Raw genomic sequence first — 115,343 nt, forward strand, 5'->3', positions numbered from 1 at the left:
TGAGGTTGCCTTCTATACAAAAACTATTCATCAATACGATTTGACAAAGAGCCCTTTTTATATTGTCCAAAATTAGTGTTCAGAAATTAAATTTTGAGGTTCTTTTTGGAGTAAAGGTGACAATTCGCCATCAACGCACAGAGTTAGACTATGCATTGCTCGAGTACAGATTGTGTACAAAACGTCAGTACTACGAAGGTCAGGATAATTTTTAGCCGAAATATCGTGGCCAATAACAGCATCGAATTCAAGTCCCTTAGCCAAATAGATTGGTAAAATCAAAATTCCCTTAGGAATGGAACGGAAATCAGCATCAACTAATGTAACGATGGATTCGTCACTGAAATGGGTGTAAATTTGTTCAGCTTGGGCCTGATTACGGGCCAAAATCGCAACAGTGTCATATTTCTTGTTCAATTCTTTAGCTGTTTCTTTCAAGCCTTGATAATAGTCATCATTATTGAAAACTTTGATAACAGGATCCTCGCCTTGACGGGAAAAAGCTTTGACTTCATCGCCATTGGGTAATAATTTCTTGGCAAAATTAGTTATTTCAGCAGTTGAACGATAACTCTGGTTCAAAGTAATAGTAGTGATACGTTTCTTTTTGAATAGTTCATTAACCTCAGTAACCAAATCATTTTTACGATAAGAACTAGTCAAAACATCTTGTGAACGATCGCCTAACAAGGTCATTTTAGCATTAGGAAAAGCGTGGGAAATGTATTTTAACTGAGCCATTGTGTAGTCTTGAACTTCATCAATAAAAATGTGTTGAATAGCATGATTGATACCACCGTCGGTAACAAAATCTCTTAAATAGAGAATGGCAACCGAGTCGCTAAGGTTTAATTTATGGGCCTCAATTTGGTTATCAATTGATTCAATCATAGTTTGCCAAACACTGTCAGAGACCAAGCTTTGTTGCATCTCATTAAGCAAGAAAAGATATTCCTTGTAAGGATTAAAGAAGTAATTATTGAGTAGAGCGTTATAAATTGGCGCATAACGTTCACGCAAAAACTCTTCAGCGATAATTTCACGTTGGTTGGCCGATTCTTCAATATTGTGATCTGTAATGATTTGTTGAAAATCTTCATCAGACAAATTATCGATTTCAGCTTGAACCCAATCTTCATTTCGATCCTCATGAATCCTTCTTTGGAGACGCTTGATCAAAGCGTTCTTAGTTTTTAGAAAACGGTCGGGAATGTGGTAGGCCGGATTGGTACTTTGATAAATTTCAGCAATTTCGTCCCCAGTGAAGAACGGTTTACCCTCAAAAATAATATCTTCGAAGTATGGTGTATGTTCACGATGATCGTTTTCTAATTGTTCCAAGTGTTCTAGAAAGTCACCACTTTCTTTGTATAAACGCATTTTGATAGTTGTCTCTGGCAGATTACGTTCATCTTTTTCATAACGTTCGAAGAGTGTTTCCACTTGAACACCAGTTAGACGTAGTGAAATGAACTCATTGAGAGTAACTTGGCGCATGTTTCGTTCACCCAAACTAGGAAGAACTTCGGAAATGTAATTACTGAATAATTTATTAGGGGAGAAGAGAACAATATTGTCAGCATTCATTGTTGTACGGCTGTGATAAAGCAGATAAGCAACACGTTGTAAAATAGCTGAAGTCTTACCTGAACCAGCTACACCTTGAACTAAAAGAACATCGGAACGAGTATCACGGATAATGATGTTTTGCTCATGCTGGATAGTTGCAACGATACTTTTTAGATATTCATCGCTGTATTCACTCAAAACTGATTGGAGAATTTCATCACCAACGGTTTCATTAGTATCGAACATATTTCGAATTTTATTATGGACGATTTGGAATTGACGCTTTTTCTTTAATTCAACTTCAGCAGTGCCATTGGGAGTGGGATAAGTGACTTTTCCTAAAGTACCGTTATAGTAAATACCGGAAATAGGAGCTCGCCAATCGTAAATTAAGAATTCACCATCGTCATCTTGAAGTGTAGAAGTGCCTATATAAAGCGTGTCTTCCTCACCATCTTCAACAATATCAATTCGTCCAAAGTAAGGAGAACCTTGAAGATTTTCCAGTTTGAGACGGTTTGAATTCAAAATATTTTCATTTTCAACGGCTAAAGCAACCAATTGTTTCTGCTGTTGAACAGAAGCGTTAGTTTCCATTTGGTCGTCGACTTCAGTGGTATTAACTTTGGTATTTTCTCCGTAATTACGTTCGATACGGCTAGTTTCTTTGTGCGCTTGTGCAATACTAGCATCAACACGTTCAATCTGTCGTTCGATTTTTCCAGCAACCTGATCGACACGCTTTTGTTCTGATTCTTTGGATTGATTGATCGTCATTAAAATACCTCTCGTTGACAATTTGTCGTTTTTTAATTATGCTAATAGCAATTAGAGTACATTAAAGCATAAGCATTTTTGAGTACTAATTCAAGTAGTTGCTTTTAGAGAATAACTTCATGGCTGAAAAAGTTATCAACCTTGTTTTGGGAAATGGGTATGGTTAGTTACCTTATAACTTTGAGCGGTAGAGTATACTTTACAAAACAGGTGGCACCACGTATAAGCGTCCTATTATTTAATATAATAGGGCGCTTTTTTTATGAAGAGCCATTATACCATCTCAAAAATGTTTTTGCATTAATGAATCCAGGAGGAAAAATATGAAAACAAATACTATTTTGACAGGGGATCGTCCCACAGGCAAATTGCACATTGGTCATTATTTAGGTTCATTGAAGAATCGTGTTAAGCTTCAAAATGAAGGCAAATACAAAATGTTTGTCATGATTGCTGATATGCAAGCTTTCACTGATAATGCCAGAAATCCAGAAAAAGTTCGTAACAGTTTGATTCAAGTTGCGCTTGATTATCTTTCTGTAGGAATTGATCCAAGCAAAACTAATATTTTAGTACAATCACAAATTCCAGCACTAAATGAATTGACAATGTACTATCTTGATCTTGTCTCTGTTTCTCGTTTGGAAAGAAATCCTACTGTTAAGTCAGAAATTCAACAAAAGAGTTTTGGACAAAGTATTCCTGCTGGATTCTTAACATATCCAGTTAGTCAAACGGCTGATATTACAGCTTTCAAAGCTGACACAGTTCCTGTTGGTGATGATCAAGAACCAATGATGGAACAAGCTCGTGAAATAGTTCGTACTTTCAATAACACTTATAATGTTGATACATTGGTTGAACCTCAAGGTGTCTTCCCACCTAAGGGCCAAGGTAGATTACCTGGTATTGATGGTAACGCCAAGATGAGTAAATCACTAGGTGATTGTATCTACTTATCAGATCCTGCTGATGTTGTGACTAAAAAAGTTATGTCTATGTATACTGATCCAGATCACATTCACGTTGAAGATCCAGGTAAGATTGAAGGTAACACTGTCTTTACATATTTAGATGCCTTTGGAACAGATACAGACAAGATTGCTGAGTTAAAGGCACAATATCAAGCCGGTGGTTTAGGAGATGTTAAAGTAAAACGTTATTTGAATGATGTTCTACAAGAAATTCTAGAACCAATCCGTAATCGTCGTGCTGAATATGAAAAGGATATTCCTGGTGTTTACGATATTCTCAAAAAGGGTAGCGACAACGCCAACATCGTTGCTAACCAAACTTTAACAGAAGTTAGAAAAGCAATTGGTGTTAACTATTTTGACTAGTTTCTGAAAATAAAAACGCTTTTACAGAAAAATGCTATGCTTAACTCTTGATTTTATCAAGAGTCGGGTGTAGCATATTTTTTGTTCTAAAAAAATTAAAGTTTTTTTTGAAGAAAATGAGGTAGATTTATGGATGACTATAATTTGATTGGTTTCGTGATGAAATATACGATGATCAGGAAGCGAATCGCAGCTAGCTATTTGAAAAAAGAAGATTTAAATGCTTTTGAAAGTATTTTACTAGCCATTGTCTATAAAAGACATGAATGTAGTCAGGATAAAATTGGTGAAATCACATTGTTTGATGGTGCCAGTATTGCCCGTTCGTTAAAAAAACTTGAGGATCGCGGATTTGTATCCCGGCATGCTGATCCTAATAATCGTCGTAAGAAGATTGTTAGCATTACTGAAGCAGGTTCAGAGCTTTATGGTGAAGTACGCAAGGCTTTCAGTGAGAGTAATGATGCAATCTTTAAAGGCATAACTTCTGAGGAACAAACAGAATTAGAAAATATTTTGATGAAGGTTTACAAGAACCTTGATGATATCGAAATACCTTCTAAATAATTATAGAGAAGAGGAATTTTGTTATTATGGCGAATAATGATAAAGCAATCGTGGATGCACACGGGAAACCCTTTAACCGTAATCTTTTGGTTTTAGTGCTTCTTGTTGGTACATTCTGTACTGTTTTAAACGGTACAATTTTAACCACTGCCTTTCCAACCTTGATGAAGGAATTTAGCGTTACTACTTCTGACGTTCAATGGTTAACAACTGGATTTTTGATGGTTAATGGAATTATGATTCCTGTTACTGCTTGGTTAAGTAACAATTTTAGTACAAAGATTTTGTATATTATCGCAATGTCGACTTTCTTAGTCGGTACAATTATGTGTTTCACAGCACCAAACTTCGGTACTATCTTAGCCGGACGTTTGATTCAAGCTGTCGGTGTTGGTATTACAATGCCACTTATGCAAGTGGTTATGTTATCAATTTTCCCAGCTAATCAACGTGGTGCCGCCATGGGTCTTGGTGGATTAGTTATTGGACTTGCTCCAGCTATTGGACCTACACTTTCAGGTTTCATTATTGATAACTCTTCATGGAGACAACTTTTCGGAATGATCATTCCTATTGTCATCATCGTTTTGATTTTGGCATTCTTCTTTATGCGTCCAGTTATCAAAACGCGCCGTACTAAATTAGACGTGCTTTCATTATTTGAATCAACACTTGGTTTTGGTGCCATTCTTTATGGCTTTTCATCTGTTGGTGATGATGGTTGGGGTTCAATGAAAGTTATTGGCTCAATCGTCGTTGGTATTATTTTCATCCTATTATTTGGTTATCGCCAATTACATATGGATACACCATTCTTGGAATTACGTGTTTTCACAGAAAAGAAATTCGCAATTGCGGCTGCTTTGTCATCAGTTACTAACATGGCCATGGTCGGGGTTGAAATGGTGCTTCCATTGTACCTACAAATCGTTAAAGGTATGTCAGCTTTCCATTCTGGATTAACCTTACTACCAGGTGCCTTGATGATTGGTGTTATGAGTCCAATTACTGGTAATGCTTTTGATAAATATGGACCAAAAGATTTGGCACGTATGGGTATGTTCTTGTTAACAGCCGGTACAATTCCATTCTTGTTCCTAACAAAGAGTACACCTGTTTTAGATATCGTTGTGCTATACATGATTCGTATGTTTGGTATTTCAATGGTCTTGATGCCTGTTACAACTGATGGTATGAATGCATTGCCATTCAACTTGATGAGTCATGGTACAGCCGTTAATAATACTGTTAGACAAGTTTTCAGTTCTATGGGTACAGCTATCTTGGTCAGTGTCTTGACTAATGTTACAAACAACTTAAAACCAGGACATGCCATTCTTAAAGCAACACCATTAGAGTATAAAGATAAATTCTTCAACGCTACATTGAGTGGATATCACGCAGCCTTTGCTGTTGCTATTGTCTTTTGTTTAATTGGTTTCTTGATCACGTTTATGGTTAAGGGCAGTGCTAAATCAAAGACAATCGATACTGATCAATTGAAGAAAACAGAATTGGCAGGTGAAGAATAATGATTTTAATTACAATTTTAATCTGTGCAGGATTAGCATATTTCTTCGCTGTCTTTTTAAAGAATAAAAAAGTGGGATATGGACTATCATTCACATTTATCGCTTTATTCATCATAAGTTTGGTACTTTTGATTTCAAATGAATATGGTCATTTTGGAATGGAAAAAGTAACCAATGAAAAGACTTATCAAATTCAATCAGTTCAAAAGGGATCTAATTTACTCTTAGAGAAAAAGTTGGGTACAAGTGGCAAGGAGAGCGTTTATGTTTATCGCACCCCTGAAACTGCTAAAGCTAAGAAACCTCAAACAACTAAAGTTGATGTAAATGTTAAGAACGTAGTAAAGACTGGAAATTATTCAGCCGCTACATTAACAAAGAAAACAACTCGTTGGGAATACAAGAATGGTTTTTACTCATTCCTCTTTGGAATTTCTGATAACAACAAAGAATTTGTTAAACAAAAAAATACTTTCAAAGTTGGAAATGATTGGTTAGTTTTGACAACAAAACAAGCTAGTCAACTACAAAAGAAAATGAAGAGTAAAACTTTCAAAGCTCAAATGAAACAAGAAGGACAAACTTACGTGAAGGCAGCAGTAGCCAAAGCAATGCAAGCAAATCCAACTATGACATCAGCTGAGCAAAAGAAAGTTATTCAACAAGCTCAAAAAGAATTTAAGGCCGAAGCACAAGCTAAGCTAATTCAAGAAATTAAGAATCAAAAATAGAGTTCCTTTGTGGGACAAAATAAATAGCATCTATTGGGTAGTTTCCGATAGGTGCTATTTTTGTTGGTGTAAAGTGCCATTTTCAACTTTTACTTCAGACTAGAGAACAGTTCTATTTGGAATGGATGTATATATATTGTGTGGATGGAGTGGAAAACTAATCACAATTGAGAAAGAAATAGTGTTGACCCTTTTTACAATTCAGGGATGCTAGGGATGTTAATGAAAAGAAGACAAGAAAACAATCCATATCGAAGAGCATATAATAAAATTAATTTTAGTTTGGAAATATTGGTATGAAAGAAGCCAAATCATATTTCTCAGATTAAAAATTGAAATACTCTTTAGTCTGGAACAAAAATTGGGAATGCCTTCAGCCATGAAATCATTGTAAGTGGCATAGCCACTCACAATGAGGCCGACTTTGGAAATCCATAATCTTACACAAAGTGTAAGATTATTAGTTTCAAATCGTGCCCATGGCGTTCCAAGGCATTCCCAATTTTTGTGGAAGACGGCAATAGAATATCTATCCTAGCAACAGCAGTAGTAGTAGAACACCTCCTTACATCACGGAGACAAAACGTCTATCAAAATGACGCCTAAATATTTAAGTAATATTAAATATGATGTTAAATTTATTACGAAAAAATTATAAACATATAAATTAATAAATCTCGTTATTTATAAGGAAGAGGTACAGACAAATGAGTAAAAGATTCAAAATTGCTTTTGTTTGTGGTTTAGCTTTATTAATGATGTCTCCGCAAAGTGTTAAAGCCGATACGACTAATACATCCAAAATTGATTCGCAGGCGATTGTTAACACGAAATCAATTACGAATTTATATACAGAAGATGGTAAGTTGATTCAAAATCAAAAATTAGGCGCTAATACGGCTTGGGTGACTGATCAGAAACTGACGTATCAAGGCCAAACCTATTATCGAGTGGCTACGAATGAGTACATAGCAGCCGGAGATGTAACTATCAGTTACGGTCATGCAAAATCTGGAATAGTAGCTATCAATGACTGGGGTGGCGTCAGTTTTTCTCATGATGATAATGGCTTTTATCGTAATGGTCAAAAGAATTTTGTGGCTAATTCGTTATGGAAATACGATCAAGTCGATCAGAGCGGCGGATTGACTTATTATCGAATTGGCAATGATATTTGGGTGAATAGTAACGATGCGACCATAGCAGTTGGTTATCAGAATCCGAGTGGATGGTTCCAGATTCAAAATACTCAAATCAAACCCGTGGGGAATGTTGGGTATGATCTTTATAATGGTGTTGAAGGTGTCAAAGTTTATTTAGTAAGAAAATATTTTGGTTACTCCAATACTCATACGATCTATGACAGTTCAATTGCAGCAAGTGTCAAAAGTTTTCAAGCTCGTAGAGGATTACCTGTAACAGGTGTAGTCAACTTGGCTACATGGAAAAATATGGGCTTCTCAGAGTCTTCTTGGTATAGCCTTGATTCGTACGTAGCGCCGCTTGAAACTAACCAGACAAGTACGAGATCGGATCATATTGAGGCCATGATCAACCAGGCTTATAAGTATTTAGGTCAGACTTGGATCTCTGGTGCTGCCAGTTCACCACAGTATGGTGTTGATTGTTCAGGACTGGTAACACAAGCTTTATATGCTTCAGGTATCAATCCAGCACCTGTCTCGGCTATTCAACACGCTCAAGTGGGTAATGAGTGGAATAGCCGAATGCTTTGGAGTGATAATCGTATGCCAAAAGTTGACTTCAATAATCGTCAAAGAGGCGATTTGATTTTCTATACTGATCCGTCGACTGGCTTGATTTGGCATGTGGGGATTCTTTTAAATCGTGATACGATGATTGAATCATGGCCATATGCTGTGCAAGTACACTCAATCTATTCAGGACGCGGGAACATCGCCGGTGTCAAACGTGTATTTGCTTAATCAGAAATGAATCCGATATAATAGAATTCGGTTTTATCAATAGGGATAGAATGTGTTCAATTTCCTAAATAAAAGAATCTCGATCAATTATTGGTTAATTGGTCGAGATTTTGTATTTATCTATGATTTTATTTATAAGCCGATTATTATGTATTATAGAAAGACATGTTGATAATTGTTAGTGAAATTAGTGGGAGAGGTGAGATGATTGTGGAAAAGATTTTTGATGTTCAAGACTTGTCCTATCAAGTTGGTGATAAAGAGATTTTAAAACGTATCAGTGTAGAAATAGAGAAGGGGAAGTACATTACAGTAGTTGGACCTTCAGGAAGTGGAAAAAGTACTTTTATGCGAATTTTGGCCTCAATGATCAGTCAAACATCGGGGAAAGTACTATTTAATGGTAAAACAGTTGATTCCTATGAGCCAACAGAATATCGTCAAAGAGTTTCTTATGCTTTTCAACAACCAACCCTGTTTGGTAAAACAGTGCGAGATAATTTAATGTTTCCCTTTGAAGTTCGTAACGAAGAGTTTGATGAGAGCAAAGTTAAACAATATTTAAAGATGGTCAATTTAGATGAAAGCTATCTTGATAAGAGTGTTAACGATGTTTCTGGTGGTGAAAAACAGCGAATTGCACTTTTACGTAATTTGATTTTTCCACCGGAAGTGTTAATAACTGATGAGGTTACTGCTGGGTTGGATGTGGAAAACAAAAATATTGTTCATTCAATGCTAAATGAATTCAATCAACGAGGATTGACAATCTTACGAGTAACACATGATGAGTCAGAAATTGAAGCCTCACAGGATAAAATAACGATCAAAAATGGGGAGGTAGTGGATAATGTCTAATTTAACAGTTTCCAATTCAACTCTAATGTTGGGCTTCGTCTTAGTAATTGTGGCCTTAGTAATTGGCTATATTGAAAAATTACATATTGATAAGGATATTATTATTGGTGTTGTTCGAGCAATCATTCAGTTGTCGATTGTTGGATATGTTTTAAAATTTGTTATTAAGGCTGACGATATTTGGTTAACTTTAGCCTGCTTCATTATTATTGTTATCAATGCTTCTTATAATGCAGGAAAACGAGGTAATGGTATTCCAAAAGCATTTCAATCGTCATTATTAGCCATTTTTGTGGGAACGACCATCACTTTAGGAACGTTAGTTTTTACTGGCTCAATTAAATTTGTACCTGAACAGATCGTCCCTGTAACCGGAATGATTGCTAGTAATATCATGGTCGCTATTGGCCTTTGTTATCGCAACATGAAGCAGACCTTTTCTGATCGCCATCAACAGATTTTGGAAAAACTAGCTTTAGGCGCTGATATTAAACTAGCTTCACTCGATATTTTACGAGACAGTATCAAGAGTGGTATGCAACCCACAATCGATTCAATTAAGACACTTGGTTTGGTCAGTTTGCCAGGGATGATGTCGGGTTTGATCTTCGCCGGAGTTGATCCAGTTAAGGCAATTAAATATCAGATTATGGTTACCTTTATGCTGTTAGCATCGACTAGTATCGGTTCAATTATTTCCTGTTATTTAGGTTATCGTCAATTCTTTAATGAAAGAAAACAGTTAAAAAATGAATTAATTTCTTAACTTTGTGAAAAATAGGTCTACTATATAGGCCTATTTTTTTATATAATTGATACAATGGGATGTGATGTAAATTTGAAGTTAGCAGTTATTGAAATTGGATCTAACTCCATTAGAACATCAGTGTATCGATCTTCAAAAAAGAATCGCTTTAAAACTTTGGATCGTTGGCGTGAGCCGGTTCGATTAGGCAAATCAATTGCTCAGAGCCGTCTTTTAACTAATGATCAAATTGAAGAGACCATTGATGTTCTAAAGAAATTTCAAACTCGAATTGAAAGGTATCACGTAGATCGAACTAGTTTAATCGCCACTGCAGCAGTTAGAATGGCTAAAAATCAAGAACAACTAATTTTTGCTGTTCTTAAAGAAACTGGCTTGCAGCTAGAAATCATCAATGAGCAAGAAGAAGCTTATTATGATTATGTGGCCGTACGTAGCACAATGCGGATCAAAGATGCATTGATTGTTGATGTCGGTGGTGGTAGTAGTGAAATTAGTTTGGCAAAAAAAGGACGCTTAAAACACGGTCTTAGTATTCCAATTGGTGCTATTTCAATTTCGGATTTGTATTTAGAAAGTGATCCAATAAAAAGTGAACAACTAAGAGCGGCAAGAAAAGATATTAGTGAACGTTTAGACCGACTTACATGGATGAATGCAAAAGCTACCTTTGTTGGTTTAGGCGGAACTTTAAGGGCCGTAACTAGTATTTTGAATCGTGAAAATAGAAGAAAAAAGACGCTTCACAATTCAGTGATTACCGTTGACCAAATTGATGATTTATTTAACCAATTGATTCATTCTTCAATGGAAGAACGGAGTCAAATCAAAGAGTTGAGTGATGGTAGATATGAAGTTATTTTGGGCGGAATCTTAATAATTTCTGAAATCATAAAAAAGACCCCCTCTACCGAAATTCGTTTTTCGAACTTCGGAGTTAGAGAAGGCTATGTCTTTAATTATTTCCACAAGATGCATTTAAAAGAGTAAACAATTATGCGCGACTAGGGATGGTTATTTGAGCTTGGTCAAGAATATGTCCATCCATTTGGTGTAATAATTCGTTCATCCAAAAACCATTTTCCAAGTTAAGGTTATCATCTAGAGCAAACACCTTGAGAATATAATCATGGGTTTGATCTGGTGGATATGGTCCATTGTAACCAGTGGCCAAATCTTTGGGGCCATCAAATAATGGGCTGGCTGTGCTGTTCTTTCCTTGAACAATTGGACTTTGAGCAAGTCGACTGAAGTTTTCAGGTATTTCTAACTGTGAATTAGGAATATTTGCCATTGTCCAGTGAATCCATTCAAATCCACAAACGGGAATTGAATCAGGATCAGTAAAAGTCAAAGCAATAGTTTTTGTATCTGCCGGTAGATTGGATAATTGAATTGGGAAACTAATTAGAGGTTTCCCATTTTTTATATCCTCGGGAGCAGCATGCTTGCCATATTTATCGGGCAAGAGATTATTTGGTAAAGATACATTAACATCCATAAAAAAATCTCCTTTAAAATGAGGTGTAATAATGAAACAAATAGATAACAACGACCTATCTACTAGTATTGTAGAGCAGGTTCAAAAAATTGAGCAAGAATATAATAAAAAAGTCGAGATTTACTCAGACTATTCAAAACAAGAGTTTTTGACTTTAGATCAAGCAAGTCATGAGGTTAATGGTGATATCGTAAAAGTCGTTATCACTAATGAAAAATACAGTGAATTTGTTTTGGCACATGAACTTTATCATATTGCATTGGAATTGTCTGATGAGCCAAGTATCTCTTGTGCTGTAACATCTGGCAAACCAGATTATGATGGCCGTATTCTAGCAATTGCTAATTCAATCTTTGAAACATTAGAACATATCTCGGTTTTGAAATCTCAAAAAGCTGATGGAACTTATACAGACGAGGTCAAAGAAGAATTTCTCAAAGGAATTGAAGCAGCCCTTACACCTAAAGTTTCTTTAGATTTGGCCAATATGCGCTTCTACCGTACTTTGATCATGTTTGATGGCATTATTTTTAGTGAACACGCTCAAGATGATAAATGGAAAGATGAATTTCCAACATCGTACAAGTATGCTGAAAAATTGGTTAAGATTGCAGAAGCTAATGATTTATCGAGTGCATTCCACTTTAGACGTGCTTTAGTTAATGCATTGGACACTTATAATGAAATTATTTTATCTAATGGTTATGAAGGTTTAGGCTATCACGAATTTTTAAATATCACACCTGTATTATCAGAACGTCAATTGAGATTATCATTAAATCAAGTTTATCAAGTAAAACATTCTTCATTTAAGAATCGTGCAACTGGCAAAGATGCTTTCGTACTTTTGGGTATTAATGATGGTCAAAGCGTTACGACTTTGGATATTGATCCCGGTAAAGTAACGCCAGAATTTTACAAGGCCTTCTACCAATACAAGATCATCGATGTTTTCGAAAAAGAAGAAGTTAAATACTTAATTAGATAAGAGGGGATTTGTGTGCAAGATAAGATTGAAGAGTTTAAAGAATTACTAGACAAAGCTAATTTTGTAACTTTTCTAACTGGTGCAGGCGTATCTGTACCATCGGGAATTCCCGATTATCGTTCAAAAAACGGATTGTATAAGCGGAAGAGTTATAATTTTCCACCAGAATATATGTTGAGTCACGACAACTTAGTTGAACATCCTGATGTTTTCCATGATTTCGTAGTTCATAATATGTACTTTCCTGATGCACAACCTAATATTATCCATAAAAAAATGGCACAGATCAGTAATCAAAAGGGTGCCATCGTAACACAGAATGTCGATAAACTTCACACAAAAGCGGGAGCTAAGAATGTGGTAGAGTTTCATGGTAATTTGTATGATAATATTCATTGCCTAACTTGTGGCAAAGAGTTTGATTATAAGGATTATTTAAAAGATTATCGACACCATGAAGATAACGGTATTATTCGCCCTGGGACGACCGTCCTATATGGGGAAAATATTAACCCGAAAAACTTTCAAAATGCTGCTTTAGCAGTTCAAAAGGCTGATTTACTAGTGGTAGTGGGAACTAGTTTTAAAGTATATCCTTTTGCAGGATTACTAGAATATAGCACTCCCCAAGCTAAATTAGTGGTTATCAATAAAGAAGATTTAAACATTGATTCATCGATTCTAGCTATCGATGATGATGCGACGAACGTTTTTTCACAAATATAAAAGAATGCTATACTTAATATCAATTTGAAAGCGGTGGAGGTTAATATATTGACTGAAGAAAGAAAAACTTTTTACATTACAACACCCATTTATTATCCATCAGGAAAATTAACAATTGGGAACTCATATACAACGATTGCAGCGGACACCTTGGCTCGTTACAAGCGTAATGAAGGCTATGATGTTTTCTTCCTAACAGGAACTGACGAACATGGTCTTAAAATCGAACAAAAAGCCGAAGAAAAGCATATGGAACCACAAGAATATGTTGATATGATGGCTAAAGGAATCAAGGAGCTTTGGAAGAAGCTCGATATTTCTAACGACAAATTCATCCGTACAACAGATGATTATCATGTTAAAGCTGTTCAAAAAATTATTGAACGTCTAATTAAACAAGGGGATATTTATTTAGGCGAATACTCAGGTTGGTATTCAGTTGACGATGAGGAATACTTTACTGAATCACAAATGGCCGAAGTTTATCATGATGAAAATGGTAAAGTCATCGGTGGTAAAGCTCCTTCAGGTCATGAAGTTCAACTTGTTAAAGAACCATGTTATTTCTTCAAGATGAGCAAATATGCTGATCGTCTTTTGCAATATTATAAAGACAACCCAACCTTCATCGAACCAGAAATTCGTAAGAATGAAATGATCAATAATTTTATCAAACCAGGTCTAGAAGACTTAGCTATTTCTAGAACAACTTTCAACTGGGGTGTTAAAGTTCCAAGTAATCCAGAACACGTTGTTTATGTTTGGATTGATGCGCTTTTGAACTATATCACAGCTCTTGGTTATGAAAGCGACGACGATTCCCTCTTCAAGAGATACTGGCCAGCTAATGTTCAATTTGTTGGTAAGGAAATCGTTCGTTTCCATACTATTTACTGGCCAATCATTTTGATGGCTTTGGGTGTTGAATTGCCTAAGCAAGTCTTCGGTCATGGTTGGTTATTGATGAAAGACGGTAAGATGTCTAAATCTAAGGGAAATGTCGTTTATCCAGAAATGTTAGTTTCTAGATATGGACTAGATTCACTTCGTTACTACTTGATGCGTGCAATGCCATTTGGTAGCGATGGTGTCTTCACTCCTGAAGATTACATTGACAAGATTAACTACGATTTAGCTAACGATTTAGGAAACTTATTGAACAGAACTATTTCAATGATCAATAAGTATGATGATGGTAAGGTTGTTTCAATCGCTGCTGTAACAGATCTTGATAAAGATCTTGAAAAATCATATGCCGACACTTTGGCAGCTTACAGAGAACATATGGATAAATTTGAATTCCCTGATGCCTTAGCTAGCGTTTGGTCATTCATCAGTCGTGCTAATAAGTATATCGATGAGACACAACCATGGGTTCTTGCTAAAGATGACAGTAAGAAGGCTGAACTACAAGCTGTCTTAGGTCACTTGGCTGAATCATTACGTTTGATTGCCTTGCTCATCAGTCCTGTTATGACACAAGCTCCAGTTAAGATGTTCTCTCAATTGGGCCTTGATTATAGTAGTGATAAGTCACTTGATTTTGGCGACACAGTGGTAGGTAAGACTGTTACTGCTAAACCAGAGCCAATCTTCCCACGTTTGGATGCTGAAGAAGAAGTTAAGTATATTAAGGGCAAGATGGCTGAAGAACAAGCTAAGCATGGTGCTGGTAAGTTGAGTAAATCTGCTCAAGCTAAGGCTAAAGCTCAAGCAGCTTCTGACGATGGTTATCCTAAAGAAATCGAATTTGATGATTTTGAAAAAGTTAAGATGGTTGTAACCGAGATTCTTGATGTAAAACCAGTAGAAAATTCAAGTAAATTACTTCAATTTAAGTTGGATGATGGATCAGGCGTTGATCGTCAAATCCTTTCAGGAATGCACAAATTCTACCCTAACTATAAAGAGTTGATTGGTAAGAAAGTCCTAGCAGTTGTTAACTTGAAGCCTCGTAAGATGGTTGGCGAATGGAGTAACGGAATGTTGCTATCAACTGAAAAAGGTGACGAAGTAAAACTTGCTATCGTGGATAATTCACATAAAAATGGAGCTATTTTAGGCTAATGAAAATCTTTGATACACATACACATTTAAATGATGAAGCTTTTGCTGGTAAAACCCAACAATTCATTGATAATGCAAAAGAGTTAGATGTTGTTGAAATGGCTATTATTGGTTCTAATGAAGAGTTCAATATTGAAGCCATTCGTTTAGCACAGAATTACCAACCATTGCATGCTGTAGTCGGTTGGCATCCTGAATTTGCCAAAGAGTACAATGAAGAACAATTGGTTAATCAGATCAAATTGCCCGAAGTTGTTGGTATTGGTGAAATTGGCTTGGATTATCATTGGGAAGAAGACCCAGATCCCAAGATTCAACAAAAAGTTTTGATTCAACAGTTGGATGTGGCTAAACAATATAACATGCCAGTCTCAATTCATTGTCGTGATGCTTTTGATGATATGTATGAAATTCTTAAGAATCATGATATGTCTAAGTCAGGTATTATCTTGCATAGTTTCAATGGGGATGTTAAGTGGCTTAATCGTTTCTTAGACCTTGGTTTATGGATCTCTTATAGTGGCGTCGTTTCATTTAAAAACGCACCCGAGGTTCATGAATCAGCCAAGAATACACCGCTAGATCGATTGCTGGTGGAAACTGATGCACCATACTTAACACCTGAACCATATCGTGGTCATTCTAATCAACCGGCATACACTAGATACGTAGTCGATGCGATTGCTAAGTATAAAGATATTTCACCTGATGAAGTTGCTGAACATACCTTTAAAAATGCTCATAAAGTGTATAATCTATAAACATGAAAAAAATAAAAGAAATTATAGTTGTAGAAGGTAAATCCGATACCAATCGATTAAAAGATTGTTTTGGTGATGTCGATACAATTGAAACAACTGGTTCGGCACTTAATCAAGAGACAATCGAACGTATCAAGATTGCTCAAGATAAGCGTGGCGTAATTGTGTTCACTGACCCCGATTTTAATGGAAATCGTCTCCGAACTATTATTCAAAAGGCTGTTCCTGCTGCTAAACAGGCTTTTCTACCAAGATCTCAAGCAGTTCCCAAAAAGAGTGATGGTAGTTTAGGAATAGAACACGCTAATGATGCAGACATCAAGGCGGCTTTGGCAGCCGTTTATACTAGAATCGATAACAATTTTAAGGATTATGACCATGATGACATGGTGGATCTTGGTTTAGTAGGTAAAAGTGATTCGCATTTACGTCGTGAATTTGTTGGTTCAAAACTGAAGATAGGTTACACTAATGCCAAACAATTTTTGAATCGTCTGAATATGTTTCAAATTGCACCACAAGATTTAGTCGCCATAGTTGAAAAATTTGATAAAGGAAGTACTCATGACACAAAATAGATTAAGTATCGCTGACCCTATTCGTACTAATGACATAATGCGCAAGTATAAGTTACGCGCAAAGAAAAGTTTGGGGCAAAATTTTTTAACAAATGAAAAAGTTTTAGACGGAATTGTGGATGCTAGTGGTTTGAAATCAGATGAGATTGCTATTGAAATTGGACCTGGTATTGGTGCTTTGACTGAAAAATTAGCACAAGTTGCCGAAAAAGTTTATGCATTTGAAATTGATGAAAATTTGATTCCTGTATTAGCTGATACCTTACAGTATTATGATAATATTGAGGTTATCAATCAGGATATTTTGAAAGTTGATTTAGATGAATTTGTTAAAGAACATGATTTGGTTGGTAAAACAATCAAAGTTGTAGCTAATTTACCTTATTACATCACTACACCAATTATGTTGAATTTGATTAATAGTGATTATCCGTTCCAATCACTTGTTTTGATGATGCAAAAAGAAGTAGCTGAAAGAATCACTGCCAATCCGGGGCATCGTGAGTATGGTTCTTTAACTATTGCAGTGCAAACACAAATGGATGCAAAGATTGATCGTATTGTCGGTCGCAACTCTTTCATCCCACGTCCTAAAGTTGATTCAGCCGTTGCGGTTTTGAATCGTTTACCAAAGGAAAAAGTAGATATTAGTGATCCTGTATTCTTCAATAAAGTAGTTCGTTCTTCCTTTGCTCATAAGCGTAAGAGCTTGATGAATAATATGTTGAACTGGCAAGGAAGAACTGATGAGAATCGTGCAAAGATCAAAGCCATTTTTGAAAAATGCAACATTGGTGAAAATGCTCGTGCTGAAGAAGTTTCAATTGAACAATTCAAGCAAATGGCAATAGAATTTGCAAAATAGTGTATAATTCCTGTCGTCCGTAAAGATTTTGTTATAGAGGACGGCATCAAAAAAATAATTTTATGCCAAATGAAAGTTTTTCTTGAAAAAATCAATGAAACGTGGTAAAATTTCACTCCTAAGGAGTGATTATTATAATGCCAACATCATTGAAGACAATTAAGAGTCGATTAGATTCACACTTAGGTGAGAATTTGACTATTGTCGCACAAGCAGGTCGTAAGAAAGTAATCCGCCGTCGCGGAACTTTATCAGAAACATTCCATTCAGTTTTTGTTGTAGATTTGGATCAAAATGAAAATTCTTTTGAAAGAGTTTCATACAGTTATGCAGATCTATTAACAAAATCAATCGATATTCATTTTGATAATGAAGAAGAAGTAGCTGAAACTGATTCTGACTCAGACACTGAGGCAGAGGCTGAATAATAAGAATCCGTTAGTTGGAATAGTGAACAATAAGTTTAATTTCCAAGCAATAAAGTAAATAGACCATGATAATCAAAATTGATTATTATGGTCTATTTTTTGTTTAATATTTTATTTTGAACGTTTATAGTATTCCAGACCAAGCTACTTTGCCACAGGAGCTGACATCTAAATTTTATGCAAAAATTTATAAAGTTTGTAAAATGATACTGGTTACATTCAAAAAAACATGAATTGTTCATTGTTTTGCTTTATAATCTTGTAGTGAGATACGTTTTAGGAGAAAAAAAGATGAAAACACGAAGAAGCGAACGTTTAATTGATATGACTCGCTATTTACTTGAACGACCACATACGCTAATTTCACTAGCGTTTTTTGCTGATCGTTACGAATCAGCTAAATCGTCAATATCTGAGGATCTGGGTATTTTGAGAAGAACATTTATGATCAGAGGAATTGGTGTTCTAGAAACATTGCCTGGTGCTGGTGGCGGTGTGATATTTACACCTGGAATTTCTAAGAAAGAAGCAACTGAATTTGTTGAAGAAACATCCAAAAAATTAGTTGAACCCAACCGTATTTTACCTGGTGGGTATTTGTACTTAACTGATTTGTTGGCTGATCCTGAATTATTGAGAAATGTTGGCCGTATGATTGCCACCCAATATTCACAAAGTTCAATTGATGTCGTTATGACGGTGGCTACTAAAGGTATACCAATTGCCCAAAGTGTAGCTAATTTCTTGAATATTCCATTTGTGATTGTTCGTCGTGACTCGAAGATCACTGAAGGATCAACTATTAGTGTCAACTATGCATCAGGTTCATCTGATCGTGTTGAAAAAATGGAATTATCAAAACGCAGTTTAGAAGAAGGATCACGTGTATTAGTTGTTGATGACTTCATGAAAGGCGGCGGAACCATCAATGGTTTGCGTAGTTTGATCTCGGAATTCAATGCTATTTTTGTTGGTGCAACGGTCTTTGCCGAAAACATCAATATTAATAGTCAATTTGGTGATTCCGATGTAACATCAATTTTCAAAGTAACAAAAATTGATACCAAGAATCGAGTTTTGAATGTGGAACCGGGAAATTATTTAACAAATACCGATTTCAGTTATTTTGAATAAATTCTTGATTGAGCAGTTATATATAATAATGCTATTATATATAAGGATATTTGAATGACTGAAGGGAGTTTCTGATGTCGAATCGTTATGTAATAATTCTTGCTGCCGGTAAAGGTACAAGAATGAAGTCGAGACTATACAAAGTATTGCATCCTGTTGCTGGTAGAGCAATGGTTGATCATGTTTTAACGCAAGTTGAAAAGATCGAACCAGACTTGATTGAAACTGTTATTGGAAATGGTGCCGATAAAGTTAGAGATCTACTCGGTGATAGAACTAACTATGCTTTGCAAGAGGAACAATTGGGAACAGCAAATGCTGTAATGCAAGCTGAAAAGGATCTAGGTAACAAAGAGGGTATAACGCTCATTGTTAATGGTGATACACCATTATTCACTGCTGATACTTTTGAAAAATTATTAGATTATCATGAAAAAGAAGAAGCAGCCGTTACAATTTTGACAGCGCATGCTGATAATCCATTTGGTTACGGTCGTATTGTCCGTGATAATGGTGGCAACGTTGAAAAAATTGTTGAGCAAAAAGATGCTTCAAGAAGTGAACAAGAAATACAAGAAATTAATACTGGTGTATTGTGTTTTGACAATAAACTATTGTTTGAAAACTTACATAAAGTTAATAATGATAATGCCCAAGGTGAATATTATTTACCTGACGTAATTTCATTGCTTAAAGAACAAGGTAAGAAAGTTTCAGCCTTTGAAATGGCTGATTTGAGCGAATCATTAGGTGTTAATGATCGTGTTGCCTTGTCACAAGCTGAAAAGATTATGCAAAGAAGAATCAACGAAGCACATATGCGTGATGGCGTTACAATCGTTGATCCTGATAACACATATATTGATATTGATGTTGAAATTGGTAACGATACAGTTATCGAACCAAATGTAAAAATCTTTGGTAAAACAACTATTGGTTCAGAATGTGTTATTGGTTCTGGCTCAAGAATTTCTGATTCTGAGATTCAAGATAACGTTGAAGTTATCAGTTCAACAATTGAGAGTGCTATTATGCATAAAGGTAGCAATGTTGGGCCTAACTCACATCTAAGACCAAAAGCTGAAATTGGCCGTGATGTCCATATTGGTAATTTCTGTGAAGTTAAAAATGCTAAAATTGGTGACAGAACTAAGGTTGGTCATTTGACATATGTCGGTGATGCAACTCTTGGAACTGATATCAATGTTGGTTGTGGAGTGGTTTTTGTTAACTACGATGGTGTTAAGAAGTGGCACAGTAATATCGGTGACCATTCATTTATTGGTAGCAATTCAAATATTATTGCTCCAGTAGAAATGGCTGATCATTCATTTATTGCCGCTGGTTCAACTATTACTAACGACATTCCTAAGCATGCAATGGCTATTGCGCGTGAAAGACAAACTAACAAAGAAGATTTTTGGGAAAGATTACCACTATCAAAAAGTGAAGATTGGAAATAAGGGTGAATAATTAATGTCATGTCAAAATAATGAACGACCAATGAAAATTTTTGCATTGAACTCTAATAAACCTTTAGCAGAAAAAATTGCTAAGGTTGTAGGAGTACCACTTGGAAAGTCATCAGTTACACGTTTCAGTGACGGTGAAATCCAAATTAATATTGAAGAAAGTATTCGTGGAGCAGAAGTCTTCTTGATTCAATCAACTTCAGCACCAGTTAACGATAATTTGATGGAATTATTGATCATGGTTGATGCCTTAAGACGTGCTTCAGCTAGTGTTATCAATGTTGTAATTCCTTATTATGGTTATGCTAGACAAGATCGTAAATCACGTTCACGTGAACCTATTACTGCTAAATTAGTTGCTAATATGTTGGAACGTGCTGGTGTAGATCGTGTACTTGCACTTGATCTTCATGCTGCACAAATTCAAGGTTTCTTCGATATTCCAGTTGATCATTTGATGGGTGCTCCATTGCTAGCTGATTACTTCCTAACAAATCATCTAGAAGAAGGCGCTGTTGTTGTTTCACCTGATCATGGTGGTGTAACTCGTGCCAGAAAACTAGCTGAATTCTTGAAGACACCAATTGCTATTATCGATAAACGTAGACCTCGTGCCAATGTTGCTGAAGTTATGAATATTATTGGTAATGTTAAAGGCAAACGTGCCATCATTATTGATGATATGATCGATACTGCTGGTACAATTTCTCTAGCATCTCAAGCACTTATTGATGCTGGTGCTACTGAAGTTTACGCATGTTGTACACACCCAATTCTTTCAGGTCCTGCTATCGAAAGAATTGAAGCATCACCAATCAAGACTTTAGTTGTTACTGATTCAATCAATCTTCCTAAAGAAAAAATTATCGACAAGATGGTTCAAGTTTCAGTTGGACCACTTATCGGTGAAGCAATTCAACGTGTCCATGAAAATGAACCTGTCAGTCCATTGTTCAATACACGTTTTAAGAATAAAAAATAAGCCGCAAATAAAAAAGAGTCACTTCTTAGAAAGTGGCTCTTTTTTTTCATGTGTTATTGGTATTAACTCTTTTAACTACGTGATAATATGAGCAATAGAAAAAGGTCATTAAAGCCTTTTGAGGTGATAGGATGAAACAATATAAAGTTATCGTTTGGGGCCTTGGAAATGTTGGTAGAGCAGCTATCAGAATGATTCAAGAAAAACAATCATTGAAGTTGGTTGCTGCTGTTGATGTTGACCCTAAGAAAATCGGTCGTGATTCTGGTGAAATATTTAATTTTCCTAAAACCGGTATTACTGTAACTGATAATATTGAAGATGCATTGAAGTTAGATGCAGATGTAGTTTTGGATTATACACCGTTAGTTCGTGACGAAAAGGGTGGTTTTACTCCTAGTGCACTTGATATTTGTCGAGTATTAAAGTCTAAAAAGAATGTTGTCACAACTTTGCCAATCTATTATTCACAAGTTACAACACCAGATTTGTATAAGATGATCAATGATACTGCTAAAGAAAACGGTGTTTCATATTTGCCAACCGGATTATTGCCAGGAGCCTATGCATCATATATTCCAACGGTCTTGGCAGGTTTGATGGGACACGTTGATAAAATAACTGTTCAATCAGGTGAAGACGATCAACACAACTATTCAAGTTGGGTCAAGGTCTTCGGCTATGGGATGGATCCAGATAAATTCCCACAGGATAAACTCAAATTAGGAATTGCTTCATACTACATTTCAGGTGTGTATGAGATGGGAGAGCGTTTAGGAATTAAGTTTGACGATGTAAAAGTTGATCACGCGTGGTATACAGCTCCTGAAGATTTGCACCCAACTTTTGGAACTGTTAAGAAAGGGACCATTTATGGACATAAGTTTACAATGAGTGGCATGGTTAAAGGTGAAGCTAAAGTCAGTTTGATTTATGTACACAAGATTTGTGATGATGTTGTTAAAACACCTGCCATTGATAATGAAATTCATATTGAAGGTATGCCAAAATCATTGGATATCAGCATCAACGGAATGATGCCACTAGATGAAAGTTATGTAACTAGCGCAGCGCCAAGTGTTAATGTGATTCCAATGGTAGTAGATGGACCAAGTGGATTCTTACAAGCTCTAGATTTGAAAGTCGTTACACCTTTACATTAAAAATTTTCAACAAAAAAATCCGTATTAACTGTTATAGGATAGTTCCAAAACAGTTAGTGCGGATTATTTTTAGTATCTATTGTTATTGTTGTTATTTCTTTGTTGATATCTCAATAGATCACGAATTTGTTGTAAGTATTCAGTTTGTGGGTCAGGAATTTCATCACCATTTTTATCAAACTTACTACGTGAACCATCACGACGCATTCTATTCATCATTTTAACAATTATGAAAACAACGAACATAATGATCAAGAAATTGATTATAGCATTGATGAAGTCACCGATTAGAAAATTTGCACCTAAAACTTGGAACTTCATATCTGACAAATCAATTTGCCCAATAATGAGACCGATTAGCGGATTTAAAATGTAGGTAGTTAACGCTGATACCAAACTGTTGAAAGCAGCACCAACGATAACACCGACGGCTAAGTCAACAACACTACCACGGGAAATAAACTCTTGGAATTCCTTAAACATTTTCGCCAAATCTCCTTCATTGATTTTACCTTTTTCAAAGTACAAGACTCACTCTACTATATTTTCAAAAAAATAAAAGAGGTGACATAAATATTTAGTGAAATTTTAATTGAGATTATTATTTTACTGGTGGAACGTTGTGAATATGACTTGAAGGTAATCCTAATTATTGATAAGTAATAAAAGATATTATCCGATTGGTAGCGAAAGCTCTGTACGTTTCGGCATTTTCGACTTTTGTGGAAAATGAAATTTTAAGCTAACCATAATAAGAATAACTAAATTTATTTGTTAATATATTGTGCATACTTTTTCTTGATATCTCTTAAATCGGTCAAAGCCAACTTGGTATCAACCTCGTCAGTCATTGTCTGTTTAGTGGTATCGTCCCAATTGTAGTATTTGGTCATATATTCGATAACTGGTGTTTTGATGGAACGCATGTGTTTCATGTTAAAAAGCATTTGGCTACTACGACGTAAGAGATAATCGATTGGATGTTCTACCATTTCGTGTTCTAGGCCGTACGTTAACATAGCCCAGTCGATTCTAGGTAGGCGAGCTTTAGTTTTGGTTTCTGGTAATAATTGATAAATAGCATCAACGTTAGAACCATAGCGTTGAACTAATTTTTCAGCTTCATCACGTGTCAGATTGTGGTTAGTGATTCCTTCATGAACAGCTTTATCGAAAAAGTCCATCCAGTGTTCTTCACCACCAACGTCGCCACCACCAAGTGTTAAATCTTTTGTCTGTGCCGGTTGAAATTCGTAATTAGTTTCGACTGATAATTGTTGAGCTACTCGGTCGACAATTTTTTCAGCCATTTTACGGTAACCAGTTAATTTTCCACCAGCAATCGATAATAAGTCGCTGTCGGATTGGAAAATCTCATCTTTACGAGATATTTCGGAAGGAGATTTACCTTCTTCCTGAATTAGTGGTCTGACACCGGACCAACCAGCCTCAACATCGTCAGGTGTTAGATATTGAGGTAAATCGAACATTTGATTTGCGGCGGCTAAGATGTAAGTCACATCAGTAGCTGTGATATTTGGTTCTTTCGGATCTTCAGTCCAAGTGGTATCGGTTGTTCCGATATAAGTTTTACCTTCACGAGGAATGGCAAACATCATACGATTATCGTGAAATGGCGTGTCAAAATAAATTGAATTAGAAATTGGAAATTTTTCTTGATCGATAACTAAGTGAACTCCCTTAGTCAGATGAAGATGTTTACCCTTGTTGGAATCGTCCATTTTTCGGATCTCATCAACCCAGGGACCACAAGCATTAACAACTTTTTTGGCGTGTATCTCACCGATTTCACCATTGATTTGATCTTCATAGGTAACGCCGCAAACACGTTTATCATCATTATAAAGTAGACCAGTAACTTTAACATAGTTAGCAATTTTAGCACCTAAGTCGTTGGCTTTTTTCAAGACTTCCAAAGTTAGACGAGCGTCATCAGTTCTGTATTCAACGTAAACACCAGCACCCTTAAGGTTTTCTGATTTTAAATAAGGCTCACGTTCCATAGTATCGCGAGGCTTTAACATATATTTACGTTCGGAGTACTTTACTTCAGCCAATCGATCGTAAACGTCTAATCCGATAGCAGTCGTAAACGGACCAAAAGTTCCACCTTCATAGAAAGGCAACATCATTTTCAATGGGGTAGTGATTTGAGGAGCATTGTTATAAACAATAGCTCGTTCACTACCGACTTCATGAACTTCCTTGATAGCTGCTTGTTTTAAGTATCTTAAGCCACCGTGAACTAATTTGGTGGAACGACTTGAGGTTCCAGAAGCAAAGTCGCGCATTTCAACTAAACCAGTTTGAATGTGTCGACTTTGAGCGTCTAAAGTAATACCACTACCAGTAATACCACCGCCGATAACAAGTAAGTCTAGTTGGTTGGTTTGCATATCTTGTAAATTCTTAGTTCTTATACTATTTGAAAATTCTTTCATGTTGCCCTCCAATCGATAGTTACTGATTATTGAATTCAAAATAATCATAATCTCACTGAATAAGAATTGCACGAGTGAAACATAAAATTAATACATTTATTTTAATTAAAATTTCAAAAATATGAAAGCATTAAAAATTAAATGATCGTATCGTTGTAAATGTGTTTTTGAAATTCATCATATTCATTACTAAAGATATCATCGGAATGTTCCATCAACATTGATTTAGGGAAGTAGAATCGTTCATCCCCAGAAATCTTACCTGTCAAGGCATTAACCAAACGACTGATAGTAGATAATTCAATTAATGAACCATCATTTTGCATAATTTCAATCTGAGTTCGACTCTTGTTAGAGTTAGGATTGTAAACATCGTAAGGCAAATCATAACTGGTGTTAGTAGCGGTGTAATACTTCTTTTGGAAACCGACACTTTCAACAATATCAGCTATTTCAGGCAATAAATGTTTAGTCTTTTTATCATATTTGGCTGATTTAAATGGTTTACGGGCTAGAAAACGGTAAGATAAATCCTTGAGGATTTCGTCAGGGTAGCTTTGCCAAAGTGTAAAGTAAGTATTGAGAATGCCATCATCCAAAAGTAAGTAATCGTCAATATTAACTTTGTTTTCGAAGAAAGGAATCAGAAGACTTGGCATTTCAAAACCATTCATGTGGTTATGTTCGTATAAGTCTTTGGCTCTTTGCAGCAATTTAGTTAAGACAACCTCCATACCACGAGAAACAGGATGGAAATAAACTTGTTGATACATTTGGAAACGACTCAAGACATAATCTTCAACCGCATGCATGCCATCATAGTCAAAAGCAATTCCATCTTTATAAGGGCGCATAACTCGTAAGATTCTCGTTAAATCGAACATTCCATATTTGGTACCCGTGAAGTAAGCATCACGTAGTAGATAATCCATACGGTCAGCGTCAATTTGACTAGAGATCATTTGTACAACTTGAGGATTAGGATAAGTATGAGAAATGACACTAGCGACTTTTTCAGGGAAATCATCGGAAACTTGCTTCAAAACATGATTGATCTCAGTTTCTGGTGATGTGATGATCTTTCTAGTCCACATTTCATGATCGGTATCGAAGATATGTTCAAAGGTGTGTGAATAAGGACCATGTCCGACGTCATGTAAAAGAGCAGCGCATAAAGCTACAATTCGTTCATTGTCATCCCAAAGTCCATCTCCAGGAGTTTTGGTAGAATAATTTCTTTGAAAATTATCACAGATTTGGCGAGTTATCTCATAGACACCAATACAATGGCCAAAACGAGAGTGTTCAGCTCCGTGAAAAGTAAATGAAGCTGTACCAAGTTGTTTAACTCGACGAAGTCTTTGAAATTCTTTTGTGTTGATTAAATCTAAAATAACTTTGTGTTGAACATGAATATAATTATGAATTGGATCGCGGAAAACTTTTTCGCGTGGTAACATTTCGATATGGTATGGCATTATTTTTCCCCCAATATTTGTTGATTACGTTTGATTAAATCTTTTAAAGTTGCATTATAGGCTTCTTGATATGGTAGAGAATTTTGAATGATGAAGAATTCCTCTTTATTAATAGTATATTGCTTAGCTATAATAGCTAAAATCTTTTGCTTAGCTTGGTTAATTGAGAGCTCGTGATCTAACAAAGTATCAAGATTTTCCATCGAGTGAATATCTATTTGTGGATAACCATCTTTAAGAGGATAATTACTAATCTCATAGAAATCTTTCATCAACTGACTACGGTCTTTTTGCTGCCCATTGACACTGATATAGGCCATAATGGCTACAGCATTTCCCGCTCTTCGTTGAGAGATACCAGCAAACTTTTTTTGATCAATGCTAAGGTCGTATGTTCCTGGACAATAGGATGTACTGATCTCACCAGTTTTAATTTTGGAAGAAAAACTTTTTTTGAGGACCGTGAACATTTTTTCGTAAGCATCATCGATCAATAAATTATCCTTGTCTGGTAAAAAGATGGAGAAGTTAAGAATACCAGCATCGGTAACTACACCGAGTCCACCTGAATTACGAAGGTAGAAAAGATAATCTTTTTCTGATAACATTTCTAAGCCGCCCTGTAAGTTATTGAGGCGTTTGTCTTGCATACCCAAAATAACAGTTGGTGGTGTAACCCAAAAATGGATTACGGGTTGATTATTTTCGGAAACAAATTTTAAAATAGCTCCAGTATCTGAAAAAGGAACAAGCAGATCTTTGCTAGAGCTTATTTTTTGGTCGTATAATATAATAGTATTGTTCACTTAATCACTTCTTTTAATTAATTAATATAATTTTATCATGTAGAGGCGGTAAGGATTGGAAAATAATAGTATTGATGTAAATGTGAATTTGAGTATTGAAACTTTACAATCAGGCAATCTGACGAAGACAAAGATTTCTGAATCAGGTAAGTTCACTCAAATGGGTAAGTCAATTTATCTAAGATTTAATGAAAGTCTAGAAAATGGTGCAAAGGCATCCATCTTAGTAAAGGTTGGCGGCAACGGTGAAATTCATATCAAACGTGTTGCCAAATCGACTAATTTGTCTTCACTTTTATATTTTACACATCAGAAGCATAATAATGGACAATTGGAAACAGAATATGGTGTTCTACCACTAGATACATTTACCAAAGATTCAAAAGTTGAAATCGTAAGTAAACCACTTTCAGGAAAAATAAACATTGATTATGATTTGATTTACGACAATAATGTAATAGGTAATTATAAGTTTAGATTGATTTTTGGCGTATAGGTAGATATGATTATAAGTAAGACGCTGCGAAAGGACGTGTACACGTTTGAAGTTTGATAAATTCAAGGATCAAAATAAAGACGAACTCTCATTGATTGAGGTTGCATACGAGATTCTTAACGAGAATAACAAGAAAGTTATGAACTTTTCTGATATCGTTAATGAAATACAAGACTACTTAGGCAAGTCGGATGAGGACATCAAGAGATCACTTCCACAATTTTACACAGATTTAAATAACGATGGTAGTTTTCTCTCATTAGGTGAGAATGTATGGGGCTTACGTAAGTGGTATCCATATGATTCAGTTGATGAGGAAGTAAATCATCCTGAGGATAACGGTACAGAAAATGCTCACAAGGCAGCTCAAAAGGTTAATGCCTTCTTGAGTGACGATGATGAAGATGACGATGTTGTCGATTATGAAGATGACAGTGATTTAGATGTTAATGATATGGACGATGACGATGATAGTGATGGTTCAGACAATGGTCCTGACTTATCTAAATTTACTAACTCAGATTTAACATCTGTTGATGATGACGACGATGACCCTCATGATGAAGGATTAGATGACGGTATCGAAGGTCAATTATCTGAATTTGACGCGGACGATGACGACGATGAAGACATCGATCTTGATGACGACGATGATGATGAAGATGACAACGACGACGACGATGACGAAAATTAAGTTTAACTTTTTGAATTAAAAGTTTGACGACTCGAACATATCACGGTATTATATAGTTCGGGCTCTATTAGATAGACAACTTTAAGTTCCCTGTTCATGCTGAATGGGGAACTTTTTTATTTTTGTGAGTTAAGAAATCCCTAGAATTAATATGTGGAGGAAGTTATGACTAAATACATTTTTATTACAGGTGGAGTCGTTTCATCATTAGGTAAGGGAATCGTTGCCGCATCCCTTGGTAGATTACTAAAAAATCGCGGACTTAAGGTAACAATGCAAAAATTTGATCCATACATTAATGTGGACCCAGGAACAATGAGTCCATATCAACACGGTGAAGTTTTTGTTACAAACGATGGTACAGAAACTGACCTCGATCTTGGACATTATGAAAGATTTATCGATAATGATTTGAACAAGTATTCAAATGTTACTACAGGTAAGATTTATTCAGAAGTTATTCGTCGCGAACGTCGTGGTGATTATAACGGTGCAACTGTTCAAGTTATTCCACATATTACAGATATGATCAAACAAAAAATTATGCGTGCTGCAACTACAACAGATTCAGACGTTATTATTACTGAAGTTGGTGGTACTGTTGGTGATATTGAATCACAACCATACCTAGAAGCATTGCGTCAAATGAAGGCCGAAGTTGGTTCAGAAAACGTTGTTTATATTCATACATCACTAGTACCTTACTTGAAGGCAGCTGGCGAAATGAAGACAAAGCCAACACAACACAGTGTTAAGGAATTACGTGGTATCGGTATTCAACCTAACATCTTGGTTGTCAGAACTGAACTTCCAATGCCACAAAGCATGAAAGATAAAATTGCGTCATTCTGTGATGTTGATCCTGAAGCAGTTATCGAATCACGTGATGCTAAGTCATTGTATGATGTTCCATTGAACCTACAAGCTCAAAACTTTGATGATATTGTATGTCGTTACTTGCACTTAGATACAAAACCAGCTGATATGACAGATTGGCATAAGTTGGTTGACCGTGTTAACAACTTGAAGCATAAGACAAAGATCACTCTAGTTGGTAAATATACAAAATTACAAGATGCTTACATTTCTGTTACTGAAGCACTTCGTTCTGCTGGATATGTTTATAATACAGAGATAGAGATCGAAAAGATTTCAGCTGACCTTATCAATGATGACAATGTAGCCGATTATCTTAAGGATTCTGATGGTATTCTAGTACCAGGTGGTTTTGGTAGTCGTGGCCTTGAAGGTATGATTGCTGCTATTAAGTATGCTCGTGAAAATGATGTTCCATATCTTGGACTATGTTTAGGTATGCAAATGGCAAGTATTGAATTTGCTAGAGATGTTGCTGGTATCAAAGATGCTACAACTGGTGAAGTTGATCCAGATGCAGCAAACAAGATCATCGATATCATGGCAGACAAGAAAGATGTTGAAGACCGTGGTGGTACATTACGTTTAGGTGCTTATCCATGTAAATTAAAACCAGGTTCAAAGACAGCAGCCGCATACGACAATCAATCAGTTATTCAAGAAAGACATCGTCACAGATATGAATTTAACAATGAATATCGTAAACAATTTGAAGATCTTGGATTAGTATTCTCAGGTGTTTCACCAGATAACCACTTGGTTGAAGTTATCGAAATTCCTGAAAATAAGTTCTTCATTGCTGCTCAATATCATCCAGAATTCTTGTCAAGACCTACTAAGCCAGAAGGCCTATTCAAAGGCTTTATCGGTGCAGCTTCAGGCCTTGAAGAAGACAACATGTAGTCTTCTCTTGAAGTAGTCAAATATAGTTAGGAAAAAGCTTATGCAAAAACTTGTAATCAACGGTGGAAAGAAATTATCAGGTGAAGTAACAATTGGCGGGGCTAAGAATAGTACTGTAGCCTTGATTCCAGCTGCTATTTTGTCTAATACACCTGTAGTGTTAGATTCAGTACCACAAATTAGAGATGTAAAAAATTTGCGTTCAATTTTAAAAGATATGAACGTTACTTCTGAAATGAATAATGATGTATTAAAAATTGATCCAACTAAAATCCAATTTGCTGAATTGCCTAGTGGAAAAGTTAGTAGTTTGCGAGCTTCATATTACTTTATGGGAGCAATGCTAGGCCGTTTTGGTAAAGCTGTTGTTGGTTTCCCAGGTGGGGATGACATTGGACCACGTCCAATTGATCAACACATTAAAGGATTTGAAGCACTAGGTGCACACGTTGAGAACAGACACGGGCAAATCATTATTACAGCTCCTGAAGAAGGCCTTAAAGGAGCAAAAATCTTTTTAGATATGGTTTCAGTTGGTGCAACAATTAATGTAATTCTGGCTGCTGTTAAAGCTAAAGGAACAACTATAATTGAAAATGCTGCTAAGGAACCTGAGATCATCGATCTAGCAACATTCTTGAACAATATGGGGGCAACTATTCGTGGTGTCGGTACTGAAACAATTCGTATCGAAGGTGTTGATACCTTATGTTCAAATAATGCTCATACTATTATTCCAGATCGTATTGAAGCAGGAACTTATCTTAGTTTAGCTGCAGCTAATGGTGGAGATATTTTGGTAAAGAATATCATCAGTGAACATTTAGATGCCTTTTTAGCTAAATTAGATGAGATGGGTGTGAATCTTGAAGTTGGCGAAGATAGTATCTATGTGAAACCATCTCCCAACTTAAAAGCTGTTAACATTAAAACAATGCCATATCCTGGTTTTGCTACAGATTTACAACAACCAATTACACCATTACTGATGAAAGCCAGTGGCGAAGCAATGATTGTTGATACCATCTATCCCAAACGAGTAAAGCATATTTCTCAATTGATTAAGATGGGTGCTAATATCACAAGTGAAAATGATTTGATTTTTGTTCATGGCGGAGCTCAATTAAAGGGTGCTAATGTGAGTGCCGATGAGATCAGAGCTGGAGCTTGCTTGATGATTGCTGGATTATTGGCTGATGGTCAAACAGTTATTAGCCATGCTGAAAACATTTTACGTGGTTATGATCAAGTTGTTTGGAAATTACATTGTTTAAATGCTGATGTTAAGCTGATTGGTGAAGATGATTTAGTTTAGTCTTGACTTTAGGATTATAAATTGTTAGATTAAGTGATAGTTTAATACAAGAGAGGAAGTGCGCCGTTGAGAAAATAAGCTAGAGTTCAAAATTATACAAGTATAGAAATATATGGTGTGTAGTTTTGCTCGGCTTAAATTCTCAACAGTGCTTCCCAAAAGTAAATTAGGGAACGCTGTTTAGCGTTCTCTTTTTTTGTCGAAAAAAATGAACAAACCAAGTCGATCTGACCCACACCTTAAGTGGGGTGTTGTTTTATGGGAACAATTCAAATAGAAAATGTCAGTTTTAAATATGATCAAATGGTGGATAATTTATTCAATGCTTTAAATCTAAAGATTGATGAGAGCTGGAAATTGGGTTTAATCGGACGTAATGGTCGTGGAAAAACAACTTTGATGAAAATGTTGTTAGGACAGTTACAGTATCAAGGCCAAATCATTTCCAATTTAAATTTTTATTATTATCCACAGACGGTTGTTGATAAAGATGTGCCAACCGTTGAAGTTGTTAAGAATTTAGCACATTTAGAGGATTACGATCTTTGGAAAATTGAAATTGAGTTAGAGAAATTGAAAGTTGATGTAGATGTTTTGCAACAGGAGTTTTCAACCTTGAGTCCAGGTGAACGAACCAAAGTATTGTTAGCAATCTTGTTTATTGATGAATCAGGATTTCAATTAATTGATGAACCAACCAATCATTTAGACATTGAGGGTAGAAAGATTGTTTCAGATTATCTCAAAAGTAAGAAGGGCTTTATTGTGATTAGTCATGATAAGAGCTTCTTAAATCCAGTAATTGATCATGTCATTTCAATTGATCGTAGTGATGTAGTGGTGTACAAAGGAAATTTTGATACCTGGCAAGAACAAAAAGAACGTCAAGATCAGTCGGAGTTAGCCGAAAAGGAGCAATTGAAGAAAGATATTAATCGTCTTCATGAAACAGCGGTTAAACGTGAGAACTGGTCCAGACAAACTGAATCACAAAAAAATAGAAAACATTACACAGAAAAAGTTCATTTGGATAAGGGCTTCATTGGTACCAAGGCGGCTAAGATGATGAAAAAAGCTAAAACAGCTGAACGTCGGGTCAACTCAGCTATTGATGAGAAGAAAACTTTGCTGAAAAATATTGAAATAGAAGCGCCTATCGAACTAAATTACGAAAAATTATCGCATCCTGACGTATTCGTACAGGTAGAAAATTTAAGATTACAACATGAAAATATTGTGACGCCAACAGTCGACTTCAAAGTTAAACGAGATCAAGTAGTGTCATTGATTGGACCTAACGGAATCGGCAAGACAACTATCTTTAAACAGATTCTAGGTTTGTCACAGCCTTTTGAACAGACTGGACAGATTCATGTTGCCAATAATTTAAAAATTTCTTACCTGCGTCAAGACAATGAACTACAAGGTACTATCAGACAATTGGCAGAACAAAAACAAATCGAACCAGAATTAACCTTTTCTAATTTACGTAAATTAGGTTTTGAACGCTATCTCTTTGAACAACCGATTGAACAGATGAGTCAAGGTCAACGTCGAAAGGTTGCACTGGCAGTGAGTTTGTCAGAAGAGGCTAACCTTTATTTCTGGGACGAACCGTTAAATTATTTAGACGTAATTACTCGTCAGCAAATTATTGAGGCAATAAAAAAACAACATCCAACGATGTTGTTAATCGATCATGATCAAGATTTAATTGATTCGGTTTCTAGTGCCAAGGTTTACTTACATTATTAGAATGGTATTGAATAATTGTGTAACTCATGATATTATTAGACACTGTTAGTAATTTAATCTATATTTCTGTAAAAGATTTATGGCAAAGGAGCGACATAGAATGAAACAAGGAATTCACCCAGATTACCATCAAGTTGTCTTTATGGACTCATCAACAGGTAAGAAATTCTTAGCTGGTTCAACTGTTGAATCAAAAGAAACAACTGATTACGAAGGTAACGAATATCCATTAATTCGTGTTGAAATCTCATCAGATTCACATCCTTTCTACACTGGTAAACAAAAGTTTGCTCAAGCAGATGGACGTATCGACCGTTTCAACAAGAAATATGGCTTGTCAAACAAGTAAAAAAAGTCATCCGAATGGATGGCTTATTTTTTTGCAAAGCTTTATATTTTGACTTTGCTTTTCTTTGATTTCAAGTGTGTGTAGACCCAAATGAAGTTGATCAAAGCTAAACCACTGGTACTGATAAAGACAGCGGAATAACTTAAAGCACTGGTAATATAAGAACCTAAGAGTGGTCCACAGACATTACCAACTGATTGGAATGACTGATTATATCCGAAGATTCTACCAGTGTATTTTGGATCGGTATATTTGGCCAGAATTGTCTGAACTTGAGGAACTAAGCAGGCATCAGAAACACCAACTAAGAATCTCAAAGCAGCCAACTGCCAAACGTTAGTGACAAAGGCTTGTGGAATATAAACCAAGATGGCGAAGATTAATCCACCAACTAAGATTTTTCCCGTTCCAATTTTGTCACCTAAAGCACCAAATCTAGGTGCAGCAATAATATTAGCAATACCAGGCATCGCTGCGACAACTCCAGCAACTAATGTGACCTGACTAGAATTGTGCATTAACTGTTTAACGTACAAACTAATGATCGGATTGATTGAGTTGTTAGAAGTCTGAATGATCATGGTTGTAACAAACATTGCCAAGATGAGATTAGGATTTTTCAACTTGTGGAAAATTTCTTTAGTTGATTCCTCTTCACCTTTGGGAATTGGTTTGAAATCTTCCTTGATGAAGACAGTAACCAAGATGAAAGCAATGAAAAGTAGAGAACCAGTTATCATAAAGGGAATTCGATAACCAAAATATTGTGCAATTACACCGCCGACCAGTGGTCCTAATAAAGTACCGGAGATAACACCGGTGTTTAAGGTACCCAAGGCTTTTCCACTTTCAGATCTAGGAGCTGTTGAAGCAATTAACGTATTGGAGTTACTAACGAATCCAGAAAAGACACCTTGAAGGAGTCTTAAAACAACTAATTGCCAAGGAGCAGTTACGAAGGCCTGTAGGAAAATAACAATCGCCATACCAAGTGAAGCTCGAATCAGCATTAGTTTTCGACCTCGACGGTCAGCAATCTTACCCCAAATAGGAGAAATGATTGCCATGACTAAAAACGTCGATGAAAAGGCAATACCATTCCAGATCACAAGTTGACTTTTTGTGAAATTACCTAACTGGTTAATGTATAATGGCATAAAAGGTGTAATCATACTAAAGCCAATACCTGATACAAAAGTACTAAACCATAAAACTATTAGATTCTTTTTCCAATAATTATTCGGTTCGGGAGTATCACTTGTACTAGATGTCATATACATCAAATCCTTTCTAAGTATCTTAGTATACTCTTTTTTTGTTTATATCTTATAAAATTATTTTTTCAAATTAAGGAAGTTTTTCTATGAAGATGAAGTTAAGGGAAGTTTACTCTGTATTAAAAATTGAAAGTGGCGAAGTTGAAGATGTTGAAATAACGGGTGTTTGTTTTGACAGTCGGAAAGCTAAAGCAGGTGACTTATTCTTTCCATTGCAAGGGGAACGCGATGGGCATGAGTTTATTAATAGTGCAATTAAGAATGGCATTAGTGCTACTATTTGGCAAAGTGATCATGATATTCCTAATAACGAAGTACCTTATGTTGTTGTAAAAAACGTTTCAGAGGCTTTTGAAACTTTAGCTAAATATTACTTGAAGAAAGTAAACCCTAAAGTTGTTGCTGTGACTGGTAGTAACGGTAAAACAACGACTAAGGATATGATTGCTAAGATCCTTAGTACAAGCAATAATGTTGCTAAAACACCGCAAAACTTTAATAATGAAATTGGTGTGCCCTATACAATTTTGAATATGCCAACTAATACTGAGGTTTTAGTTGTCGAAATGGGAATGGATCGTCCTGGTCAAATTGATCATTTGAGCGATATTGCTAACCCTGATATTTCCGTTATTACAATGATTGGTGAAGCGCACATTGAGTTTTTTGGTACTAGAGATAAAATTGCTGATGCAAAAATGGAAATCGTCGATCACCTTAATGAAGATGGAACCTTTGTTTACAATGGGGATGAACCACTGCTGCTAGAACGTGCTGAAAAAGTTAGTCAAAGACAAGCAACTTTTGGTAGTCATGACAACAATGATTTGTACGCAACGGAAATTAATCCGGGTAAGACGACAACTAGTTTTAAAACTAATTTGTGGCCTGAATTAGATTTTGAAATTCCAATGATGGGTGAATACAATGTCAATAATGCCTTGGCTGCAATGCTAGTAGGTAAAATGTCTCATATTAAACCGGAAGCTATGCAACAAGCATTGAAAGATTTATTTGTGACAGCTAATCGTACTGAGTGGATGAAGGCCGAAAATGGTGCTGATATTTTGAGCGATGTCTACAATTCTAATCCAACGGCTGCTATCGAAGTACTTAACAGTTTGAAGGACATTAAGACTACAGGTCGTAAATTGATTGTCTTAGGCGATATGCTAGAGTTAGGTCAGGCATCGGAGACACTCCACGAGTCCTTAGCAAGTCATATTAACAAGGAAGATTTTGCCAAAGTTTATCTTGTTGGCGATTATATGAAGTATTTACGCAATAAACTTAGTGCTAAATATGATACAAACGATCTTTTCTGGTTTGAAAAGGATCAGTTAGAAGAATTAACTACAAAATTAAAAGAAGAATTACAGCCCAATGACACGATTTTATTAAAGGGTAGCCATGGAATTCATTTAGAAAACGTTTTACATGAACTAATTTAGTCTTGTCAATTGAGATTGTTCATAAAACATGGTAGAGTAGGTAGATTGTTATTTTATCGTGTTTTAAAAAATGGAGGACATTTGTGAAATTTAAAGAATTAGATTTAGATCCCAGATTACTGAGCGCTATCAATGAAGCCGGTTTCGAAGAAACAACACCCATCCAAGCTCAAACTATTCCACTAGTTATGAGTGGGGCCGACGTAATTGGCCAAGCTCAAACTGGTACAGGAAAGACGGCAGCCTTTGGTTTACCAATTTTAAATGCCGTTGATACTCAATCAAGTAACATTCAAGCATTGATTATCTCTCCAACTAGAGAATTAGCTATTCAAACACAAGAAGAACTTTACCGCTTAGGTAGTGACAAGAAGGTTAAGGTTCAAAGTGTTTATGGTGGATCAGATATTAGAAGACAGATCCGTGCCTTGAAGAATCACCCTCAGATCGTGGTTGGTACTCCCGGAAGAATGCTTGACCACATCAACCGTCACACCTTGAAACTTGGCAACGTTAATACCGTTGTTCTTGATGAAGCTGATGAAATGTTAGATATGGGATTCGTTGAAGATATTGAAAGTATCCTTTCAAACGTACCAAACAAACATCAAACATTGTTATTCTCAGCTACAATGCCAAAACCTATCATGAAAATTGCTGATAAGTTTATGACAGATCCTCAAATCGTTAAGATCAAGTCAAAAGAATTGACTGCTGATAAGATTGATCAATACTTTGTTAAGGCTAAGGAATTTGAAAAATTTGACTTGATGACTCGTTTATTCGATGTTCAAGCACCAGAATTAGCTTTAATCTTTGGTCGTACAAAGCGTCGTGTTGACGAACTTACACGTGGTTTACAAGCTCGTGGTTACAATGCTGAAGGTATTCATGGTGACTTGTCACAGGATAAGAGAACTAGCGTTTTACGTAAGTTTAAAGCTGGTAAGTTAGACTTCTTAGTTGCAACTGATGTTGCTGCTCGTGGATTGGATATTTCTGGTGTATCACATGTTTATAACTATGATATTCCTCAAGATCCTGATAGTTATGTTCACCGTATTGGCCGTACAGGTCGTGCCGGACATTCTGGTGTTTCTGTAACATTCGTTACACCAAATGAAATGGGTTACTTACGTACAATCGAAAACTTAACTAAGAAACGTATGGAACCACTTGCTCAACCTACTGATAAAGAAGTTCTTAAAGGACAATTGGAATCAGTTAAGCAAGATATTAAAGATACTTTGGAACATGACAAACACTTGGATCGTTTCGATTCAGCTGTTCAAGAATTGTTAGCAGATTACTCTGCCGAAGATATTGCTCGTATCTTCTTAAGCGAATCAATCAAGGATGCTGAAAGTGTTCCTGTTAAGATTGCTCCTGAAAGACCACTTCCTTCACGTAAGGTAAGCCATAGTCGTTCAGGTCATGGTCGTCGTGGTAAGTTCAACGGACATCGTGGTGGTGGAGATCACCGTGGTGGCAGTGGTAACAGACGTCGTAATAGTGATCGTCGTGATGGACATCATGATGAAAAAGGTGGCAAGCGCCGCGAACATGACAACAAACGTAATGGTCGTAGCAAAAAGTCATTCAAGATTAGAACAAATCTATAATTAATGAATATATGAATTATAGTTATTGAAAATATAATTATAATGATTAAGCCAGGTAAATTATTTTACTTTGGCTTTTTTTTTACAGTAAAATAGACCTGCCAAGACGGTTGAAACTTGAAAAGTTATCTAAAAATGCTATGATTTAAGCTTAAATCAAACAAATTTTAATTTAATTGCTGATTGGAACTGCAAGAAATTGAAAACTGTGCTTTACTTCAATTGAAAACTTTTCAATTTATTATTAATTAAAAAAATAGATTGCGAGAAAAAAATATGATCAAAGGATTAGGTATAGATATTGCAGAAATTGACCGTGTACGAAAGATTTATGGTCGTCACCCTCGATTTTTAGAGAAAATTTTAAATGAAGATGAGATTGAAGTTTTTAATAACCTCAATACCGAGAAAGCTAAGATGACATACTTAACAGGAAGATTTTCTGTAAAAGAGGCTTTTACCAAAGCTATGGGTACTGGTCTTCGCGGAATTGGATTTCATGACTTAAGTGTTTTGAATCATGAATCTGGTCAACCCTACATTAAAACTGAAATTTTCAAGGGCAATATTCATGTATCAATATCAGATACAGATGAAATAGTAATAACCGAGGTTATTCTAGAGGAGGAGAAATAAAATGTTACCATCAATTCATCGTCCAGCCTATGTTGAAGTGGACTTGTCAAAGTTAAAGAGAAATTTACAAAATGAATTAGAGGCTGTTCCCGAAGGAACAAAAGTTTTTGCTGTTGTAAAAGCCAACGCTTATGGTCATGGTTTGGTTAAAGTCGCTCAATCTGAAATTGAATTTGGAGCATCTGGACTTTGTGTAGCTTCATTAGATGAAGGCCTAGAGATTCGAAATAGTGGCGTTACAGCGCCTATTTTAGTTTTGGGTATAGTTCCCGTGGAATATACTAAAGTAGCCGCACGTGCTGATATTTCGCTGACAGTCGGTAGTTTAGATTGGCTGAGGGTAGCTGTAGAATTGAGAGTTACTAATTTGAAAGTTCATATTGCTGTTGACAGTGGTATGGGTCGAATTGGATTCCAAGATAAGGCTAGTTTGATTGAAGCATGTAACTTTTTAAATGAACACAAAGAATCGTTTATTCCAGAAGGATTGTTCACACACTTCGCAACTGCCGATAGTCCTGATGAAAGTTACTTTGAAAAACAGGTTAAGAATTTCAAAGAAATGTCTAGTGATTTACCAACCAAATTTACTTATGTTCACTGTGCTAATTCTGCCACAGCTTTATGGCATAAAGATTTGGCCGTCAATGTAGTTAGATATGGGTTGGCTTTGTACGGCTTGAATCCATCAGGAACTGATATTACAAAATTACCATATGAGCTAGAACCTGCTTTAAGTTTGTATTCAGAACTCACATTTGTTAAAAAGATCAAAGCTGGACAAAGTGTTGGATACGGAGCTACTTACACTAGCAAGGAAGACGAGTGGATCGGTACAATTCCTCTTGGCTATGCAGATGGTTGGTTGAGAAGAATGCAAGGCTGTGATGTTTTGATCAATGGAGAACGTTGTCAAAGTGTTGGTCGTGTTTGTATGGATCAATTCATGGTTCGTCTACCTAAAGAATTACCGGTTGGTACAAAGGTCACTTTGATTGGTAAGGATGGCAATGAAGAAATTACTGCGACAGATGCAGCTAAGTATGCCGGCACAATCAGTTATGAAATTCTTTGCTGTTTAAGTGAAAGATTACCTCGAGTTTATAAATATTAATTTTGATTAAAAAGTTCTATTTAAGTTAGAATGCAAAAGTGTCTAAATTTTACTGTGTTAAATTATAAAATTTAAGTAATAAATAAAAACGGTCTCTATTAGATATTCTAAGTATCGTGAATATCTAATAGAGACCATTCTTTTAATTTTTTTCTGTGTTATTTAAAAAATTAAACGCAAATAATTGTTATATAAATAAAAATGGTAGTATCCTCTGGTTGAAATTTTAGAAAAGGGAAAGAAGTGTCAACCGTGATTAATGAGGAATGGTATAAGTTTATGCAAAATGGTGAGTATAAGAGGTATCAAATTCTTATCGATCTTAATAAACCCTTTATTGATAGATTTCAGAGAGATTTGATGGAGGAATATCAATTACAGTATTTTAAAAGTCACCCTGTTGATGAAGAATTGAACCGCTATCGGGTTGAACCGGTGTTTAAAATCAAAAGACTATAAAAAATCCGTTCTAGTTGACGTAGTTTAACTAGAACGGACTTTTAGGTTTTGTTTTGGAAATGGTTTTGTTTTAGAAATATTTTTTAGACAAGAACTATAGTGTGTTCTTATCTAGAATCTTACCAGACTTCAAATCATCAATTTCAGAAACTACAAAACTCTTCTTTTCAAGGCGTTTAATAATTTCCTTCAAAGTATCGATATCAGTGCCTGATGGTAAAGTAAATAGAGTTCTTCGTACAACTTCATTTGATTTAGCATCCAAGGTCATACAAGCAGCTACAGAGACATACTTAGCAAAAATTTTTGACATCTTCTCTAGGTCACCACGGTCGCCAGAAGAACTAACAGTCAAAACGTAACTACTAATATCAAGGTTCCAAGCATCTGATAACATGCTGAGAAGTCTTGCATGGGTTAAGATTCCATAAAATAAATTATTTTCATCCAGAACAGCAATGTAAGGCAAATCCTTAATGTTAAAGAATACTTTGAAGAAAGGTGAGTCTACGCTGATTGTTTTAGTAGCGTTCTTCATAAGTGTAGTTACAGGCAAGCTCATATCGCCACCACGAGACTTGTGACGGTAGATGTGCATCTTGTAAATGTTACCCCTAAATATTTGTCCGCTTTCATCCAAAATTGGCACACAACGGAAACCTGAGTCTTCTAGGACTTTTAATGCTTCTTCTAGTGTGACAGTTTCTTTAACTGTCGTAAGCTTGTCCTTTTTTAGTACAAGTGACTTAACTAACATATATATTCACATCCAATCTATCTATAATTGAATTAATAATACAGTAATTCAGAATAAAAAAAAAGCTGAAACAAATTTTTCATTTGTTTCAGTCTTTTTTATGCATGTATTAAGGATTATTGACGACCCTTGATACCTGTAGCTTCGAAGCCATCTTTAAGGATCTTTTCAAGTTCCTTAGCTGATTTCTTCATTTGTGCTGATTCTTCATCATTCAATGGAACTTCGATAATTTGTTTTAGACCTTTACGGTTAACGATAGCAGGTGAACCGATATAGATGTCTGAAACGCCATATTGACCAGTCATCATGTTTGATAATGGAAGAACAGTATTTTCGTCGCTTAGCAAAGCCTTGCAGATTCTTGCAAGAGCAGTACCGATACCGTAGAATGTAGCACCCTTAGTATTGATAATGTCGTAAGCTGCGTTAACAGTCTTCTTGTAAATCTTGTCAAGAGTATCTTTAGTGATTTCTGGGTGGCTTTCCATCCATTCGGCCATTGTAACGCCACCGATTGTTAGATGTGACCATGCAGCGAATTCTGAATCACCGTGTTCACCCATGATGTAACCATGAACTGAACGAGGGTCAAGATCTAATTCTTCACCAACGAATTTTTGTAATCTAGCAGTATCAAGTGATGTACCTGAACCAATTACACGTTCCTTAGGGAAGCCTGAAAGTTTCCAAGTAGCGTATGTCAAGATATCAACTGGGTTAGCAGCAACTACGAAGATACCATTGAATCCTGATTCAACAATAGGATCAACGATTGTCTTCAAGATGTTTAAGTTCTTGTTAACAAGGTCAAGTCTTGTTTCACCTGGTTTTTGTGGAGCGCCGGCTGTGATAACTACGATATCAGCATCCTTAGCATCTGAATATTCACCAGCGTGAATGTTCTTAGGGAATGAGAATGGAATTGCATCTGCAAGGTCCATTGCGTCACCCTTAATCTTGTCTTTAGCGATATCACAGATAACTAGTTCTTGAGCAATACCTTGAAGTGTCATTGCGTAGGCAAATGTTGAACCTACAGCACCGTCACCAACTAGAAGTACTTTTTGGTGGTTCTTTTCGTTTGTTGGAGTTGTCATTATAAAATATCATCCCTTCGAAAATAATATGTTCCTGACCCATTATACAAATAATTAAGGTAAATAAACAAGCCGATTGTGAAAAAAGTGAAAAAATAGTATTTTTGACATGATATAATGTAAGTTCGAAATGAGGTATATTAAATATGAAACTAATTGTTGGCTTAGGAAATCCAGGAAAGAAATACGATCGAACAAAGCATAATATGGGCTTTATGACCATCGATAGATTGATGGATGAATACGGTCAAACACAAATGAAAAAAGATTTTGAAGCTGAGTACTGTAAGTTCAAAGTCGACGGTGAAACAGTTTTTCTAGTTAAACCACTCACATTTATGAATGAATCTGGTCGTGCCGTTAATTTTTTAATGGGATATTACCAAATTAAATCTGAGGAAATGATGGTAATTCAAGATGACCTAGATATGCCTATTGGAAAAGTTAGATTACGGACAAAGGGTTCTGCTGGTGGTCACAATGGTATTAAGAGTATAATCTCAGCTGTGGGTACTAAAGATTTCAAACGAATTAAGATTGGTATACAACATCCTGATCGTCAAACAGTAGTTAACTGGGTGTTAACACCATTCAATAAGGATCAAGAACCAGTGGCTTTATCAGGTATCGATCAAGCAGTCGATATGGTTAAAGATTGGGTTGCAGGCAGTAGTATTGATCAATTAATGAATAAATATAATTAGAAGATTAAAAAGGGGGCAAAAATTGAATTTAATAAATTTCATTACAAATAAGTTGGACTTAGGGGAATTTATTAGTCAAGTTAAGCCTGAAACAAAGAATTTATTGACAGGTTTGACGGGATCAACAATTTCCCTTTTTGCATTGAATACTTTAAGACAATTAAATAAGAAGATTTTGATTGTTGAAAACACTAATTTTCATGCAAATAAGCTATATGACGACTTAAATTTATTGAACAGTGACGCTGTTCACATTTTTCCAGTTGAAGAATCAATCTCAACTGAAATAGCAACCAGTTCACCAGACGAACTGAGTCAACGATTAGATACCTTAAGCTTTTTGGCAGATGATAAACCTGGTATAGTAGTAACTTCAATTGCTGGGTTAGAGTATGAATTGTCAGCAAAAGAGCTCTTTAAGTCTGCCCAATTAAAAATTGAAGTAAATGAAGAATATGATTTAGAAGATTTGAATCAACAATTTGTTCAGATGGGATATGTAAAAGATAAGTTAGTTGCTAAACCAGGTGACTTTGCTATTCGTGGTGATATTGTCGATATTTATCCATTGAATGTTGATAACCCAGTACGAATCGATTTCTTTGGAAATCAAGTTGAAAAAATTAAGTACTTTGATACCGAAACACAACGAAGTATTGAAGAATTAAAAGAAATTCAGATTTTGCCAGCGCAAGATCGAATTGTCACCGATGATCAAGTTGAAACAGGCCTAACCAAGTTACAGAAGAGTTACGACCGTCAATTGAAATCGTCAGATGATAAAGATATTAAGGAAAATTTACAGACAAACTTCGGTCAAACAATTGAAGAATTATCGGAAGGGATTCGTCCAGAGAATATCGGTCGAATTGCTGATTATCTTTTTGAGCATCCCAAGAGTTTATTAGACTATTTAGACTCCAATGATGTCATCATTTTTAATGAATATAATCGTTTGATTGAACAGTCTAATGATAGTCAAGCTGAGAATCAATCTTGGTTGGCTAGTCAATTAGAGTTTGGTAAGGCTTTGCCAGAGCAGAAGATTCGTCAGAGTTTTGCCGATTTGATCAAAGATAACAAGTTGGCCCAAATTTATTTGTCAGCATTTCAACAGGGAATGGGACATATTCGTTTGAACCAATTGCAAAATGTACCAGTTCGAACAATGCAACAATTCTTCAGTCAAATGCCGTTGTTAAAATCGGAAGTTGAACGTTGGCAAAAGCAAAAATATACCGTACTTTTAACTATCAGTAATGAAAAACGGATTGCGGCAATCAATAATACATTGATCGATTTTGGAATTAAAGCGACCTTAACGACACCTGATAAAGTTGTTGAAGATCAGACACAAATTATGAATGCTACATTGAGTTCTGGTTTTGAAATGCCAGAACAAAAATTGGCCGTTATCACTGAAAAAGAACTCTTCAATAAACAACCAAAGAAGAGACGTCACCAAACTCTGGCTAATGCTGAAAGACTGAAGAGTTATAACGAATTAAAGCCAGGCGATTACGTCGTTCACGTTAATCATGGTATTGGTAAGTTTATTGGTATGCAGACGATGGAGGTCGACGGTAAACATCAAGATTATATTACGATTGAATATCGTGACGATGGTCGTCTATTCATTCCAGTTACGCAACTGGATATGGTTCAGAAGTACGTTTCAGCTGAAGGTAAATCGCCTAAGATCAATAAATTAGGTGGTAATGAGTGGCAAAAAACTAAACGTCGAGTTCAGTCTAATATTGAAGATATTGCTGATGACTTGATAGATCTCTACGCTAAACGTGAGGCAGAAAAGGGATTTGCTTTTCCAAAAGATGATTCGATGCAGAATGATTTTGATAATGCCTTTCCATATCCAGAAACACCTGATCAATTGAGATCTGTCGATGAAATTAAACGTGATATGGAAAAACCACATCCAATGGATCGACTTTTGGTTGGGGATGTTGGATTCGGTAAAACCGAAGTAGCGTTGAGAGCAGCCTTCAAAGCTGTTGAAGCAGGTAAACAAGTAGTCTTTTTAGTACCAACGACCTTGTTAGCACAACAACATTATGAAACTATGAAGGAACGCTTTGCGGGGTTCCCGGTGGAAATTGGAATGTTGTCACGTTTCCAAACTCGTAAGCAAAGTAAAGAGATTATTGAAAAATTAGAAGACGGATCGGTTGATATTGTTGTGGGAACACATCGTTTACTTTCGAAGGATGTTAAATTTCACGATATCGGATTGTTGATAATTGATGAGGAACAGCGTTTTGGCGTTAAGCATAAGGAAAAGATTAAACAGTTAAAGAGTAATGTCGATGTTCTAACTTTGACAGCAACACCAATTCCAAGAACTTTGAATATGTCAATGCTGGGTGTGCGTGATCTTTCTTTGATTGAAACGGCCCCTAGTAATCGTTATCCCGTTCAAACCTACGTTATGGAGCAGAATTATCAGGTAATTGCTGGTGCAATTAAACGTGAAATGGCTCGTGGTGGCCAAGTCTTTTACCTGCACAATCGAGTTGAAGATATGGATCAAGTAGCAGATCAATTGCAATCCTTAGTGCCAGATGCCCGAATTGCAACAGCACATGGTCGAATGAATGAGACTCAAATGGAAGGTGTTATTTCCGATTACTTGGCCGGTGATTATGATGTTTTAGTAACGACAACAATTATTGAAACTGGTGTTGATATGCCTAATACCAATACCTTAGTAGTAGAAAATGCTGATCGTTATGGTCTATCGCAGCTTTATCAAATTCGTGGTCGTGTTGGTAGATCGAATCGAGTAGCTTATGCTTACTTGATGTATCGTCCCAATAAGGTTTTGACTGAAGTCGGCGAACAACGTTTGGAAGCTATTAAGAACTTTACTGAATTAGGTTCTGGCTTTAAGATTGCGATGCGAGACTTGTCTATTCGTGGGGCTGGTAATCTATTGGGTAAGCAACAACATGGCTTTATCGATTCAGTTGGTTTTGACTTGTATACGCAGATGTTAAATGATGCGGTTGCCAAGAAACGTGGTCACACTAAGGCTGAGAAGACTAATTCAGAGATCAATTTGGCTTTGGAAGCCTACTTGCCAGAGGATTATATTAGTGATCAACGTCAAAAGGTTGAACTTTACAAACGAATTCGTCAGATTGATTCTTTGGAAAATTACCAAGAGGTTAAATCAGAATTGTTGGATCGCTTTGGCGATTATCCACAGGAAGTTGCTAATCTGTTGGACGTTAGTTTATTGAAGAATTCATTTGATGAAGCTTTAGTTAACAGTGTGGTTATGCGAAATAAGAAGATTACAATTAAATTTTCACAAAAAGCTGGCGATTACTTAACTGGAGATTTAGTCTTTAAGTTCCTAGCTAATACGACAATGAAGGCTAAGGTAAACAATAAAAATGGTGGATTCATGATTACCTTGGATTCAGCAAGTGTTAAAAAGGATGAATGGTTCGATCAATTGAAGGTGTTCGCAGAAAAAATGGCTGACGGCTTTGATAATTTGAAGAAAGAAAAAATAAAAAATTAATATGCAAAAAGAAGTGTCGAGGGCGATTAAGGGGACTTGGATATTAACGATTGCTTCATTGTTCTCAGAACTTTTGAGTGCAATTTATCGGATTCCACTGCAAAACATCGTAGGTGATCGGGGATACTTCATCTACCAACAGGTTTATCCAATTTATGGAATATTCTCTGTACTGGCTTTGTCAGGCTTACCAGTCGTGCTATCGAAGGCATTTGCACAGCAAAAAAACAATGCTGCTAAGAATAATTTATTAAAGAGAACTTTTATGCTCTTAATAATTGCTAGTTGTGTGGTTACAATTCTGTTGTGGATGTCTTCCAGATACTTAGCTTTTTTAATGGGCGATCCTAGACTTTATTTAGAAGTCCGAGCGGTTTCTTTAACTTTCTTATTGATACCTTTTGAGACCAGTTTGAGAGGTTATTTTCAGAGTGATCTGTTGATGACACCCAGTGCTATCTCACAAGTTTCGGAACAATTTTTAAGAATTGTGATTATCATTGGTAGTGCCTTGTTGTTTGGTCACGGAGTGATTGACGTTTATCGTATGGGAACATTGGCTAATGCTGGTGCTTTTATTGGTGGATTACTAGCAGTTGGGCTTTTAATTGTTACCTTTGTAAGAAATAAGAATAACTTTTTGGCGGCTGATCAAGATGATGGCACAATTAAGTTAGAGCATGGTTTAGCTTTAGAGATCGTCTTGATTGTTGTATTTACTGGAATTACCATTTTTTATCAATTTATCGATTCTTTTTCAATGATTCGATTATTGATGCATTCGGGTATTTCGTTAGATCAAGCTGAAATTCAAAAAGGAGTTTTTGATCGAGGCCAACCATTGTTACAGTTGGGTATTGTGATTTCACTTTCGTTTGTTTCAACAATAATGCCACAATTAAGAGAAACTAATCGATTAGAACAGAATAAAAAGACCATTTCTAAAATGGTACGAGTCTGTTTATGGTTATCGGGTGCTGAAACGGCAGGATTAATTGCTTTAATGCCACAAATCAACACGATGCTGTTTACTAATACCAATGGTTCAAGAACTTTGAGCATTTATATGTTTTCAATTATTATTGTTTCCTTTATTAATTTATTAATTGCGGTAACAAGTGGTGATGATGAAAAAAATCTGCACAAACTTGTATTGTTTGGAATGTCTTTGATAGCCAAAGTAGCCTTAAATATTATTCTTGTGCCAAAATTTGGAATTGCTGGAGCTGCTTTAGCAACTGTACTCAGCGAATGCGTAATTTTATTTGGAATCATGACTATATATGGTTTCAATCGAAGTTTCTTATCACTTGATAAGGGCTTTATCAAGGCTTTAATTAAAGCAGGTTTAGTGATGGCAATCATTGTTAAATTAGCAGTTGTGATCCTGTCATCTGGCTTAGTTATGACTAGATCAAAAAGTATTTTGTTGAACGTTATAACGATACCAATCGGCGCATTTGTGTACTTAAAGTTAACCAAGCGTTGGCATATATTGACTAAGGAAGAATGGGAAATCTTACCCATGGGAAAATATATTATAAGATTTATGAAAATAGAGGATAAAAAATGAGATTAGACAAGTATTTAAAAGTTACCAGAATTATTAAGAGAAGAACTGTAGCAAAGGAATTCACTGATAATGGTCGTGCAAGTATTAACGGTCGTGTAGCCAAATCGTCTAGTGATGTATCAATTGGTGATGTGATCGAATTGCATTTTGGTGAAAAAACAATGAAGGTAAAGGTCCTTAATATTAAGGAAACTACCAAAAAGAATGAATCAGAAGATATGTACGAAGAGATTTAGTAAAAATTAGAATTAGATTAAAATTGGCAATTTTATTGTTCAAATAATTGCTTAAACTTGTTATACTCAAGATAATCATTTCTAGGGGAGTAGTGGTATGGAAGTACATAAATTAAATTCCAATGTTTCTGTATTGAAACCTAAACAGTCGCAAATGCCTCCAAAGCCAGGCCCTCATAATTATGCCAAAAAGGTACATCGTCGGCGTATGGCAGTGATTGGTATTGTTTTTGCAATTATTTTGGTTGTATTTGGTGTTCAAATTTTTAACGCACATCGGACTTATGCCAATACAATGGGACAAATTGAAGTTAGTAAGACGAAGTTAAGTAAGCAAAAAGCGATCCAAAGCGATTTGAAACTTGAAGTTGCACAACTTCATGATACGAATTATTTGGAAAAATATATTCGGGAAAAATATATGTACAGTAAACCGGGTGAACAAATTTATAATTTGCCTGGTGATGTTAAGACCACTACGATTCAAAAATAGGGAAAGGAATTATTTTTAATTAGATGACAGTCGAAGTAGGAACTAAAACAGAAGGTAAAGTTACTGGAATTACAAACTTTGGGGCGTTCGTTGACCTTGGAGAAGGACAAAGCGGAATGGTACATATCAGTGAAGTTGCTGATGGTTACGTTAAAGATATTCACGATGTTTTGAGTGTCGGTGATACCGTAAGGGTTTTAGTTCTTAATGAAAAAGATCATAAGATTGCACTTTCAATCAAACAGGCTTCTGACAAGCCTAAGGCAAAGTATCATGCACATCATTCTCATGAACGTAATGAACATAAATCACGTCCACATAAACCTGAAAGTTTTGATGATATGATGTCAGGCTTTATGAAGGAAAGTGAAGAACGTTTAAGTACTATTAAAAAGAACACAGAAGGAAAACGTGGTGGTCGTGGGGGCCGCCGCAGCTAATAAATATTAGGTTGAGACATTGTCTCAACCTTTTTAGTTTCAGGGATTTGGAGAAAAAATGGAGTTAGATAATAGAATAATAAATACTGTTAAGAGTGTTTTGAAGAAGTACCACACTAAAAGAATTTTAGTAGCTGTTTCTGGTGGTGTTGACTCAATGGTTCTGTTGAATGTGATTGGTGAGATTCTACCTAAGGAATCTTTTGGTGTTGTTAATGTTGATCATGATCTACGTCCGGAAAGTGCTAAAGAAGTTGAATTTGTTCAAAATTTTTGTGTAGATAACGGATATCAATTTTTTACGACTAAATGGTTGAATAAGCCACAAGACGATATTGGAATGGAAGCAGCTGCTCGGTCTTTTAGATACGACTTTTTCAAAAAAATTATGCAGGATAATGATTTTGATACGTTACTGACAGCACACCATGCCAACGATTTGGCTGAAAATATTTTAATGAAATTGATCCGTTCAGGTAATGCCTACGAAGTTGTTAGTTTGAAGGAACAACGTCCGTTTGCCGGTGGTCAAATTGTGCGACCATTATTAAAATTTGCTAAATCAGATATCACAGTTTTTGCGGATATCCATGATATTCATCATGTTCAAGACGAAACTAATTTTGATAATATAACTATGCGTAATCGTTTGCGTAATAATATTTTTCCAAAGTTACAAAAGGAGAACGGTCAATTACTTGCACATTTTGCTTTCTTTGAACAACAAATTATGGCATTGCTGGATTTAGCTCAAAGGGAGTTCGCTCGAATTGAAGATTCAATGAAGTTAGTGAGGACACCTGAAAAAATAACGGGGTTGATAGAACCGGTCAAAATTTTAAATTCGGAACAACAGACACTGTTTTGGGGTAGTTTTTTTACCAAAAATAGTTTGGGCATTTCAATTAGTAATCGTCAAATTGAACAGATCATTGAAATTATTTTGGGTGATCATGCCAATGCTTCAATTGATTTGGCAGATTCATGGCGGTTTATTAAAAGCTATGATCATTTCTTGATCCAACGAGTACAAGATCAGAATTTACAAGTAGCTTCTATTGAGATAGGTCAAACTCAGGTAATTAATCATAGAAAATTCAGCCTTTTAGAAAACGAGCAAGATTTTACACTAACCGTGGAGAATACTCCGCATGAAATAAGCTTACGGACTCGCAGAGATGGCGATAAATTACTCTTGTCAAATGGTCAACATCAAAAGTTGAGTAAGAGATTTATAAATGAAAAGATACCTGAATATGAACGTGATAATTATTTAATTTTATTATTTGATAATCAGATAGTATGGGTTGAAAAAATTTATAATATGAGTGATTATTTAAAAAAAGGCAATAAGCATTACAAAATAAAACTTGATTGAGGTAAAAACATGAATTCAGATATTAAAGAGGTATTAGTCTCGGAAGAAGAGATTAATGAAACTATTCAACGTTTGGGTAAACAGTTAACGAAAGAATATCAAGGAAAGAATCCTTTGTTTGTTTGTATTTTACGTGGAGCCGCTATGTTCATGATGGACCTCGTTAAGAGTTTAGATTTTAAAATGGAATACGACTTTATGGATGTTTCTAGTTATGGTGGTGAAAATACCGTTACAACTGGGGATGTTCGTATCATTAAAGATTTAGATACATCTGTACGTGATCGCGATGTGGTAATAGTTGAGGATATTATCGATACTGGATACACATTAGATCGTTTAGTAGAACTATTTGAATCACGTCATGCTAAATCAATTAAATTGGTTTCATTCTTGGATAAACCGGCTCGTAGAATCAAGCATGTTAAGGTTGATTATATCGGAGTAGAGATTCCTGATGAGTTTGTAGTTGGTTATGGAATGGATTATGATGAACATTATCGTAATTTACCTTATGTTGGTGTATTAAAACCAGAGGTATATAGTACAAAATAATTAAGATAGAGTTACAATTATTATTGTGTTACTGTTCACCAATGTTACAATATGTAACGTCTAAGTAATTTAGGAGGAAATGTATGAAAAATAATCGAAATAGGTTAATCAATAATAGCCTGTTTTACATCTTGCTCTTTGTTGTTTTGGTTCTGGCAGCAAGTTGGTTTGCTGGTGGTCAATCCTCAGATCAATCTAAAACACTAAGCCAAGACCAATTCATCACACAATTGAAGCAAGGCAAAGTGAAGAGTTTCAAACTAGAGCCTATCGGAGGAGCTTATCAAGTAACTGGTGAATACAAGAAAGCTCAAAAGGCTAATACAACACGTTCCGTGTCACTATTCAGTCGTGCTCAATCTAGTGGTTCTAGTGAAGTAACTTCATTTAGTTCAACTGTTTTGCCTAACAATGATACGTTAAAGAGAATTAATAACGCCGCTATGGCGAAGGGAGTTAAGACTACTGCTGCTCCTAAGTCACAATCCGGTCAATGGATCTCCTTGATATTGACGGTCGTTGTTCCATTTGCATTGTTCTTCTTTGTAATCTTTGCAATGATGGGTCGTGGAGGCCAAGGTGGTGGCGCAAACCGTGTCATGAACTTTGGTAAATCCAAGGTCAAACCAGAGGATCCTAAGAAAAATAAAGTTAGATTCTCTGACGTTGCTGGTGCTGAAGAAGAAAAACAAGAACTTGTTGAAGTTGTTGAATTCTTAAAAGATCCAAGGAAGTTTGTTTCTTTGGGTGCCAGAATACCGGCAGGTGTTTTGCTAGAGGGTCCTCCCGGGACTGGTAAAACTTTACTAGCTAAGGCTGTTGCTGGTGAAGCTAAAGTTCCTTTCTATTCAATTTCTGGTTCAGATTTCGTTGAAATGTTTGTTGGTGTCGGTGCTTCACGTGTTCGTGATTTGTTCGAGAATGCTAAAAAAGATGCCCCATCAATTATCTTTATTGATGAAATTGATGCCGTTGGTCGTCAACGTGGTTCAGGTACCGGTGGCGGTAACGACGAACGTGAACAAACACTTAATCAATTATTGATTGAGATGGATGGATTTACTGGTAATGAAGGTGTTATCGTTATGGCCGCTACTAACCGTTCCGATGTCCTTGATCCAGCGTTGTTACGTCCCGGTCGTTTTGACCGTAAGATTTTGGTTGGTCGCCCTGATGTTAAGGGTCGTGAGGCCATTCTTAAAGTTCATGCTAGAAATAAACCATTTACAGATGATGTTGATTTGAAAGCTATTGCACAACAAACACCAGGTTTTGCTGGTGCTGATCTAGAAAACTTACTTAACGAAGCTGCCTTAGTTGCTGCTCGTCGTGGCAAGCAAAAGATTGATCCAAGTGATCTTGATGAAGCTGAAGATCGTGTTATTGCTGGTCCAGCTAAGAGAAATCATGTTGTTCCTGAACAAGAACGTCACACTGTGGCCTACCATGAAGCAGGACATGCTTTGATTGGTTTGGTTTTGAGTGATTCTCGTGTTGTTAGAAAGGTTACTATCGTTCCTCGTGGACGTGCCGGCGGTTACGCTATCATGTTACCTAAGGATGATCAAAACCTTGCTACTAAGAAGGAATTAAACGAACAAATTACTGGTTTACTTGGTGGACGTACTGCCGAAGAAATCATTGTCGGTCAACCTTCATCAGGTGCTTCAAATGACTTTGAACAAGCAACACAAATTGCTCGTACAATGGTTACTGAATACGGTATGACAGATCGTTTAGGTACGGTTCAACTTGAAAAGAATGGTCAACCATTTAGTGGTGGTAATTATCGTCAATTACCTTCTTATTCAGAAGATACTGCTAAAGCAATTGATCAAGAAGTTAAACGTATTATTGATGAAGATCACGAACGTGCTAGAGAAATTCTTGAAACACATCGTGAACAACATAAGATTATTGCCGAAGCTCTATTGAAGTATGAAACACTTGATGAAAAGGAAATCTTGAGCTTGTATAACACAGGTAAAATGCCTGCTAATGATGCTAACCAAGAATTCCCAAGTGAAAGTGCTGCTACCTTTGAAGAATCAAAGAAGGCTGTTGAAGCTAAGGATGCTGAAAAGCAAAAAACTGAGGGTTCAACTACTGAAACAGATAAGTCAGATGACAATATTGATGAAGCTGTTTATCCTTCAGAAAAAGACGAAACTAAGTCAGATGATACGAATAATTCTACTGGAACTACACCATCATCTACTGAAACTAAGTCTGATAATGATAATGATTCAACAGATTCTACTGCCAATAGTGACAAAGATAATAACAATAATGATAATCAATAAAAAAGAGCGACTCGTATGAGTCGCTTTTTTGAACGGAGAAAATTATGACTGATACTTTAACTAAATCAGTTTCTAAAGACGGAAAGTTTAGGGTTTATGTTGTTAACGCCACCCAAACTATTCAGGAAGCACAAAAAAGACATGACACTTGGAGAAATTCCAGTGCTGCATTGGGTAGAACAATGATTGGTTCTATTTTAGTCGCTACTTCAACTCTTAAAGAAGATGAAGTTCTAACAACTAGAATTCAAGGCGGTGGCCCAGTTGGAGCTATTGTGGTTGATGCTGATGCTCAGGGAAATACCAAAGGTTATATTACTAATCCACACGTAAGTCTAAAGGCTCGTGAAGATGGTCATATTGATGTTCAAGCTGCAGTCGGTAATAAAGGAACTTTGAGTATTACCAAAGATCTACATATGAAGAAGCCATTCACTGGTGAAGTGCCATTGGTTTCTGGTGAAATCGGTATGGATTTTGCTTATTATATGGCTAAATCAGAACAAATTCCTTCAGCTATTGGTGTTTCAGTATTTGTGGAACCCAATGAAAAAGTTGGTGCTGCAGGTGGTTTCTTAGTTCAAACTCTGCCAGGAGCTACTGACACAGATATTTCTAAAATTGAAGCAAATTTGAAGGTTGTTCCTAATTTATCAACTTTGCTCAATGAAGGCCTAAGTAATAATGAAATCTTAGATAAAATTATGAATGGTGTTGAGATGAAGGTCTTGGATGAAATGCCTGTTCAATTCCAATGTGACTGTTCTAAAGAACGTTTCTCTAAATCACTAGCTACTTTATCTACTGCCAATCTACAAGCTATGGTTGATGAAGATCACGGTGCTGAGGCAGTCTGCAAATTCTGCGGTAATAAGTATCAATTTAGCGAAGCCGAATTGAAGAAAATTATTGCGACTAAAGATTAATCATGTTTGCCATATGAATAGAAAATTTGTTATTATTGCAAGTTGTAGTTAATAATTTGAGGTAAAAAGTATGGAATGGAAAATAGGCAATGTAACGATTCCTAACCAAATTGTGGTTGCTCCAATGGCTGGAATAACCAATTCAGCTTTTCGAGTTACAGCAAGGGAATTTGGAGCCGGTCTAACTGTTTGTGAAATGATCAGTGATCAAGGCATTAAATATCGAAATGAAAAGACACTGGGTATGATGTTCGTTGATCCTAAAGAACATCCTGTCAGTATTCAGATTTTCGGTGGTAGTGTTGATTCATTAGTTCAAGCAGCTAAATTTGTTGACGATAATACTAGTGCTGATATTATCGATATCAACATGGGGTGCCCAGTTAAAAAGGTTACCAAGACAGGTGCAGGTTCTTGTTGGTTAAGAGATCCAGATCATCTTTATGAGGCTGTGAAGGCTGTTAGTTCAGCTATCAGTAAACCTCTAACGGTGAAGATGAGAACTGGTTGGGATGACGATCATATTTTAGCAGTTGAAAATGCTCTAGCAGCACAAGAGGGCGGAGCTTCCGCAATTGCTATGCATGGTCGTACAAAATCTCAGATGTACATGGGACATGCCAATTGGGATATCTTACATGAAGTGGCACAAAGTGTTTCCATTCCATTTATGGGTAATGGTGATATCAAGACTCCTCAAGATGCTAAGACAATGATCGAAGAAGTGGGTGCGGATGCTGCCATGGTAGGTCGAGCCGTACTTGGTAATTTATGGAGATTAAATGCGATGAACCATTATCTAGAAACTGGAGAATTATTGCCAGAACCAAGCGTTCCAGAAAAAATTAATATAGCTAAACTTCAACTCCAACGTCTGGTAGACTTAAAAGGTGAGCATGTTGGTGTTCCAGAATTTCGTCAACAGGCAGCATATTATCTAAAGGGGATTCCCCATGCAGTAAGAACACGTGCTAAAGTAGTGGAAGAAGATTCCATGCAGGAAGTGTTCGATACATTAGATCAATTTGTTGAAAGTTACGAGAAGAGAGAAGCGAGATCTTCAAGAATTTCGTAGACAGGGGGAAAAATTTTGAGTAACGAAAATAAGAAAAAGCAACCAACGAAAGAAGAAATAAAAAAGAGTAGAGTCATGAATGATCAACTAAGGGTCAGACGTGAAAAACTACAAGAACTTTATGATGAAGGTGTTGATCCATTCGGTTCAAGATTTGAAAGAACTGCATTGGCTCAAGAGATTCATGACAAGTATGGTGATGAAGATAAGGAAGTTCTTGAAGAACAGGACTTACCAGTTGTTATTGCCGGTCGTATGATGTCAAAACGTGGTAAAGGTAAAGTTGGTTTTGCTGATATCCGTGATAGAAGTGGCAGAATTCAAATTTATGTTCGTAAAGATGTCGTTGGTGAAGAGAACTACCATATCTTCAAACGTGCCGATATTGGTGATCATTTAGGTATTCATGGTGAAATCATGAAAACGGACATGGGTGAATTGACTGTTAAAGCTACTCACGTAACAATGTTATCTAAGTCATTACGTCCATTACCTGATAAGTTCCATGGTTTGACAAATGTTGAACAAATTTATCGTCAAAGATATTTGGATCTAATTGCTAACCAAGATAGTTTTGAACGTTTCAAGAAACGCACTAAGATTATTTCAGCTGTTCGTGAATACTTAGATGGTGAAGGCTTCATGTCAGTTGAAACTCCTGTCCTAAATACACAAGCCGGTGGTGCTAGTGCTAGACCATTCATCACACATCACAATGCTTTGGATATGCAAATGTATCTCCGTATTGCTCTTGAATTGCCACTTAAGAGATTAATTGTTGGTGGCTTCGAACGAGTTTATGAAATCGGACGTGCTTTCCGTAATGAAGGTTTGGATACACAACACAACCCTGAATATACTTCACTAGAAACATATGCTGCATATTGGGATATGACAGATGTCATGAAAGAAGTCGAAGGACTCTTTAGACATGCTGCTCAAAAAGCTAATGGTACACAACAAGTTACTTATCAAGGTGAAGAAATCGATTTGAGCAAACCATTCAAGCGTATCAAGATGGTTGATGCAATCAAAGAACAAACAGGAATTGATTTCAGCCAAGATATGGATCTTGAACAAGCTCGTAAATTAGCTGATGAAAAAGGTGTTAAGTACGAAGACTTCTGGGGCGTTGGTCATATCATTGCTGAATTCTTTGAAGAATTCGTTGAAGACACTTTAAAGGAACCTACATTCGTTTACGAATATCCTTTGGAAGTTTCACCACTTGCTAAGAAGAGCAAAGAAAATCCTAACTTCACAGACCGTTTCGAAGTTTACATCTTAGGTCATGAATTCGGTAATGCCTTTACTGAACTAAATGATCCTATTGATCAAAAAGAACGTTTTGAAGCACAAGCTGCCGAACGTGAAAAGGGTAATGATGAAGCCGAACATATTGATAACGACTTCGTTGAAGCTATGGAATATGGTATGCCACCAACAGGTGGGCTAGGAATCGGTATCGATAGACTAGTAATGTTGCTAACAGATGCACCATCAATTCGTGATGTTATCTTGTTCCCAACAATGAGACCAGAAGACAATAGCGAAGAATAGAGAGCAAAGCAGGTCTGGGAATTTCTGAGAATTTGCCTAAGTATTGGAAGAAATTGGCCCGCGTAGCTCGGTTCTACTATTAAACATAGAAGAATTAGAATATCTATTAATTAAAAATACCAGTGTAACAACTTCGAAAGGGGTTGCCACATTGGTATTTTTTATTGATATTATTGTTTATAAAGAAACGACATATTTTGACATCTCCGATATATAAAATAAACATAAGTAAGAAATATGTTTTAAAGAAGACGAGATTCTGCTACTTATTAAAATATTAGTTTCTAGTCGTCCACTGAATAAAAGGGAACTATCTCATTTGACAGAAAAAAGTTGAATTTGAATATACCGATCATGAACGGCTGAAAAAAGCTGAAATTAAACACGGATATATTGGGTTATATCAAGGATAAATTTTCAAACTGTCGCGTAATTAAACGATTTGATAAGCCTAATAATTTTTTTTAAAAGTTTTCGTTGACAATTTTTGTGGTCAATAGGTATAATAATATAGTTGTTTCGAACGAGGAACACTATGGAGGATTAGCTCAGCTGGGAGAGCATCTGCCTTACAAGCAGGAGGTCACAGGTTCGAACCCTGTATCCTCCATTAAGCAAAGTGCTTAGTGGAAATCATTTAGTTTTTTGCGGGTGTGGCGGAATTGGCAGACGCGCTAGATTTAGGTTCTAGTGTCCAGTGGACATGAAGGTTCAAGTCCTTTCACCCGTATTAATAATTGGCCTTGCAAAAGGATCGGTTATTGTGTATTATGTTAGATGTCGTTTGGCATAATGCCGACTTAGCTCAGTTGGCAGAGCATCTGTCTTGTAAACAGGGGGTCGGAGGTTCGAATCCTCTAGTCGGCATAGTCATAATGCGGAAGTAGTTCAGTGGTAGAACATCACCTTGCCATGGTGGGGGTCGCGGGTTCGAATCCCGTCTTCCGCTTAGAGAGGTTTCGGGAAATAGCTCAGCTTGGTAGAGCGTCACGTTCGGGGCGTGAAGGCCGCAAGTTCGAATCTTGTTTTCCCGATTCCATGATAAGTTTAAAAGGGTAATTAATTCTGAAAATGAATTGATTACCTTTTTTCGTTCTCTAAAGATTTTTTTGAAGTCAGGAATCAATTATAAATCTCGTGAATGTGTTAGGATTCTATTGGAGGCAAAATCTGAAGAATCATTAACTTTTTTATATTTTGCAAGATGAAATAATTGCTTTTTTTTGAAACATAATTATACTTTCTAAACAGACACTTAAAAAGTAGAGGTAACATTAATGGACAAAGTATTTACCGAAAGCGCCAAGAATGCACTAGTTTTAGCTCAAGAACAAGCCAAGACATTTCATCATAATGCTGTTGGTACAGAACATATTCTACTTGGGTTAGTAATGGAAAATGATGGTATTGCCGGTATTACTTTGAGAGATCTAGCTGTAAGTGATCGAGATGTTGAAGAGGAGATTGAACATCTGACAGGTTATGGGGATGTCTCATCTAATACTGCTAAAGGAATTTATTTACCATACTCTCCTAAAGGACAAATGATTTTAAGCAATGCGGAAGAAGATTCCAACTTATATAAAGCTAACCGTATTGGTACAGAACATATTTTATTGGCAATTCTTGATGACGCCGATAACTTGGCTAACCGTATTTTGGTTAATTTGGGATTGAGCTTAGCTAAGACTAAGTCTTTGCTATTAAGCAAAATGGGTATGTCAAACAAGGCTGCACGTCGTGGTTTTGCTGCAAATTTAAATAAACAAAAGAATCAACAATCGCAAGGTGGAACTCCAACGTTGGATTCCTTAGCTCGTGATTTGACAAAATTAGCTCGTGATAATCAAATTGACCCTGTTATTGGTCGTAAAAAAGAAGTTGACCGAACTATTCAAATCTTGAGTCGTCGTACTAAGAACAATCCTGTTCTAGTCGGTGAGCCCGGTGTTGGTAAAACTGCAATTGCTGAAGGTTTAGCTATTGCTATTATAAAAAAAGAAGTTCCATTAGATATGCAAAACAAACGTATCATGATGTTAGATATGGGTTCATTAGTAGCTGGTACTAAATATCGTGGTGAGTTTGAAGATCGTTTAAAGAAAATTATCAAAGAAATTTATGAAGATAAACACGTCATTCTCTTTATTGATGAATTGCACACATTAATCGGAGCTGGTGGTGCTGAAGGTGCAATTGATGCATCTAATATTTTGAAACCTGCCTTAGCTCGTGGTGAGTTGCAATTGATTGGTGCAACAACATCTAATGAGTATCAAAAGTACATTGAAAAGGATACAGCTTTGGAGCGTCGTTTTGCCAAAGTCTATGTTGAAGAACCTAGTGCCGAAGATTCTGTTAAGATTTTGACAGGACTTCGCCCAAGATATGAACAACATCACGGCTTAACAATTTCTGATGAAGCCGTTGAAGCAGCGGTTCGTCTTTCTACACGTTACTTAACTAACCGTTTCTTGCCAGATAAGGCTATCGATTTGATGGATGAAGCTTCAGCTAAAGTTAGAATTCATAATGTGTCTAAAAATAACAAACTTGAAGAGTTAACTAATCAAGCTTTGAAGTTGATGGATGACAAGAACAACGCTATTTTGGATCAAGACTTTGAAAAAGCTGCTAAGATTCGTGAACAAGAACAAACTGTCCAAGCTGAAATTGCTAAGCTAAATGATAAGAAGTCAGCACAAAAGAAACCTGTTGTAACAGCGGATGATATTGCGGAGATCATTGCTGAGTGGACTGGAGTTCCGGTTAAGCAAATTACTCGTAAAGAGAGTGAAAAGTTACTTAATCTTGAAAAAGAGCTTCATAAACGTGTTATTGGTCAAAATGATGCCATTAATGCTGTTTCACGTGCAATTCGTCGTGCTAGAAGTGGTATGAAGGACCCTAATCGTCCAATTGGTTCATTTATGTTCTTAGGACCTACCGGTGTCGGTAAGACTGAATTGGCTAAATCAATCGCTGAAGTAATGTTTGGTTCTGAAGATAATCTAATTCGTGTAGATATGTCAGAATATATGGAACAATATAGTACATCTAAGTTGATTGGTTCAGCTCCTGGATATGTCGGCTTTGATGATGGTGGTCAATTGACAGAGAAGGTAAGAAATGAACCTTATTCAGTTGTTCTACTTGATGAAGTTGAAAAGGCTCATCCAGATGTCTTCAATATCTTATTGCAAGTTCTTGATGATGGTATCTTAACTGATGCTAAGGGTCGTAAAGTTGATTTCCGAAATACTATTATTATTATGACTTCTAACCTTGGAGCTAGATCATTGGAAGATGACAAGTCAGTCGGCTTTGGTGCTAAAGATGTTCACGATGACTTTAAGGAAATGCAAGAACGTATCAATACAGAATTGAAACGCTTCTTCCGTCCTGAATTCTTGAACCGTATTGATGAAACAATTGTCTTTAAAGCTCTTGATAAAGAACAACTCAAGGGTATTGCTAAGATCATGAGTAATAACTTGAGAAAACGTCTTGCTGAAAGAGAGATCAAATTGGTTATCACACCAACAGCTTATAGCGATTTAGTAAAAGATGGCTATAATCCTGAATATGGTGCTCGTCCAATGAGAAGAACTATTCAAAGAGAAATTGAAGATCCGGTCAGTGAACAATTACTTATGGGTAACGTTAAAGCTGGCGATTCAATTAAAGTTGGTTCTAAAAAGGGCAAGTTAACGGTAACGGTTGATAATCCTAATAGTAAGGAAACAGTCTCCAATCAAAAATAATTGACTTGACTATTGACAAAAATAGTGTATAAGTGTATTATTTCTCTTTGAGATTCATAGTTCAAATTGCAGGCCGCGATCTATTGTCCGTGGTTATGCTAAATAAAAAAACACAAAAATAGATTTTCGTTTCTATTTTTGGTTTTTTTTTGCCTTAAAACAGGTTTTAAAACCGTTTTCAGGTAAATTGTAATCAAATTGTAATATTTGAGGTCTGGATTTGAACAAAATATATGTTGAGGTGAAAAATTTGACTTATCATAACGTTAATTATGGTGCACACCGTGTTCGTCGTAGTTATGCAAAGATCAAGGAAGTACTTCCACTGCCAAATTTGATTGACATCCAAACAAACTCTTATAAATGGTTCTTAGATGAAGGACTAAAAGATATGTTTGACGATATTATGCCAATTGATGACTTTGCTGGAAACCTTTCTTTGGAATACGTCGGTTACAAGTTACTAGAACCAAAATATACTGTTGAAGAAGCTAGAGCACATGACGCTAACTTCTCAGCACCATTACATGTAACATTGAAATTGACTAATCATGAAACTGGCGAAATCAAGACACAAGATGTTTTCTTTGGTGATTTCCCAATCATGACTGATGAAGGAACTTTCATCATCAACGGTGCTGAACGTGTTATTGTTTCTCAATTAGTACGTTCACCTGGTATTTACTATAATCAAGACACAGATAAAAATGGTCGTGAGAACTATGGTACAACTGTTATTCCTAACCGTGGTGCATGGTTGGAATTTGAAACAGATGCTAAAGGTCTTGGCTATGTAAGAATTGATAGAACTAGAAAATTACCTATTTCTGAACTAGTTAGAGCACTTGGCTTTGGTAGTGATTCAGAAATTCTTGATATTTTTGGTGAAAACGATACTTTAAATCTAACACTTGAAAAAGATGTTCATAAAGATACAAGTGATTCACGTGTTGAAGAAGCCTTGAAAGATATTTATGAAAGACTCCGTCCTGGTGAACCAAAGACTGCAGATAGTTCTCGTTCATTACTATATGCTAGATTCTTTGACCCACGTAGATATGACTTAGCTCCTGTTGGTCGTTATAAGATCAATAAGAAGTTAAATCTTAAGACAAGACTTTTGAACAAGACTTTGGCTGAAACATTAGCTGATCCTGATACAGGTGAGGTTGTTTTAGCTAAGGATACTTTAATTGACCGCGATGCTATGAACAAGTTGAGTCCATATCTTGAAAGAGATGATTTCAAGACAGTTACATTGACTCCTTCTGATGAAGGTGTTCTAACAGACCCAATTACTGTTCAAATCATTAAAGTTTATTCAGAAGCTGATAATGAAAAAGTTGTTAATATTATTGGTAACGGTCATATTCCAGAAGAAAACCGTACAATTACACCAGCTGATATTTTAGCCGGTATTAACTACTTCCTAAACTTGAAGGAAAACATCGGTACAACAGATGATATTGATCACTTGGGTAACCGTCGTATTCGTTCAGTTGGTGAATTGCTACAAAACCAATTCCGTATTGGTCTATCACGTATGGAGCGTGTTGTACGTGAAAGAATGTCAATTCAAGATTCAGCTACTGTTACACCTCAACAATTGATTAATATCAGACCAGTTGTTGCTTCAATTAAGGAATTCTTTGGTTCATCACAATTGTCACAATTCATGGACCAAACTAATCCACTTGGAGAACTAGAACATAAGCGTCGTCTATCAGCCCTTGGACCTGGTGGTTTAACTCGTGATCGTGCCGGATATGAAGTTCGTGATGTTCACTATACTCACTATGGTCGTATGTGTCCTATCGAAACACCAGAAGGTCCTAATATCGGACTTATTAATAACTTGGCTTCATACGCTATTATTAATAAATATGGTTTCATTGAAACACCATATCGTCGTGTTTCATGGGATACTCACAAAGTAACTGATAAGATCGATTACTTAACTGCTGACGAAGAAGATAACTACGTTGTTGCTCAAGCTAATACACCATTGGAAGATGATGGTTCATTTACTGACAACACAATCTTGGCTCGTCACAAAGATGACAACATTGAAACTACTCCAGAGAAAGTCGATTATATGGACGTTTCTCCTAAGCAAGTAGTTTCTGTAGCTACTGCATGTATTCCTTTCTTGGAAAATGATGATTCGAACCGTGCCTTGATGGGTGCCAATATGCAACGTCAAGCTGTTCCTTTGATCAATCCACATGCACCACTTGTTGGTACTGGTATGGAATATATTGCTGCTCATGATTCTGGTGCTGCTCTATTAGCCGATCATGATGGTGTTGTTGAATATGTTGATGCTAAGAAAGTTACTATCAAACGTGACGAAGACGGCACAACAGATACTTATAAGGTAACTAAATTCCGTCGTTCAAATAATGGTAAGAGTTACAACCAAAGACCTATTGTCCACAAGGATGAAAAGATCAAGAAGGGTGATATCATTGCCGATGGTCCTGCTATGGAAAATGGTGAATTAGCCCTTGGTCAAAACCCACTTATTGCCTTTATGACATGGAATATGTATAACTACGAAGATGCTATCGTACTTTCAGAAAAACTAGTACGTGAAGATGCATATACTTCAATTCATATTGAAGAGTATGAATCAGAAGCACGTGATACAAAGCTTGGACCTGAAGAAATCACACGTGAAATTCCTAACGTTGGTGAAGATTCACTTAAGGATCTTGACGAATTCGGTATTATCCGTGTTGGTGCTGAAGTTCGTGATGGCGATATCTTAGTTGGTAAAGTTACACCTAAGGGTGTTACAGAATTATCAGCCGAAGAAAGATTGCTACATGCTATCTTTGGTGAAAAGGCTCGTGAAGTCCGTGATACTTCACTTCGTGTACCACATGGTGGTGGCGGAATTATCCAAGATGTCAAAGTCTTCACTCGTGAAGCCGGAGACGAACTTGATCCTGGTGTTAACATGTTAGTTCGTGTTTACATTGCTCAAAAGCGTAAGATTCAAGTTGGTGATAAGATGTCTGGTCGTCATGGTAACAAAGGTACTGTTTCAATTGTTGTACCAGAAGAAGACATGCCTTACATGCCAGATGGTACTCCAGTAGATATCTTATTGAACCCAATGGGTGTTCCATCACGTATGAATATCGGACAAGTTCTTGATCTTCATTTAGGTATGGCTGCTAGAAAACTTGGTATCCACGTTTCAACACCTGTTTTTGATGGTGTAAGTAATGATGAACTTTGGGACATTGTTAAAGAAGCTGATATGGATACAGATGGTAAGTCAATTCTTTATGATGGACGTACTGGTGAACCATTCAAGAACCGTGTATCAGTTGGTGTCATGTACTACTTGAAACTAGCTCACATGGTTGATGATAAACTTCATGCTCGTTCAATCGGACCATACTCACTAGTTACTCAACAACCACTTGGTGGTAAAGCACAATTTGGTGGTCAGAGATTTGGTGAAATGGAAGTTTGGGCCCTTGAAGCTTATGGTGCCGCATATACACTTCAAGAAATCTTGACATACAAATCAGATGATATTGTTGGTCGTGTAAAGACTTATGAAGCTATCGTTAAGGGTGAAAGTATTCCTAAACCTGGTGTTCCTGAATCATTCCGTGTTCTTGTCAAAGAACTACAAGCTCTTGGATTGGACATGAAAGTTCTAGACGCACATAAGAAAGAAATTGAACTTAGAGATATGGATGATGACGAAGACACAGTTAGTGTTGATGCCTTATCTAAATTCGCTAAACAACAAGAACAAAAACGTGCTGAAGAAGAAGCTAAAAAGCTTGAAGCATCAAAGGATTCAACTGAAACTAGTACAAAGTCAGAAAACTAGTTAAAACTGTAGGGAGGTTACCTTTTGATAGACGTTAATAAATTCGATAGTATGCAAATTGGTTTAGCATCTCCTGATAAGATTCGTAGTTGGTCTTATGGAGAAGTTAAGAAACCAGAAACTATTAACTACCGTACTTTAAAACCAGAAAAAGATGGTCTATTCGATGAAAGAATCTTTGGACCAACTAAAGACTGGGAATGTGCCTGTGGTAAGTACAAACGTATCCGCTATAAGGGTATTGTTTGTGACCGCTGTGGTGTTGAAGTTACTCGTTCAAAAGTTCGTCGTGAACGTATGGCTCATATTGAACTAGCAGCTCCTGTATCACATATTTGGTACTTTAAGGGTATCCCATCACGTATGGGACTCGTATTGGACATGAGTCCAAGAAACTTGGAAGAAGTAATCTACTTTGCATCATATGTAGTTATTGATCCCGGTGAAACAGATCTAGAAAAGAAACAATTATTGACTGAAACAGAATATCGTAAGAAGCGTGAAGAATTTGGTAATAAATTCGTCGCTGAAATGGGTGCCGAAGGTATCCGTGATCTTCTAAGACAAGTTGATATGGATTCTGAAGTTAAAGAGTTGCGTGAAACATTGAAGACTGCTCAAGGTCAAAAACGTACACGTGCTATCAGACGTTTGGATATTTTAAGTGCCTTCCAAAAATCAGGTAACAAACCTGAATGGATGGTAATGGAAGCAATTCCTGTTATCCCACCTGATCTTCGTCCTATGGTTCAACTAGAAGGTGGCCGTTTCGCCACTTCTGACTTGAACGATTTATACCGTCGTGTTATCAACCGTAACAACCGTTTGAAGAGATTGTTAGATCTACATGCTCCTAACATCATTGTTCAAAATGAAAAACGTATGTTGCAAGAAGCTGTTGATGCCTTGATCGATAATGGTCGTCGTGGCCGTCCTGTTACAGGACCTGGTAACCGTCCATTGAAGTCACTATCACATATGCTTAAAGGTAAGCAAGGACGTTTCCGTCAAAACTTACTTGGTAAACGTGTTGACTACTCAGGCCGTTCAGTTATCGATGTTGGACCTACATTGAAGTTCTATCAATGTGGATTGCCTCGTGAAATGGCTTTGGAATTGTTCAAACCATTTGTTATGCATGAACTTGTTAAGCGTGAAATTGCTTCTAACGTCAAGAATGCTAGAAGAAAGATTGATCGCCAAGATGATGACATTTGGGATGTACTAGAAGACGTTATCAAAGAACGTCCAGTATTACTTAACCGTGCCCCTACACTTCATAGACTCGGTATTCAAGCTTTTGAACCTGTATTGGTTGATGGTAAGTCAATTCGTTTGCATCCACTAGCTTGTGAAGCTTACAATGCCGATTTTGATGGTGATCAGATGGCTATCCATGTGCCACTATCAGATGAAGCTCAAGCTGAAGCACGTATGTTGATGCTTGCTGCCCATCATATTCTTGCTCCTAAAGATGGTAAGCCTATTGTTACACCTTCACAGGATGTTGTTTTAGGTAACTACTATCTAACAATTGAAACAAGACATATGACTGGTGAAGGTAAGATCTTCAAGGATTCTAACGAAGTTCAAACAGCCTTGCTAAATGGTGATGTTCATTACCATACAAGAATTGGTATTGCTGTTGATTCAATGCCTAACAAACCATTCAAGGATGATCAAAGAGATAAAGTTATGATTACTAGTGTTGGTAAAGTAATCTTTAACGAAATTCTTCCAGAAGATTTCCCATACTTGAATGAACCAACTGATGACAATTTGAAGAACGGTGTTCCTGACAAGTACTTCTTAGGCAAGGGTGAAGATATTCATCAACGTCTTGATGAAATGGATCTAGTAGATCCACTTAAGAGTGGTTATCTATCAGATATTATTGCTCAAATCTTTAAAGTATATCGTGTTCAAAGAACATCATCACTTCTTGATGATATGAAAGAATTAGGTTACACAATTTGTACATTATCTGGATTAACAGTTGGTGTTACAGACGTTCCTAATCTAACTCAAAAGCCTGAAATCGTTGAAAAAGCTCACAAACAAGTTGCTTCAATTTCTAAGCAATTCCGTCGTGGTCTTATTACTGACAACGAACGACATGATCGTGTTATTAGTGTTTGGAACGATACAAAGGATGAAATTCAACAATTGTTGATCGATTCATTTGATCCTACAAACCCTATCTCAATGATGTCTGATTCCGGTGCCCGTGGTAACATTTCAAACTTTACACAGCTAGCTGGTATGCGTGGACTTATGGCCGCCCCTAATGGTGGTATGATGGAAATCCCTGTTATTTCTAACTTCCGTGAAGGACTATCAGTCATGGAAATGTTCATGTCAACCCATGGTGCTCGTAAAGGTATGACCGATACAGCCTTGAAGACTGCTAACTCAGGTTACTTAACACGTCGTTTGGTTGATGTTGCTCAAGATGTTATTGTTCGTGAAGAAGATTGTGGTACTGACCGTGGACTTGTTGTAAGTTCAATTATGGAAGGTACAGATATGATCGAACCATTGTATGACAGACTTGTTGGTCGTTATACACAAAAGACAGTTAAAGATCCTAAGACAGGCGAAGTTATCGTACCTCGTGGTGTCATGATGGATGAAACAATGGCTCAAAAGGTCGTTGATGCTGGTGTTACACACGTTACAATTCGTTCAGCATTCACATGTGATACAAAACATGGTGTATGTAAGAAGTGTTACGGTCGTAACCTTGCTACTGGTGAAGAAGTTGAAATTGGTGAAGCAGTTGGTACTGTTGCTGCTCAATCAATCGGTGAACCAGGTACACAATTAACTATGCGTAACTTCCATACCGGTGGTGTTGCTGGTGGTGACGATATTACTCAAGGACTTCCTCGTGTTCAAGAAATTGTTGAAGCTAGAAATCCTAAAGGTCTTGCCGTTATTTCAGAAGTTGATGGTACAATTACAGCCATTGATGAAAACCCAGCAGAACACACTAAGGAAATTACTGTTCAAGGTGATATTGATACTAGAACATATAGTGTTCCTTATACATCAAGTGTTGCGGTTGCCGAAGGTGATCACGTTAAACGTGGTGGTAAGTTAACACAAGGTTCAATTGATCCTAAGGAATTGATCAAAGTTACAAACGTTCTACATACAGAAAACTACTTACTTGCTGAAGTTCAAAAAGTTTACCGTATGCAGGGTGTTGATATCTCTGATAAGCACTTTGAGGTTATGGTTAGACAAATGCTTAGAAAGATCCGTATCCTTGATCCTGGTGATACAGATGTATTGCCTGGTCAATTGATGGATATTTCTCAATTTACTGACCATAACCGTGAAACATTGTTCAATGGTGGTATTCCAGCTACTGGACGTCCAGTACTTCTTGGTATTACTAAGGCTTCTCTTGAAACAAACAGTTTCTTGTCAGCCGCTTCCTTCCAGGAAACAACAAGAGTTCTTACTGATGCATCAATTCGTGGTAAGAATGATCCACTTCTTGGACTTAAGGAAAATGTTATTATTGGTAAACTTATTCCTGCCGGTACTGGTATGGCTAAGTACAACCATATGGAACCAAAGAAGACTGGCCCTATGGCAGATAACTCTTTGAATGGTGCCTACACAATTTCTGACATCGAAGCTCAAATGAAAGCTGAAGATGCAGCTAAATCAGAAAAATAGTAATAAATGAAAAAGACGGCCGGTAAGGTCGTCTTTTTTTGTATAATGATATTATTGATAGAAATTTTGGGAGGGTATGTATTTTGCAAAAACAGGAATTATCTTATGAAGATAGCAAGTTTACTTTAGATACCTATTGGTTAGACCCTATTTCCGATTTTGACGAACCGGTCGATCAACCATTAGCAATTATTTGTCCAGGTGGTGCGTTTAAATTTCATTCTGATCGTGAAGCACAACCAATTGCTATGAAATTTAATGCGGCAGGAATACACGCTTTAGTTTTACATTACCAATTGATTGAGGATGGTAAAGCTGTTTATCCTTTGGCATTACAAGAGATGGCGACGACCTTGAATTGGTTGAAGACACAAAGTGAGAGTCACCATATTGATTTGAGCAAAGTTTTATTGGTTGGTTTTTCTGCTGGTGGACATGTAGTAGCTAACTTTAATTCAATTATGTTAAATCCAGATGAGCGTAAAAAGATTTTTACAGACGACTTAGAAGTAGAACCAGCTGCTAATATTTTAGGTTACTCGGTTATCGATATGACTCTTGGTTGGCCTAAGGATGAAGAGTGGTCAATGAAGATCAGCTCAGATATCTATTACTGGCAAGCCCAAGAACATCTAACTAAACATGGTAAACCAACATTTATTTGGCAAACAGTGACTGATGATACAGTTCCAGTTATGAATTCAATTATTTATGCACAAAAGATGGATCTCCTAGGGATTCCTTATGAAATGCATCTCTTTGGTTCAGGTGGACACGGTTTATCACTTTCAACATATGTGACAAAGCATCCAGATGGTGGAGATTACAATGTTTACGATGCCAAATGGTGGGAATTGTGTGTGAACTGGATGAAACTTCAAAAAATTTTACCTAAATTTTAATTATAAAGATCAGATAGATTATGCCTGTTGAAATGGTGAGATAGGGAACAAATCTATATGATCTTTTTTTATTGAAAAGAAATTGGATAATACATAATAGGCAAGCAAGAATAGTTATTTTTAAAACGTTGCTTAGATCAAAAATTAGAGCTAATAGTGCTAGAACCTCTATGTCACCCAAACCAATTAAGGCATGGTTGTTTAAAAGTAATAAAGCTAAGTAGATAATAATAGCTGTTAGAAAATGAATTATAGAAAAATACCAAATGACAGTTGGTAAAGCTAGTAAATAGAAGATGGGATAGATATATCCATAAAAGGCATCACTGAATCCTAGAATAATTAGCATTAGAAACAATGGTAGATAATTTAGAGTGCCAAAATGTACTGTTAAGAGAAGAAAAATACCACCACTGAATTCTTGAAGTGGGTTAAAAAAATCAATTTGATTTTTACAGCTAGAGCATTTACCATGAACTATGAGATAGCCTATTATAGGAATGATTTCATACCACTGTAAAATTCTATGACAGTAATCGCACCTGGAACGTCTGGTATAGTTGATGTTTGGATAATCTTGTGCAATTACTTTTAGAAAGGAGATAATGCAAGCTCCTAAGATAAAGACAGTTACTTGAAAAAAAAGTTCCATTTTAATCACCTCGTTTTAAATTACGGGAAAATTATGGATAACTTTTAGGAGATTACGTTGACATGGCTTTTTATAGATGGTATTCTAGTAGACGTGCTTTTATTGGCAGCAATATTAGTTTGTTTATTTAAATATAAGCTCAGAACGTACGCCACTAACGTGGTTTATTATTTTACAAAATTATGAACCACCTGGATGTGTGTACTTAAATTTTTAGGAGGAACTTTGAATGCCTACAATTAATCAATTAGTTCGCAAAGGCCGTAAGTCAACAGTATCTAAATCAGATGCTCCTGCATTGAACTTTGGCTACAATAGTATGAAGAAAGTTGCTACAAAGAACCCAGCTCCACAAAAACGTGGTGTTGCAACTCGTGTCGGAACAATGACACCTAAGAAACCTAACTCAGCTTTACGTAAGTATGCCCGTGTTAGATTATCAAACCTTATTGAAGTAACAGCATATATCCCTGGTATTGGCCACAACCTGCAAGAGCATAGTGTTGTCCTTGTCCGTGGTGGACGTGTAAAGGATCTACCTGGTGTTCGTTATCACGTTGTTCGTGGTGCCTTAGATACAGCCGGTGTTGATGGACGTATGCAAAGCCGTTCAAAATATGGTGCTAAGAAGCCTAAGAAATAACAATAAATAATCATTCTTAATGAAATAATGTAATAACGGAGGAATTTTTTATGCGTAAAGGTAGAGCTCCAAAACGTGATGTTTTGCCAGATCCAATGTACAACTCAAAGCTAGTAACTCGTTTGATTAACCACTTGATGTATGATGGTAAAAGAGGTACTGCTTCAACAATTTTATATCGTGCATTCGATATTATTAAAGATAAGACAGGTAACGAACCATTGGACGTGTTTGAAGAAGCAATGAACAATGTTATGCCTGTACTTGAAGTTAAGGCTCGCCGTATCGGTGGTTCTAACTATCAAATTCCTATCGAAGTTCGTCCAGATCGTCGTACAACTCTTGGACTTCGTTGGATCACAAGCTATGCTCGTCTACGTGGTGAACACACAATGGACGAACGTCTAGCAAATGAAATCATGGATGCAGCAAACAATACTGGTGCTGCTGTTAAGAAACGTGAAGATACACATAAGATGGCCGATGCTAACCGTGCATTCGCTCACTATCGCTGGTAGGATCTAGTTACATAAACTAGTTAATTTGAGAGGAGAAACAATTATTCATGGCTAATAAACGTGAATTTCCACTAGAAGATACCCGTAACATTGGTATCATGGCCCACATCGATGCTGGTAAAACTACAACTACTGAACGTATCTTGTACTATACTGGTAAGATCCATAAAATTGGTGAAACACATGATGGTGCTTCACAAATGGACTGGATGGCTCAAGAACAAGAACGTGGTATTACTATCACATCAGCTGCTACAACTGCTGAATGGAAGAACAATCGTATCAATATTATTGATACTCCAGGACACGTTGACTTCACAATCGAAGTTGAACGTTCACTCCGTGTTCTAGATGGTGCTATTACAGTTCTTGATGCTCAATCTGGTGTTGAACCACAAACAGAAAATGTTTGGCGTCAAGCCTCAACATATGGTGTTCCAAGAATTGTTTTTGTTAACAAGATGGATAAAATCGGTGCTAACTTTGACTACTCTGTAGAAACATTGCATGAAAGACTAGATGCTAACGCACATGCTATTCAAATGCCTATTGGTGCCGAAGACAAATTCGAAGGTGTTATCGACTTGATCGAAATGAAAGCCGACCTTTATGACGAAGATGAATTAGGTACAAAATGGGATACAGTTGATGTTCCTGAAGAATATCGTGCTGAAGCTGAAAAGAGACGTGCTGAATTAGTTGAATCAGTTGCTGATGTTGATGATGACATTATGGAGAAGTATCTTGAAGGTGAAGAAATCAGTAATGATGAACTTCGCTCAGCTATCCGTAAAGCAACAATCAACTTGAAGTACTTCCCAGTTCTTGCAGGTTCTGCCTTCAAGAACAAGGGTGTTCAAATGTTGATGGATGCCGTTGTTGACTATCTACCATCACCACTTGATGTACGTCCTTACAAGGCTACAAATCCTAAGGATGATTCAGAAGTTGAACTTATGGCTGATGACAGCAAACCATTTGCTGGTTTAGCATTTAAGATTGCTACTGACCCATTCGTTGGTCGTTTGACATACATTCGTGTATACAGAGGTTCTCTAGAATCTGGTTCTTATGTCTTGAACTCAACAAAAGACAAACGTGAACGTGTTGGTCGTTTGCTACAAATGCATTCTAACCACCGTAAAGAAATCCCAGAAGTATTCTCAGGTGATATCGCTGCTGTTATCGGTTTGAAGAATACTACAACTGGTGATTCTCTAACTGATCCTTCAGATCCATTGATTCTTGAATCATTGGATATTCCAGATCCAGTTATCCAAGTTTCTATCGAACCTAACTCAAAGGAAGATAGAGATAAGATGGATATTGCTATCCAAAAACTATCTGAAGAAGATCCTACATTCCAAGCTGAAACAAACCCTGAAACTGGTGAAACATTGATCGCCGGAATGGGTGAATTACACTTGGATATCATGGTTGACCGTATGAAACGTGAATTTAACGTTGCATGTAAGGTTGGTGAACCTCAAGTTGCTTACCGTGAAACATTTACACAACAAACAAGTGCTCAAGGTAAGTTCGTTCGTCAATCTGGTGGTAAAGGTCAATATGGTGATGTTTGGGTTGAATTCACACCTAATGAAGAAGGTAAAGGCTTCGAATTCGAAGATGCTATCGTCGGTGGTGTTGTTCCTCGTGAATACATCCCTTCAGTAGAACAAGGATTGAAAGAAGCTATGGAGAACGGTGTTCTTGCCGGTTATCCATTGATTGATGTTAAAGCTAAGTTGTATGATGGTTCATACCACGAAGTCGATTCATCAGAAGCTGCCTTCAAGATTGCCGCTTCAATGGCTCTACGTAATGCATCTAAGACTGCTGGTGCTGTAATTCTTGAACCTATTATGAAGGTTGAAATTGTTACACCAGAATCATACTTAGGTGATGTTATGGGACAAGTTACTGCTCGTCGTGGACGCGTTGAAGGAATGGAAGCACGTGGTAATGCACAACTTATCAATGCCTTTGTTCCACTTGCAGAAATGTTTGGTTACGCTACAACACTTCGTTCAGCAACACAAGGTCGTGGTACATTTACAATGACAATGGATCACTACGAAAAGGTTCCTAAGTCTATTCAAGCTGATATTATCAAGAAGAATGGCGGAAACCCTGACGCTGACTAATAATTAGTGAATAAAAATAAAAACACAATAACAAATGTTATTGTGTTTTTTTGTGCATTCAATTAAAATTTATAACTTTGTGTTTGTCCTCGACGGTAAACTGAAATTAGCAAACCTATAGCGATAAGCGCAAAAATAATTGTTTCTATAATGGTAAATAGCGCATCAACACTAGTAACTTTACCGGACATCATTTCTCCCGAAGTTGTAAAAGCAAGCGTATCTAATAATGTGTGAAAGATAACTGGAAGATAGAAAAGGTTAGTGTATAGATAAATACCACACATCAGTAAACCCATACCACAGGCAAAAATAACCTGATCGATCGTGTTAGCCAAACTTTGACCAGCGGAGACATTACTCAAATGAATAATTCCAAAACAGAGACTGCTTAGGATAGCTGCATAAAAAATTTTAAAACGAAAATTTTTAAAGGCAACTAATAGGACCGTTAGAAAAACATAACGAAATAACAACTCTTCAGCAATTCCTGCTTCTAATCCACTTAAAAGATATCGGATGCTAAAGTTGGTGCCTTTGAAGTTAAACGTATAAAGCGAACTAAGTAAACTATTACCTCCACCAAATGCATTCCACATTGTAAACCAAGCACATAATAATAGTAGAAAGATTAACACATTCCAATTGGCACGATGGTCCAATCGCATATGAGGGTAGGGATAACCCCATTTTCTCATCATTATCAAAACCATTATTAGAAAAACGAGTGTTCCAAGGAATCTGGAATCAGTCATGATGCTAATAAAAGGATTGAAACCTAGAATAGTTCCGTAAGTAACGATGCTAACAGTTCCCATGGCAATTACAGCAAATGCAAAAGTTGCTAATAACAACTGTAATAGCTTGTTTCTAAATGGGGTAAAGAAAACGACGGTATAAGGAATGTACATTACCAGTATGGAGTCTAGTAACAAACCAATCGAGCTAGGTAAAGTCCAATCATAATAACGAGTACTAAAACTTATTAAGTAGAAGTATGATTCTGCAATTATGAATGCTTGAAAAAAAATCTGAAAGACAAAATTAAACCGTTCTGAAAAGTTAGTAGGAAGTAACTTAACCTTTAAGGCTAAAAGATTTAAAAAAATTGGAATGAACAGGTAAAGATTCTGAGTCAAGGCACTGTAAGTGAATATGATAATCGTATTCAGAATAACCTGACCACGGAATAAATATAGATAAAGTTTGTCTTTATTATTTTGTTGAAACCTGTTATTATATCTAAATTCGTAATCGTTCAATATACACCTCCACTTTTATTAGAGTATAGATTAAATCGACTTTTTTAGAAAGCTACTTTAATTTAAAAAAATCCCTGATTTAACTTGAAAATGCGGAGTTCATCGTGTAGTATTATAAGAGTGCTTATTTCGCGGAGAAGTATGTACTTAAATAGATATTATAAATAATATCGACGGTTTAGAAGTGAGAGGTTGCGACACACCCGGCCGCTTTGCCACGGCAGGGCTGGCGGATATTTTCACGGAGCCGGTCATCTTGAAAGAGACAAAAAGGAGGTAACCCCATGGCAAGTCAAAAAATTCGCATTCGCTTAAAGGCTTACGAACATCGTATTCTAGATCAATCAGCTGACAAGATTGTGGAAACTGCAAAAAGAACTGGTGCAACAATTTCAGGACCAATTCCTTTGCCAACAGAGCGTTCACTATATACAGTGTTAGCTTCACCACATAAGCATAAGGATTCTAGAGAACAATTCGAAATGCGTACACATAAAAGACTTATCGACGTTGTTAACCCAACAAAGAAGACGGTTGATTCACTTATGAAGTTGGATCTACCATCTGGTGTTGACATTGAAATCAAATTATAATTATTAAAAATAAATTATTGGAGGTGCAAACATGGCCAGAAAAGGAATTCTTGGTAAAAAAGTCGGAATGACTCAAATTTTTACTGACAACGGTGAATTAGTTCCCGTTACAGTTGTTGAAGCAACACCTAACGTTGTTATGCAACTTAAAACAGTTGAAAATGATGGTTATGAGGCCGTTCAACTAGGCTTGGGAGATATGCGCGAAGTATTATCAAACAAACCTGCCAAGGGTCATGCAGAAAAGGCAAATACAACTCCTAAACGTTACATTCGCGAATTCCGCGATGTTGAAATGGGAGACTACGAATTAGGTGCTGAAGTTACAGTAGACGCATTTAATTCTGGTGATGTTGTCGACGTTACAGGAACAACAAAGGGACATGGAATGCAAGGTAATATCAAGAGATTCGGTCAAGCTAGAGGACCTGAAACTCACGGTTCAAGATATCACCGTATTCCTGGTTCAATGGGTGCTATCATTAACCGTGTATTCAAGGGTAAGATGCTTCCAGGACGTATGGGTAACAACCGTGTTACTACACAAAACCTAGAAATCGTCAAAGTTGATACTGAACATAATGCAATTATGATCAAGGGTAATGTACCCGGTGCAAACAAGTCATTAGTTAAAATCCAAACAGCTGTTAAAGCTAATCAAAAATAGGAAGGAGGAAAATGAGTTATGACAAAAATCACAGCTTACAAAGATAACGGTGCTGAAAACGGTAGTGTTGATGTAAAGGATGAAGTTTTTGGTGTTGAACCAAATAACAACGTTGTTACAGATGCAGTTATCATGCAACGTGCATCAATGAGACAAGGTACTCATGATGTTAAGAACCGTTCTGAGGTTCGTGGTGGTGGTAGAAAACCATGGCGTCAAAAAGGTACTGGACGTGCTCGTCAAGGTTCAATTAGATCACCTCAATGGGTAGGTGGTGGTGTCGTATTCGGCCCAACACCAAGATCTTATGCATATCACCTTCCTAAGAAGGTTAGCCGTTTGGCATTGAAGTCTGTTCTTTCACAAAAGGCTGCTGACAGTAACCTAATCGTTATTGACTCAATTTCATACGACAAACCAAGTACAAAAGCTTTCGCACAATTACTAAACAAAGTAGGTGCTGACAACAAAGCTCTTGTAGTTGTTGAAGATGGTAACGACAACGTTGCTTTATCAGCTAGAAACATTGATAAAGTTAAAGTTGTTGCACCAGAAGGTGTTAACGTTCTTGACGTTATTAACGCTAATAAGTTAGTTGTTACACAAGCAGCACTTTCTAAAATTGAGGAGGTGCTTGGATAATGAGCGCAAGAGACGTAATTATTCGCCCTATTATCACTGAAAGCTCAATGGATGCAATGAGTGACAAGAAATATACTTTCGAAGTTGCTTTGGATGCTAACAAGGTTCTTGTTAGACAAGCCGTTGAAGAAATTTTCGGTGTAAAGGTTAAACAAGTAAACATCATGAATGTTTCTGGTAAGAAGAAGCGCCAAGGTCGTTATGTTGGTTTTACTAACAAACGTCGTAAGGCAATTGTTACACTTACTGCAGATTCTGATGAAATTAAGATTTTTGAAGACGAGAAATAAATAAGGAGGTCAAATAATGGCGATTATCAAGTATAAACCAACCACAAACGGTCGTCGTAATATGACAGGTTCTGACTTTTCTGAGATTACTAAAACTACTCCTGAAAAGACACTTCTAGAATCACAAAGCCATACTGCTGGTCGTAACTCATACGGTCATATTACAGTTCGTCACCGTGGTGGTGGACACAAACAAAAATACCGTGTTATTGATTTCAAACGTATCAAAGACGGTGTTAAAGCTACAGTTAAATCTATTGAATACGATCCAAATCGTACAGCTAATATTGCACTAATTCACTATTCTGATGGTGTTAAGTCATATATTTTAGCTCCTAAGGGCCTTGAAGTAGGGCAAATTATTGAATCTGGTAAAGATGCAGATATCAAGCCAGGTAATGCACTTGCACTTGCAGATATCCCTGTTGGTACAGTTCTTCATAACGTTGAATTAAAACCTGGTAAGGGTGGTCAACTAGGCCGTTCTGCTGGTACTTCAGTTCAATTGTTAGGTAGAGATGGTAAATACTCACTATTACGTTTACCTTCTGGTGAAGTTCGTATGATTCTTTCAACTTGCCGTGCTACTGTTGGTTCAATTGGTAATGAACAACATGAACTTATTAAGATTGGTAAGGCTGGACGTAAGCGCTGGTTAGGTATGAGACCTACAGTTCGTGGTTCAGTTATGAACCCTAACGATCACCCACATGGTGGTGGTGAAGGTAAAGCTCCTATCGGTCATCCATCACCAATGTCACCATGGGGTAAGAAGACCTTGGGTAAGAAGACTCGTTCATCACATGCCAAATCTGAAAGACTTATCATTCGCCATAGAAAAGGTAAGTAAACTATTCATTAGAATAATATAAGGAGGACATAAGATGAGTCGTAGTTTAAAAAAAGGACCATTCGCTGATGCACATCTTCTAAAGAAGATCGATGCACAAGCAGATTCTGACAAGAAGTCAGTTATCAAGACATGGTCAAGACGTTCAACAATTTTTCCTAGTTTCGTAGGATACACAATCGCAGTTCATGATGGTCGTAAGCATGTTCCAGTTTATATTCAAGAAGATATGGTTGGACATAAGTTAGGTGAATTCGTACCTACACGTACTTTCCATGGTCATGGTACTGATGACAAAAAGACAGCACCAGCTAAGAAATAAGAAGGGAGACTTAAATGATGGCAGAACAAGAAATTACATCTGCAACAGCTAGAGTTACTAACGTGCGTATTGCACCTCGTAAGGCTCGCCTTGTTATTGATCTAATCAGAGGCAAAAATGCTGCTGAGGCACTTGCAATTTTGCAATTCACACCAAGAGCAGGCTCTCCAATTATTGCTAAAGCTCTTAAGTCAGCAATTGCAAATGCAGAACATAACTTTGATTTAGATGCACAAAACCTATTCGTCAGTGAAGCTTTCGTTGACGAAGGACCAACTTTAAAACGTTTCCGTCCTAGAGCTAAGGGCTCAGCATCACCAATTAACAAGAGAACAAGTCACATTACAGTCGTAGTAAGTGAAAAAGAATAGTATTGGAGGTAACTTGAGTGGGTCAAAAGATTAATCCAGTCGGATTCCGTGTCGGTGTTATCCGTGACTGGGATGCCAAATGGTATGCAAACAATAAAGACTTTTCAACATTTTTACATGAAGACCTTAGAATTCGCAAGTATATTGAAGAAAAACTTTCAAATGCTTCCGTTTCAAGAATCGAAATCGAACGTACTGCAAAGAACGTTACTGTTTCAATTCATACTGCTAAACCTGGTATGGTTATCGGTAAAGGTGGTTCTGAAGTTGAAAAATTACGTAATGAACTAAATAATTTAACTAAGAGAAACATTCACATCAACATCATCGAAATCAAGAAACCTGATTTGGATGCAAAACTTGTTGGTGAAAGTATCGCTCGTCAACTTGAAGCTCGTATTGCTTTCAGACGTGCACAACGTCAAGCAGTTCAACGTTCAAGACGTGCCGGTGCTAAAGGTATCAAGGTACAAATTTCTGGTCGTTTAAACGGTGCCGATATGGCTCGTCGTGAATGGCATACAGAAGGAACTGTTCCTTTGCACACATTGCGTGCTGATATCGATTATGCTTGGGTTGAAGCTAAGACAACTTATGGTAATTTAGGTGTTAAAACTTGGATTTATCGTGGTGAAATTCTTCCAGCAAAGCCACAACATAATGACAAAAAAACTGAAGGGAAAGGAGAATAATCTATGCTAGTACCAAAACGTGTAAAACACCGTCGTGAATTCCGTGGAAAGATGCGCGGAGAAGCTAAAGGTGGTAAAGAAGTTACATTTGGTGAATATGGTTTGAAAGCATTACAATCAAGCTGGATCACTAATAGACAGATCGAAGCAGCTCGTGTTGCTATGACTCGTTATATGAAGCGTGGTGGTAAGGTTTGGATTAAAATCTTCCCTCACAAATCATACACAGCTAAAGGTGTCGGAGTTCGTATGGGTTCTGGTAAAGGTGCACCTGCAGGTTGGGTAGCTCCAGTTAAACGTGAAAAGGTTCTCTTCGAAATCGGTGGAGTATCTGAAGAAGTTGCTCGTGAAGCTCTTAGACTTGCATCAAACAAACTACCCGTTAGAACTAAGTTTGTAAAACGTGAGGAAGTAGGTGGCGCTGATGAAGGCTAGTGAAATCAAAGAGCTTACTGCTGCTCAATTACAAGATAAAGTTAAAGAATACAAAGAAGAACTATTCAACTTGCGTTTCCAACAAGCTACTGGCCAATTGGAAAATACAGCCCGTCTTAAGGCCGTAAGAAAGAACATCGCAAGATTAAGAACAGCTCAAAACCAAAAGAATAACGAAAAATAATAAACAGGAAGGGGATATCAAGTTGAGCGAAACACAAACTCGTAACCATCGTAAAGTATATCAAGGACGCGTCGTTTCAGATAAAATGGATAAGACAATCGTTGTTGTTGTTGAAACTTACAAAACACACCCAGTCTACGGCAAGCGTGTTAGATATTCTAAGAAATATTACGTTCAAGACGATAACAACGAAGCTAAAGTTAACGATATTGTACGTATCATGGAAACTCGACCTTTGTCAAAGACAAAGCGCTTCCGTTTATTAGAAATCGTCGAAAAAGCAGTCAAAATCTAGACTATAACTGATGAGAGGAGGGCCAAAACGTGATTCAACAAGAAAGTCGTCTAAAAGTTGCAGATAATTCTGGAGCTCGTGAAATTCTAACTATTAAAGTTCTTGGTGGTTCAAACCGTAAGACAGCTAATATCGGTGATATTATTGTTGCTACTGTCAAACAAGCAACACCAGGTGGCGTTGTTAAAAAGGGTGACGTTGTTAAAGCTGTCATCGTAAGAACTGTATCAGGTGCTCACCGTACAGATGGTTCTTACATCAGATTTGATGAAAATGCCGCAGTTATTATTAATGCTGATAAAACACCTAGAGGAACACGTATCTTCGGACCCGTTGCTCGTGAACTACGTGATAACGATTTTATGAAGATCGTATCTCTAGCACCAGAAGTGCTATAAAAAGAACAATTAAATTCAGGAGGTGCTGAATAGTGTTTGTAAAAACTGGAGACAATGTCAAAGTTATTGCTGGTGATGCTAAAGGCAAGACAGGTGTAGTTAAAAAGGCTATCCCTGCAGCTAACAAAGTAATCATCGAAGGCGTTAACGTTGTCAAGAAACACTCTAAGCCAAGCAACGCTCAACCCCAAGGTGGAATTGTTGACGTTGAAAGACCTATTAGCGCAACTAACGTTAAAGTTGTAAGTAAAACAACTGATAAAGAAGATAAATAAGAAAGGAGAAAACTAAATGGTTAACGCTTTAAAAGAAAAGTATGTTAATGACATCACACCATCAATGATGAAGAAGTTCAACTACTCATCAATCATGGAAGCACCAAAATTAGACAAGATCGTTCTAAACATGGGTGTTGGTGATGCTATTGCTAACTCAAAGAACCTAGACGAAGCCGTTGAAGAACTTGGCCTAATTGCTGGTCAAAAGCCATTAATCACAAAGGCTAAGAAATCAATCGCTGGTTTCAGACTTCGTGAAGGTATGTCAATCGGTGCTAAGGTTACACTTCGTGGTGACCGTATGTATGACTTCCTTGACAAACTAATCAACATTGCTTTGCCACGTGTTCGTGATTTCCGTGGTGTAAGTACTCGCTCATTCGATGGTCGTGGTAACTATACACTAGGTATTAAAGAACAATTGGTTTTCCCAGAAATTGACTACGATAAGGTTAATAAAATTCGTGGATTGGACATCGTTATTGTTACAACAGCAAATACTGATGAAGAATCACGTGAACTATTAACACAAATCGGTATGCCATTCACAAAATAATTTAGGAGGTAAATTCATTGGCTAAGAAATCTCAAATCGTACGTAATCATAGACCCGCAAAGTTCTCTTCTCAAGCTTATACACGTTGCGAACGCTGTGGTCGTCCACATTCTGTATATCGTAAGTTCAAGCTTTGCCGACTTTGCCTTCGTCAATTGGCTCATGAAGGTCAAATCCCTGGTATGAAAAAAGCTAGCTGGTAAGATTTTAATTAATAAAGGAGGTAAATTAAATGGTCATGACAGATCCTATTGCGGATTACCTAACACGTATTCGTAACGCTAATATGGTTAAACATGAATCTCTAGAAATTCCTGCTTCAAACATCAAGAAGAGCATGACAGAGATTCTTAAAAATGAAGGATTTATCAAGGATTACGAAGTTGTTGAAGACAACAAGCAAAACGTACTTCGTATTTTCTTAAAATATGGTAAAGATCAACAACGCGTAATTTCAGGCTTGAAACGTATTTCAAGACCAGGTCTACGTAGTTATGTTGATTCAGATAACGTACCTAAGGTTCTTAACGGTCTAGGTATCGCTATTCTTTCAACTTCAAAAGGTGTTATTACTGACAAAGAAGCTCGCGCACAACACGTGGGTGGAGAAGTAATCGCTTATATCTGGTAATAATCTTAAAAAGTAAGGAGGTGCACTAATTTGAGTCGTATCGGTTATAAAGTAATTGAAATTCCCGCAGGAGTAACAGTTACTCAAAAAGATGAAAACATCACAGTTAAAGGCCCTAAGGGTGAATTAACAAGATCATTTAATCCAAAAATCAAGTTGACTATTGAAGGTACAGAAGCTAAGTTCACACGTGAAAGTGAAAATGACAAAGCTCTTCATGGAACAATGCGTTCAAACCTTAACAACATGATTATTGGTGTTACAGAAGGTTACGAAAAGAAACTTGAACTAAGAGGTGTTGGTTACCGTGCACAAGTTAAAGGTGACACACTAACACTTTCAGTTGGATATTCACATCCAGTTGTTATGGATGCACCAAAAGGTATCAAGTTGGAATCACCTTCTAACACAGAAATCAACGTTTTAGGTATTTCAAAGCAAAAGGTTGGTCAATTTGCTGCTGAAATCCGCGATGTACGTTCTCCAGAACCTTATAAAGGTAAAGGTATTCGTTATGTTGGCGAATATGTACGTCGTAAAGAAGGTAAAACTGGTAAATAGTAAATAAATCTATGAGGTGAAAATTGTGATTACAAAACCAGACAAAAACAAAGCACGTCAAAAGCGTCAAAAACGTATCCGTGCAAAAATCTCTGGTACTGCTGAGCGCCCACGCTTAAACGTATTCCGTTCGAATAAAAACATTTACGCTCAAATTATTGATGACGTAAAGGGTGTAACGCTAGCAAGTGCCTCAACTCTTGATAAAGACATTAAAGACGGTTCAAAAGTTGAACAAGCTGAAGCTGTTGGTGCTTTAGTAGCACAAAGAGCTCAAGAAGCTAAAATTAGCAACGTAATCTTTGATCGTGGTGGTTACTTATATCACGGACGTGTTCAAAGTCTTGCTGAAGCAGCTCGTGAAAATGGACTAAAATTCTAGAAGGAGGAAACCAAATTTATGACATATATCGATCCATCTCAATTAGAATTAGAAGATCGCGTTGTCTCAATCAACCGTGTTACTAAGGTTGTTAAAGGTGGACGCCGTCTACGTTTCGCTGCTATCGTAATCGTTGGTGACAAGAATGGTCACGTAGGTTTCGGTACTGGTAAAGCTCAAGAAGTTCCAGAAGCTATTCGTAAAGCTGTTGAAGATGCTAAAAAGAACCTTATCAACGTTCCTATGGTTGGTTCAACAATTCCTCATGAAGTAATCGGTACTTTCGGTGCTGGTAAGATCATGTTGAAGCCTGCTGAAGAAGGTTCAAGTATTGCTGCTGGTGGTGCTGTTCGTGCCGTTATCGAATTAGCCGGTGTTGGTGATGTTACAAGTAAGTCACTTGGTAGAAATACACCAATTAACGTAATTCGTGCAACAATCGAAGGATTAAAACAACTTAAAACTGCTGAAAGCGTTGCTGACATGCGCGGCATCTCAGCCCAAGAATTGCTTAACTAGAAGAAAGGTGCGTAATAATGGCTAAACTTAAAATTACTCTAATTAGAAGTGCAGCTCACCGCCTTCCTGCTCAACGTAAGATTGTTAAGGAACTAGGACTCGCAAGAGTTTCAAGTTCTGTTGTTAAGCCGGATGATCCTGCTATTCGTGGTGCTGTATTAAAAATCGCTCATTTAGTTAGCGTTGAAGAAGTTAAAGATTAATAAAATATTCAAAGATTAGGAGGTGCAATAATGGAACTAAACGAACTTAAGCCAAGTGCAGGCTCAAGACATGCTAGAAAGCGTCTAGGTCGTGGTACTTCAAGTGGTACAGGTAAAACTGCTGGTCGTGGTCAAAAAGGTCAATTAGCCAGATCAGGTGGTAAGACACGTATCGGTTTTGAAGGTGGACAAATGCCTTTATTCCGTCGTATGCCAAAACGTGGTTTCAATAACATCAACCGTAAAGAATATGCTATTGTTAACCTAAGTGATCTAAGTAAGTTTAACGATGGTGCTGAAGTAAATGTTGAAACATTGAAGGCAGCAGGTATCGTTAAAAAAGAATTTAATGGTGTTAAGTTGCTTGCTAACGGTGAGGTTAGCGCTAAGTTAACTGTTAAAGTTGCTAAGGCTTCTGCCGCAGCTACTAAAGCAATCGAAGCCGCTGGTGGCACTGTAGAGGTGATCTAATGCTTGGAACTATCAGAGATGCTCTAAAGGTAAAGGAGATACGTAAAAAGATCCTATTTACCTTGATGTTACTTGTTATATATCGTTTGGGATCACAAATTACAGTGCCCGGTGTTAATGCCGCCGCAATGGATAAAGTTGGTTCTACAGGGTTAGTTCCCCTATTGGATACTGTAACCGGTGGTGGTCTTTCAAACTACTCTATTTTCTCAATGGGTGTTTCACCATTTATTACGGCCCAAATTGTTGTTCAACTTTTACAAATGGACATTGTTCCTAAATTTGTTGAGTGGAGTAAACAAGGTGAAGTTGGTCGTAGAAAGTTAAATCAAGTAACGAGATATTTGACGATTGTTTTAGGTTTTGTTCAGTCAATCGGTATAACAGCCGGTTTTAACACTTTAAGTGGTTTAGGATTAGTTAAATCTCCTAATATAAGAGCTTTCGTTACAATTGGTATCATTTTAACCGGTGGTACGATGCTTCTTACATGGATCGGTGAGCAAATCACTGATAAAGGTCTAGGTAATGGAGTTTCAGTAATTATCTTCGCTGGTATTATTGCTAGATTCCCTAGTGGAATTAAGGAAATTTACCGTGATTATATTACTAATTCCAGTTCAGCAGATCTTGCAAAGAATATCGCATTCCTCGTTGGTCTTGTGATCATCATTTTGATTGTTGTGCAATTTGTTACATATGTTCAACAAGCAAGTAGAAGAATTCCTATTCAATATACAAGACGTGCTGCTGGTAGTGGTAGCGAAAGTTTCCTACCATTAAAGGTTAACGTTGCTGGTGTTATTCCTGTTATCTTTGCTAGTTCATTTATTGTTACGCCTCAAACAATTTTGATGGCGTTCCAAAGTCATAGTGGAGATCAATGGTATCAAGTATTAACAGAAATATTCAGTATGCAGACTACAACAGGTTCTCTTCTCTATACATTGTTGATTGTATTATTTACATTCTTCTATGCATTTGTTCAAGTAAATCCTGAAAAGCTTGCAGAAAACCTACAAAAACAAGGGGCTTATATCCCTGGTATTTGGCCTGGTAATGAAACAATCAAGTTCATGTCAGGTGTATTGATGAAATTATCAACCGTTGGAGCTATGTTCCTTGGTTTAGTTTCATTACTTCCATTGTTAGCCGCTAACTTGTTCAATTTACCTCAATCCATCGGATTAGGTGGTACAAGTTTATTGATTATCGTTGGTGTTGCTTTGGAAATGGATCGTCAATTACGTGGTCTTTTGATGAAACGTGAATACGTTGGATTTATTAGATAATTGGAGATGTTACAGACAATGAATATTGTATTGATGGGATTACCTGGTGCTGGTAAAGGTACTCAAGCTGAAAAGATTGTTGAAGATTTTAAAGTTGTTCATATTTCAACTGGTGACATGTTTAGAGCAGCTATGGCCAATAAGACAGAAATTGGTCTAAAAGCTAAAGGGTTCATCGACAAAGGTGAACTTGTTCCAGATGATGTTACCGAAGGTATCGTTCAAGAACGTTTATCTGAAGATGATGTTCAAAAAGACGGATATATGTTAGATGGATTTCCGAGAACTCTTGAACAGGCTAACGCTTTACAGACAATTGCAAAGAATGTAAACAAACCAATAGATGCTGTCATCTATATTGATGTTAAGCCTGAAACATTAGTTGATCGCTTATCTGGAAGATATATTTGTTCTAATTGTGGAGCAACTTATCATAAAATTTACAATCCTACAAAGGTTGAAGGAACATGCGACGTCTGTGGCGGCCATGATTTCTATCAACGTGAGGACGATAAACCAGAAACTGTAAAGAATAGATTGAAAGTTAATATTGAAATGAATACACCATTAATTGATTTTTATGACAAGTTGAACTTGCTACATAAGATCAATGGTGAACAAGAAATAGATGAAGTTTATAACGAAGTAAAGAAAGTTTTACAAAGTTTGTAAAACTTTTTGCTTTGAATGTTTACATGTACGGAAAATTATTGTATAATTCGCCAGTATATGCAGAATAATTTCATCCCGATGGAGGTTAATATCTTTGGCAAAAGAAGATGTCATTGAAGTAGAAGGTACAATTTCAGAAACATTGCCTAATGCAATGTTTAAGGTAAAGCTTGAAAACGGAGCTACAATTTTAGCTCATGTGTCAGGTAAAATCCGTATGCACTATATCAGAATTTTACCCGGTGACAAGGTTACCGTGGAATTATCCCCTTATGATTTAACCAAGGGAAGAATTACATATAGATATAGATAATAAGTTTTTTAATGGAATGGAGGTTCCACAACATGAAAGTAAGACCATCCGTTAAACCTATGTGCGAACACTGTAAGGTAATTAAGAGACGCGGTCGCGTCATGGTTATTTGCTCTGCAGATCCAAAGCACAAACAAAGACAAGGATAATATTTAATAGGAGGTGTATTGATTAATGGCTCGTATAGCAGGTGTAGATTTACCTCGTGATAAGAGAATCGTTATCGCCCTAACATACATTTTTGGTATTGGCGAAACAACAGCTCAAAAAGTATTGAAAGATGCTGGCGTATCAGAGGATATTCGTACAAGAGACTTAACTCCTGATCAAGAAGAAAAAATTCGTGCAGAAGTTGATAAAGTTCGTGTCGAAGGTGACTTACGTCGTGAAGTAAGTATGAACATCAAGAGACTACAAGAAATTGGATCATATCGTGGCATGAGACATCGTCGTGGTTTACCAGTTCGTGGTCAAAACACAAAGAACAATGCAAGAACTCGTAAGGGCAAGAAGACTGCCATTGCAGGTAAGAAGAAGTAATAAGATAAAGATAGGAGGTTAATCATGGCACAAACTAAAGGTCGTAAGCGCCGTACTAAGAAGCATATTGAATCTGGTGTTGCACATATCCACTCCACATTCAACAATACACTAGTTATGATCACTGATGTTAACGGTAATGCCGTTTCATGGTCATCAGCTGGTGCATTAGGATTCAAGGGTAGTCGTAAATCAACACCATTTGCTGCACAAATGGCTGGTGAGGCTGCTGCTAAGGAATCAATGGAACATGGTATGAAAACAGTTGAAGTAGCTGTTAAGGGTCCAGGCTCTGGTCGTGAAGCTGCAATCCGTTCATTACAAGCTACTGGTTTGGAAATTACTGCTATTCGTGATGTTACACCAGTTCCTCACAATGGTTCTCGTCCTCCAAAGCGTCGTCGTGTATAGAATGGTTGTATACCCATATGAACTAAGCTACACACATTTCGTTTTGAAAGGGGAACTAACCGAATGATCGAATTTGAAAAGCCAACCATTACTTCTGTTGAAGAAAGTAAAGACTATGGCAAATATATTATCGAACCGCTTGAAAGAGGTTATGGTACAACTTTAGGTAATTCATTACGTAGAGTTTTATTAGCATCATTACCTGGTACAGCGGTATCTGATATTCAAATAGATGGTGTATTGCATGAATTTTCAGCTGTTGATGGCGTAATTGAAGACGTTACACAAATTGTGTTAAACGTGAAGAAATTAAAGCTTAAATCATATGCTGATGACAGTTTAAAGGCTGAAATCGACGTTGTTGGTCCAGCCACTGTTACAGCAAATGATATCAAGGCTGATGATGACTTGGAAATCCTCGATCCAGAACAATTTATTTGTACTGTTGCTGAGGGTGGACACTTCCACATGCAAATGACAGTTATTAATGGTCGTGGATATACTCCTGCAGAACAAAATAAGACGGACGAAACACCTATCGGTGTTCTTCCAGTTGACTCAATTTTTACACCCGTAGAAAAAGTCAATTATCAAGTTGAAAACACTCGTGTGGGTAAGAGAAACGACTTCGACAAATTAACAATCGATATCTGGACAAATGGTTCAATTGGACCACGCGAAGCTATTAGTTTGTCAGCCAAGATTCTTACAGAACATTTAACAAGTTTTGTAAATCTTACTGAAGAAGCTAAGAGCGCTGACATGATGATCGAAAAAGAGGAAACTCAAAAAGAGAAGAAACTTGAAATGACTATTGAAGAACTTGACTTGTCAGTTCGTTCATATAATTGTTTGAAGCGTGCCGGTATTAATACTGTGCAAGAGCTTACTGAAAAATCCGAAGCAGATATGATGTGTGTCCGTAATCTTGGACGTAAATCACTTGTTGAGGTTAAAGAAAAGCTTGCTGATCTTGGATTATCATTAAAGCAAGAAGACTAATCATATCAAATTCAAACAGGAGGTATAGACATGGGCTACCGTAAATTAGGACGTAACAGTTCTCAAAGAAAAGCAATGTTACGCGATTTAACTACTGATTTAATCATTAATGAACATATTGTTACAACTGAAACACGTGCAAAAGAAATCAGTCGTACAACAGAAAAAATGATAACCTTAGGTAAACGCGGCGATTTACATGCTCGTCGTCAAGCTGCTGCTTATGTTAGAAACGAAGTTGCTAACATTTCAGAAGAAGATGATGCAGTTGTTGTTCAATCAGCTCTTCAAAAATTATTCAGTGATATTGCACCTCGTTACAAAGAACGTAATGGTGGATACACACGTATTTTGAAGACAACTCCACGTCGTGGAGACGCAGCTCCAATGGTTATTATTGAATTAGTTTAATAATAATTGTTTATTAATCATTAAAAAATCAGTCATTCTGATAAGTTAGTGAGTGTTAAGATGATGGTTGTTAGCAACCAAGTCTATCTCTGAGATCCCTTTAATCGGGGACACTAACTTGTCGAATGATTTTTTTTTGCCCTTTTTTGTTTTCTTGATTATTGAAGTTAGTTATTATATATGTAATACGGTTCAAGGAGATAACTTTGGAAAAAATCATTTCAATTAAAAACTTAAATTATACTTATCCCGATTCTAAGAAACCTGCAATTAATAATTTAACTGTGGATATCTATAAAAACGAGTGGTTATCAATTGTCGGTAAAAATGGTAGTGGTAAATCAACGCTGACTAAACTAATCGATGGGTTAATTGACGCCGACTCTGGTACAATCGAAATCGATGGACAAGAAATTAATGAGAAGAATATTTGGGAAGTTAGAACTAAAATTGGAATTGTCTTTCAAAATCCAGATCATCAATTTGTTGGAGCAACAGTTGAAGATGATGTTGCTTTTGGTTTAGAGAATCAAGGTATGCCAAGAGAGCAAATGGTCAAGGAAGTGGACCATGCTTTAGAATTGGTAGGAATGCACAAATTTAAGAAACGTGATCCTCAAACGTTATCTGGTGGACAAAAACAAAGGGTAGCGATTGCTGGTGTTTTAGCAACTAGACCACAGATTATTATTATGGATGAATCGACAAGTATGTTGGACCCTGAAGGACGTAGGACAGTTTTGAATTTAATTCAAGAGCTACGTCAACAACAGGATTTAACAATTATTTCAATTACTCATGATATTTCAGAAACAGAGTTATCACAAAGAATTGTTGTTCTGAATGACGGACAGATTGTGCGCGATGATATTCCTAGGAATATTTATGATATGGGGACTGATTTGAGTAAATATGGCCTTGAGGAACCATTTTCTGACGAACTAATGTCAACACTAAGAAATTCGGTGGAATTGCCTGAGAGTTATCTAAATGAAGAGGAGCTAATGAAGCGATTATGGAAATTACGTTCGAACATGTGACACATTCTTATGATGCTAATAGTCCCATGGCAAACCTTGGTTTAGATGATGTTTCTCTAAAAATAAATGACAAAAAATTTACCGCAATTGTTGGTCAAACTGGTAGTGGTAAATCGACTTTGGTGCGTCATATTAATGCTTTGTTAAAGCCAACTGCGGGAAAAATCATTGTTGGTGATCGTGTTATTACATCTGAAACCAATAATAAAAATTTAAAACCATTGCGTAAAAAAGTTGGTATGGTTTTTCAATTTCCCGAGAGTCAGTTATTTGAAGAGACTGTAGAGAAAGATATTATGTTTGGACCAATGAATTTTGGTTTCAGTGAGTCTGAAGCAAAAGATGCGGCACATAAGATGATTGAATTAGTCGGCTTGAATCAAGACTATTTACAAAAATCGCCATTTGATTTGTCTGGTGGTCAAATGCGTCGTGTAGCTATTGCTGGAGTTTTGGCCAGTAATCCAGAGACTATTATTTTAGATGAGCCGACGGCTGGATTGGATCCAGTTGGTCGACATGAGATTATGGATTTGTTTAAGAGCTTGCAGACAAAGGGAAAAACAATCATCCTAATTACACATAATATGGACGATGTAGCTAATTATGCAGATGAAATGGCTGTCATGAGTCAAGGAAAATTAGTAGCTAGTGGTTTGCCAAGTGACGTGTTTAATAGTCAGAAATTATTAGAGGATGATTTATTAACTTTGCCTCAAAGTGCGCAGTTTGCACAATCATTGGCGAAAAAATATTTCCAATTTGATAAATTACCTATTACAATTGATGAATTGAGTGCAGAAATAAAACAACAGGTAAATGGTGATTAAATGAATAAATTAATTATGGGACGATATTTACCCGGGGATTCATTGATTTATCAGTTAGATCCGCGTGGTAAATTTTTATTAACATTCTATTTTGTTGGTATAGTTTTTTTTGCCAATAATGTGGCATCATATGTATTTCTCATGGCGTTTGTTTTATTTGCTGTCTATTTATCTAAAATCAACTTTGGCTTCTTTATAAAGGGATTACGGCCGATATTTTGGCTGATTTTATTCACAGTTTTATTGCAATTGTTCTTTACGCCTAGTTCACATCCAATTTGGCACTGGGGCTTTTTAACTTTATCCAAAGAGAGTATGGTTATTGCTAGTTATATCTTTGTAAGATTCGTATTGATTATTTTTATTTCAACACTATTAACTTTGACAACGACACCAATCGAAATTTCCGATTCAATCGAGAGCATTCTGAAACCATTAAAGAAAGTGAATTTCCCAGTTACTCAAGTAGCTTTAATGTTGTCGATTGCTTTAAGATTTGTGCCGTTGTTGGTTGATGAAACCACTAAAATCATGGACGCGCAAAGGGCACGTGGAGTGGATTTTGGTGAAGGTGGTTTGATTAAACGTATCAAGTCGTTTGTGCCAATCCTAATTCCACTTTTTGTCAGTAGTTTTTCAATTGCGTATGATTTGGCAATTGCTATGGAATCACGTGGCTACAAAGATGGCGAAGGCCGCAGCAAGTATCGGGTACTAAAATGGAGCAAGCGTGATAATGTTACGGTTTTGGTTATGTTGGCTGTAACTATCATATTATTATTTATTCGGAGTTATTAATTTATGACAATAAGATACAAATTAACTATCGCCTATGATGGAACCAAGTTTCATGGCTTTCAAAAACAAAAACAATTAAGAACGGTCGAAGGTGTATTAGAAAAAGCCATTTCAAGAATTGCTAACGGAGAGGAGATCAAAGTCTTTGCTTCGGGTAGGACGGATGCTGGAGTTCACGCTTTAGCACAAGTTGTGCATTTTGATTATCCAAGATTTATCCCGGCTGATAGTATGATGAGAGCTATTAATACGTTGATGCCTTTGGATGTATTAGTTAAGAAATCAGAGATCGTGGATGAAAACTTTCATGCACGTTTTAATGTTAAAAAGAAAACATATATGTACCGTGTAGATTTAGGTCATTATACTGATCCGTTCAAGCGTTTTTATACAGGTCACTATCCTTATCCTTTGGATGTAGATAAAATAAAAATTGCAATTAAGGATTTAATTGGAGAACATGATTTTACTAGCTTTGCAGCAGCTGGTGGCGTGATTGAAAATAAAGTTAGAACTATCTATTCGGCTACAGTTGAGTATAATAAAGAGAACAATGAAGTAGTTTTTGAGTTTACAGGTAATGGATTCTTATATAATATGGTTAGAATTCTTGTGGCAACTCTGTTAGAGATCGGTAATGGTCGCAGAGATGTTCATGACTTTTTACGCTTATATGAAGTAAAGGATCGCCAGGAAGCTAGAGGGACAGCACAAGCGAGTGGTCTATATTTGAAAGAGGTTTTTTATTAAAAAATCTGTGGATAAATATTGACTTAATGTGAGAATCAAAGTATCATTGTAGCTGGTATTGTTTGCCCCACGATAAGCCCCGGAAACTTATTGAGTTGTCAAACAGACGTAGAAACTGGAGGAATTTAAAGTGCGTACAACACCATTAGCAAAAGCAAGTGAAGTTGAACGTAAATGGTATGTAATTGATGGTGAAGATGTTGTCTTAGGTAGACTTTCATCTGTTGTTGCTTCTATTCTTAGAGGTAAAAACAAACCTACTTACACACCTAACGTTGATACAGGTGATAATGTTATTGTCATCAATGCAGATAAAGTTAGATTAACAGGTAGAAAAGCAAAGAATAAGATTTACTATTCTCATTCAGATCACCCAGGTGGGTTGAAGAGCATTAGTGCCGGTCAAAAACAAGCTGAAAAGCCTGACAGATTCATTGAAGATTCTGTTCGCGGTATGCTACCTAAGAACACTCTTGGTCGTCTAGAAATCAAGAAATTGCATGTTTATGCAGGTTCAGAACACAACCACCAAGCACAAAATCCAGAAAAATTGGATATCAACAAACTAATTTAAGGAGGAAAAGAATTTGGCACAAGTATCATACGCCGGAACAGGTCGTCGCAAGGATTCAGTTGCTCGTGTACGCTTAGTTCCTGGAAACGGAAAGATTACTATCAACAAACGTGATGTCAAAGATTACATTCCTTTTGACAATTTGATTGCTGATATGAAACAACCTCTAGATGTAACTGAAACAGCAGAAAGCTATGACGTTATTGCTAACGTTAACGGTGGAGGCTTCTCAGGACAAGCTGGAGCAATTAGACATGGTATTGCTAGAGCTTTACTTGACGTAGATCCTGATTTTAGACCTACACTTAAGTCAGCCGGCTTCTTAACACGTGACCCTCGTATGAAGGAACGTAAGAAACCAGGTCTTAAGAAAGCCCGTAAGGCTTCACAATTCTCAAAACGTTAATATTTATATTTTCAGTTTTGGATCAAAAAACATCTCTCATTTCGAGGGGTGTTTTTTTGTTGTGGAAAATTTATTTATATTTAAGTATTCGAAAACGTTTACAAAATTCTACTTCTTTGATATTATTAACTCGTTCGAATGAGTGGAAAACTTAAAATGTAGGAGGATATATTTATGACTGGATTTCCAAAGGGATTTTTATGGGGCGGTGCTGTGGCTGCTCATCAACTAGAAGGTGGTTGGGACGCCGGCAATAAAGGTGTTAGTATTGCTGATGTGATGACAGCTGGTGATAACGAGACAGCTCGTGAAATTACTGATGGAATAATTCCCGGTAAAAACTATCCTAATCATGAAGCAATTGATTTTTATGGTCATTATAAAGAGGATGTTAAGTTGTTTTCTGAGTTAGGTTTAAAGTGTTTCAGAACTAGTATCGCTTGGACAAGAATTTTTCCGAATGGCGATGAAGATGAACCTAATGAGGCAGGATTAAAGTTTTATGATGATCTTTTTGATGAATTGCTTAAATATAATATTGAACCAGTAATTACTTTGTCTCATTTTGAAATGCCTTACCATTTAGTTAAAGAATATGGTGGTTGGCGTAATCGTAAATTGATCGACTTCTTCGTAAAATTTGCTGAGGTGGTCTTTAAACGTTATAAAGATAAAGTTAAGTATTGGATGACTTTCAATGAAATCAATAATCAAACTGGGTTGAATGAATGGGGATTATTCACTAATTCGGGTATCCTAGTAAAGCCAGGCGAAGATGCTGAAAAGGTTATGTATCAAGCTGGACACTATGAGTCAGTTGCCAGTGCAATGGCAGTGCAAATTGGTCATGCAATCAATCCTAAATTTGAAATTGGTTGTATGTTAGCTATGGGGCCAACTTATCCAGCTTCACCAGATCCTAAAGATGTTTTGAAAGCTCAACGTGCAATGGAAGCAAACTATTGGTTTGCCGATGTTCAATGTAAGGGTAAGTATCCAAATTGGTTGAAACGTTACTTTGAGCGTAAAGACTTTAATTTGGATATCACATTAGCTGACTTAGATGTTATCAAGGCAGGTGTTGTTGATTATATTGGTTTCTCCTATTACGCTTCTCATGTTATTAAAGCAGATAAGAATGAACCGGATGATTACATGACACCAACAAAGAACCATGAGGTTAAGAATCCAGCGTTAGTACGTTCTGATTGGGGATGGGAAATTGATCCAATCGGTTTGAGATATGCCTTAAATTGGTTCAGTGACCGTTATGATTTACCATTGTTTATTGTAGAAAATGGACTAGGAGCTTTTGATAAAGTGACTGAGGATGGTAAGATTCATGATGATTACCGTATTGATTATTTGAGAAAACATATTGAACAGATGCGTTTAGCAGTTGATGTCGATGGTGTTGACTTAATGGGTTACACTCCATGGGGCTTTATTGACTTAGTTTCAGCTGGAACTGGTCAAATGGACAAGCGTTACGGTATGATTTATGTAGATAAGAATGATGCTGGAGAGGGTACTTTGGATCGTTCTAAGAAGGATTCTTTTGAATGGTTCCATAAAGTGATCGAAACAAATGGTACAGACCTTTCTTAATGAGGTATGATAATAAATGATTAGAAAACGTATTCCTAGCGCTTGATAATGGAATACGTTTTTGTTTTGGAGGAGAATCTAGAAATGCCAAAAAAAATGGATACAAATGTTTTGGTTAAGAAGATTATTACTGAAATTCAGTCTGGTGAATTAGTTGATCAAGATTTAAAACTTCCAGCAGAGCCTAATCTGATGTCACGCTACGAAGTAACCCGCTACACCTTGCGCCAAGCATTAAAACAGTTGAGTGTTATGGGTTATACTTATCAAGTCCATGGAGTAGGGACGTTTGTTCGTCACCAACAGACTGTGGATTCAGTGGCTTTAGAACATGAAGGTGGATTGTCTGCTGAAATGGAGCGAATCGGTCGTAAGTTAACGACTAAAACTGCTAGTGAAAAAATTATTCCCGTATCAGAGGCACTCTTTTTACCAAAGACTCATCATTTTCAGAATGACGACAAATTGATTCAAGTTCGTCGCTTTCGATTATTGGATGATAAACCCTATTTGATGGAACAGTCTTATTATTTGCAGTCAGTGATTGATAGTATTCCGGAAGAAGCTTTGTATGGATCACTATTTAAGTATTTTGAGCAAAGTCGTAAGACCCAGATTGGTTTTATTGATCAAACGATTATGAGCGAACCTCTACCAGATGAAGCCAGTGAATTTATGGAGATGCCAGCGGGATCACCGAGCTTGTTGATTAGAGATGAATCATATTTGGCTAATGGTGAATTATTGGCCTTTTCAAAACAATATTATAATTATCAACAGGCAAAATTATTTATGATCAAAAAAGTTCATTGATGGGATGAGATAATATTATGAAGGTAGCAGTCATTCAAGCCAGTAGTCAGATTAAGAGAAACCAACTTTTGTATGATGCTAACTAGGTCGGCTGTGGAAAAGGATGATGAGGTAATTAATTTTGGAGTTTATCCACAAGAAGAAACTTTGTCGTATTTTCGGGTAGCTTTACTCGTAGGATTGTTAATTAATTCTGATGCGATTGATTTTGTGATAACGGGGTGTAGTTCTGGGAATGGGATGAATGTAGCATGTAATACAATGCCAAATGTCCTCAGTGGCTATATACCAACGCCTAGTGACGCTTATTTGTTTGGACGAATAAACTATGGCAACTGTGTTTCATTACCCTTAGGATTGAATTTTGGCTGGGCTGGAGAATTAAATATAAGTTATACACTGGCAAAGTTATTCGATGGTCCAATGAATACTGGTTATCCACAGGGGGAAGCACTTCGAAAACAACGGGATGCAAAGTTACTGCTTGAGATCAAAAGGTCCGAATCTATAAATATGATTGATATAATGGAAAAGTTAGATGAAGAAGTTTTGAAGCCGATTTGGCAGAAACAAGATGTATTAAATTACGTAATAGAGAATGGAAATAATCAAAAATTACGGGATTATTTGATTCGAAAGATTTAAGTGGAGGAAGAATTATGGATTTAGCGGATCTTTCTAGTAAATATAAAGTTAGACGGTTAGTGACTAGTGACACTGAGGAGATTCTCAAATTAAGTTTAAGCAATCCTATATTTTATAAATATTGTCCACCTGTGATTACACGTCCAGTTATTCGTCACGATATGACTGTCGTACCACCACATAAAACGACGGATGATAAGTATTATGTTGGTTTCTTTGACGGTGATAAATTGATTGCCATGTTAGATTTGATTGTAAAATATCCAGATGAAATAACAGCATGGGTCGGATTATTTATGGTTGATAGCCAATATCAGGGGAAGGGTATTGGAACAGAAATCTTTAATGATATTATGTCAGCTTTAAAGAAATCAGGCTTGAAACAGATTGAATTAGCTTATGCTAAAGGTAATAAACAGAGTAAACATTTCTGGGTAAAGAATGGCTTCTTTGAAACTGGTAATGAGGCCCAAGAACCCGGATATACAGCTATTGTGATGGGACGATTATTGTAATAGACGTTGTGTATTATGTGTGCATATAAATTTTTGATTTAAAAATATAATTGTTAGAATAAAATAAAAAGAGAGAATTTACTATGGCACAGGATGATACAAAAGAGGCCACTATAAAAACAGTTGTTGATGTTGTGGCTGAACGAGAAAAGAAGCGTCACGATTGGATTGAAAAATATCTTGATCGAAATCTGAATGTTTATACTAAAAAGTAATCAATAATAAAAAGGTGTTCATATTCTGCAAAATATGAACACCTTTTATTTATTTGGTTTTAAAATCGACGTAAAGCGTCACTAGCATTGATAATAAAACGAAGAATCCAATAATGGAAATCATAATAATATGACGTTTCTTGTTCATGATCAGAATAGCGACAAATTCACGGATCAAAGCGTTGGGTAGAAAATAGAATCTTGTTGGAGCACCAACACCATTGGCTGCTAAGCCGGCCATTCTTGCATAGAGGCCAGCTCTAAAAATGTGATAATTATTACTGAAAAATTTGATATATGCTTTATTACTGCCATAATCATCTTGAATAATCTTCTTCGAAAACTGCATATTCTGCAAAGTATTCTTCGATTGATCTTCTAAAATGATTTGGTCCTTATCCCAACCATGCTCAATAGCATAATTAGCCATTGCTTGAGCCTCAGATAATTTCTCATCATTACCTTGACCACCAGAAAAAACAATTTTTGGAGTAGGACGACCCTTTTTAATCTGCTTGTTAGCAAATTTGATAGCGGCATCGATTCGGTTGCCAAGTAAGCGAGAAACAGTATCGCCATTGATTAATCCAGCTCCCAAAACGATTAAATAATTGGCTTTATATTGTTTAGGGAAGAATTGATAGAGCAAAACGTTGACCAAAAAATTGTATGAACACAAGATCAAGTAAGCACCAACAATTGGTAGACCGGAAATCAAGACATCTAGCCAGTCCGGTAGGAATTTGGCGTGGGCTGATAAGAAAATATTGGCAAACCAGAGTACAACGAGGAAGATCCCCAACAACAAAGTCAGCATATTAGATAATGTATGACTCTCTCGTTTCCAAACGATAAAAGCGTTCCACAGTAGTAGAAGCCACATTGAAATCATGGTAATAAAGATTAAACCGATAATAAGTAAGAAGAGCGTTCCCATAACGACAACGAATGGTAAATTACCAGTACTGAATATTAAAACCGCCAATTCGGCTAAAAAGCTAAAGAAAAAGATAGAAAAAGTAATTCCGTTGATTAAGCGCCGTGGTTCTCTTAACCAAAGGAATAAAAAGATTCCTAACATAATTAAAGTAGCTAATCCCCAGTAAACTGAAATTTTTTGCAAAACGTTGACGTACGGTTCTAAGCTATTCATAAAATCACCTCTCTTAGATTTATGAATGATATATATTCCCATACAATCAAATTAATTTTATCATAGCCGGAAATTTGTTTTGTGGATAAGCATTCACAATTATAAAAATTTTGAGTCGAATAAAATGTAGAGAGATGTTATTCTGAAATTAGAGGTGGAGTATGGCTGATATAAAACTGATCTTGAGTGATATTGATGGAACGATTTTGAATGATAAGAACGTTGTTGATAGTGACTTGAAAGAGAATATTGTCAAATTGAATCATCGCAAGATACCGTTCATTTTGGCTTCGGCTCGGTCTCCTAGAGGGATGATAACTTTGGCTAAAGAATTAGGTGTAATGGATAATCCGATTGCTTGTTATAATGGTGCCTTGGTAGTAAAGGACCTACAAGACAGTGATTATACGACTATTTTGAGTCATGGATTGAATTTACTAGAGGTAAAACAAATATTTCAAATTTTGCAAAAAAAATTTCCTGAAATTTCAATTAATTTGTATTCAGGAGCAGATTGGTATGTGGAAAATCTTGATAAATGGGTTAAGATTGAAGCAGATATTACTAATATGACACCAATTGCTACTGACTTGAATCAATTGGTGGATAAACTTGAGATTCCAATTCATAAGTTACTTCTGATTGGTGAATCATCAGAAATAAGTAAAGCAATGAAGTATTTACAGAATGTAAACCTTGAAAATAGTTCTTTTTACCTATCGAAGGATAATTATTTAGAAATAACTGCTAGTAGGGTATCTAAAGAACATGTTTTACGAGAATTAGCTGATTATTATCATATAAAGTTGAATAACACTATGACTTTGGGTGACAACTTCAATGATGTACCTATGCTAAATTTGGCTGAAGTCGGAGTAGCTATGGATAATGCACCAGTCGATGTTAAAACTCATGCCAATTTTGTGACTAAAAGTAATAATGAGAATGGAGTCTCATATGCAATTGAAAAGTACGTATTAAAGAGGTAAAAAAATGTCTAAGGTTACAGTTATTAAAGCGGATATTGCCAATTTACCATTTCGTGTTGGTGGGATAGTCAATGCGGCTAATAGTGCTCTAATTCCTGGTGGTGGAGTTGATGGTGCATTAAATGCCAAAGCGGGATCTAGTTTAAAAAAAGATATGTTGGCTTTTAAAGGCACTCCTACCGGAACAGCGGTTTATACAAGAGCTTATAATTTGAATGCTGATTACGTCATTCATGCAGTTGGTCCGAGATATGTTGACGGACACTCAGGAGAGGAAGCGTTGCTAACTAGTGCCTATAAATCAGTAATGTTATTGACTCAAAAGTTACATTTATGGACGATTGCTGTCCCCTTCTTAAGTACCGGTGTATATGGATATCCTTTGTATGAAGCAATTTGGATTGCTATCAAAACAATTCAGGAATCTCAAGTCGATACAGAGGCTTTTTTGGTAGCCTTTGATGATCGAACTGAGAAAATAGCAAAGAGTATTTTAGAAGAGGATTAGTATCTTCTTGGGTTAGTTAAGAATGTAATTCAACAAAAAGTTATAACACTATCGAAGATGAAAATTTAAATATATTCAAAATTCTATTCAGACTTTTTTTGTGGCAGGTACTAAAAAGTGCCTACCAGACTTTAAAGTGCGTACTAGGCAAAAAGATCATTTCATTCTATATTAAGAATACAAATTAAACGATAATTAACGGAGGAACATTATGGATCTTCATTTAACAAATAAAAAAGCTTTAATTACAGGTTCTACTAAGGGAATCGGTAAAGCAATTGCAATGGAAATGGCAAAAGAAGGAACCAATGTCATTATTAATGGTAGAAAACAACCAGAAGTTGATAAAGTTGTAGCGGAAATTAAGGATAATTTTCCTAAAACACAACCACAAGGAATAGCAGCAGATCTAGCTAATGAAACTGATCGTGAGAAGTTATTTCAAGAAATTCCTGTGATTGATATTCTAGTTAACAATATGGGAATTTTTCAACCAATGGATTATTTTGATATTGATGATGCCACTTGGGAAAAATTTTATAGAGTAAATGTTTTGGCTGGAAATGCTTTGGCTAAATTTTATTTACCTAAAATGTTGGAGCAAGATTTTGGCAGAATTATCTTCATTGCTAGTGAAGAAGCAGTTATGCCATCAGGTGAAATGCCTCAATACAGTATGACTAAATCAATGAATTTATCTTTAGCAAAGAGTTTATCAATGTTGACAGTTGATACACATGTTACGGTTAATACAATTATGCCTGGTTCTACTTTGACTGAAGGCGTACAAAAGATGTTAGACGACATGTACAAGGATAGTGATTTACCTAAAGATAAGTGGGAAAAGGATTTCATGAAGAATCATCGTTCTCGTTCACAAATTCAACGTCTAATCAGACCTGAAGAGATTGGTCGTTTTACAGCCTTTGTCGCTAGTCCAGATGCTTCGTCATTTTCAGGTGAAGCATTACGTGTTGATGGTGGTCTAGTTCCAACCATTTTCTAAACTTAATGCTATGATGGAAAGCATTAGGAGGAAAGATTATGATTTGGTTATGGACTCATTTGATAACATGGATTGTTATGGCAATTATGATCCTGTTGGCGTTATTTACTAATACACATACTAAAATTTATGAAATGGTTACAAGAGTTGGTTATATAGTCATCATTGCGACGGGAATAAAGTTAGCAATTAGGGCTTGGTCAGTAGAACCAACCTTATTGATTGTTAAAATTATTGTGGCTTTGATTTTTATCGCTTTAGTTGAAATAGCCTTTGCCCGAAAGGCTCAAAAGAGTTTAAATCGTCCATTAATTTGGGCAGTATTAGTTTTCTGCATTGTAGTAGCTCTCTTGGGATTTGCTTTGGCAGGTTGGTATCCATTTGCATAAAAAAAACGACCTTCGGGTCGCTTTTTTAGTTAACCATCTGTTCGTTAACATATTGGGCATAAAGTTTATGATCTTTCATTAATTCTTGGTGACTCCCGTGACCAGTTACTGTACCTTTTTCGATAAAGTAAATTTGATCTGCATCAACGATGGTTGAAAGTCGATGTGCTATTACTAAAGTAGTACGGCCAATCATTAATTGATCTAAAGCTCGTTGAACCTTTTCTTCGGACTCAGAATCGAGGCTGGCAGTAGCTTCATCTAACATTAGAATTTTTGGATCACGTAGGAAAGCTCTAGCAATGGCAATTCTTTGTTTTTGACCACCAGATAGTTTGACACCACGTTCGCCAATTTGGGTTTCTAATTGTTCTGGAAAATTCTTTACGAATTCATCTGCATAAGCCAATTGAAGTCCGTGCCAAAGTTCTTTGTCAGTCAATTGATGATTTAAACCGTATTGAAGATTGTCACGAATACTGCCAGCAAAAACGGCACTATCTTGAGATACGTAACCAATTTGAGAACGCCAATTAGCTAGACTGATATCGCTGATTTCTTGCTGATCTACTTTGATCGTACCAGAATCAGGTTGGTAGAATCTTTCTAATAGAGCGAAGATAGTTGATTTACCACCACCAGAAGGTCCAGCAAAAGCAATGACTGTATTGGGTTTTGCTTCGAAGGAAACATCATGCAAAATGGGATGATCTTTGTCATAGCTGAAATTCAAGTGATCAGCTGTAATTGTTTTTCCTTCAACATCAATATCTTGACCAGTAGTTGTTTCAGGCTTGGTACTTAGGATTTCTTGAATTCTTTCAGTTGAACCCATGGCTTTTTGAACTTGGGAGAAGAAAGTAGCAAAGCTGGCTACAGGAGTAATGATGTTAAATAAATATAGTAGAAAAGCAACTAATGAACCACTTGTTAGTGTACCTTGTTGAATTCTAACAGCACCATAGCCAAGAATGCCGACAAAGATTCCTAACATAACGGTTGTCATGATTGGCTGCAAAACAGCTTCAACTTTTGCATCTTTAATACCGACTTTGAAGATACGATCAATCAAAGTTCCGCCGGTCTCTTTTTCAAATATTTCACCGTTACTTGACTTGATCAAACGAACTTCGGAAAGTTTTTCGCTGGCATCGGCATTGAAATCAGCTGTTGCGGCTTGAAGTTTGCGGCTTGAAGTTTGCGGCCTAAACGAGACATTATCTTTCCAATAGGAAGTAAGATCAAAACAATAATTGGAACAACGCCAAACATTAATGAAGCCATTTTCCAATCCATAAAGAAAAGAATGACCATTGAACCAATTAATTGAATGGCTCCGGTTATGAAGTTAGGGAATTGAGCAGTAATTAAATCTTTGATAACGCTAGTATCGTTAACTAGACGGGAACTGCTTTCACCTGACTTGTGATCATCGAAGTAGTCAACGGGTAATCTTAAAAGATGAGCCCAGAGTTTCTCAAGTAAAGTTTTGACTGAACTTTCGCCGACATATCTCAGAATGTAACCGCCAATTGTTCCAAAACCTAATTGAATCACAAATGCTAGGATTAAAACGACTAACATTTTACTATCTATCTTTGATAGGCCACTGGTATCAACCAACTTTTTGGTTAATTGGGGTACAACCAAACTGGCACCACTAGTTACTAAACTTAAAAGCATTCCTAACAGGAAAAGAGCCTTTTTCGGATTGACGCTGTTAATCAACTGTAGAAAATCTTTGAATTTGAAGGTACCAGTTCTTTTAGGTAAATCGCGTCTCATCATTGTTCCATCACGTATATCTTTATATCCTCACTAAATTAAAATTCGTTGCCACGCCAAAAGTTATTATGAAAGTCTGGTCTGTGACCGTGGTTATCATGATTGTTGTGATCACGTCTAAAATCAAATCCCGACATATGACGTCTGTCAAATGGCATGTTGTGCATATTTTTTCTCATTTCATCACGCATACGATCAATTTCTTCAGGATCCATGTTCTGATGCATCTCCATCATTTGATCACGCATGTTCAACATAGCCTTAAAACGATCAGTTGGATCGACAAACTTTTCGGAGTTCTTTTTGAAATCATCGTCCCAACCATCAGAAATCTTTTGAAGGTAAGTACTAAATTGTTGTTTCTCATCATCAGTTAGACCGGCTAAGAAAGTCTCACTATAACTTTCGTTCTTCAAAGCCGCGTTTTCTTCGGCTTTTTGACGTCCTTCATCAGTTAAGTAGACATGTTTGCTACGCTTATCTTCAGGATCTTCTTGACGATTGATGAGACCTTTAGTTTCCATTTTCTTCATCAATTCAGCTAGAGAACTAGGTCTAAGATCTAGAACATTGGCCAAATAATTTTGAGTTAAGCCATCCTCTAGCTTCAAAATGGCCAAAACGCGTTGTTGACCAGTTAATTTTTGTTTCTTTTGGCTCATGAAGTAGTTTCCTGCTTCTCCAATAAAACGTAATTGTTTCATTAAATCATCTGTAAGTTTGCTCATAATTTATATTCCTCATTTCTTTTTCAATTGATTCGGTACCGAACTTTATTACGAGAATGAATTATAGTTCGGTACCGAATCATTGCCAACGATTTATTTCTAAAAATTATATTGAAACAAAATAGTTGACTTTAATAATTAAAATCTCTAGAATACAAACAGTAAAAATTATCATTTATATATGTGAGGGAAATATGCGTCAGAATATTATATTAGAGTGTAGTAGGACTAACGAACGACTCTATCTAACAAGCAAGAATAAACAAAATAACCCAGAACGTTTAGAATTAAAAAATATTCACCAAAATAAAAACAAAGAGAAATTTTTAAAGAGGTAAAATAATGGCTAAAAAATCAAAGATTGAAAAGAATAAGAGACAAGCAGAATTGGTAGCAAGATATGCTGAAATTCGTAAGCAATTAAAGGCTCAAGGTGACTATATTGCCTTGTCTAAGTTACCTAGAGATTCAAGTCCTGTCAGAATTAAGAACCGTGATTCACTAGACGGACGTCCACACGCTTATATGCGTAAATTTGGAATGTCACGTTTGAATTTTCGTAAGTTAGCACATGAGGGTAAAATCCCTGGTGTTCAAAAAGCTAGCTGGTAAGGAGAAATTATGGAACAAGTAAAAACTGCTACAGCGTATAGACAATTAAAGAGTCCTAATATCAAGACACGTAAGCGTGCTTTGCGTGTGATTAAAGATAGTAAAAAGAGATAAAAATGAACAGCGACTATTCAGAATAAACATCCTGAATAGTCGCTGTTTTAGTTTTTTAAGTTAAATAATAAAAGGTATTTTTAATCGGATTTATTTTTATCTAAAGATAACTTCGTTATAATTGGTGTATTAAATTATTTGGAGGAATTTGATGGCAGACTATAGAATTGAAGAAGACACTTTAGGTGCAGTAAAGATACCTCAAAAAGCTCTCTGGGGACCACAAACAGAGCGTAGCCGTAATAACTTTTCCACAGGTGCAAAGATGCCTTTGGAAATCATTAAGGCCCTTTTACAGATTAAGAAGGCTGCCGCAATTGCCAATAAAGAAGCTCATGCAATCAGTACGGAAAAAGCTAATTTGATTGTGAAGAGTATTGATCAACTATTGAGTTTAAATGATGAAGATCTTCAAAAAGATTTTCCATTGGTGGTATACCAAACAGGCTCTGGTACACAAACTAATATGAATGTGAATGAAGTAGTTTCACATGTTGCTCAAAAAATTGATGCCAAATTAGAAATTTTACCAAATGACGATGTTAACCATGGTCAAAGTTCAAATGATATTTTTCCTACAGCAATGAATATCACGGCAGCTTTGGCTGTGGATAAATTAGAAGAATCAACAGAACATTTAATTGATGAATTGAAACAAAAACAAGAAAAATATTGGAAAGTAGTTAAGATTGGTCGTACACATTTACAAGATGCTACTCCGTTAACTTTTGGTCAGGAAGTTAGTGGTTGGGTCAGTATGTTGGAACATGATCTCTCATATTTAAAGAATCTCAATCAAACACTTAGTGAATTGGCAATGGGCGGAACTGCCGTTGGAACAGGATTAAACGCAGCACCAGGATTTGCTGATAAAATTGCTGAACAGATGAGTCAAGTTTACAATCATCCGTTTACCGCTGATACCAATAAATTTTATGGCTTAGCTGCTCATTCTGGCTTGAATGTCGTGCACGGTGCTATTAAGACCTTGGCTAGTGATTTAATGAAAATAGCTAATGATGTTAGATTTTTAGCAAGTGGCCCTAGATCGGGTTATGGTGAATTAAATATTCCTGCTAATGAACCGGGATCATCAATCATGCCAGGAAAAGTTAATCCTACCCAGGCTGAAGCTATCACGATGGCTGCCGTACGTGTGATGGGAAATGATGTTGTTGTTACAATGGCTTCTAGTCAAGGTAACTTTGAAATGAATGTCTATAAACCAGTTTTGATCAGTACCTTCTTAGAGTCCGCTGAATTATTGACAGGAACAATGTATGGTTTTGCTGATAAAATGATTGCTGGTTTGACTGTTAATAAAGAGCGTATGACAGAATTGGTTGACCGCTCGCTTATGACAGTTACGGCTTTATCTCCACATATTGGTTATCACCAAAGTGCAGAAATTGCTCAAAAAGCTCAAACTGATGGTACAACTTTGAAAGAGGCCGCTATTAAGTCAGGTCTAGTGACAGAAGAACAATTTGATAAATGGGTTGTACCGATTGACATGACTAATATCGAGGAGAAATAAAATGGCAGAAAAATTTATTTTTACACCAACTAAAATCGACCAATTGAAAGATAGTTATGATGTGATAATTATTGGTTCTGGTGGCGCTGGTCTGACAAGTGCTATTCAAGCTTATGAGTTGGGACTTTCTCCGGTTATCTTAGAAAAGATGGATAAGCTTGGTGGTAACACGACTCGTGCTTCTTCAGGTATGAACGCTGCCGAAACCTTTGTTCAGTTGAATCATAAAATTGTGGATAGTTTTCAAGATTTCTACGACGAGACCTTTATCGGTGGGGGAAAACAAAATAATCCTGAACTGTTAAAAATTTTCACTGAGCATGGAGCTTTAGCAATTGATTGGTTGGCACAACATGGAATTGAGCTGGATGATTTAACAATTACTGGTGGGATGAAAACGATGCGTACACACCGTCCTAGTTCCTTGGCACCAATTGGTGGTTACTTAGTAACAGAATTGTTGAAGTTAGTGGATAAATATCAAATTCCTTTGTTTGATAATATTAAAGTTGATCAATTATTGATGAAGAATGATCGAATTGTTGGTGTGAAGGCATCAGCAGATAAGAAAATTGAAATTCATACGAAGGCTGTTATTTTGGCTACTGGTGGATTCGGTGCAGGTAAGGATCTTTTGGCTAAGTATCGTAAAGATTTGACCAGTTTAAAGACAACTAATCAACCGGGTGCTACTGGTGATGGAATTAAATTAGCTCAAAATATTGGTGCTAAATTAGTTGATATGGATCAAGTTCAAGTTCATCCGACTGTTCAACAAGATACACCGCATGCCTTTTTAATCGGTGAGGCTGTTCGTGGTGAAGGAGCAATTCTAGTTAACAATGAGGGCAGACGTTTTGTTAATGAACTGGACACACGTAAAAATGTCACCCAAGCTATTGATGACTTAGGTGGGACCGGAGCCTATTTAATTTTAGATACAAGTATCCGTCAACGAGTTAAAGCCATTGAGTTTTATGATCATGTCGGTTTAGTAGAAAGTGGAAAAGATTTAACTGAATTGGCAGAGAAGACGAATTTGAATCCAGAGAATTTGCAGGCAACAGTAGAAAAATGGAATAAAGCCGTTGAAGCTAATAAAGATAGTGAATTCAATCGTAGTACAGGAATGGAAAGAACCATTTCTCAAGGACCGTTCTTTGCAATCCATATTGCACCGGCTGTTCATTACACAATGGGTGGTGTAGCAATTAACCATAATACGCAAGTTTTGAATACTGATAATCAGGTCATTGAAGGCTTGTTTGCAGCAGGAGAAGTAGTCGGTGGTTTACATGGAAATAATCGAATTGGTGGTAATTCGATTGCAGAAACAGTAGTCTTTGGTCGGCAAGCAGGACAACAAGTTTTTAAATACTTAAATTAAAGAAGAACACACATATCAACCGTATGGAATACTTTGGTTGATATGTGTGTTCTTTTTCTATTGATATGTTGTGATAACAAAAAGTGTGGAGAAGAATCAAAATCTAAGTAAACAATTTTTGTTACATTTTTTTTGATTTAATGATGTAGTAGAATGGATATTAACAAATTTAATAAAATTATATTTAGTGTTTAACAAGGGGGGATTAAATGGATTTTATAGGGCCGTTATGTTTAATTTTAATTACAACTACAATAGCCGGCCATTTTGCCAATCGTATTGGGATACCTGCTGTTATTGGTGAACTGTTGGTAGGAATCGTATTAGGACCAGCGATACTTGACTGGATAAAATTAGATGGGCTAGTTAATGCTTTCTCCGACATTGGGGTTGTTATTCTGATGTTTTTAGGTGGATTAGAAAGTGATTTGAAATTATTACGGAAATATTTGCGTCCTGCCATTATTGTGGCCATTTCTGGGGTCATCTTGCCAGCTTTAATCATGGGTGGCGTGACTTATTTGTTCGGTTTTTCCTTCCTCGAATCTCTATTTATCGGAGTTGTCTTCTCGGCTACTTCTGTCTCCATTTCAGTAGCTGTACTAAAACAATATAAGGCTTTGTCGACTCGTGAGGGAGCTACTATTTTAGGTGCTGCGGTAGCAGATGATATTATTGGTGTTTTATTATTGTCATTGATGATCAGTTTGTTGGCTAGTCAAGGGATTCATGCGGGTGGACATCAGCCGGGAATTTTGATTATTCTTTTGGAACAGTTAGCTTTCTTCTGTGGAACCTTTTTACTGGTAAAATGGATTGCGCCATATTTGATGCATTTGGGTGAACGTCTAATTGTGCCATCAAGCGTTACAATCATGTCGATGATTATCTGTTTGAGTATGGCTTGGTTAGCTAATATAGTCGGTTTGAGTGGTGCTATTGGTGCTTTCTTTGCCGGAATCGCCGTGGCTAATACACCATATAAGAGTATTTTGGCCGATCATGTTGAGCCCCTAGGAAATTCGATTTTTATACCTGTTTTCTTTGTAAGTGTTGGTTTGAATATGACTTTAAATCATTTTTTGAGAAATTTGATGTTGGTCATCGTATTAGTTATTTTAGCTGCTTTAACCAAGTGGCTTGGTTGTGGATTAGGCGCTAAGTTCAGTGGTTTTGATAACTTGAGTAGCTCAGTCATTGGAACGGGGATGATAGCTCGTGGTGAGATGGGCTTGATTACCGCACAAATTGGGCACCAAGCCGGTTTATTGAATAATACCGATTATTCAGCCATTATCTTAGTTATTATTTTAGTGACTTTGATTTCACCGTTGTTATTGAAGCAAACTTTGAAAAAATCATTGGCTCAAGATTAGAATTTTAGATATCAGTTATTTTAAACAGGTATCTATTTTTTTATGTAAATAAAATAGTTGATTTTTATTTATTTAGGATGTACCGTATTAGTGTAGCAGGACAGTATGGAGGAGGAACAATGGAATATATTGATAACATTCCGATATATTTGCAGATCAAAGAAACTTTATATCATAAGATTATTGCACATGAGTATGAACCAGGTTCGCAATTACCGTCGGTACGACAATTGGCAGTTCAGTTTACAGCTAATTCTAATACCGTTCAAAAAGCTTTAAAGGAAATGACTGAAGAGCATATTATTGCAGCTCAACGAGGTAAAGGTAATTTCATAACGAGCGACGAGACAATTATTGGGGAATTGAGGGATCGTATTGTGAAGAGTACATTGGATGAAACATATGATAAATTACACGCTTTAAAAATGAGTAATGACGAAATAATCGATAGTTTTATCAACTATGTTAAACAGAGGGATGATGACCATGAGTAAAATTCTGGAGATTGATAATCTTAGTTATCGAAAAAATAGTAAGACAATTCTCAATCATATTAATTTGAGCCTAGATAGTGGAAAGATTATTGGTTTATTAGGTGAGAATGGATCTGGTAAAACTACTTTAATGCGTTTGATTGCGGGAGTTAATGCTAGTAGTGAAAAGAATATTGCGGTTAATGGCATGACACAGAAATCTAAAATTAAATCTCAAGTTAGTTTGAGTGATTATTTAGATGGTTTCGCTAGAAGTTCAAGAATTGATGATATCGTTAGATTTTATCGTAATGCTTATAGCGACTTCTCCGATGAAAAATATAAAGAAATTTCTGAGTATTTGAATTTAGACGCTTCTAAGCGTTTGTCATCATTGTCAACAGGTACTCGAGGGAAGTTAGTAATAGCCTTAGCTTTATCAAGAGAAACTAAGTTGTATCTTTTGGACGAACCTTTAAATGGTATCGATAGTATGTCACGTAAGAAGATCATCAGTAGTATTATTCGTTGGAAGACTGAAGATTCAACAATTATTATCAGTGATCACTATGTGACCGAAATCGCTAGTTTGTTGGATGATATTGTGATCATCAAGGATCAGACGGTTTATGAAGTCGATTCTGTAGAAAATATTCAAATGAAATATCATTTAGGAATCGAAGAATATTACGAAAAGGTTTATGAAGGGGGATTAGCCCGATGAGTAATTTTTGGGGAGTAAGCAAAAACCTAATGTGGAATAAATTCAAATTGATGAATTGGATTTTAGTAATTGACGCAATAGCCATTGTAGTTATTTTTTTCATCAATCTTTTTAAAATGGGATATAGTAGCTTTGAACTTATTCCAGTATTATTTGTTTCAAGCATAATGATCGTTAATCTTGTTAGTGTTGTTATGTTGGCACGTGTTAATGAACGTGTCCTGACAAGTAGTAATTATCGTTTGATCCCTATTTCTGATACGAAATTATATTTAAGCAATATATTGACAACATTTTTGGCAACTGTTTATCTATGGATTGTGGAAACTGTTATAAACGGTTTAGTAGATTTAATCGCTATAACAATTAAATACTCTAAATATAAACAGTTAAATGGCAACGTAAGTTCCCAAGATATTATGGCAGCAATTCAATTTCTATTATTTATGGCTTTAGCTACTATCGTAATTTGGTCTGGTATTACTTTGATTCATTTTATTGTTAATTTGGTCAGTGGCTTTTTACCATTTGGTCGACAAAAATTTGTTTTGTTCTTAGTTTATTTAGTTGTCATTGGCTTATCACTATGGGCTTTTAATTATGTTATGTTCAATATTTTTACAGCGTTCTATCAAAATGGTTTCCAAATTGATACCGTTAGACAATTGAATTCAACTTTGTGGATTGGTTCAGGCATTGCCTGTGTTTGGATAGTACTCTTTAGTGTTATTAATATTTATTTGATGAAACGTTGGATTGAGACGGTTCGTTAGGATATAAAAAAGATCATCCGGAAGGATGGTCTTTTTTTTTATGCTTATTAGTGATTTTGAGTTGAATAGGTTGATGATTTTTTTAAGAATTCAGTATCATCAGGATCGGATCCAACACGTTTATTACTGTCCAATTGAGAAATTTGTTCCATTTCTTCAGGGGTTAAATTGAAATGATAGTCAAATAATTGAATATTTTCTTTAATACGATTCTCATGAATTGATTTAGGGATGATGATCTCACCACGTTGAATATGCCAACGTAAGACTACTTGTGCTGGTGATTTTTGATGATTCTCAGCAATTTGTTTAATAACTGGATCGGCAATAACCTTGTTGACGCCACCACCAAGTGGACTCCATGATTCATGGGCAATGTGATGATCCTTTAAGTATTTATGAAGTTCATTTTCTTGGAAATAAGGATGAGTTTCAATCTGATCAACCATTGGAGCAATCGTGGCCGTCTTCATTAACTGTTCAATATGATGAGCCTTGAAGTTTGAAACACCAATAGCCTTAATCTTGCCTTGTTTATATAAGTCTTCCATAGCCCGCCAGTTTTCTTCAAAACCAGGTGCTGGCCAATGAATTAAGTATAAATCTAGATAGTCCATATCTAACTTTTTCAATGACTTATTGAATTGAGCAATAGTTTCATCATATCCGCGGACATCATTCCAAACTTTAGTAGTTATAAAAAGATATTTACGATCAATTCCTGTTGTCTTAATTGCCTTGCCAACAGCTTCTTCGTTGTCATAAAAACTTGCGGTATCAATATGTCTGTAGCCACTCTCAATAGCCCACTTAACACTATTAAGAACTTCATCGTCGCTCATTTGGAATACACCTAGGCCGACTTGAGGGATTGTAACACCATTTGTTAATTCAATATAAGGAATATTTGTTGTCATAAATTTACCTCCCATTTTTCAAATTCATTATAGTGCTGACTTGGTAACAGCGGAAGTTCTTCATTTGTATATAAATTGTTTAAAACATGTAAATTTTATAAAAGTATATTTTACAGAAAGTTAATCGTTAATTTACATTGCTTTGTTAATCTAAGATTGTTCGAAAAAATGAAATAGAAAGTTGGGAGTTAGTTATGAAAAAAGGGCGATTATTAACCGCTTTTCTAGGGGTATTTTTATTATTAACCGGTGTCTTAGCTGGTTGTTCTTCAAAGAGTTCAGCTTCACCAAAAGCTGGTAGTAACAGCAGCAAGGAAATCACAATGGTTTTCTATCCAAATGAATCAGCTAAAAACTTCAGTGCTTCAAGAAAAGCATTGAAGGAAGAATTACACAAGGCAACTGGTAAGAAAATTAATATTCAAACAACTACAGATTACAATATTGCCATTGAAGCTATTGCTTCAGGTAAGGCTCAATTAGCATTTATGGGTGCGGATGGTTATATTCAAGCACATGCTAAGAATGAAAAAGTTGTTCCATTGCTTCTCCAATCAGGTCCTGATGGTACAACTAAGGGTGCCAGTTACCGTTCATATTTGATGGTTCAAAAAGATAAAGCAGACCAATACAAAAAAGACGGCAAGTACAGTATTGATAACATTAAAGGTAAGAAAGCATCATTTGTTTCAACAAGTTCAACTTCAGGTTTCGCCGTACCAACAGATGAAATTCAAAAGCATTTTAAATTAAAAAACAAAGACCAATTATCAGAAGGTGGCAAATTCTTCGATAAAGTTCTTTACGGTAGTACTCACCCAGGTTCAGCTATTAACTTACTAAAAGGTGATGCCGACGTTGCTGCATTTGACGATGGTGATCTTACACCATTCCTAAAAGTTACATCCGGTAGTTATGACAAGGTTGGTTCAACATTTACTGTAAGAAGTGATGCTGATGCACCATTCGCAGAATTCAAAGGTAAGGAATTAGTTAACCTTTCAGTATTGCCAGTACAAAATGGACCTTTCGTTGTAAATTCAAAAGCTCTAAGTAAAGATGATATTGACGCAATCGCAAAACACTTTACATCAAAAGATATTACAAATAATAAAGACCTATTTTCTGACGGAAAAGGTAAAACACCAACTCTATGGCAAAAGAAAACAGACAAAACTGTTCTTCTAAAAGTTGATGATGAATGGTACAAACCTACTCATGAACTAGTTGGTAAATAAAGAGGCGGCCTATGTTAGAAGTTAAGAATTTAGACAAAAGTTACCAAAAAGATCATCCAGCTCTAACAAACATATCCTTCAGTGTTAAGCCAGGGACATTTGTGGCTATTATTGGACCATCTGGTGCAGGTAAAACTACAATTTTGAGAAGCTTGAATCAATTGATTAAAGATGACAATGGAGAAATTCTTCTTGATGGTAGTAATATTCGTTCAGCTAATAAAGCTCAATTAAGAAAATATCGTCGTCAGATTGGAATGGTTTTCCAAAATTACAATTTGATTGAGCGATTGACTGTTATTGAAAATGTTTTACATGGACGTTTAGGCTATAAATCAACTTTGGCAGGTGTTTTCGGCCGATATACTCAAGCTGAAAAAGAAGAGGCCATGTCTTTATTGAAAAAGGTTGGTTTGGAAGACTTTGCATTACAAAGATGTTCTGAATTAAGCGGTGGTCAAAAACAACGAGTTGGGATTGCCCGTTCTTTGATTCAACATCCAAAAGTCATTTTGTGTGATGAACCGATTGCCTCACTTGATCCAGCATCTGCACAAACTGTAATGCAATTACTTAAAGATTTAACTGAAGAATACAATTTGATTTGTGTTGCTAATTTACATCAAATAAATATGGCAAAAAAATATGCTGATCAAATTATTGGCATTCGTAAAGGACAACTGGTCTTTGATGAGGCCGCTGATTTGTTATCAGAAGATATTTTGAGGACGCTCTATGATCAAGACATTACAAAGGAGCTTGAATAATGCAATCTTCTGCAAAATATTTAACACGCAAAGGTTGGTATCAAACCGCGATAATCGCAATTATTGGCGGTACCTATATATTAGGTAGTTGGATTCTAAACTTTGATAATTTAAGCGGACTAATGGCAGTTCCCAGAGCCTTTGGGTGGTTAGGCATAAACTTTCAACCTACAGCTAAGTCAGTAGAGTATCTACCCAAAATTTGGCAAAAATTGATGCAAACGGTGTTGTTGGCCATTTCTTCAACAGTAGTGGCTGCCATTATTTCCATCTTTGTAGCTCTAATTGGTTCTAAAGTCACTGGTATAAATGGCTTTGTTCAATTGATTGTACGTGGAATAGCTTCTTTCTTTAGAAATATTCCATTAGTTGCTTGGTCAATGATTTTATTATTTTCATTTAAACAAAGTGATTTTACTGGATTCTTAGCTTTGCTATTAATGTCCATTGGGTTTTTAATTCGTGCTTTTATGGAGATTATTGAAGATGAGGCGAGTGAGACAATGTTGGCTTTGAAGGCTACAGGAGCAAGCTACTTCCAAGTTATCTTTCAAGCTGTTTTGCCACAAATCTTGCCAAGTGTTCTAAGTTGGATTCTTTATATGATAGAAAATAATGTTCGTGATGCTACGTTGGTTGGGATTTTGACAGGTACAGGAATTGGATTCATTTTCGATTTGTATTACAAGAGCTTTAGATTTGATGCTGCTGGAATGACTGTCTTGTCCATTATTATTGTGGTAATTGGACTGGAATTAATTTCAAATCAAATTAGAAAGGTGATCTTATGATAGATAGCGAAGATAGGGTTATTAAAAAACCTCAGTTACCAAGTTCACCCAACATTAAACTACATGAGACTAGTTTATCCCGAGTAATGATTTTACTAGTATTTGTCTCATTATTGTTGATCACAGGTTTTACACTGACGCATTTGGATACTGCTAACGTGCAGTTAAATGCGGCAGTTAAAGAGTTAACATCAACACTCCACCAAATGTTTTTACAACCTAGTACTGGTAGTGATGGATTAGGAGAATTATTACAAGGTTTAGGGATGAGTTTACTCATTTCAATTATGACAACCATTATTGGAGCTGTATTTGGATTCTTCTTTGCTGTTCTGGCTTCCAAGAATCTAACCAATGTTTATCTAGGAACAATAATTAGAGTTGTTATGGCCGTTGTAAGAGCTATTCCAACAATTATCTGGGCTTTGATCTTTTCCATTGTCTGCGGATTAGGATCAACTGCAGCTATTTTAGGTTTAAGTTTCCACAGTGTGGCCTACTTAACAAAAGCTTATTCAGAGAGTATTGAAGGAATTGATAAATCTACTATTGAATCGCTGGAAGTTACAGGAAGTAAATTTTGGGTGATTGTATTTCAAGCTATTTGGCCAACCATCATGGCCTCGTTTGTCTCATGGACATTTATTCGTTTAGAGATTAACTTTGCTAATGCAATTGCCGTTGGTGCAGCCGCTGGTGCCGGAGGAATTGGATATCAATTATTCGTTGCTAGTGGTATGAGTTTTGATTTCCACGAAGTAGGATTTATCGTTTACTTAATTATTTTAGTAACATTTTTGCTTGAGTTTATTGCGGTCAAAATAAGACATTTCTATTTAGATCGTTAAGTTAGGGAGAGAATTTTTATGATTGAAGCAGTTATTTTCGACTGGGCGGGAACAACCGTTGACTATGGAAGTTTAGCACCAGTCACCGCATTCAAAAAAGCATTTAAGGATGCCGGAATAGAATTAAGTGATGAAGAAATTCGTCGAGATATGGGAATGGCTAAGTGGGATCACATTGGCAAAATTCTTAATCTTGATGATGTTAAGCAGCAGTGGCAAGAAAAATATTCAGCATTACCCAACAATGATGACCGTAAGAAAATCTACGCCGGTTTTCAACAATCATTGATTCATTATTTGAAAGAATATACAGAGTTGAAATCAGGCGTATTGAAGACTTTTAATTATTTGAAGGATTACGGCATTAAAGTTGCAACTACTACTGGTTATACTGCGGAAATGATGAAAATTGTTGAATATAAAGCTGCAGAATATGGTTATACCCCTGATCTGGTTGTGACATCAGAAGATGTTAATAATCAAGGGCGTCCTTCTCCAGCAATGATCCAATTGATTATGAGAAAATTT

120 protein-coding genes, 5 tRNA genes and 2 pseudogenes (1 of these 127 running past the window's edge) are annotated in these 115,343 nt (G+C 36.4%); 112 read left to right on the plus strand and 15 right to left on the minus strand.

From position 1 onward, the window contains the following. Window positions 1-72 precede the first annotated feature (72 nt). Window positions 73-2,346 carry an RNA polymerase recycling motor HelD gene (gene helD, locus FD33_RS09635; RefSeq protein ID WP_025084358.1) on the minus strand — a complete coding sequence of 758 codons (2,274 nt, stop codon included), beginning with the start codon at window positions 2,344-2,346 and terminating at the stop codon, window positions 73-75. Window positions 2,347-2,669: 323 nt separating this feature from the next. On the opposite strand from helD, the gene trpS reads away from it, so the two are divergent. From trpS to FD33_RS09675, 8 genes are all read left to right on the plus strand, one after another. Then, window positions 2,670-3,686, plus strand: coding sequence for a tryptophan--tRNA ligase (gene trpS / locus FD33_RS09640; RefSeq protein ID WP_025084359.1), 1,017 nt, complete (start codon window positions 2,670-2,672; stop codon window positions 3,684-3,686). A 129-nt stretch (window positions 3,687-3,815) separates the two neighbouring features. Then, window positions 3,816-4,253 (plus strand): MarR family winged helix-turn-helix transcriptional regulator, encoded by a 438-nt coding sequence (locus tag FD33_RS09645; protein ID WP_025084360.1) that lies wholly within the window; start codon window positions 3,816-3,818, stop codon window positions 4,251-4,253. A gap of 26 nt (window positions 4,254-4,279) precedes the next feature. Continuing rightward, the gene (locus FD33_RS09650; protein ID WP_025084361.1) at window positions 4,280-5,785 is read left to right on the plus strand and encodes an MDR family MFS transporter; all 1,506 of its coding nucleotides are present in this window, start codon (window positions 4,280-4,282) and stop codon (window positions 5,783-5,785) included. After that, a complete protein-coding gene (locus FD33_RS09655) occupies window positions 5,785-6,516 on the plus strand; it encodes a DUF4811 domain-containing protein (protein ID WP_025084362.1) in 732 nt (243 codons plus the stop codon). Before FD33_RS09650 ends, FD33_RS09655 begins: the two co-directional genes overlap by 1 nt. A gap of 707 nt (window positions 6,517-7,223) precedes the next feature. Continuing rightward, window positions 7,224-8,462 carry a peptidoglycan-binding protein gene (locus FD33_RS09660; RefSeq protein WP_056955942.1) on the plus strand — a complete coding sequence of 413 codons (1,239 nt, stop codon included), beginning with the start codon at window positions 7,224-7,226 and terminating at the stop codon, window positions 8,460-8,462. Window positions 8,463-8,672: 210 nt separating this feature from the next. Then, complete coding sequence (locus FD33_RS09665) at window positions 8,673-9,320, plus strand: ABC transporter ATP-binding protein (protein WP_025084363.1); 648 nt, start codon at window positions 8,673-8,675, stop codon at window positions 9,318-9,320. Beyond that, a complete protein-coding gene (locus tag FD33_RS09670) occupies window positions 9,313-10,086 on the plus strand; it encodes an ABC transporter permease (protein ID WP_025084364.1) in 774 nt (257 codons plus the stop codon). The genes FD33_RS09665 and FD33_RS09670 overlap by 8 nt, the downstream gene beginning before the upstream one ends. 72 nt (window positions 10,087-10,158) lie before the next feature. Then, window positions 10,159-11,076 carry a Ppx/GppA phosphatase family protein gene (locus FD33_RS09675; RefSeq protein ID WP_025084365.1) on the plus strand — a complete coding sequence of 306 codons (918 nt, stop codon included), beginning with the start codon at window positions 10,159-10,161 and terminating at the stop codon, window positions 11,074-11,076. 4 nt (window positions 11,077-11,080) lie between these two features. Here FD33_RS09675 and FD33_RS09680 read toward each other — a convergent pair whose 3' ends face one another. Next, window positions 11,081-11,587: a YbhB/YbcL family Raf kinase inhibitor-like protein gene (locus tag FD33_RS09680; protein ID WP_025084366.1), complete on the minus strand. Its 507-nt coding sequence runs from the start codon at window positions 11,585-11,587 to the stop codon at window positions 11,081-11,083. A gap of 31 nt (window positions 11,588-11,618) precedes the next feature. On the opposite strand from FD33_RS09680, the gene FD33_RS09685 reads away from it, so the two are divergent. The 11 genes from FD33_RS09685 (at window position 11,619) to FD33_RS09735 (ending at window position 22,751) form a co-directional block, all read left to right on the plus strand. Continuing rightward, window positions 11,619-12,575, plus strand: a complete 957-nt coding sequence (locus FD33_RS09685) for a hypothetical protein (protein WP_025084367.1) — start codon at window positions 11,619-11,621, stop codon at window positions 12,573-12,575. Window positions 12,576-12,599: 24 nt separating this feature from the next. After that, on the plus strand, window positions 12,600-13,301 hold the full coding sequence (locus FD33_RS09690) for an NAD-dependent protein deacylase (RefSeq protein ID WP_056955954.1): 702 nt from the start codon (window positions 12,600-12,602) through the stop codon (window positions 13,299-13,301). A gap of 45 nt (window positions 13,302-13,346) precedes the next feature. After that, window positions 13,347-15,368, plus strand: a complete 2,022-nt coding sequence (metG, locus tag FD33_RS09695; RefSeq protein WP_404280445.1) for a methionine--tRNA ligase — start codon at window positions 13,347-13,349, stop codon at window positions 15,366-15,368. Beyond that, window positions 15,368-16,129, plus strand: coding sequence for a TatD family hydrolase (locus FD33_RS09700; RefSeq protein WP_025084368.1), 762 nt, complete (start codon window positions 15,368-15,370; stop codon window positions 16,127-16,129). Before metG ends, FD33_RS09700 begins: the two co-directional genes overlap by 1 nt. 2 nt (window positions 16,130-16,131) lie before the next feature. Then, on the plus strand, window positions 16,132-16,707 hold the full coding sequence (gene rnmV, locus FD33_RS09705) for a ribonuclease M5 (protein WP_025084369.1): 576 nt from the start codon (window positions 16,132-16,134) through the stop codon (window positions 16,705-16,707). After that, complete coding sequence (gene rsmA, locus FD33_RS09710) at window positions 16,694-17,572, plus strand: 16S rRNA (adenine(1518)-N(6)/adenine(1519)-N(6))-dimethyltransferase RsmA (RefSeq protein ID WP_025084370.1); 879 nt, start codon at window positions 16,694-16,696, stop codon at window positions 17,570-17,572. Before rnmV ends, rsmA begins: the two co-directional genes overlap by 14 nt. Window positions 17,573-17,709: 137 nt before the next feature. Continuing rightward, complete coding sequence (locus FD33_RS09715) at window positions 17,710-18,000, plus strand: Veg family protein (protein ID WP_025084371.1); 291 nt, start codon at window positions 17,710-17,712, stop codon at window positions 17,998-18,000. A 291-nt stretch (window positions 18,001-18,291) separates the two neighbouring features. Next, window positions 18,292-19,134: a pur operon repressor gene (purR, locus tag FD33_RS09720; RefSeq protein ID WP_025084372.1), complete on the plus strand. Its 843-nt coding sequence runs from the start codon at window positions 18,292-18,294 to the stop codon at window positions 19,132-19,134. A gap of 74 nt (window positions 19,135-19,208) precedes the next feature. Next, window positions 19,209-20,597, plus strand: coding sequence for a bifunctional UDP-N-acetylglucosamine diphosphorylase/glucosamine-1-phosphate N-acetyltransferase GlmU (glmU, locus tag FD33_RS09725; protein WP_054642414.1), 1,389 nt, complete (start codon window positions 19,209-19,211; stop codon window positions 20,595-20,597). A gap of 13 nt (window positions 20,598-20,610) precedes the next feature. Beyond that, window positions 20,611-21,588: a ribose-phosphate diphosphokinase gene (locus FD33_RS09730; protein WP_025084373.1), complete on the plus strand. Its 978-nt coding sequence runs from the start codon at window positions 20,611-20,613 to the stop codon at window positions 21,586-21,588. A gap of 131 nt (window positions 21,589-21,719) precedes the next feature. Further along, the gene (locus tag FD33_RS09735) at window positions 21,720-22,751 is read left to right on the plus strand and encodes a hypothetical protein (RefSeq protein WP_025084374.1); all 1,032 of its coding nucleotides are present in this window, start codon (window positions 21,720-21,722) and stop codon (window positions 22,749-22,751) included. 69 nt (window positions 22,752-22,820) lie between these two features. Here the strand turns inward: FD33_RS09735 and mscL are convergent, their stop codons facing one another. The 4 genes from mscL to FD33_RS09755 form a co-directional block, all read right to left on the minus strand. Then, a complete protein-coding gene (mscL, locus tag FD33_RS09740; RefSeq protein ID WP_025084375.1) occupies window positions 22,821-23,234 on the minus strand; it encodes a large conductance mechanosensitive channel protein MscL in 414 nt (137 codons plus the stop codon). Between the two features lie 284 nt (window positions 23,235-23,518). Next, complete coding sequence (locus FD33_RS09745) at window positions 23,519-25,213, minus strand: glycerol-3-phosphate dehydrogenase/oxidase (protein WP_025084376.1); 1,695 nt, start codon at window positions 25,211-25,213, stop codon at window positions 23,519-23,521. 137 nt (window positions 25,214-25,350) lie between these two features. Beyond that, window positions 25,351-26,691 carry an HD domain-containing protein gene (locus tag FD33_RS09750; RefSeq protein ID WP_025084377.1) on the minus strand — a complete coding sequence of 447 codons (1,341 nt, stop codon included), beginning with the start codon at window positions 26,689-26,691 and terminating at the stop codon, window positions 25,351-25,353. Further along, window positions 26,691-27,497: a lipoate--protein ligase family protein gene (locus FD33_RS09755; RefSeq protein ID WP_025084378.1), complete on the minus strand. Its 807-nt coding sequence runs from the start codon at window positions 27,495-27,497 to the stop codon at window positions 26,691-26,693. The genes FD33_RS09750 and FD33_RS09755 overlap by 1 nt, the downstream gene beginning before the upstream one ends. Window positions 27,498-27,552: 55 nt before the next feature. Here FD33_RS09755 and FD33_RS09760 point away from each other — a divergent pair, with 55 nt between their 5' ends. The 6 genes from FD33_RS09760 to FD33_RS09785 all read left to right on the plus strand — a co-directional run bounded on the left by FD33_RS09760 (window position 27,553) and on the right by FD33_RS09785 (window position 33,885). Beyond that, window positions 27,553-27,993: a YwiB family protein gene (locus FD33_RS09760; protein WP_025084379.1), complete on the plus strand. Its 441-nt coding sequence runs from the start codon at window positions 27,553-27,555 to the stop codon at window positions 27,991-27,993. Window positions 27,994-28,039: 46 nt separating this feature from the next. Beyond that, complete coding sequence (gene rpoE / locus FD33_RS09765; protein WP_025084380.1) at window positions 28,040-28,687, plus strand: DNA-directed RNA polymerase subunit delta; 648 nt, start codon at window positions 28,040-28,042, stop codon at window positions 28,685-28,687. Between the two features lie 165 nt (window positions 28,688-28,852). Beyond that, complete coding sequence (locus tag FD33_RS09770; protein ID WP_025084381.1) at window positions 28,853-30,466, plus strand: CTP synthase; 1,614 nt, start codon at window positions 28,853-28,855, stop codon at window positions 30,464-30,466. A gap of 40 nt (window positions 30,467-30,506) precedes the next feature. Next, window positions 30,507-31,781: a UDP-N-acetylglucosamine 1-carboxyvinyltransferase gene (locus FD33_RS09775; protein WP_025084382.1), complete on the plus strand. Its 1,275-nt coding sequence runs from the start codon at window positions 30,507-30,509 to the stop codon at window positions 31,779-31,781. Window positions 31,782-32,039: 258 nt separating this feature from the next. After that, entirely contained in the window at window positions 32,040-33,536 is a 1,497-nt protein-coding gene (gene abc-f / locus FD33_RS09780) for a ribosomal protection-like ABC-F family protein (protein WP_025084383.1), read from the plus strand. 100 nt (window positions 33,537-33,636) lie between these two features. After that, on the plus strand, window positions 33,637-33,885 hold the full coding sequence (locus tag FD33_RS09785) for a type B 50S ribosomal protein L31 (RefSeq protein WP_025084384.1): 249 nt from the start codon (window positions 33,637-33,639) through the stop codon (window positions 33,883-33,885). 41 nt (window positions 33,886-33,926) lie between these two features. Here FD33_RS09785 and FD33_RS09790 read toward each other — a convergent pair whose 3' ends face one another. After that, window positions 33,927-35,159 carry a multidrug efflux MFS transporter gene (locus FD33_RS09790; protein WP_025084385.1) on the minus strand — a complete coding sequence of 411 codons (1,233 nt, stop codon included), beginning with the start codon at window positions 35,157-35,159 and terminating at the stop codon, window positions 33,927-33,929. Between the two features lie 89 nt (window positions 35,160-35,248). Here FD33_RS09790 and FD33_RS09795 point away from each other — a divergent pair, with 89 nt between their 5' ends. From FD33_RS09795 to FD33_RS09815, 5 genes are all read left to right on the plus strand, one after another. Next, on the plus strand, window positions 35,249-36,613 hold the full coding sequence (locus FD33_RS09795; RefSeq protein WP_025084386.1) for a UDP-N-acetylmuramoyl-tripeptide--D-alanyl-D-alanine ligase: 1,365 nt from the start codon (window positions 35,249-35,251) through the stop codon (window positions 36,611-36,613). A gap of 83 nt (window positions 36,614-36,696) precedes the next feature. Then, window positions 36,697-38,235: a DEAD/DEAH box helicase gene (locus tag FD33_RS09800; protein WP_025084387.1), complete on the plus strand. Its 1,539-nt coding sequence runs from the start codon at window positions 36,697-36,699 to the stop codon at window positions 38,233-38,235. A gap of 276 nt (window positions 38,236-38,511) precedes the next feature. Further along, a complete protein-coding gene (gene acpS, locus FD33_RS09805) occupies window positions 38,512-38,871 on the plus strand; it encodes a holo-ACP synthase (protein WP_025084388.1) in 360 nt (119 codons plus the stop codon). Window position 38,872: 1 nt separating this feature from the next. After that, the gene (alr, locus tag FD33_RS09810; RefSeq protein ID WP_025084389.1) at window positions 38,873-39,985 is read left to right on the plus strand and encodes an alanine racemase; all 1,113 of its coding nucleotides are present in this window, start codon (window positions 38,873-38,875) and stop codon (window positions 39,983-39,985) included. 243 nt (window positions 39,986-40,228) lie between these two features. Next, on the plus strand, window positions 40,229-40,444 hold the full coding sequence (locus tag FD33_RS09815; protein WP_148299139.1) for a hypothetical protein: 216 nt from the start codon (window positions 40,229-40,231) through the stop codon (window positions 40,442-40,444). 94 nt (window positions 40,445-40,538) lie between these two features. Here FD33_RS09815 and cbpA read toward each other — a convergent pair whose 3' ends face one another. Further along, window positions 40,539-41,201 (minus strand): cyclic di-AMP binding protein CbpA, encoded by a 663-nt coding sequence (gene cbpA, locus FD33_RS09820; protein ID WP_025084391.1) that lies wholly within the window; start codon window positions 41,199-41,201, stop codon window positions 40,539-40,541. A gap of 116 nt (window positions 41,202-41,317) precedes the next feature. Continuing rightward, entirely contained in the window at window positions 41,318-42,301 is a 984-nt protein-coding gene (locus FD33_RS09825; protein ID WP_025084392.1) for an L-lactate dehydrogenase, read from the minus strand. A gap of 146 nt (window positions 42,302-42,447) precedes the next feature. On the opposite strand from FD33_RS09825, the gene pth reads away from it, so the two are divergent. The 21 genes from pth (at window position 42,448) to FD33_RS09930 (ending at window position 69,303) form a co-directional block, all read left to right on the plus strand. Further along, window positions 42,448-43,005, plus strand: coding sequence for an aminoacyl-tRNA hydrolase (pth, locus tag FD33_RS09830; protein WP_025084393.1), 558 nt, complete (start codon window positions 42,448-42,450; stop codon window positions 43,003-43,005). 22 nt (window positions 43,006-43,027) lie between these two features. Then, window positions 43,028-46,552: a transcription-repair coupling factor gene (gene mfd / locus FD33_RS09835; RefSeq protein ID WP_056955944.1), complete on the plus strand. Its 3,525-nt coding sequence runs from the start codon at window positions 43,028-43,030 to the stop codon at window positions 46,550-46,552. 1 nt (window position 46,553) lies between these two features. Continuing rightward, the gene (locus FD33_RS09840) at window positions 46,554-48,125 is read left to right on the plus strand and encodes a putative polysaccharide biosynthesis protein (protein WP_081784474.1); all 1,572 of its coding nucleotides are present in this window, start codon (window positions 46,554-46,556) and stop codon (window positions 48,123-48,125) included. Next, window positions 48,122-48,361 (plus strand): RNA-binding S4 domain-containing protein, encoded by a 240-nt coding sequence (locus FD33_RS09845; protein ID WP_025084395.1) that lies wholly within the window; start codon window positions 48,122-48,124, stop codon window positions 48,359-48,361. Before FD33_RS09840 ends, FD33_RS09845 begins: the two co-directional genes overlap by 4 nt. 97 nt (window positions 48,362-48,458) lie before the next feature. Beyond that, window positions 48,459-48,854: an FtsB family cell division protein gene (locus FD33_RS09850; protein ID WP_025084396.1), complete on the plus strand. Its 396-nt coding sequence runs from the start codon at window positions 48,459-48,461 to the stop codon at window positions 48,852-48,854. A gap of 23 nt (window positions 48,855-48,877) precedes the next feature. After that, window positions 48,878-49,294, plus strand: a complete 417-nt coding sequence (locus FD33_RS09855) for a S1 domain-containing RNA-binding protein (RefSeq protein ID WP_025084397.1) — start codon at window positions 48,878-48,880, stop codon at window positions 49,292-49,294. Between the two features lie 58 nt (window positions 49,295-49,352). Further along, window positions 49,353-50,672 carry a tRNA lysidine(34) synthetase TilS gene (gene tilS / locus FD33_RS09860; protein ID WP_025084398.1) on the plus strand — a complete coding sequence of 440 codons (1,320 nt, stop codon included), beginning with the start codon at window positions 49,353-49,355 and terminating at the stop codon, window positions 50,670-50,672. 9 nt (window positions 50,673-50,681) lie between these two features. Continuing rightward, the gene (gene hpt / locus FD33_RS09865) at window positions 50,682-51,227 is read left to right on the plus strand and encodes a hypoxanthine phosphoribosyltransferase (RefSeq protein ID WP_025084399.1); all 546 of its coding nucleotides are present in this window, start codon (window positions 50,682-50,684) and stop codon (window positions 51,225-51,227) included. Between the two features lie 83 nt (window positions 51,228-51,310). Further along, complete coding sequence (gene ftsH, locus FD33_RS09870; protein ID WP_056955945.1) at window positions 51,311-53,530, plus strand: ATP-dependent zinc metalloprotease FtsH; 2,220 nt, start codon at window positions 51,311-51,313, stop codon at window positions 53,528-53,530. A 44-nt stretch (window positions 53,531-53,574) separates the two neighbouring features. Next, window positions 53,575-54,456, plus strand: a complete 882-nt coding sequence (gene hslO, locus FD33_RS09875) for an Hsp33 family molecular chaperone HslO (protein WP_025084400.1) — start codon at window positions 53,575-53,577, stop codon at window positions 54,454-54,456. A gap of 70 nt (window positions 54,457-54,526) precedes the next feature. Then, window positions 54,527-55,531: a tRNA dihydrouridine synthase DusB gene (gene dusB, locus FD33_RS09880; RefSeq protein ID WP_025084401.1), complete on the plus strand. Its 1,005-nt coding sequence runs from the start codon at window positions 54,527-54,529 to the stop codon at window positions 55,529-55,531. A gap of 75 nt (window positions 55,532-55,606) precedes the next feature. Then, window positions 55,607-57,091 carry a lysine--tRNA ligase gene (gene lysS, locus FD33_RS09885; RefSeq protein WP_034543778.1) on the plus strand — a complete coding sequence of 495 codons (1,485 nt, stop codon included), beginning with the start codon at window positions 55,607-55,609 and terminating at the stop codon, window positions 57,089-57,091. Between the two features lie 537 nt (window positions 57,092-57,628). Continuing rightward, a tRNA-Val gene (locus tag FD33_RS09890) sits at window positions 57,629-57,701 on the plus strand. Between the two features lie 37 nt (window positions 57,702-57,738). Next, a tRNA-Leu gene (locus tag FD33_RS09895) sits at window positions 57,739-57,821 on the plus strand. Between the two features lie 64 nt (window positions 57,822-57,885). Continuing rightward, a tRNA-Thr gene (locus FD33_RS09900) sits at window positions 57,886-57,958 on the plus strand. A gap of 10 nt (window positions 57,959-57,968) precedes the next feature. Next, window positions 57,969-58,040, plus strand: a tRNA-Gly gene (locus FD33_RS09905). A gap of 11 nt (window positions 58,041-58,051) precedes the next feature. Continuing rightward, a tRNA-Pro gene (locus FD33_RS09910) sits at window positions 58,052-58,125 on the plus strand. Window positions 58,126-58,368: 243 nt separating this feature from the next. Next, a complete protein-coding gene (locus FD33_RS09915; protein ID WP_056955946.1) occupies window positions 58,369-60,855 on the plus strand; it encodes an ATP-dependent Clp protease ATP-binding subunit in 2,487 nt (828 codons plus the stop codon). 250 nt (window positions 60,856-61,105) lie between these two features. Further along, entirely contained in the window at window positions 61,106-64,711 is a 3,606-nt protein-coding gene (rpoB, locus tag FD33_RS09920; protein WP_056955947.1) for a DNA-directed RNA polymerase subunit beta, read from the plus strand. A gap of 24 nt (window positions 64,712-64,735) precedes the next feature. Next, window positions 64,736-68,401, plus strand: coding sequence for a DNA-directed RNA polymerase subunit beta' (gene rpoC, locus FD33_RS09925; protein ID WP_056955948.1), 3,666 nt, complete (start codon window positions 64,736-64,738; stop codon window positions 68,399-68,401). An 83-nt stretch (window positions 68,402-68,484) separates the two neighbouring features. After that, a complete protein-coding gene (locus FD33_RS09930) occupies window positions 68,485-69,303 on the plus strand; it encodes an alpha/beta hydrolase (RefSeq protein WP_051564080.1) in 819 nt (272 codons plus the stop codon). Here FD33_RS09930 and FD33_RS09935 read toward each other — a convergent pair. Further along, a complete protein-coding gene (locus FD33_RS09935; RefSeq protein WP_025084404.1) occupies window positions 69,293-69,955 on the minus strand; it encodes a prepilin peptidase in 663 nt (220 codons plus the stop codon). The genes FD33_RS09930 and FD33_RS09935 overlap by 11 nt on opposite strands. Before the next feature lie 229 nt (window positions 69,956-70,184). Between FD33_RS09935 and rpsL the strand changes: the two genes are divergently transcribed. The 3 genes from rpsL to fusA are packed head-to-tail and all read left to right on the plus strand — an operon-like array spanning window position 70,185 to window position 73,263. Further along, window positions 70,185-70,598, plus strand: a complete 414-nt coding sequence (gene rpsL, locus FD33_RS09940; RefSeq protein WP_025084405.1) for a 30S ribosomal protein S12 — start codon at window positions 70,185-70,187, stop codon at window positions 70,596-70,598. Window positions 70,599-70,648: 50 nt separating this feature from the next. Next, on the plus strand, window positions 70,649-71,116 hold the full coding sequence (gene rpsG, locus FD33_RS09945; protein ID WP_010018510.1) for a 30S ribosomal protein S7: 468 nt from the start codon (window positions 70,649-70,651) through the stop codon (window positions 71,114-71,116). Between the two features lie 47 nt (window positions 71,117-71,163). Next, window positions 71,164-73,263 (plus strand): elongation factor G, encoded by a 2,100-nt coding sequence (gene fusA / locus FD33_RS09950; RefSeq protein WP_025084406.1) that lies wholly within the window; start codon window positions 71,164-71,166, stop codon window positions 73,261-73,263. 62 nt (window positions 73,264-73,325) lie between these two features. Here the strand turns inward: fusA and FD33_RS09955 are convergent, their stop codons facing one another. After that, window positions 73,326-74,525, minus strand: a complete 1,200-nt coding sequence (locus FD33_RS09955) for a CPBP family intramembrane glutamic endopeptidase (protein WP_025084407.1) — start codon at window positions 74,523-74,525, stop codon at window positions 73,326-73,328. Between the two features lie 284 nt (window positions 74,526-74,809). Between FD33_RS09955 and rpsJ the strand changes: the two genes are divergently transcribed. The 40 genes from rpsJ (at window position 74,810) to FD33_RS13050 (ending at window position 96,700) form a co-directional block, all read left to right on the plus strand. Further along, entirely contained in the window at window positions 74,810-75,118 is a 309-nt protein-coding gene (gene rpsJ, locus FD33_RS09960; RefSeq protein ID WP_025084408.1) for a 30S ribosomal protein S10, read from the plus strand. 31 nt (window positions 75,119-75,149) lie between these two features. Then, window positions 75,150-75,785, plus strand: a complete 636-nt coding sequence (gene rplC, locus FD33_RS09965; protein ID WP_056955949.1) for a 50S ribosomal protein L3 — start codon at window positions 75,150-75,152, stop codon at window positions 75,783-75,785. 18 nt (window positions 75,786-75,803) lie between these two features. Then, entirely contained in the window at window positions 75,804-76,427 is a 624-nt protein-coding gene (gene rplD, locus FD33_RS09970) for a 50S ribosomal protein L4 (RefSeq protein ID WP_025084410.1), read from the plus strand. After that, entirely contained in the window at window positions 76,427-76,717 is a 291-nt protein-coding gene (rplW, locus tag FD33_RS09975) for a 50S ribosomal protein L23 (protein WP_025084411.1), read from the plus strand. Before rplD ends, rplW begins: the two co-directional genes overlap by 1 nt. A gap of 16 nt (window positions 76,718-76,733) precedes the next feature. Beyond that, window positions 76,734-77,567, plus strand: coding sequence for a 50S ribosomal protein L2 (rplB, locus tag FD33_RS09980; RefSeq protein ID WP_025084412.1), 834 nt, complete (start codon window positions 76,734-76,736; stop codon window positions 77,565-77,567). 34 nt (window positions 77,568-77,601) lie between these two features. Continuing rightward, window positions 77,602-77,889, plus strand: a complete 288-nt coding sequence (gene rpsS / locus FD33_RS09985) for a 30S ribosomal protein S19 (protein WP_025084413.1) — start codon at window positions 77,602-77,604, stop codon at window positions 77,887-77,889. Window positions 77,890-77,906: 17 nt separating this feature from the next. Beyond that, window positions 77,907-78,260 (plus strand): 50S ribosomal protein L22, encoded by a 354-nt coding sequence (rplV, locus tag FD33_RS09990; RefSeq protein WP_010018520.1) that lies wholly within the window; start codon window positions 77,907-77,909, stop codon window positions 78,258-78,260. Between the two features lie 17 nt (window positions 78,261-78,277). Further along, complete coding sequence (rpsC, locus tag FD33_RS09995; protein WP_025084414.1) at window positions 78,278-78,952, plus strand: 30S ribosomal protein S3; 675 nt, start codon at window positions 78,278-78,280, stop codon at window positions 78,950-78,952. 3 nt (window positions 78,953-78,955) lie between these two features. Then, the gene (gene rplP, locus FD33_RS10000) at window positions 78,956-79,387 is read left to right on the plus strand and encodes a 50S ribosomal protein L16 (RefSeq protein WP_025084415.1); all 432 of its coding nucleotides are present in this window, start codon (window positions 78,956-78,958) and stop codon (window positions 79,385-79,387) included. Then, window positions 79,377-79,571 (plus strand): 50S ribosomal protein L29, encoded by a 195-nt coding sequence (rpmC, locus tag FD33_RS10005; RefSeq protein WP_010018524.1) that lies wholly within the window; start codon window positions 79,377-79,379, stop codon window positions 79,569-79,571. The genes rplP and rpmC overlap by 11 nt, the downstream gene beginning before the upstream one ends. Before the next feature lie 22 nt (window positions 79,572-79,593). Next, window positions 79,594-79,866: a 30S ribosomal protein S17 gene (gene rpsQ, locus FD33_RS10010; protein WP_025084416.1), complete on the plus strand. Its 273-nt coding sequence runs from the start codon at window positions 79,594-79,596 to the stop codon at window positions 79,864-79,866. A 29-nt stretch (window positions 79,867-79,895) separates the two neighbouring features. Continuing rightward, window positions 79,896-80,264, plus strand: coding sequence for a 50S ribosomal protein L14 (gene rplN / locus FD33_RS10015; protein ID WP_025084417.1), 369 nt, complete (start codon window positions 79,896-79,898; stop codon window positions 80,262-80,264). Between the two features lie 32 nt (window positions 80,265-80,296). Then, window positions 80,297-80,539 (plus strand): 50S ribosomal protein L24, encoded by a 243-nt coding sequence (gene rplX, locus FD33_RS10020; RefSeq protein ID WP_025084418.1) that lies wholly within the window; start codon window positions 80,297-80,299, stop codon window positions 80,537-80,539. Window positions 80,540-80,555: 16 nt separating this feature from the next. Beyond that, a complete protein-coding gene (gene rplE, locus FD33_RS10025) occupies window positions 80,556-81,098 on the plus strand; it encodes a 50S ribosomal protein L5 (protein WP_025084419.1) in 543 nt (180 codons plus the stop codon). A gap of 17 nt (window positions 81,099-81,115) precedes the next feature. Beyond that, complete coding sequence (locus FD33_RS10030) at window positions 81,116-81,301, plus strand: type Z 30S ribosomal protein S14 (protein ID WP_010018530.1); 186 nt, start codon at window positions 81,116-81,118, stop codon at window positions 81,299-81,301. Between the two features lie 29 nt (window positions 81,302-81,330). Next, complete coding sequence (gene rpsH, locus FD33_RS10035) at window positions 81,331-81,729, plus strand: 30S ribosomal protein S8 (RefSeq protein WP_010018531.1); 399 nt, start codon at window positions 81,331-81,333, stop codon at window positions 81,727-81,729. Window positions 81,730-81,759: 30 nt separating this feature from the next. After that, window positions 81,760-82,290, plus strand: a complete 531-nt coding sequence (rplF, locus tag FD33_RS10040; protein ID WP_025084420.1) for a 50S ribosomal protein L6 — start codon at window positions 81,760-81,762, stop codon at window positions 82,288-82,290. 16 nt (window positions 82,291-82,306) lie between these two features. Continuing rightward, the gene (gene rplR, locus FD33_RS10045; protein ID WP_034543770.1) at window positions 82,307-82,672 is read left to right on the plus strand and encodes a 50S ribosomal protein L18; all 366 of its coding nucleotides are present in this window, start codon (window positions 82,307-82,309) and stop codon (window positions 82,670-82,672) included. Between the two features lie 18 nt (window positions 82,673-82,690). Continuing rightward, complete coding sequence (rpsE, locus tag FD33_RS10050) at window positions 82,691-83,191, plus strand: 30S ribosomal protein S5 (protein WP_025084422.1); 501 nt, start codon at window positions 82,691-82,693, stop codon at window positions 83,189-83,191. A gap of 17 nt (window positions 83,192-83,208) precedes the next feature. Continuing rightward, window positions 83,209-83,394 carry a 50S ribosomal protein L30 gene (rpmD, locus tag FD33_RS10055; RefSeq protein WP_025084423.1) on the plus strand — a complete coding sequence of 62 codons (186 nt, stop codon included), beginning with the start codon at window positions 83,209-83,211 and terminating at the stop codon, window positions 83,392-83,394. A 30-nt stretch (window positions 83,395-83,424) separates the two neighbouring features. Next, window positions 83,425-83,865, plus strand: coding sequence for a 50S ribosomal protein L15 (gene rplO, locus FD33_RS10060; protein WP_025084424.1), 441 nt, complete (start codon window positions 83,425-83,427; stop codon window positions 83,863-83,865). After that, the gene (gene secY, locus FD33_RS10065) at window positions 83,865-85,157 is read left to right on the plus strand and encodes a preprotein translocase subunit SecY (RefSeq protein WP_025084425.1); all 1,293 of its coding nucleotides are present in this window, start codon (window positions 83,865-83,867) and stop codon (window positions 85,155-85,157) included. Before rplO ends, secY begins: the two co-directional genes overlap by 1 nt. Before the next feature lie 18 nt (window positions 85,158-85,175). Continuing rightward, window positions 85,176-85,829 carry an adenylate kinase gene (locus FD33_RS10070; protein ID WP_025084426.1) on the plus strand — a complete coding sequence of 218 codons (654 nt, stop codon included), beginning with the start codon at window positions 85,176-85,178 and terminating at the stop codon, window positions 85,827-85,829. A gap of 94 nt (window positions 85,830-85,923) precedes the next feature. Next, window positions 85,924-86,142, plus strand: coding sequence for a translation initiation factor IF-1 (gene infA, locus FD33_RS10075; RefSeq protein WP_025084427.1), 219 nt, complete (start codon window positions 85,924-85,926; stop codon window positions 86,140-86,142). A 32-nt stretch (window positions 86,143-86,174) separates the two neighbouring features. Then, window positions 86,175-86,291, plus strand: coding sequence for a 50S ribosomal protein L36 (gene rpmJ, locus FD33_RS10080; protein ID WP_010018546.1), 117 nt, complete (start codon window positions 86,175-86,177; stop codon window positions 86,289-86,291). A gap of 25 nt (window positions 86,292-86,316) precedes the next feature. Beyond that, the gene (rpsM, locus tag FD33_RS10085; RefSeq protein WP_025084428.1) at window positions 86,317-86,682 is read left to right on the plus strand and encodes a 30S ribosomal protein S13; all 366 of its coding nucleotides are present in this window, start codon (window positions 86,317-86,319) and stop codon (window positions 86,680-86,682) included. A gap of 24 nt (window positions 86,683-86,706) precedes the next feature. Beyond that, window positions 86,707-87,093 carry a 30S ribosomal protein S11 gene (gene rpsK / locus FD33_RS10090; RefSeq protein ID WP_025084429.1) on the plus strand — a complete coding sequence of 129 codons (387 nt, stop codon included), beginning with the start codon at window positions 86,707-86,709 and terminating at the stop codon, window positions 87,091-87,093. Window positions 87,094-87,156: 63 nt separating this feature from the next. Next, window positions 87,157-88,095, plus strand: a complete 939-nt coding sequence (locus tag FD33_RS10095) for a DNA-directed RNA polymerase subunit alpha (RefSeq protein ID WP_025084430.1) — start codon at window positions 87,157-87,159, stop codon at window positions 88,093-88,095. Between the two features lie 30 nt (window positions 88,096-88,125). Then, window positions 88,126-88,506 carry a 50S ribosomal protein L17 gene (rplQ, locus tag FD33_RS10100; RefSeq protein ID WP_025084431.1) on the plus strand — a complete coding sequence of 127 codons (381 nt, stop codon included), beginning with the start codon at window positions 88,126-88,128 and terminating at the stop codon, window positions 88,504-88,506. A gap of 206 nt (window positions 88,507-88,712) precedes the next feature. Beyond that, window positions 88,713-89,546 carry an energy-coupling factor transporter ATPase gene (locus tag FD33_RS10105; RefSeq protein ID WP_025084432.1) on the plus strand — a complete coding sequence of 278 codons (834 nt, stop codon included), beginning with the start codon at window positions 88,713-88,715 and terminating at the stop codon, window positions 89,544-89,546. Further along, window positions 89,522-90,376, plus strand: a complete 855-nt coding sequence (locus FD33_RS10110) for an energy-coupling factor ABC transporter ATP-binding protein (RefSeq protein ID WP_025084433.1) — start codon at window positions 89,522-89,524, stop codon at window positions 90,374-90,376. The genes FD33_RS10105 and FD33_RS10110 overlap by 25 nt, the downstream gene beginning before the upstream one ends. Next, a complete protein-coding gene (locus tag FD33_RS10115; RefSeq protein ID WP_025084434.1) occupies window positions 90,377-91,174 on the plus strand; it encodes an energy-coupling factor transporter transmembrane component T family protein in 798 nt (265 codons plus the stop codon). Window positions 91,175-91,177: 3 nt separating this feature from the next. Continuing rightward, window positions 91,178-91,924, plus strand: coding sequence for a tRNA pseudouridine(38-40) synthase TruA (gene truA / locus FD33_RS10120; protein ID WP_025084435.1), 747 nt, complete (start codon window positions 91,178-91,180; stop codon window positions 91,922-91,924). 130 nt (window positions 91,925-92,054) lie between these two features. Next, on the plus strand, window positions 92,055-92,498 hold the full coding sequence (gene rplM, locus FD33_RS10125) for a 50S ribosomal protein L13 (RefSeq protein WP_025084436.1): 444 nt from the start codon (window positions 92,055-92,057) through the stop codon (window positions 92,496-92,498). A gap of 13 nt (window positions 92,499-92,511) precedes the next feature. Next, window positions 92,512-92,904 carry a 30S ribosomal protein S9 gene (rpsI, locus tag FD33_RS10130; RefSeq protein ID WP_025084437.1) on the plus strand — a complete coding sequence of 131 codons (393 nt, stop codon included), beginning with the start codon at window positions 92,512-92,514 and terminating at the stop codon, window positions 92,902-92,904. A 174-nt stretch (window positions 92,905-93,078) separates the two neighbouring features. Next, entirely contained in the window at window positions 93,079-94,512 is a 1,434-nt protein-coding gene (locus FD33_RS10135; RefSeq protein ID WP_025084438.1) for a 6-phospho-beta-glucosidase, read from the plus strand. Between the two features lie 84 nt (window positions 94,513-94,596). Continuing rightward, a complete protein-coding gene (locus tag FD33_RS10140) occupies window positions 94,597-95,325 on the plus strand; it encodes a GntR family transcriptional regulator (protein ID WP_056955950.1) in 729 nt (242 codons plus the stop codon). A gap of 72 nt (window positions 95,326-95,397) precedes the next feature. Continuing rightward, complete coding sequence (locus tag FD33_RS10145) at window positions 95,398-95,970, plus strand: RpiB/LacA/LacB family sugar-phosphate isomerase (protein WP_199800325.1); 573 nt, start codon at window positions 95,398-95,400, stop codon at window positions 95,968-95,970. A 14-nt stretch (window positions 95,971-95,984) separates the two neighbouring features. After that, on the plus strand, window positions 95,985-96,485 hold the full coding sequence (locus tag FD33_RS10150; protein ID WP_025084439.1) for a GNAT family N-acetyltransferase: 501 nt from the start codon (window positions 95,985-95,987) through the stop codon (window positions 96,483-96,485). 83 nt (window positions 96,486-96,568) lie between these two features. Next, window positions 96,569-96,700 carry a hypothetical protein gene (locus FD33_RS13050; RefSeq protein WP_264372372.1) on the plus strand — a complete coding sequence of 44 codons (132 nt, stop codon included), beginning with the start codon at window positions 96,569-96,571 and terminating at the stop codon, window positions 96,698-96,700. Window positions 96,701-96,749: 49 nt separating this feature from the next. Here FD33_RS13050 and FD33_RS10155 read toward each other — a convergent pair whose 3' ends face one another. Further along, window positions 96,750-97,853 carry a YdcF family protein gene (locus FD33_RS10155; RefSeq protein WP_056955951.1) on the minus strand — a complete coding sequence of 368 codons (1,104 nt, stop codon included), beginning with the start codon at window positions 97,851-97,853 and terminating at the stop codon, window positions 96,750-96,752. Between the two features lie 161 nt (window positions 97,854-98,014). On the opposite strand from FD33_RS10155, the gene FD33_RS10160 reads away from it, so the two are divergent. From FD33_RS10160 to FD33_RS10175, 4 genes are all read left to right on the plus strand, one after another. Further along, the gene (locus FD33_RS10160) at window positions 98,015-98,842 is read left to right on the plus strand and encodes a Cof-type HAD-IIB family hydrolase (protein ID WP_025084440.1); all 828 of its coding nucleotides are present in this window, start codon (window positions 98,015-98,017) and stop codon (window positions 98,840-98,842) included. Between the two features lie 4 nt (window positions 98,843-98,846). Further along, complete coding sequence (locus FD33_RS10165) at window positions 98,847-99,350, plus strand: macro domain-containing protein (protein WP_025084441.1); 504 nt, start codon at window positions 98,847-98,849, stop codon at window positions 99,348-99,350. 211 nt (window positions 99,351-99,561) lie between these two features. Further along, window positions 99,562-100,356, plus strand: a complete 795-nt coding sequence (locus tag FD33_RS10170; protein WP_025084442.1) for an SDR family NAD(P)-dependent oxidoreductase — start codon at window positions 99,562-99,564, stop codon at window positions 100,354-100,356. 38 nt (window positions 100,357-100,394) lie between these two features. After that, complete coding sequence (locus FD33_RS10175) at window positions 100,395-100,745, plus strand: DUF1516 family protein (protein WP_034543773.1); 351 nt, start codon at window positions 100,395-100,397, stop codon at window positions 100,743-100,745. A 25-nt stretch (window positions 100,746-100,770) separates the two neighbouring features. On the opposite strand, the pseudogene FD33_RS10180 reads toward FD33_RS10175, so the two are convergent. Both FD33_RS10180 and FD33_RS10185 read right to left on the minus strand, forming a co-directional pair. After that, window positions 100,771-102,533: pseudogene (locus FD33_RS10180) on the minus strand (ABC transporter ATP-binding protein). A gap of 35 nt (window positions 102,534-102,568) precedes the next feature. After that, window positions 102,569-103,258 (minus strand): MarR family winged helix-turn-helix transcriptional regulator, encoded by a 690-nt coding sequence (locus FD33_RS10185; protein ID WP_025084444.1) that lies wholly within the window; start codon window positions 103,256-103,258, stop codon window positions 102,569-102,571. A gap of 194 nt (window positions 103,259-103,452) precedes the next feature. On the opposite strand from FD33_RS10185, the pseudogene rpmG reads away from it, so the two are divergent. The 9 genes and pseudogenes from rpmG to FD33_RS10220 all read left to right on the plus strand — a co-directional run bounded on the left by rpmG (window position 103,453) and on the right by FD33_RS10220 (window position 110,254). Further along, window positions 103,453-103,568: pseudogene (rpmG, locus tag FD33_RS12500) on the plus strand (50S ribosomal protein L33). Between the two features lie 32 nt (window positions 103,569-103,600). Continuing rightward, window positions 103,601-103,870, plus strand: coding sequence for a 30S ribosomal protein S14 (gene rpsN, locus FD33_RS10190; protein WP_025084445.1), 270 nt, complete (start codon window positions 103,601-103,603; stop codon window positions 103,868-103,870). Window positions 103,871-103,879: 9 nt separating this feature from the next. Beyond that, the gene (locus tag FD33_RS12770; RefSeq protein ID WP_158136981.1) at window positions 103,880-103,984 is read left to right on the plus strand and encodes a putative metal homeostasis protein; all 105 of its coding nucleotides are present in this window, start codon (window positions 103,880-103,882) and stop codon (window positions 103,982-103,984) included. Between the two features lie 151 nt (window positions 103,985-104,135). After that, window positions 104,136-105,521, plus strand: coding sequence for a class II fumarate hydratase (locus tag FD33_RS10195; protein WP_025084446.1), 1,386 nt, complete (start codon window positions 104,136-104,138; stop codon window positions 105,519-105,521). A 1-nt stretch (window position 105,522) separates the two neighbouring features. Then, a complete protein-coding gene (locus FD33_RS10200; RefSeq protein ID WP_025084447.1) occupies window positions 105,523-106,908 on the plus strand; it encodes a flavocytochrome c in 1,386 nt (461 codons plus the stop codon). A 209-nt stretch (window positions 106,909-107,117) separates the two neighbouring features. Further along, a complete protein-coding gene (locus FD33_RS10205) occupies window positions 107,118-108,284 on the plus strand; it encodes a cation:proton antiporter (RefSeq protein ID WP_025084448.1) in 1,167 nt (388 codons plus the stop codon). Between the two features lie 119 nt (window positions 108,285-108,403). Then, window positions 108,404-108,778, plus strand: a complete 375-nt coding sequence (locus FD33_RS10210) for a GntR family transcriptional regulator (RefSeq protein WP_025084449.1) — start codon at window positions 108,404-108,406, stop codon at window positions 108,776-108,778. After that, a complete protein-coding gene (locus FD33_RS10215; protein WP_056955952.1) occupies window positions 108,771-109,481 on the plus strand; it encodes an ATP-binding cassette domain-containing protein in 711 nt (236 codons plus the stop codon). The genes FD33_RS10210 and FD33_RS10215 overlap by 8 nt, the downstream gene beginning before the upstream one ends. Then, entirely contained in the window at window positions 109,478-110,254 is a 777-nt protein-coding gene (locus tag FD33_RS10220) for a hypothetical protein (RefSeq protein ID WP_025084450.1), read from the plus strand. Before FD33_RS10215 ends, FD33_RS10220 begins: the two co-directional genes overlap by 4 nt. Window positions 110,255-110,301: 47 nt before the next feature. On the opposite strand, the gene FD33_RS10225 is transcribed toward FD33_RS10220, so the two are convergent. Continuing rightward, a complete protein-coding gene (locus tag FD33_RS10225; RefSeq protein WP_025084451.1) occupies window positions 110,302-111,171 on the minus strand; it encodes an aldo/keto reductase in 870 nt (289 codons plus the stop codon). Between the two features lie 194 nt (window positions 111,172-111,365). On the opposite strand from FD33_RS10225, the gene FD33_RS10230 reads away from it, so the two are divergent. The 5 genes in view from FD33_RS10230 to phnX are tightly spaced (at most 18 nt apart) and all read left to right on the plus strand, a layout consistent with a single transcriptional unit that may run on beyond the window. Further along, on the plus strand, window positions 111,366-112,409 hold the full coding sequence (locus tag FD33_RS10230; protein ID WP_025084452.1) for a phosphate/phosphite/phosphonate ABC transporter substrate-binding protein: 1,044 nt from the start codon (window positions 111,366-111,368) through the stop codon (window positions 112,407-112,409). 11 nt (window positions 112,410-112,420) lie between these two features. Beyond that, the gene (gene phnC, locus FD33_RS10235; protein WP_025084453.1) at window positions 112,421-113,176 is read left to right on the plus strand and encodes a phosphonate ABC transporter ATP-binding protein; all 756 of its coding nucleotides are present in this window, start codon (window positions 112,421-112,423) and stop codon (window positions 113,174-113,176) included. Beyond that, window positions 113,176-113,967 carry a PhnE/PtxC family ABC transporter permease gene (locus FD33_RS10240; protein WP_025084454.1) on the plus strand — a complete coding sequence of 264 codons (792 nt, stop codon included), beginning with the start codon at window positions 113,176-113,178 and terminating at the stop codon, window positions 113,965-113,967. Before phnC ends, FD33_RS10240 begins: the two co-directional genes overlap by 1 nt. After that, a complete protein-coding gene (locus tag FD33_RS10245; RefSeq protein WP_025084455.1) occupies window positions 113,964-114,815 on the plus strand; it encodes a PhnE/PtxC family ABC transporter permease in 852 nt (283 codons plus the stop codon). The genes FD33_RS10240 and FD33_RS10245 overlap by 4 nt, the downstream gene beginning before the upstream one ends. A gap of 18 nt (window positions 114,816-114,833) precedes the next feature. Next, window positions 114,834-115,343, plus strand: partial view of a phosphonoacetaldehyde hydrolase gene (gene phnX, locus FD33_RS10250; RefSeq protein WP_025084456.1) — the 5' portion only. 285 nt of this gene lie beyond the right edge of the window; the window shows 510 of its 795 coding nt (coding positions 1-510); the start codon lies at window positions 114,834-114,836; its stop codon lies off the right edge, out of view.

The sequence above is a fragment of the Companilactobacillus paralimentarius DSM 13238 = JCM 10415 genome (genome assembly GCF_001434985.1).
Taxonomy (GTDB): Bacteria; Bacillota; Bacilli; order Lactobacillales; family Lactobacillaceae; genus Companilactobacillus; species Companilactobacillus paralimentarius.

Excerpts from the sequence above, each read along its gene's own strand:
- helD (WP_025084358.1), bottom strand. The coding sequence starts at position 2,346 with ATGACGATCAATCAATCCAAAGAATCAGAACAAAAGCGTGTCGATCAG.
- trpS (WP_025084359.1), top strand. The coding sequence starts at position 2,670 with ATGAAAACAAATACTATTTTGACAGGGGATCGTCCCACAGGCAAATTG.
- FD33_RS09645 (WP_025084360.1), top strand. The coding sequence starts at position 3,816 with ATGGATGACTATAATTTGATTGGTTTCGTGATGAAATATACGATGATC.
- FD33_RS09650 (WP_025084361.1), top strand. The coding sequence starts at position 4,280 with ATGGCGAATAATGATAAAGCAATCGTGGATGCACACGGGAAACCCTTT.
- FD33_RS09655 (WP_025084362.1), top strand. The coding sequence starts at position 5,785 with ATGATTTTAATTACAATTTTAATCTGTGCAGGATTAGCATATTTCTTC.
- FD33_RS09660 (WP_056955942.1), top strand. The coding sequence starts at position 7,224 with ATGAGTAAAAGATTCAAAATTGCTTTTGTTTGTGGTTTAGCTTTATTA.
- FD33_RS09670 (WP_025084364.1), top strand. The coding sequence starts at position 9,313 with ATGTCTAATTTAACAGTTTCCAATTCAACTCTAATGTTGGGCTTCGTC.
- FD33_RS09680 (WP_025084366.1), bottom strand. The coding sequence starts at position 11,587 with ATGGATGTTAATGTATCTTTACCAAATAATCTCTTGCCCGATAAATAT.
- FD33_RS09685 (WP_025084367.1), top strand. The coding sequence starts at position 11,619 with ATGAAACAAATAGATAACAACGACCTATCTACTAGTATTGTAGAGCAG.
- FD33_RS09700 (WP_025084368.1), top strand. The coding sequence starts at position 15,368 with ATGAAAATCTTTGATACACATACACATTTAAATGATGAAGCTTTTGCT.
- rnmV (WP_025084369.1), top strand. The coding sequence starts at position 16,132 with ATGAAAAAAATAAAAGAAATTATAGTTGTAGAAGGTAAATCCGATACC.
- rsmA (WP_025084370.1), top strand. The coding sequence starts at position 16,694 with ATGACACAAAATAGATTAAGTATCGCTGACCCTATTCGTACTAATGAC.
- FD33_RS09715 (WP_025084371.1), top strand. The coding sequence starts at position 17,710 with ATGCCAACATCATTGAAGACAATTAAGAGTCGATTAGATTCACACTTA.
- purR (WP_025084372.1), top strand. The coding sequence starts at position 18,292 with ATGAAAACACGAAGAAGCGAACGTTTAATTGATATGACTCGCTATTTA.
- glmU (WP_054642414.1), top strand. The coding sequence starts at position 19,209 with ATGTCGAATCGTTATGTAATAATTCTTGCTGCCGGTAAAGGTACAAGA.
- FD33_RS09730 (WP_025084373.1), top strand. The coding sequence starts at position 20,611 with ATGTCATGTCAAAATAATGAACGACCAATGAAAATTTTTGCATTGAAC.
- FD33_RS09735 (WP_025084374.1), top strand. The coding sequence starts at position 21,720 with ATGAAACAATATAAAGTTATCGTTTGGGGCCTTGGAAATGTTGGTAGA.
- mscL (WP_025084375.1), bottom strand. The coding sequence starts at position 23,234 with ATGTTTAAGGAATTCCAAGAGTTTATTTCCCGTGGTAGTGTTGTTGAC.
- FD33_RS09745 (WP_025084376.1), bottom strand. The coding sequence starts at position 25,213 with ATGAAAGAATTTTCAAATAGTATAAGAACTAAGAATTTACAAGATATG.
- FD33_RS09750 (WP_025084377.1), bottom strand. The coding sequence starts at position 26,691 with ATGCCATACCATATCGAAATGTTACCACGCGAAAAAGTTTTCCGCGAT.
- FD33_RS09770 (WP_025084381.1), top strand. The coding sequence starts at position 28,853 with ATGACTAAATACATTTTTATTACAGGTGGAGTCGTTTCATCATTAGGT.
- FD33_RS09775 (WP_025084382.1), top strand. The coding sequence starts at position 30,507 with ATGCAAAAACTTGTAATCAACGGTGGAAAGAAATTATCAGGTGAAGTA.
- abc-f (WP_025084383.1), top strand. The coding sequence starts at position 32,040 with ATGGGAACAATTCAAATAGAAAATGTCAGTTTTAAATATGATCAAATG.
- FD33_RS09785 (WP_025084384.1), top strand. The coding sequence starts at position 33,637 with ATGAAACAAGGAATTCACCCAGATTACCATCAAGTTGTCTTTATGGAC.
- FD33_RS09790 (WP_025084385.1), bottom strand. The coding sequence starts at position 35,159 with ATGACATCTAGTACAAGTGATACTCCCGAACCGAATAATTATTGGAAA.
- FD33_RS09795 (WP_025084386.1), top strand. The coding sequence starts at position 35,249 with ATGAAGATGAAGTTAAGGGAAGTTTACTCTGTATTAAAAATTGAAAGT.
- acpS (WP_025084388.1), top strand. The coding sequence starts at position 38,512 with ATGATCAAAGGATTAGGTATAGATATTGCAGAAATTGACCGTGTACGA.
- alr (WP_025084389.1), top strand. The coding sequence starts at position 38,873 with ATGTTACCATCAATTCATCGTCCAGCCTATGTTGAAGTGGACTTGTCA.
- cbpA (WP_025084391.1), bottom strand. The coding sequence starts at position 41,201 with ATGTTAGTTAAGTCACTTGTACTAAAAAAGGACAAGCTTACGACAGTT.
- FD33_RS09825 (WP_025084392.1), bottom strand. The coding sequence starts at position 42,301 with ATGACAACTCCAACAAACGAAAAGAACCACCAAAAAGTACTTCTAGTT.
- pth (WP_025084393.1), top strand. The coding sequence starts at position 42,448 with ATGAAACTAATTGTTGGCTTAGGAAATCCAGGAAAGAAATACGATCGA.
- FD33_RS09840 (WP_081784474.1), top strand. The coding sequence starts at position 46,554 with ATGCAAAAAGAAGTGTCGAGGGCGATTAAGGGGACTTGGATATTAACG.
- FD33_RS09845 (WP_025084395.1), top strand. The coding sequence starts at position 48,122 with ATGAGATTAGACAAGTATTTAAAAGTTACCAGAATTATTAAGAGAAGA.
- FD33_RS09850 (WP_025084396.1), top strand. The coding sequence starts at position 48,459 with ATGGAAGTACATAAATTAAATTCCAATGTTTCTGTATTGAAACCTAAA.
- FD33_RS09855 (WP_025084397.1), top strand. The coding sequence starts at position 48,878 with ATGACAGTCGAAGTAGGAACTAAAACAGAAGGTAAAGTTACTGGAATT.
- tilS (WP_025084398.1), top strand. The coding sequence starts at position 49,353 with ATGGAGTTAGATAATAGAATAATAAATACTGTTAAGAGTGTTTTGAAG.
- hpt (WP_025084399.1), top strand. The coding sequence starts at position 50,682 with ATGAATTCAGATATTAAAGAGGTATTAGTCTCGGAAGAAGAGATTAAT.
- ftsH (WP_056955945.1), top strand. The coding sequence starts at position 51,311 with ATGAAAAATAATCGAAATAGGTTAATCAATAATAGCCTGTTTTACATC.
- hslO (WP_025084400.1), top strand. The coding sequence starts at position 53,575 with ATGACTGATACTTTAACTAAATCAGTTTCTAAAGACGGAAAGTTTAGG.
- dusB (WP_025084401.1), top strand. The coding sequence starts at position 54,527 with ATGGAATGGAAAATAGGCAATGTAACGATTCCTAACCAAATTGTGGTT.
- lysS (WP_034543778.1), top strand. The coding sequence starts at position 55,607 with ATGAATGATCAACTAAGGGTCAGACGTGAAAAACTACAAGAACTTTAT.
- FD33_RS09915 (WP_056955946.1), top strand. The coding sequence starts at position 58,369 with ATGGACAAAGTATTTACCGAAAGCGCCAAGAATGCACTAGTTTTAGCT.
- FD33_RS09935 (WP_025084404.1), bottom strand. The coding sequence starts at position 69,955 with ATGGAACTTTTTTTTCAAGTAACTGTCTTTATCTTAGGAGCTTGCATT.
- rpsL (WP_025084405.1), top strand. The coding sequence starts at position 70,185 with ATGCCTACAATTAATCAATTAGTTCGCAAAGGCCGTAAGTCAACAGTA.
- rpsG (WP_010018510.1), top strand. The coding sequence starts at position 70,649 with ATGCGTAAAGGTAGAGCTCCAAAACGTGATGTTTTGCCAGATCCAATG.
- fusA (WP_025084406.1), top strand. The coding sequence starts at position 71,164 with ATGGCTAATAAACGTGAATTTCCACTAGAAGATACCCGTAACATTGGT.
- rpsJ (WP_025084408.1), top strand. The coding sequence starts at position 74,810 with ATGGCAAGTCAAAAAATTCGCATTCGCTTAAAGGCTTACGAACATCGT.
- rplC (WP_056955949.1), top strand. The coding sequence starts at position 75,150 with ATGGCCAGAAAAGGAATTCTTGGTAAAAAAGTCGGAATGACTCAAATT.
- rplD (WP_025084410.1), top strand. The coding sequence starts at position 75,804 with ATGACAAAAATCACAGCTTACAAAGATAACGGTGCTGAAAACGGTAGT.
- rplW (WP_025084411.1), top strand. The coding sequence starts at position 76,427 with ATGAGCGCAAGAGACGTAATTATTCGCCCTATTATCACTGAAAGCTCA.
- rplB (WP_025084412.1), top strand. The coding sequence starts at position 76,734 with ATGGCGATTATCAAGTATAAACCAACCACAAACGGTCGTCGTAATATG.
- rpsS (WP_025084413.1), top strand. The coding sequence starts at position 77,602 with ATGAGTCGTAGTTTAAAAAAAGGACCATTCGCTGATGCACATCTTCTA.
- rplV (WP_010018520.1), top strand. The coding sequence starts at position 77,907 with ATGGCAGAACAAGAAATTACATCTGCAACAGCTAGAGTTACTAACGTG.
- rplP (WP_025084415.1), top strand. The coding sequence starts at position 78,956 with ATGCTAGTACCAAAACGTGTAAAACACCGTCGTGAATTCCGTGGAAAG.
- rpmC (WP_010018524.1), top strand. The coding sequence starts at position 79,377 with ATGAAGGCTAGTGAAATCAAAGAGCTTACTGCTGCTCAATTACAAGAT.
- rplE (WP_025084419.1), top strand. The coding sequence starts at position 80,556 with ATGGTTAACGCTTTAAAAGAAAAGTATGTTAATGACATCACACCATCA.
- rpsH (WP_010018531.1), top strand. The coding sequence starts at position 81,331 with ATGGTCATGACAGATCCTATTGCGGATTACCTAACACGTATTCGTAAC.
- rpsE (WP_025084422.1), top strand. The coding sequence starts at position 82,691 with ATGACATATATCGATCCATCTCAATTAGAATTAGAAGATCGCGTTGTC.
- rpmD (WP_025084423.1), top strand. The coding sequence starts at position 83,209 with ATGGCTAAACTTAAAATTACTCTAATTAGAAGTGCAGCTCACCGCCTT.
- rplO (WP_025084424.1), top strand. The coding sequence starts at position 83,425 with ATGGAACTAAACGAACTTAAGCCAAGTGCAGGCTCAAGACATGCTAGA.
- secY (WP_025084425.1), top strand. The coding sequence starts at position 83,865 with ATGCTTGGAACTATCAGAGATGCTCTAAAGGTAAAGGAGATACGTAAA.
- FD33_RS10070 (WP_025084426.1), top strand. The coding sequence starts at position 85,176 with ATGAATATTGTATTGATGGGATTACCTGGTGCTGGTAAAGGTACTCAA.
- rpmJ (WP_010018546.1), top strand. The coding sequence starts at position 86,175 with ATGAAAGTAAGACCATCCGTTAAACCTATGTGCGAACACTGTAAGGTA.
- rpsM (WP_025084428.1), top strand. The coding sequence starts at position 86,317 with ATGGCTCGTATAGCAGGTGTAGATTTACCTCGTGATAAGAGAATCGTT.
- rpsK (WP_025084429.1), top strand. The coding sequence starts at position 86,707 with ATGGCACAAACTAAAGGTCGTAAGCGCCGTACTAAGAAGCATATTGAA.
- FD33_RS10095 (WP_025084430.1), top strand. The coding sequence starts at position 87,157 with ATGATCGAATTTGAAAAGCCAACCATTACTTCTGTTGAAGAAAGTAAA.
- rplQ (WP_025084431.1), top strand. The coding sequence starts at position 88,126 with ATGGGCTACCGTAAATTAGGACGTAACAGTTCTCAAAGAAAAGCAATG.
- FD33_RS10110 (WP_025084433.1), top strand. The coding sequence starts at position 89,522 with ATGGAAATTACGTTCGAACATGTGACACATTCTTATGATGCTAATAGT.
- FD33_RS10115 (WP_025084434.1), top strand. The coding sequence starts at position 90,377 with ATGAATAAATTAATTATGGGACGATATTTACCCGGGGATTCATTGATT.
- truA (WP_025084435.1), top strand. The coding sequence starts at position 91,178 with ATGACAATAAGATACAAATTAACTATCGCCTATGATGGAACCAAGTTT.
- FD33_RS10135 (WP_025084438.1), top strand. The coding sequence starts at position 93,079 with ATGACTGGATTTCCAAAGGGATTTTTATGGGGCGGTGCTGTGGCTGCT.
- FD33_RS10140 (WP_056955950.1), top strand. The coding sequence starts at position 94,597 with ATGCCAAAAAAAATGGATACAAATGTTTTGGTTAAGAAGATTATTACT.
- FD33_RS10145 (WP_199800325.1), top strand. The coding sequence starts at position 95,398 with ATGATGCTAACTAGGTCGGCTGTGGAAAAGGATGATGAGGTAATTAAT.
- FD33_RS10150 (WP_025084439.1), top strand. The coding sequence starts at position 95,985 with ATGGATTTAGCGGATCTTTCTAGTAAATATAAAGTTAGACGGTTAGTG.
- FD33_RS13050 (WP_264372372.1), top strand. The coding sequence starts at position 96,569 with ATGGCACAGGATGATACAAAAGAGGCCACTATAAAAACAGTTGTTGAT.
- FD33_RS10155 (WP_056955951.1), bottom strand. The coding sequence starts at position 97,853 with ATGAATAGCTTAGAACCGTACGTCAACGTTTTGCAAAAAATTTCAGTT.
- FD33_RS10160 (WP_025084440.1), top strand. The coding sequence starts at position 98,015 with ATGGCTGATATAAAACTGATCTTGAGTGATATTGATGGAACGATTTTG.
- FD33_RS10165 (WP_025084441.1), top strand. The coding sequence starts at position 98,847 with ATGTCTAAGGTTACAGTTATTAAAGCGGATATTGCCAATTTACCATTT.
- FD33_RS10170 (WP_025084442.1), top strand. The coding sequence starts at position 99,562 with ATGGATCTTCATTTAACAAATAAAAAAGCTTTAATTACAGGTTCTACT.
- FD33_RS10175 (WP_034543773.1), top strand. The coding sequence starts at position 100,395 with ATGATTTGGTTATGGACTCATTTGATAACATGGATTGTTATGGCAATT.
- FD33_RS10185 (WP_025084444.1), bottom strand. The coding sequence starts at position 103,258 with ATGAGCAAACTTACAGATGATTTAATGAAACAATTACGTTTTATTGGA.
- rpsN (WP_025084445.1), top strand. The coding sequence starts at position 103,601 with ATGGCTAAAAAATCAAAGATTGAAAAGAATAAGAGACAAGCAGAATTG.
- FD33_RS12770 (WP_158136981.1), top strand. The coding sequence starts at position 103,880 with ATGGAACAAGTAAAAACTGCTACAGCGTATAGACAATTAAAGAGTCCT.
- FD33_RS10195 (WP_025084446.1), top strand. The coding sequence starts at position 104,136 with ATGGCAGACTATAGAATTGAAGAAGACACTTTAGGTGCAGTAAAGATA.
- FD33_RS10200 (WP_025084447.1), top strand. The coding sequence starts at position 105,523 with ATGGCAGAAAAATTTATTTTTACACCAACTAAAATCGACCAATTGAAA.
- FD33_RS10205 (WP_025084448.1), top strand. The coding sequence starts at position 107,118 with ATGGATTTTATAGGGCCGTTATGTTTAATTTTAATTACAACTACAATA.
- FD33_RS10210 (WP_025084449.1), top strand. The coding sequence starts at position 108,404 with ATGGAATATATTGATAACATTCCGATATATTTGCAGATCAAAGAAACT.
- FD33_RS10215 (WP_056955952.1), top strand. The coding sequence starts at position 108,771 with ATGAGTAAAATTCTGGAGATTGATAATCTTAGTTATCGAAAAAATAGT.
- FD33_RS10220 (WP_025084450.1), top strand. The coding sequence starts at position 109,478 with ATGAGTAATTTTTGGGGAGTAAGCAAAAACCTAATGTGGAATAAATTC.
- FD33_RS10225 (WP_025084451.1), bottom strand. The coding sequence starts at position 111,171 with ATGACAACAAATATTCCTTATATTGAATTAACAAATGGTGTTACAATC.
- FD33_RS10230 (WP_025084452.1), top strand. The coding sequence starts at position 111,366 with ATGAAAAAAGGGCGATTATTAACCGCTTTTCTAGGGGTATTTTTATTA.
- phnC (WP_025084453.1), top strand. The coding sequence starts at position 112,421 with ATGTTAGAAGTTAAGAATTTAGACAAAAGTTACCAAAAAGATCATCCA.
- FD33_RS10240 (WP_025084454.1), top strand. The coding sequence starts at position 113,176 with ATGCAATCTTCTGCAAAATATTTAACACGCAAAGGTTGGTATCAAACC.
- FD33_RS10245 (WP_025084455.1), top strand. The coding sequence starts at position 113,964 with ATGATAGATAGCGAAGATAGGGTTATTAAAAAACCTCAGTTACCAAGT.